General features: G+C 71.4%; 107 protein-coding genes and 2 tRNA genes (1 of these 109 cut by a window edge). 70 read left to right on the top strand and 39 right to left on the bottom strand.

Annotation, left to right across the window (positions count from 1 at the left end):
- Positions 1-164 precede the first annotated feature (164 nt).
- From DEI81_RS09875 to DEI81_RS09855, 5 genes are all read right to left on the bottom strand, one after another.
- Positions 165-1,286: a phosphate ABC transporter substrate-binding protein PstS gene (locus DEI81_RS09875; protein ID WP_111010531.1), complete on the bottom strand. Its 1,122-nt coding sequence runs from the start codon at positions 1,284-1,286 to the stop codon at positions 165-167.
- 206 nt (positions 1,287-1,492) lie between these two features.
- Positions 1,493-2,443, bottom strand: a complete 951-nt coding sequence (locus DEI81_RS09870; protein ID WP_111010530.1) for an NUDIX domain-containing protein — start codon at positions 2,441-2,443, stop codon at positions 1,493-1,495.
- The gene (locus DEI81_RS09865; RefSeq protein ID WP_111010529.1) at positions 2,440-4,605 is read right to left on the bottom strand and encodes an RNA degradosome polyphosphate kinase; all 2,166 of its coding nucleotides are present in this window, start codon (positions 4,603-4,605) and stop codon (positions 2,440-2,442) included. The genes DEI81_RS09870 and DEI81_RS09865 overlap by 4 nt, the downstream gene beginning before the upstream one ends.
- A 91-nt stretch (positions 4,606-4,696) precedes the next feature.
- Positions 4,697-5,572 (bottom strand): mycothiol synthase, encoded by an 876-nt coding sequence (gene mshD, locus DEI81_RS09860; RefSeq protein WP_111010528.1) that lies wholly within the window; start codon positions 5,570-5,572, stop codon positions 4,697-4,699.
- On the bottom strand, positions 5,565-6,254 hold the full coding sequence (locus DEI81_RS09855; protein WP_181434755.1) for a winged helix-turn-helix domain-containing protein: 690 nt from the start codon (positions 6,252-6,254) through the stop codon (positions 5,565-5,567). The genes mshD and DEI81_RS09855 overlap by 8 nt, the downstream gene beginning before the upstream one ends.
- Positions 6,255-6,393: 139 nt before the next feature.
- On the opposite strand from DEI81_RS09855, the gene DEI81_RS09850 reads away from it, so the two are divergent.
- The 3 genes from DEI81_RS09850 to DEI81_RS09840 all read left to right on the top strand — a co-directional run bounded on the left by DEI81_RS09850 (position 6,394) and on the right by DEI81_RS09840 (position 8,640).
- Complete coding sequence (locus tag DEI81_RS09850; RefSeq protein WP_111010526.1) at positions 6,394-6,669, top strand: hypothetical protein; 276 nt, start codon at positions 6,394-6,396, stop codon at positions 6,667-6,669.
- A 247-nt stretch (positions 6,670-6,916) separates the two neighbouring features.
- Positions 6,917-7,513, top strand: coding sequence for an FABP family protein (locus tag DEI81_RS09845; RefSeq protein ID WP_111010525.1), 597 nt, complete (start codon positions 6,917-6,919; stop codon positions 7,511-7,513).
- Positions 7,514-7,515: 2 nt separating this feature from the next.
- Positions 7,516-8,640, top strand: a complete 1,125-nt coding sequence (locus tag DEI81_RS09840; protein WP_111010524.1) for a folate-binding protein YgfZ — start codon at positions 7,516-7,518, stop codon at positions 8,638-8,640.
- Positions 8,641-8,691: 51 nt separating this feature from the next.
- Here the strand turns inward: DEI81_RS09840 and DEI81_RS09835 are convergent, their stop codons facing one another.
- Positions 8,692-9,465 carry a class I SAM-dependent methyltransferase gene (locus DEI81_RS09835; RefSeq protein WP_111010523.1) on the bottom strand — a complete coding sequence of 258 codons (774 nt, stop codon included), beginning with the start codon at positions 9,463-9,465 and terminating at the stop codon, positions 8,692-8,694.
- A gap of 67 nt (positions 9,466-9,532) precedes the next feature.
- Here DEI81_RS09835 and DEI81_RS09830 point away from each other — a divergent pair, with 67 nt between their 5' ends.
- The gene (locus tag DEI81_RS09830; RefSeq protein ID WP_111010522.1) at positions 9,533-10,276 is read left to right on the top strand and encodes a phosphoglyceromutase; all 744 of its coding nucleotides are present in this window, start codon (positions 9,533-9,535) and stop codon (positions 10,274-10,276) included.
- Positions 10,277-10,372: 96 nt separating this feature from the next.
- On the opposite strand, the gene DEI81_RS09825 is transcribed toward DEI81_RS09830, so the two are convergent.
- Positions 10,373-10,915 (bottom strand): ATP-binding protein, encoded by a 543-nt coding sequence (locus tag DEI81_RS09825; protein ID WP_220035663.1) that lies wholly within the window; start codon positions 10,913-10,915, stop codon positions 10,373-10,375.
- Positions 10,916-10,963: 48 nt separating this feature from the next.
- Entirely contained in the window at positions 10,964-11,620 is a 657-nt protein-coding gene (gene phoU, locus DEI81_RS09820) for a phosphate signaling complex protein PhoU (RefSeq protein ID WP_111010556.1), read from the bottom strand.
- 173 nt (positions 11,621-11,793) lie between these two features.
- On the opposite strand from phoU, the gene DEI81_RS09815 reads away from it, so the two are divergent.
- Both DEI81_RS09815 and DEI81_RS09810 read left to right on the top strand, forming a co-directional pair.
- Positions 11,794-12,957, top strand: coding sequence for a cell wall metabolism sensor histidine kinase WalK (locus tag DEI81_RS09815; protein ID WP_111010521.1), 1,164 nt, complete (start codon positions 11,794-11,796; stop codon positions 12,955-12,957).
- The gene (locus tag DEI81_RS09810; protein WP_111010520.1) at positions 12,954-13,634 is read left to right on the top strand and encodes a response regulator transcription factor; all 681 of its coding nucleotides are present in this window, start codon (positions 12,954-12,956) and stop codon (positions 13,632-13,634) included. Before DEI81_RS09815 ends, DEI81_RS09810 begins: the two co-directional genes overlap by 4 nt.
- 245 nt (positions 13,635-13,879) lie before the next feature.
- Here the strand turns inward: DEI81_RS09810 and DEI81_RS09805 are convergent, their stop codons facing one another.
- Positions 13,880-14,398, bottom strand: coding sequence for a hypothetical protein (locus tag DEI81_RS09805; protein WP_111010519.1), 519 nt, complete (start codon positions 14,396-14,398; stop codon positions 13,880-13,882).
- 259 nt (positions 14,399-14,657) lie between these two features.
- Here DEI81_RS09805 and DEI81_RS09800 point away from each other — a divergent pair, with 259 nt between their 5' ends.
- From DEI81_RS09800 to rlmB, 4 genes are all read left to right on the top strand, one after another.
- Entirely contained in the window at positions 14,658-15,140 is a 483-nt protein-coding gene (locus DEI81_RS09800) for a CarD family transcriptional regulator (protein ID WP_111010518.1), read from the top strand.
- A 64-nt stretch (positions 15,141-15,204) separates the two neighbouring features.
- Positions 15,205-16,461 (top strand): 2-C-methyl-D-erythritol 4-phosphate cytidylyltransferase, encoded by a 1,257-nt coding sequence (ispD, locus tag DEI81_RS09795; protein ID WP_258368616.1) that lies wholly within the window; start codon positions 15,205-15,207, stop codon positions 16,459-16,461.
- Positions 16,462-16,496: 35 nt separating this feature from the next.
- Positions 16,497-17,912 carry a cysteine--tRNA ligase gene (gene cysS, locus DEI81_RS09790; RefSeq protein WP_111010517.1) on the top strand — a complete coding sequence of 472 codons (1,416 nt, stop codon included), beginning with the start codon at positions 16,497-16,499 and terminating at the stop codon, positions 17,910-17,912.
- Positions 17,909-18,922 (top strand): 23S rRNA (guanosine(2251)-2'-O)-methyltransferase RlmB, encoded by a 1,014-nt coding sequence (rlmB, locus tag DEI81_RS09785; RefSeq protein WP_111010516.1) that lies wholly within the window; start codon positions 17,909-17,911, stop codon positions 18,920-18,922. The genes cysS and rlmB overlap by 4 nt, the downstream gene beginning before the upstream one ends.
- A 15-nt stretch (positions 18,923-18,937) precedes the next feature.
- Here the strand turns inward: rlmB and DEI81_RS09780 are convergent, their stop codons facing one another.
- From DEI81_RS09780 to DEI81_RS09770, 3 genes are all read right to left on the bottom strand, one after another.
- Positions 18,938-19,816, bottom strand: a complete 879-nt coding sequence (locus DEI81_RS09780) for a potassium channel family protein (protein WP_258368612.1) — start codon at positions 19,814-19,816, stop codon at positions 18,938-18,940.
- A 64-nt stretch (positions 19,817-19,880) separates the two neighbouring features.
- Positions 19,881-21,164 (bottom strand): DUF4032 domain-containing protein, encoded by a 1,284-nt coding sequence (locus DEI81_RS09775; RefSeq protein ID WP_111010515.1) that lies wholly within the window; start codon positions 21,162-21,164, stop codon positions 19,881-19,883.
- A gap of 116 nt (positions 21,165-21,280) precedes the next feature.
- Positions 21,281-22,381, bottom strand: coding sequence for an ABC transporter ATP-binding protein (locus tag DEI81_RS09770; protein ID WP_111010514.1), 1,101 nt, complete (start codon positions 22,379-22,381; stop codon positions 21,281-21,283).
- Between the two features lie 269 nt (positions 22,382-22,650).
- Here DEI81_RS09770 and DEI81_RS09765 point away from each other — a divergent pair, with 269 nt between their 5' ends.
- Both DEI81_RS09765 and DEI81_RS09760 read left to right on the top strand, forming a co-directional pair.
- A complete protein-coding gene (locus DEI81_RS09765; RefSeq protein WP_181435374.1) occupies positions 22,651-23,667 on the top strand; it encodes a thioredoxin domain-containing protein in 1,017 nt (338 codons plus the stop codon).
- Positions 23,668-23,850: 183 nt separating this feature from the next.
- A complete protein-coding gene (locus DEI81_RS09760; RefSeq protein WP_111010512.1) occupies positions 23,851-24,789 on the top strand; it encodes a 2-deoxy-5-keto-D-gluconate 6-phosphate aldolase domain-containing protein in 939 nt (312 codons plus the stop codon).
- 31 nt (positions 24,790-24,820) lie between these two features.
- Here DEI81_RS09760 and DEI81_RS09755 read toward each other — a convergent pair whose 3' ends face one another.
- Positions 24,821-25,516, bottom strand: coding sequence for an NAD(P)H-hydrate epimerase (locus DEI81_RS09755; protein WP_111010511.1), 696 nt, complete (start codon positions 25,514-25,516; stop codon positions 24,821-24,823).
- Positions 25,517-25,556: 40 nt separating this feature from the next.
- Between DEI81_RS09755 and DEI81_RS09750 the strand changes: the two genes are divergently transcribed.
- From DEI81_RS09750 to DEI81_RS09740, 3 genes are all read left to right on the top strand, one after another.
- Positions 25,557-26,366: an alpha/beta fold hydrolase gene (locus DEI81_RS09750; RefSeq protein WP_111010510.1), complete on the top strand. Its 810-nt coding sequence runs from the start codon at positions 25,557-25,559 to the stop codon at positions 26,364-26,366.
- 10 nt (positions 26,367-26,376) lie between these two features.
- Positions 26,377-27,408, top strand: a complete 1,032-nt coding sequence (locus DEI81_RS09745; RefSeq protein ID WP_111010509.1) for an aldo/keto reductase — start codon at positions 26,377-26,379, stop codon at positions 27,406-27,408.
- A 230-nt stretch (positions 27,409-27,638) separates the two neighbouring features.
- Positions 27,639-29,513 carry a hypothetical protein gene (locus DEI81_RS09740; protein WP_111010508.1) on the top strand — a complete coding sequence of 625 codons (1,875 nt, stop codon included), beginning with the start codon at positions 27,639-27,641 and terminating at the stop codon, positions 29,511-29,513.
- A gap of 38 nt (positions 29,514-29,551) precedes the next feature.
- Here the strand turns inward: DEI81_RS09740 and DEI81_RS09735 are convergent.
- Both DEI81_RS09735 and msrB read right to left on the bottom strand, forming a co-directional pair.
- Positions 29,552-29,624, bottom strand: a tRNA-Thr gene (locus DEI81_RS09735).
- Between the two features lie 45 nt (positions 29,625-29,669).
- Entirely contained in the window at positions 29,670-30,074 is a 405-nt protein-coding gene (gene msrB / locus DEI81_RS09730) for a peptide-methionine (R)-S-oxide reductase MsrB (RefSeq protein ID WP_111010507.1), read from the bottom strand.
- 58 nt (positions 30,075-30,132) lie between these two features.
- Between msrB and DEI81_RS09725 the strand changes: the two genes are divergently transcribed.
- From DEI81_RS09725 to DEI81_RS09695, 7 genes are all read left to right on the top strand, one after another.
- Positions 30,133-30,630 (top strand): GNAT family N-acetyltransferase, encoded by a 498-nt coding sequence (locus tag DEI81_RS09725; RefSeq protein ID WP_111010506.1) that lies wholly within the window; start codon positions 30,133-30,135, stop codon positions 30,628-30,630.
- Positions 30,617-31,804 (top strand): DUF2332 family protein, encoded by a 1,188-nt coding sequence (locus DEI81_RS09720; RefSeq protein ID WP_111010505.1) that lies wholly within the window; start codon positions 30,617-30,619, stop codon positions 31,802-31,804. Before DEI81_RS09725 ends, DEI81_RS09720 begins: the two co-directional genes overlap by 14 nt.
- A 108-nt stretch (positions 31,805-31,912) precedes the next feature.
- On the top strand, positions 31,913-32,215 hold the full coding sequence (locus DEI81_RS09715; protein WP_111010504.1) for a DUF3263 domain-containing protein: 303 nt from the start codon (positions 31,913-31,915) through the stop codon (positions 32,213-32,215).
- Positions 32,212-32,772 (top strand): LytR C-terminal domain-containing protein, encoded by a 561-nt coding sequence (locus DEI81_RS09710; RefSeq protein WP_111026291.1) that lies wholly within the window; start codon positions 32,212-32,214, stop codon positions 32,770-32,772. Before DEI81_RS09715 ends, DEI81_RS09710 begins: the two co-directional genes overlap by 4 nt.
- Positions 32,773-33,055: 283 nt before the next feature.
- On the top strand, positions 33,056-33,259 hold the full coding sequence (locus DEI81_RS09705; protein WP_111010502.1) for a cold-shock protein: 204 nt from the start codon (positions 33,056-33,058) through the stop codon (positions 33,257-33,259).
- Positions 33,260-33,588: 329 nt separating this feature from the next.
- The gene (gene groL / locus DEI81_RS09700) at positions 33,589-35,208 is read left to right on the top strand and encodes a chaperonin GroEL (RefSeq protein WP_111010501.1); all 1,620 of its coding nucleotides are present in this window, start codon (positions 33,589-33,591) and stop codon (positions 35,206-35,208) included.
- Positions 35,209-35,461: 253 nt separating this feature from the next.
- Positions 35,462-36,376, top strand: a complete 915-nt coding sequence (locus DEI81_RS09695) for an endonuclease domain-containing protein (RefSeq protein ID WP_111010500.1) — start codon at positions 35,462-35,464, stop codon at positions 36,374-36,376.
- A 64-nt stretch (positions 36,377-36,440) separates the two neighbouring features.
- On the opposite strand, the gene DEI81_RS09690 is transcribed toward DEI81_RS09695, so the two are convergent.
- The 5 genes from DEI81_RS09690 to DEI81_RS09670 form a co-directional block, all read right to left on the bottom strand.
- Positions 36,441-38,126 carry a HAMP domain-containing sensor histidine kinase gene (locus DEI81_RS09690; protein WP_111010499.1) on the bottom strand — a complete coding sequence of 562 codons (1,686 nt, stop codon included), beginning with the start codon at positions 38,124-38,126 and terminating at the stop codon, positions 36,441-36,443.
- A gap of 63 nt (positions 38,127-38,189) precedes the next feature.
- Positions 38,190-38,885 carry a response regulator transcription factor gene (locus tag DEI81_RS09685; RefSeq protein WP_111010498.1) on the bottom strand — a complete coding sequence of 232 codons (696 nt, stop codon included), beginning with the start codon at positions 38,883-38,885 and terminating at the stop codon, positions 38,190-38,192.
- A 118-nt stretch (positions 38,886-39,003) separates the two neighbouring features.
- On the bottom strand, positions 39,004-40,695 hold the full coding sequence (locus tag DEI81_RS09680) for a DNA repair helicase XPB (RefSeq protein WP_111010497.1): 1,692 nt from the start codon (positions 40,693-40,695) through the stop codon (positions 39,004-39,006).
- Positions 40,696-40,743: 48 nt separating this feature from the next.
- The gene (locus DEI81_RS09675; RefSeq protein ID WP_111010496.1) at positions 40,744-42,507 is read right to left on the bottom strand and encodes a helicase-associated domain-containing protein; all 1,764 of its coding nucleotides are present in this window, start codon (positions 42,505-42,507) and stop codon (positions 40,744-40,746) included.
- A gap of 28 nt (positions 42,508-42,535) precedes the next feature.
- Positions 42,536-42,754, bottom strand: coding sequence for a hypothetical protein (locus DEI81_RS09670; protein WP_111010495.1), 219 nt, complete (start codon positions 42,752-42,754; stop codon positions 42,536-42,538).
- Between the two features lie 217 nt (positions 42,755-42,971).
- Here DEI81_RS09670 and DEI81_RS09665 point away from each other — a divergent pair, with 217 nt between their 5' ends.
- Both DEI81_RS09665 and DEI81_RS09660 read left to right on the top strand, forming a co-directional pair.
- Complete coding sequence (locus DEI81_RS09665; RefSeq protein WP_111010494.1) at positions 42,972-43,349, top strand: cold-shock protein; 378 nt, start codon at positions 42,972-42,974, stop codon at positions 43,347-43,349.
- A gap of 2 nt (positions 43,350-43,351) precedes the next feature.
- Positions 43,352-44,101, top strand: a complete 750-nt coding sequence (locus DEI81_RS09660) for a DUF3027 domain-containing protein (protein WP_111010493.1) — start codon at positions 43,352-43,354, stop codon at positions 44,099-44,101.
- A 108-nt stretch (positions 44,102-44,209) separates the two neighbouring features.
- Here DEI81_RS09660 and serC read toward each other — a convergent pair whose 3' ends face one another.
- On the bottom strand, positions 44,210-45,328 hold the full coding sequence (serC, locus tag DEI81_RS09655; RefSeq protein WP_111010492.1) for a phosphoserine transaminase: 1,119 nt from the start codon (positions 45,326-45,328) through the stop codon (positions 44,210-44,212).
- Positions 45,329-45,457: 129 nt separating this feature from the next.
- Here serC and DEI81_RS09650 point away from each other — a divergent pair, with 129 nt between their 5' ends.
- The 15 genes from DEI81_RS09650 to DEI81_RS09585 all read left to right on the top strand — a co-directional run bounded on the left by DEI81_RS09650 (position 45,458) and on the right by DEI81_RS09585 (position 59,003).
- The gene (locus tag DEI81_RS09650) at positions 45,458-46,150 is read left to right on the top strand and encodes a metal-dependent transcriptional regulator (RefSeq protein WP_111010491.1); all 693 of its coding nucleotides are present in this window, start codon (positions 45,458-45,460) and stop codon (positions 46,148-46,150) included.
- A gap of 355 nt (positions 46,151-46,505) precedes the next feature.
- Positions 46,506-47,669, top strand: coding sequence for a C40 family peptidase (locus tag DEI81_RS16700; RefSeq protein ID WP_181435373.1), 1,164 nt, complete (start codon positions 46,506-46,508; stop codon positions 47,667-47,669).
- Between the two features lie 339 nt (positions 47,670-48,008).
- Entirely contained in the window at positions 48,009-48,503 is a 495-nt protein-coding gene (locus tag DEI81_RS09640) for an HNH endonuclease (RefSeq protein WP_111010489.1), read from the top strand.
- Positions 48,504-48,682: 179 nt separating this feature from the next.
- Positions 48,683-50,155 carry an MDR family MFS transporter gene (locus tag DEI81_RS09635; RefSeq protein ID WP_111010554.1) on the top strand — a complete coding sequence of 491 codons (1,473 nt, stop codon included), beginning with the start codon at positions 48,683-48,685 and terminating at the stop codon, positions 50,153-50,155.
- A 108-nt stretch (positions 50,156-50,263) separates the two neighbouring features.
- Positions 50,264-50,338 (top strand) — tRNA-Arg (locus DEI81_RS09630).
- A 254-nt stretch (positions 50,339-50,592) separates the two neighbouring features.
- Positions 50,593-51,024 (top strand): hypothetical protein, encoded by a 432-nt coding sequence (locus DEI81_RS09625; RefSeq protein ID WP_111010488.1) that lies wholly within the window; start codon positions 50,593-50,595, stop codon positions 51,022-51,024.
- A complete protein-coding gene (locus DEI81_RS09620) occupies positions 51,021-51,233 on the top strand; it encodes a hypothetical protein (protein ID WP_111010487.1) in 213 nt (70 codons plus the stop codon). Before DEI81_RS09625 ends, DEI81_RS09620 begins: the two co-directional genes overlap by 4 nt.
- A 112-nt stretch (positions 51,234-51,345) precedes the next feature.
- Positions 51,346-51,594 carry a hypothetical protein gene (locus DEI81_RS16215; protein WP_181435372.1) on the top strand — a complete coding sequence of 83 codons (249 nt, stop codon included), beginning with the start codon at positions 51,346-51,348 and terminating at the stop codon, positions 51,592-51,594.
- 112 nt (positions 51,595-51,706) lie between these two features.
- Complete coding sequence (locus DEI81_RS09615) at positions 51,707-52,276, top strand: VanZ family protein (RefSeq protein WP_375334769.1); 570 nt, start codon at positions 51,707-51,709, stop codon at positions 52,274-52,276.
- A gap of 328 nt (positions 52,277-52,604) precedes the next feature.
- The gene (locus DEI81_RS09610) at positions 52,605-53,558 is read left to right on the top strand and encodes a nucleoside hydrolase (protein WP_111010485.1); all 954 of its coding nucleotides are present in this window, start codon (positions 52,605-52,607) and stop codon (positions 53,556-53,558) included.
- A 116-nt stretch (positions 53,559-53,674) separates the two neighbouring features.
- Positions 53,675-55,018 carry a sugar ABC transporter substrate-binding protein gene (locus tag DEI81_RS09605; protein WP_111010484.1) on the top strand — a complete coding sequence of 448 codons (1,344 nt, stop codon included), beginning with the start codon at positions 53,675-53,677 and terminating at the stop codon, positions 55,016-55,018.
- Positions 55,019-55,025: 7 nt separating this feature from the next.
- Positions 55,026-56,027: a carbohydrate ABC transporter permease gene (locus tag DEI81_RS09600; RefSeq protein ID WP_258368610.1), complete on the top strand. Its 1,002-nt coding sequence runs from the start codon at positions 55,026-55,028 to the stop codon at positions 56,025-56,027.
- Positions 56,024-56,947: a carbohydrate ABC transporter permease gene (locus tag DEI81_RS09595; protein ID WP_258368609.1), complete on the top strand. Its 924-nt coding sequence runs from the start codon at positions 56,024-56,026 to the stop codon at positions 56,945-56,947. Before DEI81_RS09600 ends, DEI81_RS09595 begins: the two co-directional genes overlap by 4 nt.
- On the top strand, positions 56,944-57,903 hold the full coding sequence (locus DEI81_RS09590; RefSeq protein WP_111010483.1) for a ribokinase: 960 nt from the start codon (positions 56,944-56,946) through the stop codon (positions 57,901-57,903). The genes DEI81_RS09595 and DEI81_RS09590 overlap by 4 nt, the downstream gene beginning before the upstream one ends.
- A 17-nt stretch (positions 57,904-57,920) precedes the next feature.
- Positions 57,921-59,003, top strand: coding sequence for a LacI family DNA-binding transcriptional regulator (locus DEI81_RS09585; RefSeq protein WP_111010482.1), 1,083 nt, complete (start codon positions 57,921-57,923; stop codon positions 59,001-59,003).
- Between the two features lie 117 nt (positions 59,004-59,120).
- Here the strand turns inward: DEI81_RS09585 and DEI81_RS09580 are convergent, their stop codons facing one another.
- From DEI81_RS09580 to DEI81_RS09560, 5 genes are all read right to left on the bottom strand, one after another.
- Positions 59,121-60,056 carry a PfkB family carbohydrate kinase gene (locus DEI81_RS09580; RefSeq protein ID WP_111010481.1) on the bottom strand — a complete coding sequence of 312 codons (936 nt, stop codon included), beginning with the start codon at positions 60,054-60,056 and terminating at the stop codon, positions 59,121-59,123.
- Between the two features lie 39 nt (positions 60,057-60,095).
- On the bottom strand, positions 60,096-61,130 hold the full coding sequence (locus tag DEI81_RS09575) for a LacI family DNA-binding transcriptional regulator (protein ID WP_181435370.1): 1,035 nt from the start codon (positions 61,128-61,130) through the stop codon (positions 60,096-60,098).
- A gap of 223 nt (positions 61,131-61,353) precedes the next feature.
- Entirely contained in the window at positions 61,354-62,193 is an 840-nt protein-coding gene (locus DEI81_RS09570; protein WP_111010480.1) for a carbohydrate ABC transporter permease, read from the bottom strand.
- The gene (locus DEI81_RS09565) at positions 62,190-63,074 is read right to left on the bottom strand and encodes a carbohydrate ABC transporter permease (protein ID WP_111010479.1); all 885 of its coding nucleotides are present in this window, start codon (positions 63,072-63,074) and stop codon (positions 62,190-62,192) included. Before DEI81_RS09565 ends, DEI81_RS09570 begins: the two co-directional genes overlap by 4 nt.
- A 50-nt stretch (positions 63,075-63,124) precedes the next feature.
- Positions 63,125-64,426, bottom strand: a complete 1,302-nt coding sequence (locus DEI81_RS09560; RefSeq protein WP_258368608.1) for a sugar ABC transporter substrate-binding protein — start codon at positions 64,424-64,426, stop codon at positions 63,125-63,127.
- Positions 64,427-64,578: 152 nt separating this feature from the next.
- On the opposite strand from DEI81_RS09560, the gene DEI81_RS09555 reads away from it, so the two are divergent.
- The 8 genes from DEI81_RS09555 (at position 64,579) to DEI81_RS09520 (ending at position 74,045) form a co-directional block, all read left to right on the top strand.
- Entirely contained in the window at positions 64,579-65,811 is a 1,233-nt protein-coding gene (locus tag DEI81_RS09555) for a glycoside hydrolase family 32 protein (RefSeq protein WP_111010478.1), read from the top strand.
- A 67-nt stretch (positions 65,812-65,878) separates the two neighbouring features.
- Complete coding sequence (locus tag DEI81_RS09550; RefSeq protein ID WP_111010477.1) at positions 65,879-67,219, top strand: right-handed parallel beta-helix repeat-containing protein; 1,341 nt, start codon at positions 65,879-65,881, stop codon at positions 67,217-67,219.
- Between the two features lie 123 nt (positions 67,220-67,342).
- Positions 67,343-68,389, top strand: a complete 1,047-nt coding sequence (locus DEI81_RS09545; protein ID WP_258368607.1) for a LacI family DNA-binding transcriptional regulator — start codon at positions 67,343-67,345, stop codon at positions 68,387-68,389.
- A 117-nt stretch (positions 68,390-68,506) separates the two neighbouring features.
- Positions 68,507-69,808 (top strand): ABC transporter substrate-binding protein, encoded by a 1,302-nt coding sequence (locus tag DEI81_RS09540; RefSeq protein ID WP_111010475.1) that lies wholly within the window; start codon positions 68,507-68,509, stop codon positions 69,806-69,808.
- Positions 69,809-69,976: 168 nt separating this feature from the next.
- A complete protein-coding gene (locus tag DEI81_RS09535; protein WP_111010549.1) occupies positions 69,977-70,828 on the top strand; it encodes a carbohydrate ABC transporter permease in 852 nt (283 codons plus the stop codon).
- Positions 70,828-71,718 (top strand): carbohydrate ABC transporter permease, encoded by an 891-nt coding sequence (locus tag DEI81_RS09530; protein ID WP_111010474.1) that lies wholly within the window; start codon positions 70,828-70,830, stop codon positions 71,716-71,718. The genes DEI81_RS09535 and DEI81_RS09530 overlap by 1 nt, the downstream gene beginning before the upstream one ends.
- 13 nt (positions 71,719-71,731) lie before the next feature.
- Entirely contained in the window at positions 71,732-72,832 is a 1,101-nt protein-coding gene (locus DEI81_RS09525; RefSeq protein ID WP_111010473.1) for a glycoside hydrolase family 172 protein, read from the top strand.
- A 16-nt stretch (positions 72,833-72,848) separates the two neighbouring features.
- A complete protein-coding gene (locus DEI81_RS09520) occupies positions 72,849-74,045 on the top strand; it encodes a glycoside hydrolase family 32 protein (RefSeq protein ID WP_181435369.1) in 1,197 nt (398 codons plus the stop codon).
- 162 nt (positions 74,046-74,207) lie between these two features.
- Here DEI81_RS09520 and DEI81_RS09515 read toward each other — a convergent pair whose 3' ends face one another.
- The gene (locus DEI81_RS09515; protein WP_146244068.1) at positions 74,208-74,522 is read right to left on the bottom strand and encodes a hypothetical protein; all 315 of its coding nucleotides are present in this window, start codon (positions 74,520-74,522) and stop codon (positions 74,208-74,210) included.
- A gap of 171 nt (positions 74,523-74,693) precedes the next feature.
- Between DEI81_RS09515 and nadE the strand changes: the two genes are divergently transcribed.
- Positions 74,694-75,530 (top strand): ammonia-dependent NAD(+) synthetase, encoded by an 837-nt coding sequence (gene nadE / locus DEI81_RS09510; RefSeq protein WP_111010470.1) that lies wholly within the window; start codon positions 74,694-74,696, stop codon positions 75,528-75,530.
- Positions 75,531-75,877: 347 nt separating this feature from the next.
- Here the strand turns inward: nadE and DEI81_RS09505 are convergent, their stop codons facing one another.
- The 3 genes from DEI81_RS09505 to DEI81_RS09495 form a co-directional block, all read right to left on the bottom strand.
- Positions 75,878-76,096: a hypothetical protein gene (locus DEI81_RS09505; RefSeq protein WP_220035662.1), complete on the bottom strand. Its 219-nt coding sequence runs from the start codon at positions 76,094-76,096 to the stop codon at positions 75,878-75,880.
- Between the two features lie 71 nt (positions 76,097-76,167).
- Complete coding sequence (locus DEI81_RS09500; protein WP_111010469.1) at positions 76,168-76,425, bottom strand: hypothetical protein; 258 nt, start codon at positions 76,423-76,425, stop codon at positions 76,168-76,170.
- Positions 76,426-76,475: 50 nt separating this feature from the next.
- Positions 76,476-77,741 carry a kynureninase gene (locus DEI81_RS09495; RefSeq protein WP_111010468.1) on the bottom strand — a complete coding sequence of 422 codons (1,266 nt, stop codon included), beginning with the start codon at positions 77,739-77,741 and terminating at the stop codon, positions 76,476-76,478.
- Between the two features lie 193 nt (positions 77,742-77,934).
- Between DEI81_RS09495 and DEI81_RS09490 the strand changes: the two genes are divergently transcribed.
- Together DEI81_RS09490 and DEI81_RS16570 are read left to right on the top strand one after the other, a co-directional pair.
- Positions 77,935-78,375 carry a hypothetical protein gene (locus DEI81_RS09490; RefSeq protein ID WP_111010467.1) on the top strand — a complete coding sequence of 147 codons (441 nt, stop codon included), beginning with the start codon at positions 77,935-77,937 and terminating at the stop codon, positions 78,373-78,375.
- Complete coding sequence (locus DEI81_RS16570) at positions 78,335-78,457, top strand: hypothetical protein (RefSeq protein ID WP_258368604.1); 123 nt, start codon at positions 78,335-78,337, stop codon at positions 78,455-78,457. Before DEI81_RS09490 ends, DEI81_RS16570 begins: the two co-directional genes overlap by 41 nt.
- A 59-nt stretch (positions 78,458-78,516) precedes the next feature.
- Here DEI81_RS16570 and DEI81_RS09485 read toward each other — a convergent pair whose 3' ends face one another.
- Both DEI81_RS09485 and DEI81_RS09480 read right to left on the bottom strand, forming a co-directional pair.
- Positions 78,517-78,705 (bottom strand): hypothetical protein, encoded by a 189-nt coding sequence (locus DEI81_RS09485; RefSeq protein WP_111010466.1) that lies wholly within the window; start codon positions 78,703-78,705, stop codon positions 78,517-78,519.
- 45 nt (positions 78,706-78,750) lie between these two features.
- Positions 78,751-79,353 (bottom strand): hypothetical protein, encoded by a 603-nt coding sequence (locus tag DEI81_RS09480; protein ID WP_146244067.1) that lies wholly within the window; start codon positions 79,351-79,353, stop codon positions 78,751-78,753.
- 179 nt (positions 79,354-79,532) lie between these two features.
- Here DEI81_RS09480 and DEI81_RS09475 point away from each other — a divergent pair, with 179 nt between their 5' ends.
- Together DEI81_RS09475 and DEI81_RS09470 are read left to right on the top strand one after the other, a co-directional pair.
- Complete coding sequence (locus tag DEI81_RS09475) at positions 79,533-79,829, top strand: DUF4190 domain-containing protein (protein ID WP_111010464.1); 297 nt, start codon at positions 79,533-79,535, stop codon at positions 79,827-79,829.
- Between the two features lie 141 nt (positions 79,830-79,970).
- Positions 79,971-83,132, top strand: coding sequence for a GH92 family glycosyl hydrolase (locus tag DEI81_RS09470; RefSeq protein ID WP_258368603.1), 3,162 nt, complete (start codon positions 79,971-79,973; stop codon positions 83,130-83,132).
- Here the strand turns inward: DEI81_RS09470 and DEI81_RS09465 are convergent.
- A complete protein-coding gene (locus DEI81_RS09465) occupies positions 83,083-84,156 on the bottom strand; it encodes a LacI family DNA-binding transcriptional regulator (protein WP_258368602.1) in 1,074 nt (357 codons plus the stop codon). The two genes, DEI81_RS09470 and DEI81_RS09465, sit on opposite strands and share 50 nt — an antisense overlap.
- A 215-nt stretch (positions 84,157-84,371) precedes the next feature.
- Here DEI81_RS09465 and DEI81_RS09460 point away from each other — a divergent pair, with 215 nt between their 5' ends.
- The 5 genes from DEI81_RS09460 (at position 84,372) to DEI81_RS09440 (ending at position 92,000) form a co-directional block, all read left to right on the top strand.
- Complete coding sequence (locus DEI81_RS09460; RefSeq protein WP_111010463.1) at positions 84,372-85,685, top strand: sugar ABC transporter substrate-binding protein; 1,314 nt, start codon at positions 84,372-84,374, stop codon at positions 85,683-85,685.
- A 28-nt stretch (positions 85,686-85,713) separates the two neighbouring features.
- Positions 85,714-86,592 carry a carbohydrate ABC transporter permease gene (locus tag DEI81_RS09455; RefSeq protein ID WP_111010462.1) on the top strand — a complete coding sequence of 293 codons (879 nt, stop codon included), beginning with the start codon at positions 85,714-85,716 and terminating at the stop codon, positions 86,590-86,592.
- 158 nt (positions 86,593-86,750) lie between these two features.
- On the top strand, positions 86,751-87,572 hold the full coding sequence (locus DEI81_RS09450) for a carbohydrate ABC transporter permease (RefSeq protein WP_111010545.1): 822 nt from the start codon (positions 86,751-86,753) through the stop codon (positions 87,570-87,572).
- Positions 87,572-88,948: a glycosyl hydrolase gene (locus tag DEI81_RS09445; RefSeq protein WP_111010461.1), complete on the top strand. Its 1,377-nt coding sequence runs from the start codon at positions 87,572-87,574 to the stop codon at positions 88,946-88,948. Before DEI81_RS09450 ends, DEI81_RS09445 begins: the two co-directional genes overlap by 1 nt.
- A 22-nt stretch (positions 88,949-88,970) precedes the next feature.
- Entirely contained in the window at positions 88,971-92,000 is a 3,030-nt protein-coding gene (locus DEI81_RS09440) for a glycoside hydrolase family 38 C-terminal domain-containing protein (protein ID WP_111010460.1), read from the top strand.
- 72 nt (positions 92,001-92,072) lie between these two features.
- Here the strand turns inward: DEI81_RS09440 and solA are convergent, their stop codons facing one another.
- A complete protein-coding gene (gene solA / locus DEI81_RS09435) occupies positions 92,073-93,257 on the bottom strand; it encodes an N-methyl-L-tryptophan oxidase (protein WP_111010459.1) in 1,185 nt (394 codons plus the stop codon).
- Positions 93,258-93,391: 134 nt separating this feature from the next.
- Here solA and DEI81_RS09430 point away from each other — a divergent pair, with 134 nt between their 5' ends.
- The gene (locus DEI81_RS09430) at positions 93,392-93,775 is read left to right on the top strand and encodes a DUF2267 domain-containing protein (protein ID WP_111010458.1); all 384 of its coding nucleotides are present in this window, start codon (positions 93,392-93,394) and stop codon (positions 93,773-93,775) included.
- 25 nt (positions 93,776-93,800) lie between these two features.
- Entirely contained in the window at positions 93,801-95,762 is a 1,962-nt protein-coding gene (locus DEI81_RS09425; RefSeq protein WP_111010457.1) for a prolyl oligopeptidase family serine peptidase, read from the top strand.
- Between the two features lie 79 nt (positions 95,763-95,841).
- On the opposite strand, the gene DEI81_RS09420 is transcribed toward DEI81_RS09425, so the two are convergent.
- Positions 95,842-97,206 (bottom strand): MFS transporter, encoded by a 1,365-nt coding sequence (locus DEI81_RS09420; protein WP_111010456.1) that lies wholly within the window; start codon positions 97,204-97,206, stop codon positions 95,842-95,844.
- Positions 97,207-97,352: 146 nt separating this feature from the next.
- On the opposite strand from DEI81_RS09420, the gene DEI81_RS09415 reads away from it, so the two are divergent.
- On the top strand, positions 97,353-97,841 hold the full coding sequence (locus DEI81_RS09415; protein WP_111010455.1) for a hypothetical protein: 489 nt from the start codon (positions 97,353-97,355) through the stop codon (positions 97,839-97,841).
- 31 nt (positions 97,842-97,872) lie between these two features.
- On the opposite strand, the gene DEI81_RS09410 is transcribed toward DEI81_RS09415, so the two are convergent.
- Positions 97,873-98,823, bottom strand: a complete 951-nt coding sequence (locus tag DEI81_RS09410; protein WP_181435368.1) for a family 16 glycosylhydrolase — start codon at positions 98,821-98,823, stop codon at positions 97,873-97,875.
- Between the two features lie 257 nt (positions 98,824-99,080).
- Here DEI81_RS09410 and DEI81_RS09405 point away from each other — a divergent pair, with 257 nt between their 5' ends.
- From DEI81_RS09405 to DEI81_RS09365, 9 genes are all read left to right on the top strand, one after another.
- On the top strand, positions 99,081-100,613 hold the full coding sequence (locus tag DEI81_RS09405) for a carboxylesterase/lipase family protein (RefSeq protein WP_111010453.1): 1,533 nt from the start codon (positions 99,081-99,083) through the stop codon (positions 100,611-100,613).
- A gap of 34 nt (positions 100,614-100,647) precedes the next feature.
- Entirely contained in the window at positions 100,648-101,721 is a 1,074-nt protein-coding gene (locus tag DEI81_RS09400) for a PrsW family intramembrane metalloprotease (RefSeq protein ID WP_111010544.1), read from the top strand.
- A gap of 40 nt (positions 101,722-101,761) precedes the next feature.
- The gene (locus tag DEI81_RS09395; RefSeq protein WP_111010543.1) at positions 101,762-103,465 is read left to right on the top strand and encodes an adenosylhomocysteinase; all 1,704 of its coding nucleotides are present in this window, start codon (positions 101,762-101,764) and stop codon (positions 103,463-103,465) included.
- Positions 103,462-104,820 carry an amidohydrolase family protein gene (locus tag DEI81_RS09390; protein WP_309146667.1) on the top strand — a complete coding sequence of 453 codons (1,359 nt, stop codon included), beginning with the start codon at positions 103,462-103,464 and terminating at the stop codon, positions 104,818-104,820. The genes DEI81_RS09395 and DEI81_RS09390 overlap by 4 nt, the downstream gene beginning before the upstream one ends.
- Positions 104,817-105,314 carry a cupin domain-containing protein gene (locus DEI81_RS09385; RefSeq protein ID WP_258368599.1) on the top strand — a complete coding sequence of 166 codons (498 nt, stop codon included), beginning with the start codon at positions 104,817-104,819 and terminating at the stop codon, positions 105,312-105,314. Before DEI81_RS09390 ends, DEI81_RS09385 begins: the two co-directional genes overlap by 4 nt.
- Positions 105,315-105,474: 160 nt before the next feature.
- A complete protein-coding gene (locus tag DEI81_RS09380) occupies positions 105,475-106,116 on the top strand; it encodes a hypothetical protein (protein WP_111010452.1) in 642 nt (213 codons plus the stop codon).
- A 100-nt stretch (positions 106,117-106,216) separates the two neighbouring features.
- Complete coding sequence (locus DEI81_RS09375) at positions 106,217-107,050, top strand: ABC transporter substrate-binding protein (RefSeq protein ID WP_111010451.1); 834 nt, start codon at positions 106,217-106,219, stop codon at positions 107,048-107,050.
- 14 nt (positions 107,051-107,064) lie between these two features.
- Positions 107,065-107,931: an amino acid ABC transporter permease gene (locus tag DEI81_RS09370; RefSeq protein WP_111010540.1), complete on the top strand. Its 867-nt coding sequence runs from the start codon at positions 107,065-107,067 to the stop codon at positions 107,929-107,931.
- Between the two features lie 155 nt (positions 107,932-108,086).
- Complete coding sequence (locus DEI81_RS09365; protein ID WP_258368615.1) at positions 108,087-108,764, top strand: amino acid ABC transporter ATP-binding protein; 678 nt, start codon at positions 108,087-108,089, stop codon at positions 108,762-108,764.
- A gap of 118 nt (positions 108,765-108,882) precedes the next feature.
- Here DEI81_RS09365 and DEI81_RS09360 read toward each other — a convergent pair whose 3' ends face one another.
- Positions 108,883-110,352, bottom strand: coding sequence for an MFS transporter (locus DEI81_RS09360; RefSeq protein ID WP_111010449.1), 1,470 nt, complete (start codon positions 110,350-110,352; stop codon positions 108,883-108,885).
- Between the two features lie 96 nt (positions 110,353-110,448).
- Between DEI81_RS09360 and DEI81_RS09355 the strand changes: the two genes are divergently transcribed.
- The gene (locus tag DEI81_RS09355; protein WP_181435367.1) at positions 110,449-111,105 is read left to right on the top strand and encodes a TetR/AcrR family transcriptional regulator; all 657 of its coding nucleotides are present in this window, start codon (positions 110,449-110,451) and stop codon (positions 111,103-111,105) included.
- A gap of 132 nt (positions 111,106-111,237) precedes the next feature.
- Here DEI81_RS09355 and DEI81_RS09350 read toward each other — a convergent pair whose 3' ends face one another.
- Both DEI81_RS09350 and DEI81_RS09345 read right to left on the bottom strand, forming a co-directional pair.
- The gene (locus tag DEI81_RS09350; RefSeq protein WP_111010447.1) at positions 111,238-112,218 is read right to left on the bottom strand and encodes an NAD(P)H-quinone oxidoreductase; all 981 of its coding nucleotides are present in this window, start codon (positions 112,216-112,218) and stop codon (positions 111,238-111,240) included.
- Positions 112,219-112,242: 24 nt separating this feature from the next.
- On the bottom strand, positions 112,243-112,335 hold the 3' end of the coding sequence (locus DEI81_RS09345; protein WP_111010446.1) for a DUF6766 family protein. It continues 606 nt past the right edge of the window; only the last 93 of its 699 coding nucleotides appear in the window; the start codon falls outside the window, past its right edge; it ends in the stop codon at positions 112,243-112,245.

Raw genomic sequence — 112,335 nt, 5'->3', positions numbered from 1 at the left:
GGTGGGGTGTGCTCGGTGGCTGCGGTGGCTGGGGGCCGGGAGGAACGGTGCGGGTCGGGTGGACCGCGCGCCGGTCGGAGCCGCTCGCGGTCAGGCCCGTGAACGGGTCCGGCCCAGACGTCCGGTCGGATGGGTGGTGACCGGGCGTCTGGGCTGACACGGTGTCACTTGATGGTGGCGACGGCCTTCTGGACCTTGCTCGCGAGGTCCGAGGACAGCGGGGCAGAGCCGGCCTGCTGCGCGGCGGCCTGCTGGGCGTCCGACGAGGCGACGTAGTTCAGGTACGCCTTGACGAGGTCGGCCTTGCTGCTGTCGCTGTACTGCTGGCACGCGATGGCGTACGAGACGAGCACGAGCGGCCAGGCGCCCTTCGCGGTGTCCTTGCGGTTGATGTCGATCGCCAGGTCGTTCTTCGCGCGGCCCGACACGACGTCGGAGTCCGCGACGACCTTGGCGGCGCCGTCGGCGCTGATCTTGGTGGCGGTGCCGCCGACCATGAGCTTGGCCTTCGAGAGGCTGCCGGCGCCGGAGTCGTCGATGTAGGTGATCGAGTTCGACGCACCACCCATGGCGCTCGCGACACCCGAGGTGCCCTGCGCGCCGTCACCGACCTTGTACGGGTAGGTCTGGCTCGGGGCGGCGTTCCAGACGTCCGACGCGTTCGCCGAGAGGTACTCGGTGAAGTTCTGCGTCGTGCCCGAGTCGTCCGAGCGGTGGATCACGTTGATCGAGGCGGACGGCAGCGACGCGCTCTTGTTGAGCTTGGCGATCGCCGGGTCGTTCCACTTGGTGATCGTGCCCTTGAAGATGCCGGCGACGGTCTCGGCGTCGAGCGTGAGGTTCTTGACGCCGTCGACCTTGTAGGCGATGGCGATCGGCGAGATGTAGATCGGCAGGTCGATGCCCTTGGTGCCGGTCTTGCACTCCTTGAAGTCGCCCGACAGCTCGGTGTCGGCGAGTGCTGCGTCGGAGCCGGCGAAGTCGGCGGCACCCGAGATGAAGCTCGAGCGGCCCGCGCCGGAGCCCTGCGGGTTGTAGTTGACCGTCACGCCGGACGCCTTCGACTGGAAGCCCGAGATCCAGGTCGTCTCGGCGGTCCCCTGCGCGCTCGAGCCGATGCCGTTCAGGGTGCCGGAGAGGCTGGAGAGGTCCGCGCCCGTCGAGGCGGAGGACGAGGCGCTGGCGGAGCTGCCGCTGCCGCTGCCCTCGTTCGCCGCGCAGGAGGAGAGCACGATCGCGCCGGCGATCGCGATGGCCGCGACCGAACCGATTCGCTTGATGTTCACAGGGGTCCCTTCGGGGATGTCAGGTGCAGGGGCGGCCGGTGGGTGGCCGACCTGCGAGTGACAGTAAGGAAGGGAAGTGACGGGGACGACGCCGCTCGGTGAACGACGGGTGAACGAGCGGGGAACGGGATCGCGGGATCGTGCGGCGCAGTGCCGAGCGCGCTATACGTGGATCCGTGTGTGCCCGCTCCGGCACCGCAGGCGCGTCAGTCGTGGACGCCGGACGAGTGGGTCTCGACGGCGATGAGCTCGTCGTCGGCGATGTGCAGCACCGCGAAGTCCCCGGTCGAGAGCATCGCGGCCCGGTGCAGGTCGAAGCGCGAGTCCTCGCCCGAGGTCGCAGCGGCGATGTGCGCGATGATGTCGGGGAGCACCGGGCCGTGCGAGCAGAGCACGGTGGTGCGTCCCTTCCGGAGCCGCTTGCGCACGACCCCCGGCACGTCGCTCTTGCCGTGCTCGTGGGCGTCCTGGCTGATGTCGGCGGTGCTCGTGACGCCGATCTTCGTCTGCGCCGAGAGCGGCTCGACCGTCGCCAGGCATCGCGCGGCCGTGCTGCTCACGATCTTCCGCGGGCCGAAGGCGGCGATCGCCGGCGCGACCTGCTTGGCCTGCGTCCGCCCGACCGGCAGGAGTGGCCGGGTGGCGTCGGGTCCGCTCCACTGGTGCCGCGGCGTGGTCTTGCCGTGCCGGAGGGCGATCATCGCGAACGTCCGGTGCTGGCCCACGGCGGCCCGTTCGGCGAAGCGGTCGAGGATGGCGATGTCGCGCTCGTACGTGAGCATCGACCGTGCGGCGTCGATGTCCACCCACTCGAGCGCAGCGACCTCGTCGTTCGGGTGGAAGGCCCCGGCCCGCTCGATCTCGGTGTCCTTGACCTGAGCCACCCAGTAGTGGACGACCTTGTCGCGGCCGTTCGGGAGCACGTACTCGGCCGTGCCGATCGGGGCGCCGAGGTGCACGCGGTAGCCCGTCTCCTCACGGATCTCGCGGACCGCTGCATGCGGCACCGACTCGCCCGGGTCCACCTTGCCCTTGGGGAACGAGACGTCCTTGTGGTGCTCGCGGTGGATCAGGAGCACCTGGGGGCCGCTCTCGTGCCGTCGCCAGCACACGGCACCGGCGGCGACCACGAGGCCGTCGGGTGTCGTCTGGCTCATCGGGAGGAACGCTTCCGCGCTGAGATCTGGCGCATCAGGCTGTCCTGCAGGTCGAGTAGGGGTTCGCCGTCGTCGTCCACCGCGTGCCGGGTCCACTCGCCGTCGGACTCGAGGTGCCACGAGCTCGTGGTGTCGGCCATCGCGAGGTCGAACAGCCGCTCCATCTCGTCGATGTGCCGCGGCGCGGTGAGTCGGACGAGGGCCTCGACGCGGCGGTCGAGGTTGCGGTGCATCATGTCGGCACTGCCGATGTAGACCGCCGGGTCGCCGTCGTTGTGGAACGAGAAGACCCGCGAGTGCTCGAGGTACCGGCCGACGATGGAGCGCACGCGGATGGTCTCGCTGTAGCCCTCCATCGCGGGCTTGAGCGAGCAGATGCCACGGACCCAGATGTCGATCGGGACACCCGCCTGGCTGGCGAGGTACAGGGCGTCGATGATCTCCTCGTCGACCATCGAGTTCACCTTGATCCGGATGCCCGAGGGCTTGCCCGCGAGCGCGTTCACCGTCTCGGTGTGGATCCGCTTGAGCAGGCCCTTGCGGAGGTGGAGCGGGGCGACGAGCAGCCGCTTGAACTTCTTCTCGATCGCGTAGCCGGACAGCTCGTTGAACAGGCGGGTGACGTCCTTGCCGACCTGATCGTCGGTGGTGAACAGCCCCATGTCCTCGTAGATACGGCTCGTCTTCGGGTTGTAGTTGCCCGTGCCGATGTGCGTGTAGTGCCGCAGTCCGTTCTTCTCCTGGCGGATCACCAGGGCGATCTTGCAGTGCGTCTTGAGCCCGACGAGTCCGTAGACGACGTGCACCCCGGCACGCTCGAGCTTGCGCGCCCAGCCGATGTTGTTCTGCTCGTCGAACCGGGCCTTGATCTCGACGAGTGCGAGCACCTGCTTGCCGGCCTCCGCGGCGTCGATCAGGGCCTCGACGATGGGGCTGTCACCCGACGTCCGGTAAAGCGTCTGCTTGATGGCCAGGACGTTCGGATCGGCGGCGGCCTGCTGCAGGAACGCCTGCACGCTCGTGGAGAAGGACTCGTACGGGTGGTGGACGAGGACGTCTTCGCGTCCGATCGCACGGAACAGGTCGGGCTTCATGTTCGGCTCGTCGGGCTGCAGCTGCACCGCCGTGGTGGGCACGTGCCGCGGGTAGTGCAACTCCGGGCGGTTGATCTTGGCGATCTCGAACAGTCCGCCGAGGTCCAGCGGCGACGGCAGACGGAAGACCTCTTGCTCGGTGACGTCGAGCTCGCGGATGAGCAGGTCGAGGGTCACCGGGTCCATGTCCTCGGTGATCTCGAGGCGGATCGGCGGCCCGAACCGGCGTCGGAGCAGCTCGCGCTCGAGCGCCTGCAGGAGGTTCTCGGCCTCGTCCTCCTCGATCTCGACGTCCTCGTTGCGGGTGACGCGGAACACGTGGTGCTCGACCACCTGCATGCCGGGGAACAGGTCGTCCAGGTGGTTCGCGATGAGGTCCTCGAGCGGGATGAAGCGCAGCCGCCCCGACCCGTCGTCCGGGAGCTGCACGAAGCGCGGGAAGTTCTGCGGCACCTTGAGCCGGGCGAACTCCTGTCGCTCCGTCTTGGGGTTCCGGACCCGCACCGCGAGGTTGAGGGAGAGCCCCGAGATGTAGGGGAACGGGTGGGCCGGGTCGACCGCCAGGGGCATGAGCACCGGGAAGATCTGGTCGGTGAAGTACTCGTCCATCCGGACGCGGTCGGCCTCGGCCAGGTCCGACCAGTTCTCGACGTGGATCCCCGCGGCGTCGAGGTCGGGCTTGAGCGAGTCGCGGAAGGCGTGCGCGTGGCGGTCCTGGAGCTCGTGGGCGTCGCGGGCGATGTCGGCGAGCACGTCGAGCGGGGCGCGGCCCACGTTCGTCGGCACGGCGATGCCGGTGTCGATGCGGCGCTTGAGCCCCGCGATGCGCACCATGAAGAACTCGTCGAGGTTCGAGGCGAAGATCGCGAGGAAGTTCGCACGCTCGAGCAGGGGAACCGCGCGGTCCTCGCCGAGTTCGAGCACGCGCTGGTTGAACCGGAGCCAGCTGAGCTCGCGGTCGAAGTACCGATCCGTCGGCAACGACTCGTGCTCGACGCGGACGATCTCGTCGAAGTCGTCGAGATCCGGGGTGACGGATTCGCCGTCCAGCTGCGGCTCGGTTTCCATGGACTCATCCTGCCATCCGGGTCCCCCACGCGGTGGTGGTAGGACGACCTCGTGGAGAACCCAGGGTGAACGGACGACGTGGAGGCGTCGGTCAGGGCGCCGCGTACTGCACGTCCACCGCGTGCTCGGTGAACCCGGCGCGACGGTAGAGCGCGAGCGCCGGGACGTTGTCGCCCTCGACGTAGAGCGCCGCCGCGGTGAGTCCCCGCCCGCGCAGACGCGCCATCCCCGCGCGCATGAGCACGCCGCCGATCCCCTGCCCCTGCAGGTCCGGGCGCACGGCCACGGCGTAGAACTCACCGATGCCGTCCTCGACCTTGAGCCAGCAGGAGCCGGCGAGCCGGGGGTCGTCTCCGCGTCGGAGGAGGAGCAGGTCGGCACCGTCGAACCACGGCTCGCGCTCGCGGTCGCGGAGGTCGTCGAGCGTCATCCGGCCCTGCTCCGGGTGGTGCGCGAACGCGGCGGCGTTGAGGTCGAGCCAGGCGTCCTCGTCGATGCCCGGACGGAACGCGTCGACGTGCTGGTCGGCCGGGAGGCCCGGGTCGGCCGCGACGCGGACCTCGCCTCCGCCCGCCGGTGCGGTCCCGGCCCCTGCGCTTCCCTCCGTGAGTGGGGCGCGCAGCTGGAGCAGCCGGCGGACGGGGTGCCACCCGGCCCGGGCCGCGAGGGCCTGCGCCGCCGGTGCGTCGCCGTGGGCCCATGCGAGCGACGGAGCCGGTCGGACCGCGAGCGCACGGTCGACGAGCGCGGTCCCGATGCCGCGGCCCCGGGCCTCCCGGCCGACCGCGAGTTCGAGTTCGCCGTCGCGCAGCACCGCGACCCCGCGGCCGTCGTCGTCGCTGAGGACGCGGGCGCGTCCGGCGCGGACGTCGACGAGGGTCTGGTCGGAGAACGGCGGTGCCTCGCCGTGGGCGGCGGCCTCGGCCGCGAGCGCCCGGACGAGGTCACCCGCTGCGGTGTCAGACACCGTCGCCGGCCAACCGGTCGGCGTCGTCGTCGTACACGTTGAAGCGGTAGCCGACGTTGCGGACCGTGCCGATGAGCGACTCGAGGTCCCCGAGCTTCGCGCGCAGGCGCCGGACGTGGACGTCGACCGTGCGCGTGCCGCCGAAGTAGTCGTAGCCCCAGACCTCGCTGAGCAGCTGCTCGCGCGTGAACACCCGTGAGGGGTGGGTCGCGAAGAAGCGGAGGAGCTCGAACTCCTTGAAGGTGAGGTCGAGCGGCCGGCCGCGCACCTTGGCCGAGTAGCTCGCCTCGTCGATGACGACGCCCGACGCCTGGATCTTCGACCCGGACTGCGCCTGGGAGGCCCGACCCACGACGAGGCGGATGCGGGCGTCGACCTCGGCCGGGCCGGCGGTCTCGAGCACGACGTCGTCGATGCTCCACTCGCTGTTCACCGCGGTGAGTCCACCCTCGGTCACGACGAGCACGACCGGCGTGGTCGATCCGGTGGTCGAGAGGATCTTGCAGAGGGACTTCGCGCTCACGAGGTCCGTCCGGGCGTCGACGAACATGAGGTCGCTCGACGGCGCGTTGACCAGCTGCGAGGCCTCGGCCGGGACATGTCGGATGCGGTGGCTCAGGAGACCGAGCGCGGGCAGCACCTCACCGGGCGCGGTCGAGGTGAGCACCAGCAGCTGGGCCACGGAACCTCCAGGACGGGTCGGGGCGGTCCCCCACATCCTAGTGACGCCCCCGGACGGACCCTGCGCCCGGTCCCGCTCCCGGTCCCGGTCCCGGTCCCGGCACCGGCCGCACGCCCCGCACCGGTGCGATGATGTGACGATGAGCGACACGACACGGACGAGCCGCATGACCACCCTGTCGGTCGTCCCGGTGTGGGTGCTCGCCGTGGTCGGGGCCGTCCTCGTCCTGCTGCTCGCGCACGAGGACCCCTTCGCCTGGATGCTCCTCGTGCTCGTGGGCAGCGTGCTCGTCGGCTTCGTGCTCCAGCTCGCGACCCAGACCAAGGACGGACTCGTGCTCCGCATCAGTGCGGCGTCGTCCGGGGCGTTCGTCGTGGTGCTCGTCGGGACCGTCCTGCTGCTCGTCCGAGCGTGACGGGCGCGACGGGCAGCACGGGCGCCACCGGCCGGACGGGGCCGACGGCCTGACGGATCGCCCGGCCTGCGGCTCGCCGTCCGCGCCGGACGCGGGAGCGTCAGGGCCGCCGCGTAGACTCCGGGCATGGATTCGCTGCTCCCGCTCGAGCTCTTCTACGTGGGTCTCCTCGGGCTCGCGTCGCTCGCCATCGCGTTCACATCGGTCGTCGTGCTCGTCAAGCTCTTCAAGGGTCAGCGCTGACCCGATGATCGACATCCCATCGAACCTCCCGGCCGAGCTCGTCCCACTGTCCTGGCTCATCGGTGTGTGGGAAGGCACGGGCGTCGTGCACTACCCCGTGGGCGACGACGTCCGTGAGCACGAGTTCGGCCAGCGGGTCAGCTTCAGCCACGACGGCCTGCCCTACCTCAACTACTCGTCGTCCGCCTGGCTCCTCGACGAACGGCAGACGCCACTCACCGCCGAGATGGGGTACTGGCGGCTCGACCGTCCGTCCGAGCCGGGGGACCGCGGTCCCGCCATGCTCCTCGGCGAAGGCGCAATGCCGTTCACCACGGCCCGGAGCGTCGAGGCGCTCCGCAACAACGACGACGGCTTCGACATCGAGGCCTCGATCATCCACCCGACCGGCGTCAACGAGCTCTACGTCGGGCGCATCCACGGGCCCCGGATCGATCTGTCGACCGATGCCGTGATGCGCTCCTCGAACGCCAAGGAGTACTCCGCGGCGACGCGCATGTACGGCCTCGTCGAGGGCAAGCTGTTCTGGGCGTGGGACATCGCGGCGCTCGGGCAGGAACTCACCTCGCACGCCTCCGGGCAGCTCGCCCGGGTCGAGTGACCATGTCGAACGCCGACGGCACCACCTCGCCGGACCGGGAGGGCACCCCCTTCGCGACGCGGGACGGGTACGTCGCCGACGGCGCGGGTGTCGCGGCGCACTACGGCAACCCGCTCGGCGAACAGCGTCTGCTCGAGCGGGGCCGCGCCGTGGTCGACCTCGGCACGTACGGCGTCGTCACGGTGACCGGCCCGGACCGGCTGTCGTGGCTCAACTCGATGACGACGCAGCTGTTGCTCGGCCTCGCTCCGGGCGTCCCGACCGAGACCCTCGTGCTCGATGCCTCCGGACGACTCGAGCACGCGGCGCGCGTCGTCGACGACGGCACGACCACCTGGCTCGTGACCGACCCCGGCGACGCCGCACCACTCGCGGCGTGGCTGACGTCGATGCGGTTCATGCTCCGCGTCGACGTGGCCGACCGGTCGGCCGAGCACCGGGTCGTCGGCGCCTTCGCGGACGCGCCCCTGGCCGCGTTCGCCCCCGTCGTCACCTGGACGGACCCCTGGGCCGCGATCGCCGTCGGTGGCTGGAGCTACGCCGACCCGTCCGACCACCCGGGCCGGGACTGGTCGCTCCGTCTCGCCGTGCTCACGCCCGCGGACGCCGCCGCGCTCGCCGCGTCCGACGTGCCCGTCGCGGGCACGCTCGCCCTGGAGGCCCTGCGCATCGCAGCGTGGCGCCCGCGTCTCGCGGACGCCGACGAGCGCACGATCCCGCACGAGCTCGACTGGATGCGTTCCGCCGTCCACCTCGACAAGGGGTGCTACCGCGGGCAGGAGACCGTCGCGAAGGTGCACAACCTCGGGCATCCGCCGCGCCGCCTCGTGCTCCTGCACCTCGACGGCTCCCAGGGGGTCCTGCCCACGCCGGGCGCCGTGGTCCGGGCGCAGTCCGACGACGCCGAGGTCGGCAGGGTCACCGCGGTGGCGACGCACCACGAGCTCGGTCCGATCGCGCTCGCGGTGGTCAAGCGCACGGTCGACCCGACCGCGGTCCTCGTCACGGACGCCGAGGACACCGTGGTCACGGCCGCGCAGCAGGTGATCGTCCCGCCGAGCGCGGGGGCGACGGCGGACGTGCCCCGGATGCCGCGCCTCGGCGCGGTCCGTCGCCCGACCTCCTGACCCCTGTGCCGCCGACGTCGGTCCGGCGGCGGCGCGCTGATCCGGCCGCGCTCACGCCGGCGCGACCGCTGACCACGGCACGGTCACCTCGCCGAGGCGCCATCGGGTGACGCCGTGGAGGACCGGCCAGCCCCGGTCGCGCATCGCCCGGACGGTGGCGATCCACCGCTGGCGGGGCCCGTAGGTCCCGAGCGGCGCGGCGACCGCCCACGCGTGGTCGAGGTCCCGCAGGTAGTCGTGCACGCGCTCCCCGGGCACGTTCCGGTGGATGAGTGCCTTCGGCAGCCGTTCGGCCACGATCGAGGGGGCCTCGAGTCCGGCCAGGCGGAGCGACACCGTGAGGGTCTGCGGGCCGCCCCGCGTGACGTCGATCCAGCTCGCGACGCGGCCGACCTCGTTGCACGTGCCCTCGACCAGGACCCCGTCAGGCTGGAGTCGGTCGGTCATGAGCGCCCAGGCGGCCGGGACCTCGTCCTCGGCGTACTGGCGGAGCACGTTGAACGCGCGGATGACGGCGGGGCGACGACCCTGGGGCGTGGGTGTCTCGAACCCGCCGAGCCGGAACGTCACTCCGTCACGTTCGGCGAGCCGGGCGACCCGGACCCGCTCGGGCTCGATCTCGATCCCGGTGACCTCGACGTCGGGCCGGACCCGCGCCAGGCGGTCCCGGAGTTCGAGCGTCGTCGTCGGGCTCGCCCCGTAGCCGAGGTCGGCCACGAGCGGATCGTCCGTGCGGCGCAGCACCGGGAGTGCGGCGATCCACCGGTCCACGCGCCGCAACCGGTTCGTGCCGGTGGTGCCGCGCGTGACGTTCCCGATCGGCATCCACCCAGGGTAGGGCCAGGGTGGGCTCGTCCGATCGAGCCTCCGGGCCGCTCGGTAGACTCCGGGCATGACCTCGACACTCGTCCTCCTGCGGCACGGCAACAGCGACTGGAACCAGAAGAACCTCTTCACCGGTTGGGTCGACGTGCGGCTCAGTGAGCTCGGCGAGCAGGAGGCGAAGCGTGCGGGGCAGCTCATCGCCGAGTCGGGGATCGTGCCCGACGTCCTCTACACCTCGGTGCTCACGCGGGCGATCCAGACGGCGGACATCGCCCTGCTCGAAGCCGACCTCGCGTGGCTGCCGGTCAAGCGGAACTGGCGTCTCAACGAGCGGCACTACGGCGACCTGCAGGGCAAGGACAAGGCGCAGACGCTCGAGCAGTACGGCGAGGAGCAGTTCATGGAGTGGCGTCGGTCGTTCGACGTCCCGCCGCCCCCCATCGCCGACGACGCCGAGTGGTCCCAGGCCCACGACCGGCGGTACGCGGACCTCGGCGACGACCTGCCGCGGACGGAGTCGCTCGCGCTCGTGATCGACCGCCTGCTGCCGTACTGGCAGTCGGACATCGTGCCCGACCTCGCGGCGGGTCGCACGGTGCTCGTCACCGCACACGGCAACTCGCTCCGGGCGCTCGTCAAGCACCTCGACGGCATCTCGGACACCGACATCGCCGGCCTCAACATCCCGACGGGCATCCCCCTGGTGTACGAGCTCGACGACGAGCAGCGTCCGACCGGTCCCGGCCGGTACCTCGACCCGGACGCCGCCGCCGCGGGTGCCGCCGCGGTCGCCGCTCAGGGCAAGAAGTAGGGGCAGCTCCCGGCCTTCCCCCTCCCCGCCGAGATCGCACAACACGCCACTCACCTCCAGAGGTGAGCGGCGCGTTGTGCGATCTCGGCGCCCTCTTCAGGCGCCGAAGTGCCGGCTGATCTCCAGCACCAGTTGCGCGACGTCGAGGGCCGCGCCGGTGTCGACCCGCACGACGGGCCCGAGCCCGACCGGCCCCGCGGCGGCCGCGTGCTCGTCCCAGAAGGCGAGCAGGTCCTCCAGATCGCCGTGCGTGGGGTGCCGCAGGGGCGAGCCGGGGTCGTACCGGTCGCGCAGGCGTTCCTCGGCGACCGTCCGGTCGACGTCGCACCAGACCTCGACGAACCGCGGGGACCCGGCGCGCGCCAGCCCCGTCACGAGGTGCTCCCGATCACGCGTCGGGAGCCACACCGCGTCGAGCACGACGCCGGCTTCGACCGCCGCGGCCATGCCCCAAACCGTGTCCATCGCGACGCCGCCCAGTGCACGCGACGTGATCATCGGGCCCGCGATGTCTGCGAGCGGTTCCTTGACGGCGTCCTTCGACAGGAGCGGGCATCCGAGCACCTCGGCCAGGCCGGCCGCGAGCGTGGTCTTACCCGATCCCGGGAGTCCGTTGACGAGGATCGCGACGGCAGCCATACGACCATCCTCGCAGAGCCGGGTCGGCCTTCGGCCCGGCGGGTCCGGCTACTCGGCCGCCGCGCCCACCCAGTCGCCGGTCGCCAGGTACTGCACCTTCTTGGCGATGGACACGGCGTGGTCGGCGAAGCGCTCGTGGTATCGGCTGGCGAGGGTCGCGTCGACGGTGTCGATCGTCGCGCCCTTCCAGGTCTCCCCGAGCACGGCGTCGAACACGCTGGCGTGCAGCTCGTCGACCCGGTCGTCCTCGTCACGGATCTCCTCGGCGAGGGTGACGTCCTCGGTCAGGAGCAGCCGCGCGAGCTTGTCGGCCATCGCGACGTCGAGGGCGCCCATGTCGCGGAACGTGGAGCGGAGGCTCTTCGGGACGACCTTCTCCGGGAAGCGGTAGCGGGCGAGCTGCGCGATGTGCTCGGCCATGTCGCCCATGCGCTCGAGCGATGCGCTGATGCGGAGCGCACTGACGACGGTCCGGAGGTCGCGGGCGACGGGGGCCTGGCGGGCCAGGATGTCGATCGCGAGCTCGTCGAGCGACTGGGCGGCGTGGTCGATCTTCGCGTCGTCGGCGATCACCTGCTCGGCGAGCGCGACGTCCGAGTCGTTGAACGCCGTGGTCGCGCGGTCGATCGCGGTCGCCACGAGCGCGGCGATCTCGGCGAGCCGCTCCTGGACGTCCTGGAGCTCCTGCTGGAACACTTCGCGCATCATGAGCCCTTCCGTCGGCACATCTCACCTGGTGCATCGTCGGCGGATGCCCGAACAGTGTCGGCCGTCCAGGTGAACGGACGGTGACGGCCGACTGAACGGTCGTCGCGGCACCCCCGGTCCTCCGTGGACCGGGGCTGGAGGGGTGCGCGTCCGTCCTTACACTGGCGTCCATGGACAACGCGTGGCTCGTGCCACTGTCGATGCTCCTCGGCGGTGTGTTCGGTGCGGGCGTCGTGGTGTTGGTGATCGCGGCGGAGCGGACCGCCCGGGCGGCCGACGTCGCCGAACGGCACCTGCCGGACGGCGTCGCGGCGGTGATCGCGACGATGCACAACCCCGCGGTGGTCGTCGACCCGTCGAACACGGTGGTCGCGGCCTCGCCGCAGGCGCTCGTCGTGGGCCTCGTCGTGCGGCGGCGGCTCGTGCACGACGAGCTCGTCGACCTCGTGGACCGGGTGCGCCGCAGTGGCGAGAACGCGACGGAGGACCTCGAGCTGACCCGGGGGAGCCGCGACGCGATCGGGTACCTCGGGTTCCGGGCGGCGTTGCTCGGGAACCGGTACGTGCTGCTCACCGCCGACGACCTCACCGAGAGTCGACGGATCGACGAGGTCCGTCGTGACTTCGTCGCGAACATCTCCCACGAGCTCAAGACCCCGATCGGTGCGATCGGCCTGCTCGCCGAGACCCTCGTCGCGGCGGCGGACGACCCGGAGCACGTCCGTCGGTTCGCCGCCCAGCTCGTGACCGAGTCCGAGCGGCTCGGCGCACTGACGAAGGACATCATCGAGCTGTCCCGGCTGCAGTCGCTCGACGTCGTCCAGACGAGCGAGGAGGTCGCCGTGGACGGCATCGTGCAGGCGGCGATCGACGCGAACTCGGTCGTCGCCGCGAGCCGCGACATCCAGATCGTCCGCGCCAAGAAGTCGAAGCTCCGGGTCATGGGTGACGCGGCGCTGCTCCAGGTCGCGATCTCGAACCTCGTCGCGAACGCGGTCAAGTACTCACCGGACCACACCCGCGTCGGACTCGGCGTGCGGCGGGCGGACGGCTTCGTCGAGATCACCGTCACCGACCAGGGGGTCGGGATCCCGGAGGTCGACCTGGACCGCGTGTTCGAGCGGTTCTACCGGGTCGATCCTGCGCGGTCCCGGGCGACCGGCGGCACCGGCCTCGGACTCGCGATCGTCAAGCACATCGTCGCGAACCACGGCGGCGACGTCCGCGTCTGGTCCCAGCCCGGCCGCGGATCGACGTTCACCATCCGGATCCCGGAAGCCGACCCCGAACTCACATCAGCCCTCGAAGAGCACCTGGAAGAGCAGCAATCGTGACCCACATCCTCATCGTCGACGACGAACCCGCCCTGAGCGACCCCCTGAGCTTCCTGCTGCAGCGCGAGGGCTACGAGACCACCGTGGCCGCCGACGGCGTCGCCGCACTCGCGCAGTTCGACGCCGTGACGCCGGACCTCGTGCTCCTCGACCTCATGCTCCCGGGGCTGCCCGGCACCGAGGTCTGCCGACAGATCCGGACGCGGTCGAACGTGCCGATCATCATGCTCACGGCGAAGGACTCCGAGGTGGACGTCGTCGTGGGCCTCGAGCTCGGTGCGGACGACTACGTCACGAAGCCGTACTCGACCCGCGAGCTCCTGGCCCGGATCCGCGCGGTGCTCCGGCGCCGCGTCGACGACGACCAGGCGGACAGCGGCGTGCTGCAGGTGGGCGCCATCCGGATGGACGTCGAGCGGCACACGGTCACCGTGGACGGCGCCGAGACGCCGATGCCGCTCAAGGAGTTCGAGCTCCTCGAGCTGCTCCTCCGGAACGCCGGGCGCGTCCTGACCCGCGGTCAGCTCATCGACCGCGTGTGGGGGTCCGACTACTTCGGGGACACGAAGACCCTCGACGTGCACATCAAGCGGATCCGCTCGAAGATCGAGCGGACGCCGTCCGTGCCCGAGGTGCTCGTCACCGTGCGCGGGCTCGGCTACCGCATCGAGGCCTGATCCGCCGGTCGCCGGCCGGGAGGGACGGTGCGGGCCCGACCCGCGCCTCCCGGCCGCGCGCGGCGCTGCCTGCCCGGCGCTGCCTGCGCGGCGCTGCCTGCGCAGCGCTGCGTGCGCGGCGCTGCCTGCGCGGCGCTGCGTCCGCGGCGGCCGGTCCGATCCGATCCCCGTTCGGCGGGGCGGACGACGCGGCGCCCCCGACCCGGAGGTCGGAGGCGCCGTCGGTGCTGCGGGACGTCGGACCGTCAGCCGACCGGCGTGGCCGTCGAGGTCGGCGTCGGCGTGAGGGTGGGGGTCTGCGACTGCTGCGGGGTGGGCAGGAGCGTGCGGTACTCCTCCATCGCGCCGTTCAGCACGGGGACCGAGATCGACTTGCCCGAGGCGCCGGAGTAGGTGAAGTAGACGCGGGCCAGCGAGCCGGCCTTCGAGTCGAGCTTCGGGAACACGACCTCCTGCGCGGTGGGGCTCGTGCTGCCGAGGTCCACCGAGGAGTTGCCCGGGATGACGACGGTCACGGACTGCCCCGCGTGGTCCTTCGGCTCGATCGTCACGGTGCGCTTGCTGTCCGCGTTGTTCACGAGCGACGCGACGAGCCGTGCCCGCTTGCCGTTCTTGGTGAGGAGGAGGGCGTTGCGCACGTCGACGGCACCGACGGAGGTGCTCACGCCGTCACTCGCGTTGTACCCCTTGGTGGTGCCGGCCTCGGTGAGGAACTCGCAGCCGGCGGTCCCGACGGCGATGGACGCCGCCACGGCGATGGACACGAGAACCCGAGCTCTCACACTTTCCTCCAGGAGTCACGATGCTTGACCGGTGGGACAGCCGTCATGGACGCATCCGAGCTTGGCGCGGTGCGGCTGGGGCCGCTGTCAGCGACCCGCGCGACACCGGATCGCAGCGGGCCCACGGCGACCCGCCCCATCCTAGCGATGGGCGGGGGCACTGCCCGTGCAGCCCCACCGGCCGCCCATTACTCGACAAATGCTTGTGGTAAACTGAAGGTCTCGGAACGGAGCTCAACACATGCAATTCGAGGTCGGCGAAACCGTCGTCTACCCCCACCACGGGGCGGCAACCATCTCTGAAGTCAAGACGCGGATCATCAAGGGCGAGGAGAAGGTCTACCTCAAGCTGCGTGTCACCCAGGGTGACCTGACGATCGAGGTGCCGGCGGACAACGTCGACCTCGTCGGTGTCCGTGACGTCATCGGCAAAGAGGGCCTGGACCGCGTGTTCGAGGTCCTGCGCGCCCCGTTCACCGAGGAGCCGACGAACTGGTCGCGCCGGTACAAGGCGAACCTCGAGAAGCTCGCCTCGGGTGACGTCATCAAGGTCTCCGAGGTCGTCCGCGACCTCTGGCGCCGCGACCAGGACCGCGGTCTCTCCGCCGGCGAGAAGCGCATGCTCGCCAAGGCCCGTCAGATCCTGATCTCCGAGCTCGCCCTCGCCGAGAAGACCGACGAGGACCAGGCCTCGACCGTCCTCGACGAGGTCCTCGCCTCCTGACGCATCCGTGACCCACCGGTCACCCACGACGGCGCCGACGTCCCATGACGTCGGCGCCGTCGCCGTGCGCGCGGTCGTCGTGGTCGCGGCGGGTTCGGGGACCCGGCTCGGGTTCGGCGTCCCGAAGGCGTTCGTGCCGGTCGCCGGCCGTCGGATGCTCGAGCGGGCGCTCGAACCGCTGTTCACGCTCGCCGAGCCCACGTTCGTCGTGGTCGTCGCTCCCGTCGAGCGGCTCGACGAGTGCCGTGCCCTCGTCGCCGACGTCGCCGGACCGGCGGTCGGCCACACGGCGGTCGTGCCGGGAGGCCCGGATCGCCACGCGTCCGTCGAGGCCGGCCTGGCAGCCCTGCCGGACTCCGTCGCCTCGGTGCTCGTCCACGACGCCGCCCGGTGCCTCACCCCGGCCGACCAGGTCGAGCGGGTGTTCCAGGCCGTGCGGACCACGGGCGCGGGGGTCGTCCCGGCGCTCCCGGTGACGGACACCGTGAAGCGCGTCGACGTCCTCGGTCCCGATGACAGCGCCGTCGTCGTCGAGACCGTGGACCGAGCCGCACTGGTCGGTGTGCAGACGCCCCAGGGGTTCCCGCTCGACGCACTCCGGGCCGCGTACGCGTCCGCCTCCCGCTCCGAGACCGACGACGCCGGGGTGTTCCAGGCCGCGGGCGGCGTGGTGCACGTGGTGGCGGGTGACGCGGACGCCTTCAAGATCACGACCGCCTGGGACCTCCGTCGCGCGGAGGCCGTGGTGGCCGACCGCGGGGCGGACCGGTGGCCGTCGGGTTCGCCTGGTCCGGGCCTCCCGGCCGGGGTGCCGGTCGCCACACGCGTCGGGCTCGGTGTCGACGTCCACGCGTTCGACGCCGCGGTGCCGTGCCGGGTCGGGCTGCTCGCGTTCCCGGATGAGCCCGGACTCGCGGGCCACAGCGATGGGGACGCCGTCGCGCACGCGGTGTGCGACGCCCTGTTGTCCGCCGCCGGGCTCGGGGACATCGGCGGCCGGTTCGGGACCGATGATCCCCGCTACGCCGGCGCGTCGGGGACCGTGTTCCTGCAGGGGGCGGTGGCGCTCCTGGCCGAGGCCGGTTGGGTGCCGACGAGCGTCAGCGTGCAGGTCATCGGGAACCGGCCGCGGATCGGTGCCCGGCGCGAGGAGATGCAGGACGCACTCGCGGCGGTCGTCGGTGTGCCGGTCGCGGTGTCCGGGACGACCACCGACGGCCTCGGGTTCACGGGCCGGGGCGAGGGGCTCGCCGCCATCGCCACGGCGCTCGTGCACAGGGCGACGGGTGCCGACACCGTCCACACGGCGGCCGTCGACTGAGTCACGCGGACGGACGACCCCATAGTCTTGAGGCCGTGACCGTTCGCCTGTACGACTCCCGCGCGGGGGAGGTCGTCCCCTTCACGCCGCTGACCGACGGCCACGTGGGCATGTACGTCTGCGGTCCGACGGTGCAGTCGTCCCCGCACATCGGGCACCTCCGTTCGGCGCTGGTCTACGACCTCTGGCGGCGGTGGCTCGTGCACCGTGGGTACGAGGTCACGCTCGTCCGGAACGTCACGGACATCGACGACAAGATCCTCGACCTCGCGGCCGGGTCCGGCGAGGAGTGGTGGGCCCGCGCCTACCGGTTCGAGCTCGAGTTCGCGGCCGGCTACCGGGCGCTCGGGATCCTCCCCCCGACCTACGAACCGCGGGCCACCGCGAGCGTGTCCGAGATGCAGGCGATCATCGCCCGCCTGGTCGAGCGCGGGCACGCCTACCCCGCGGCGGACGACTCGGGCGACGTCTACTTCGACACGGCGAGCTGGCCGGACTACGGAGCGCTGACGCACCAGCGTCGCGACGACATGGTGGACGCCACCGATGCCGATCCCCGGGGCAAGCGCGACCCGCGTGACTTCGCCCTCTGGAAGGGCACGAAGGCGGGGGAGCCCGCATCCGCGTCCTGGCCGTCCCCGTGGGGTGCGGGGCGACCGGGCTGGCACATCGAGTGCTCCGCGATGTCCCGGCGGTACCTGGGTGCGGCGTTCGACATCCACGGGGGCGGCCTCGACCTGCGCTTCCCGCACCACGAGAACGAGCTGGCGCAGTCGACGGCGGCCGGTGACGCCTTCGCCACCCACTGGCTGCACAACGGCCTCGTCACGGTCGACGGCCAGAAGATGTCGAAGTCGCTCGGCAACTCGATCTTCGCGGCGGACTTCCTCGCGGCCGCGCGCCCCGTCGTGGTGCGGTACTTCCTGGCGTCGGCGCACTACCGCTCGACGATCGACCACCACGAGGGCTCCCTCGCCGAGGCCGAGGCGGCGTTCGAGCGCATCGCCGGGTTCCTGTCGCGTGCCCGCCGGCGCCTCCTGGACGAGCCCGTGCGCGTGGCCGCCGTCGTCCCCGACGCGTTCGCCGCCGCGATGGACGACGACCTCGCCGTTCCGCAGGCCCTCGCGGTGCTCCACGAGACGGTCCGGGCCGGCAACGCCGCGCTCGACGCCGACGACATCGCCGCGCTCGGCGCCGCCCACCAGCAGGTCACGGCCATGGTCGAGGTGCTCGGGATCGACCCGCTCGCCGACACCTGGTCCGCCGGCTCCGAGGCCTCGGACCGCGCCGCCGGTCCGCTCGCCCAACTCGTCGAGCGGCTCGTCGCCGAGCGCACCACTGCCCGTGCCGCCCGCGACTTCGCCACGGCGGACCGCGTGCGCGACGACCTCGCCGCCGCCGGCATCACGATCGAGGACACCCCCTCCGGAACCCATTGGAGCATCGCGTGAAGAACACCTCCGGCAAGCGCAAGGGCCGTCCGGGCGCCGTCCGCTCCGGCCGCACCGGCAACAAGCAGGTCGGTTCGGGCGGGCAGGGGCGCCAGGCGCTCGAGGGGCGTGGCCCCACCCCGAAGGCCGAGGACCGGCCGTACCACCCCGCGGGCAAGCGCAAGGCCGCGCAGGAACGGCTCGAGACCGCCCGTCAGCGGCACGGTGCGTCGAGCGCGCCGCAGCCCCGCGCCTCCCGGCCGGCACCGCGGCGGTCGGGTGACGAGTCGGAGCTCGTGACCGGGCGCAACTCCGTGCTCGAGGCGCTCCGCGCGCGGATCCCGGCGAGCACGCTCTACGTCGCCGCCCGGATCGAGGTCGACGACCGCGTCAAGGAGATCCTGGCGCTCGCGACGCACCGCGGTGTGCCGGTGCTCGAGGTCATGCGGCCCGAGCTCGACCGCATCTCGGGCCACGACGCGGTGCACCAGGGTGTCGCGCTCAAGGTGCCGCCGTACGAGTACGCCCACGCGGACGACCTCGTCGACGCGGCCGAGCGTCGCGACCAGGTGCCGTTGCTCGTGGCACTCGACGGCGTGACGGACCCCCGGAACCTCGGGGCGATCATCCGGTCCACGGCTGCGTTCGGCGGCCACGGTGTCATCGTGCCGCAGCGCCGTTCGGTCGGCGTCACGGCCTCGGCGTGGAAGACCTCGGCCGGTGCCGCGGCGCGCATCCCCGTGGCGATGGCGCCGAACCTCACGCAGACGCTCAAGGCCCTGCAGCAGCGCGGGCTGTTCGTGCTCGGACTCGACGGTGACGGCGACGTGCAGCTCGACGAACTCGAACTCGCCGACCGGCCGATCGTCATCGTCGTCGGGAGCGAGGGCAAGGGCCTGTCGCGGCTCGTCACGGACACGTGCGACGCCGTCGTGTCGATCCCTATCTCGAGCGCCACGGAGTCGCTCAACGCCGGGATCGCCGCGAGCGTCACCCTGTGGGAGATCGCCCGCCGCCGTCGAGAGGCCTGACGCTCGGATCCGCCGTCACCGGCACTGCGCCGACGGAGGCGTCGTCCGCGGGGTCGGTGCGGGTGCGGCTGCGGCGGGTGCCGTTGCTGCTGGTGCGGGTGCGGCTGCGGCGGGTGCCGTTGCTGCTGCTGTGGCTGCGGAGGCCACTCCCGCGGTCGGTGCGGTCCGAGCGTCCGCGAGTTCGGCGCGCAGCGCGCGGATCTCGGCGGCGAGCTCGCGGACCTGCCGCTGGGTCACCGCCTGGCTCTCCTCGTCGCGGCGTCCGACCTGGTCGATGATCCAGCTCGCCAGGGTCGCCGTGACGACACCGATGAGCGCGATGCCGCCGATCATCACGGCAGCCGCGATCAACCGGCCCTCGGGCGTCACCGGCACGACGTCGCCGTAGCCCACCGTGGTGATCGTGACGAGCGCCCACCAGATCGCGGCGCCGAAGTCCGTGATCGTCGCGTGCGGGGCGTGGCGCTCGACGTCGAGCATCGCCAGTGCCGCGACGAACACGAGCAGCGCGGTCGTCACCGTCACGTAGATGATGACGCGGCCCCGGACCGCCGTGCCGGTGGTGCGTTGCAGGACCCGGAACAGCTGCACGAGGCGGAGGAGCCGCAGCGGGCGGAGCGTCGGGAGGGCGATCGCCGCGAGGTCGAGCAGGTGGCGGCGGAACCACCGGGCGCGGTGCTCCGCGAGGACGAGCATGACGACGTAGTCGACCGCGAACATCACCCAGGTGGCGTTGATGACGAGGTCCGACGGCAGGGCGGCTGCGCCGTGCAGGTCCGCGAGCACCTGGACGGCGAACGCCACGAGGAACGCCACGGCGGCGACCGTGAGCGGCCACTGGCTCAGGCGCTGCCAGCGGGCCTGGTCCCACACGCGCTGTTCCTCGGACGTCACGGTCCGACCGTATCGTCGGTGTCGTCGCCCGCGAGCCGGTGTCGTCACCGGTGCACCGCAGCCGTCAGACGTTCGCCCGCCAGTCCTCGTCCTCGTCCTCGTCCTCGAGGGGCAGCGCGATCGAGTTCGTCGGCGGGTCGATGAGCATGCGCTCGTCGCGGCGGTGCCGCAGCACGTCGTTCATGTAGGCCGTGGTGGCCTCGGGCAGCGACACCGACCGCTGCTCCTGCTGCGCCATGTACCAGCGGTGCTCGAGGAGCTCGTGGAACACCTCGGCGGGTTCGAGCCGCCCGCGGAGCTCCCGGGGGATCGCCCGCACCACGGGTTCGAAGACGCGGGACACCCACTCGTGCGCGACCATCTCCTCGTCGAGTTCGTCGCGGCCGTTGCGGGCACGGTAGGCGTCGAGGTCGTTGAGGAGCCGCCGTGCCTGGTTCTCGCCGGCGTCGATGCCGGTGAGCCGGAGCAGCCGCCGCTGGTGGTGGCCAGCGTCCACGACCTTCGGCTGGATACGGACCTGCTGGCCGCCCTCGGTCGTGCGGATCGCGAGTTCCTCGATGTCGAACCCGAGGTCGTTGAGGCGCTCGACCCGGCTGTTGATGCGCCAGCGCTCCGAGGCGTCGAACTCCTCGGACCCGGTCAGTTCCTTCCACAGCGTCCGGTACTGGGCCACGATGCCGTCGGACACCGTGACCGGGTCCGCGTTCTCGTCGAGGCGACCGCCGGCCTCCAGGTCGAGGAGCTCGCCGGCGATGTTGACGCGCGCGATCTCGAGGTCGTTCTCACGCTGCCCGTTCGACAGGCCGCCGGGGTAGAGCTTGCCCGTCTCGGCGTCGACGAGGTACGCGGCGAACGCACCGGCGTCGCGGCGGAAGAGGGTGTTCGAGAGCGACACGTCGCCCCAGAAGAAACCGATGATGTGCAGCCGCACCAGGAGGACCGCCAGGGCGTCGACGAGGCGCGTCGCGGTGTCCGGCCGCAGCGTCTGCGAGTAGAGCGCGCGGTACGGGAGCGAGAACCGGAGGTGCCGGGTCACGAGGACCGGCTGCAGGGCCTCCCCGTCACGTCCCACGCGGTTCGTGATGACGGCGACCGGGTCCACGCACGGGACGTCCATGCGCTGGAGGGTCCGGAGCATGTCGTACTCACTGCGGGCGAGCTCCTCGCTCGTCTCCTTGACCGCCACGACGTAGCCGCTGAGGTGCACGAACCGCACGAGGTGTCGCGAGATGCCCTTCGGCAGCGCGGCGATCGTGTCGTCGGGCCAGGCGTCGAGCGGGAGGTCCCACGGCAGGTCGAGCAGGCCGGGGTCGACGGTGGCGGCGGTGATGGACATCGAGTCGGGCACGAGGGGGTCGCTTTCGGTGGTGCAGGGTGCGGACGGTACGGTCTGGCCGAACGCCGGGAGCCTGCCGGCCCGCCTTCGTGGGGCGGTCCGGCAGGCTCCCGGTGGTGTCGGTCCGATCAGGCGCTGACGACGGCCTTGTCGCCGAGGCGCTCGCCCGACTCGGTGTCGAACACGTGCACGCGGCCCGGCTGGGCCGTGATGTACACGGTGTCGCCCGCGAAGGGGTGGTGACGGCCGTCGACGCGTGCGACGACGTCGACGCGGCTCCCGGCGGCCTCGCTGTGGCCGTACAGGTATCCGTCGGCGCCGAGCTCCTCGACGACGTCGACCTGGACCGGCAGGCCCTCGCCCGACTGCGAGACGATGACGTCCTCGGGGCGGACCCCGATGGTGACGTTGGACGACTTGGCGTTGCTGAGGACGTCGCGGTCGACCGCGGCGATCGACGTGCCGAAGCGCACGCCACCGTCGGCGATGTCCGCCGGCAGGAGGTTCATGGCCGGCGAGCCGATGAACCCGGCGACGAACACGTTGTTCGGCTTCTCGTACAGGTCGCGCGGGGTGCCGACCTGCTGGAGGATGCCGTCCTTGAGCACCGCGATGCGGTCGCCCATCGTCAGGGCCTCGGTCTGGTCGTGCGTGACGTAGACGGTCGTGACCCCGAGCCGACGCTGGAGCGACGCGATCTGCGTGCGGGTCTGGACGCGGAGCTTGGCGTCGAGGTTCGACAGCGGCTCGTCCATGAGGAACACCTGGGGCTGACGGACGATCGCGCGGCCCATCGCGACGCGCTGACGCTGACCACCCGAGAGCGCCTTCGGCTTGCGCGAGAGGTACTGCTCGAGGTCGAGGAGCTTGGCCGCCTCGAGGACGCGGGTCGCGCGCTCCTCCTTGCCGATGCCGGCGATCTTGAGCGCGAAGCCCATGTTCTCGGCGACGGTCATGTGCGGGTACAGCGCGTAGTTCTGGAAGACCATCGCGATGTCGCGGTCCTTCGGCGGGATGTCGGTGACGTCGCGGTCACCGATGAGGATCCGGCCGTCGTTCACTTCTTCCAGGCCCGCGAGCATGCGGAGGGAGGTCGACTTGCCACAGCCCGACGGGCCGACGAGGACGAGGAACTCGCCGTCCGCGATGTCGAGGTCGAGGCCGTCGACGGCGGGGCGGTTGCCTCCGGGGTAGAGACGGGTTGCCTTGTCGTAGGTGACGGACGCCATGATGCGTTCTTGCTCCTTCACCGGCAGGTACGTGCCGGACGATCCGTAGTGAGGAACGGTGACCCTGAGGCCCCCGGATGGGCGACATCGACCATCAGGGACATACAACACGGTTTCGCACGTCGGCGCCAGTGGCGCGGCCGTCGATGGGCCTCCCGACCACGGTCTCCCAGCCCGCGCAAGTACACTTCCCGTCCGTCCGGGCGGTGCGGGAGGTACCGCGGACGACAGGAGGGCCGGAGGGGCCGGCCCGATCACGGAGGACCGGTATGACGAATCGTCCCGAGGGCGACGAGCGCGCCACGCGGAACGAGCGCCGCGCGGCTGCGAGGATCCGAGCACAACAGGCCAGGGCCCGCCAGAAGCGACGCCAGCGCGGCGTGCGCATCGGGCTGCAGTCGGGCCTCGTCGTCGTCCTCATCGCGATCGTCGCGGTCGTGTCGATCGTGCTCGTCCGTTCGGTGCAGCCGGCCGGACCGGGGCCCGCGCACATGGCGGGCGGCGGCATCACCATCGGGCAGGGGCTGCGCGCGGTCGGAGCGGGGCGCGGTGACGCCGGCGGCGCGGGGCGTGCCACGTCGAGTGCGTCGGCGTCCGCCGGTTCGAGCGGCACCGCATCGGCGACGCCGAGTGCTTCGGCGACCGGGGACGCCTCGGGTGCGGTCGACGTCGCGGGCACCGTCCACATCACGATGTACATCGACTACCTCTGCCCGATCTGCGGCCAGTTCGAGCACGAGAACAACGCGTACATCCGGGGCCTCGTGACGTCCGGTGCCGCGACCGTCGAGATCCACCCCATCGCGATCCTGACGAACCGATCGCAGGGCACGAAGTACTCGCTCCGTGCGGCGAACGCGGCGGCCTGTGTGGCGAACTCGTCGCCCGACCAGTTCTTCGCCGTGAACCAGGCGTTGTACGCCGAGCAGCCCGAGGAGAACACGAAGGGCCTCGACGACGCACAGCTCCGACACCTCGTGGCGGGCGTGCACGGGATCCGGCACCTCGACGCCATCGAGCGGTGCATCGACACCCAGCGCTACGCCGCGTGGGTGGACGCGCGGACGAACGACGTCCTCACCCACGGGGTGCCCGGCACCGGGCTCCGGCAGCTCACCGGCACGCCGACGATCTTCGTGAACGGCAAGCGGTACGACTACAGCCTGCCGTTCACGAACGCCGAGTTCCGGACCTTCGTCGTGACCGCCGCGGGCAGCACGTACGCGTCCGGCGACGAGACGCCGGCGCTGACCCCGACTCCGACCGCGACGTCCTCGGCCGGCTGACCCGATCCGCGGGCGGGCGAGCCGATCCGCGGGCGGGCGAGCCGACCCGCGGCCGGCCGCGCCGACCCGCGGCCGGCCGCGCCGACCCGCGGCCGGTCGCGCCGACCCTCGGGCGGCTGCCAGGGCGACGGCGTTCGATCGGTGGAGGCGGGCCTCCCGGGCCGCGCCCGGAGGGAGCGCCACATGTCCACGTTCGACGACCGACCGCAGCTCGACGCGGAGCATCCCGTGTTCATCCTGGCGATGGACCACCGGGACTCGCTCGCCAAGCACACCTACCGGATCGCGTCCGGACAGCCCGACGACGAGGACGACATCCAGCGGATCCGGGACGGCAAGATGCTCGTCTACCGGGGGCTGCTCGACGCCCTCACCCGCGGAGCCGACCGCGAGCGCACCGGCGTGCTCGTCGACGAACGCTACGGCGCCGAGGTCGCACGGGCGGCCAAGGCCGCGGGACTCCAGCTCGCGATGCCGATCGAGGCGTCGGGCCACGACTTCTTCACGTTCGAGTACGGCGACGGGGACGACGGGCTGTGGATGCAGCACGTCGAGGAGTTCGACCCCGACCACGTCAAGGTCCTCGTCCGCGACAACCCGGACCTCGACGCCGACGAACGACGCGGACAGGCCGAACGGCTCGCCGGCGTGACGCGCACCCTGCGCGACGCGGGCCGGTCGTTCCTGGTCGAACTGCTTGTCCCCGGCACGGACGAGCAGAAGGCGTCGGTCGAGGACTACGACCGGGACCTGCGCCCGTCGCTCACCGTCGACGTCATCGGGTTCCTGCAGGAGCACGGCGTGGAGCCGGACATCTGGAAGATCGAGGGTCTCGACCGCCGCGAGGACGCCGAGCGGGTCGTCGCCGCCACGAAGCAGGGCGGCCGGGACAGCGTGCAGTGCGTCATCCTCGGTCGGGACGCCTCGGAGGACGCGCTCGACCACTGGCTCTCGGTGGCCGCACCACTCGACGGGTTCGTCGGCTTCGCGATCGGCCGGAGCATCTGGGAGCAGCCGCTCGGCGACGTCCTGGACCGCGGCCTCGCCGAGGAGGACGCCCAGGACCTCATCGCCGTCACGTACCTGCGGTTCGTCGAGGCGTACCGGGAGGCGCGGGGCTGAGTCCCCCGGGGCGGGTGCGCTCCCGGTCGGGTCAGGTCCGGACGAGCGGCTCCACCGCGGCGAGGTCCGCGCCGATGCCGACGTCGACGAGCACGACGCGTCCCGCGAGGGCCCGCCCCGGACCGCGCAGCAGTCCCGCCTTGACGCCGCCGAACGTGACGGTCACGTCGGCCTCGAGCACGTGGTCGTCAGCGACCGCGCCCGTGTCGGGGTCGATGCCGCTCGGGACGTCCACGGCGACGACGGACGGAGCGCGCTGGTCCCGCGCGAGGTCCCGGATGACGCCCACGGCCTCCCGTGCGGGCGAGCGGAGTGCCGTCGAGCTCGTCCGTCCGATGCCGAGCACGGCGTCGAGCACGAGGTCGGCCCGCAGCGCCGCCGCCCGCACCGTCTCGTCGTCGTCCGGGTGCTCGAGGAGGACCGCGCCGGCCTGCTGCGCGGCCGCCGCCCCCGCCTCGTGCACGCGCGACCCGAGGCACAGCACCTCGACGCGGTGACCGCGTGCGGCGAGCGCCGCACCGGCGAACAACGCGTCGCCGCCGTTGTCGCCGCTGCCGACGAGCAGGAGCACGGTGCGCTCGCCGTCGCCGGGGACGACCGCGGGGTCGCCGAGCAGCTCGTCGACCACGTCGGCGAGTCCGGCGGCGGCCCGCTGCATGAGCGGCTCGCCCGCGGCGAGGTGCGGCGCCTCGGCCGCCCGGATCTGGTCTGCGCCGTAGCCGTCCATGCCGCCACGATGCCACGTCGTCGGTAGCCTGGTCCGCGCCATGTCGCTCGTCCCCGAAGCCCCCCGTCCACGCGTCGTCGTCTCGCCGGACGGTCTCGACATCGCCACGTACGACCACGGCGACCCGGACGCCCCCGCGGTGGTCGCCGTGCACGGGTTCGCGTCCTCCGGGCTCCTCAACTGGCACGCGTCGGGGTGGACCCGTGACCTCACGCGCGCCGGCCACCGCGTCGTCGTCGTCGACCTGCGCGGGCACGGCCGCAGCAGCAAGCCGCACCGGCCGCAGGAGTACTCGATGGACCTCCTCGTCGCCGACGTCACCGCGGTCGTCGACGCCTACCTGCTCGACGACGTCGCGTACCTCGGGTACTCGCTCGGGGCACGCGTCGGATGGCACACCGCGGACCGGATCCCCGACCGGATCAGCCGAGCGGTCCTCGGGGGCATCCCGGACGCGGACCCGATGCGACGGGTCCGGGTCGACCAGGCGCGGGCGTTCATCGAGCATGGCGAGCCCGTCGAGGACCGCGTGACGAACGCCTACCTGACCATGGCCTCCGGGGTCCCGGGCAACGACCTCCGTGCGCTCGTCGCGATGGTCGAGGGGATGCGGGACAGCGTCGAGCCCAGACCGGACAACGCGCCGACGCAGCCGTTGCTCCTGGCGGCGGGGAGCGAGGACGGCATCCTCGCGGCGTCGCAGCGCCTCGCGGCCGCGGCGCCGCGTGCCGAGTTCGTCGAGATCCCGGGCCGGAACCACTTCAACGCGCCGACCTCGCGGGCGTTCCGGGAGGCCGCGATCGCGTTCCTGCAGCGCACCCGCGCGGACGCGGAGGCCACCCAGGGCTAGCGTCCACGACATGGACTACAGACTCCTCGGTAACAGCGGTGCCGCCGTGTCGTCGTTGACGCTCGGCACCATGACGTTCGGCAGTGAAGCCGACGAACCCACCTCACGCACGATCCTCGACGCCTTCGTCGAGGCCGGCGGTACCTTCATCGACACGGCGGACGTCTACTCGGGCAACGAGTCCGAGCGGATCATCGGTCGCTGGCTCGCAGACCACCCGACCGAGGCGCAGCAGGTCGTCATCGCCACGAAGGGCCGGTTCCCCCAGGGCGACGGCCCGAACGACGTCGGCCTCTCGCGCCGCCACCTGACGCGGGCGCTCGACGCGTCCCTCGAGCGGCTCGGTGTCGACTACATCGACCTGTACCAGATGCACGCGTGGGACGCCCTGACGCCGATCGAGGAGACCCTCCGGTTCCTCGACGACGCCGTGTCCGCCGGCAAGATCGGCGCGTACGGGTTCTCGAACTACCTCGGCTACCAGATCACGAAGGCGGTCTACGAGGCGAAGGCGAACCACTGGGCTCCGCCCGTGACCCTGCAGCCGCAGTACAACCTGCTCGTGCGCGACATCGAGCACGAGATCGTGCCCGCGTGCCTCGACGCGAACATCGGTCTCCTGCCGTGGTCGCCGCTCGCCGGCGGGTGGCTGTCGGGCAAGTACCAGCGGGACCAGGCCCCGACGGGTGCGACCCGGCTGGGTGAGAACCCGAAGCGCGGCATGGAGGCGTGGGAGGCGCGGAACGCCGACGAGCGCACGTGGGCCGTCCTCGGGGCGGTCGGCGCGGCCGCGGAGGCCCACGGCACGTCGTACTCGCAGGTCGCGTTGGCCTGGCTGCTCGCGCAGCCGGCCGTCACCTCGGTCATCCTCGGTGCCCGCACGGTGGAGCAGCTGCAGGACAACCTGGCGTCGGCGGACCTCGTGCTGACCCCGGAGGAGCTGAGGGCGCTCTCCGAGGCGAGCACGCCCCGTATCGACGACTACCCGTACGGCACCGCCGGTGTGGCGCAGCGCGACCGGAAGCTGACCGGGGGCCGCTGAGCGTCCCCCTCGATACCAAGAATCCTCACAGGAAGCGGCGCGGCGTGGCTCGGAGACGTTGTCCGACGTCGATCCGCCTGTCATGCTCTCGGCATCGGTGGGCTGGTTACCCGCTGTCGCGCCGGTCGCTCTCCTGATCCGTGACCGGACGCACCACGAGGCCACGCGCGCTCCCCGGGGGCAGTGCGTGGCCTCGTGCCGTGCAGCGTCCACGTCGACCGAGGGGGACCATGCGGAGCGGACGCAGGCGTCCGGCCCGGCTCACCGCGTTGCTCGTGGCGGTCATTGGCGTGCTCGCGCTCGCCGTCGCGGCGGGTGTGGCCGTCGGGTCCGCACGGTCGTCCCACCTCGCGGCGGACGGGTCGTCCGGTGACCGGTTCACGCCGCTGACCCGCGCCCTCGTGTTCCGCGGCGACGTCGGCACACGACCCGTGGCGGTGCCGGTCGCTGGTCGCGCGGGCGTCGCCTCCGCGGCCGATGCCGTCGTCGTCGACGTCCGCGTCACGGCTCCGACGGACGACGGCTGGGTCCGGGTCACGCCGGCGGGGCAGGACGCACCGGTGGCCACACAGCGCGTCACGGCGGGCACGACCGTCACCGGGCTCGCGACGGTCCGTCTCGTCCACGGTCGCCTCCAGGTCGCGCTGTCGGACGGCTCCGCCTCGGTGTCGGTGATCGTGTCGGGGGCCTACACGAGCGCCGCGCAGGGATCGACGTACCAGCCGGTCGACACCACCAGGGCGTTCCGTGGCACGGTCGGCACGCATCCGGTCCGCGTCCCCGTGGCGGACGGCGTCACGGTGCCCAGGGGCGCCACCGCCGTCGTCCTCGAGGCCACCGTGGTGCACCCGACCGCGCCGGGGTCGTTGCGGGTCGGCCCGGCAGGACGCACGAACCGGATCGGCGTCCAGCAGTTCACGCGCGGGGCCGTCGCGGCGAACGCGGTCGTGGCCCAGCTCGACGACGGCGCCCTGTCCGTCGCGGTGTCGGCCGGCTCGGCCACGGTGACCCTCGACGTGCTCGGCGCGTACGCGCGCTCGGACTCCGGGGCCGTGTTCACCCCGATGACGGCCGTTCGGGCGTACACCGGCACGACGACGGGCGCCGCGACGCAGATCCAACTCGCCGGGGGCGCGGGCGTCCCGGGCGACGCGACCGCCGTGCTCGTCACCGCATCGCTCGAACGATCCGGCCCCGCCGGTGCGCTCCGGGTCGCCCCCTACGGCCGGGACGACGGCGGGGTCGCGCTCGCGTTCACCGCGGGCCGAGCCGTGGCGGGACTCGTGCCGGTCGCGCTCCGACAGGCGTCGGTGCAGGCCGTCGCGTCGGGAGGCGTGGCGACCCTCCACCTGGACGTCGCCGGCTACTTCACGGACGGCTCGGCGCCCTCCGGCCTCGGGAACGACGTCTCGTGGCCGCAGTGCCACGGGGCCCTGCCGGCGGGACAGGCGTTCGCGGTGATCGGTGTGAACGACGGGTCCGGCACCACGACGAACCCGTGCCTCGCCGCGCAGCTCGCCTGGGCGCGGGACTCCGCGGGCGGTGCCGGGCAGCCCCGTGCTGCGCTGTACGTCAACACGGCGAACCCGGGCCGCCATGTGCCGGGCGGTGGCTGGCCGACGTCGAACGTCGATCCCGAGGGGGCCAGGGTCACGAGCGTGTACGGCGTGTGCACGCCCGGTTCCGACGGCGTCGCCTGTTCGTACATGGACGGCTGGGACATCGCGGTCCGCGACGTCGTCGACCGGGGCGTGTCCCATCCGACGGCGTACCGCTGGTGGCTCGACGTCGAGACCGGTGCCACGTGGCGGGACCCCGCCACGAACGTCGCGGTGCTCGACGGCATGACCGATGCGTTCGCCGCCCGGGGGATCGCCGTCGGGCTCTACTCGACCGGGTACCAGTGGGGGATCATCAGTGGCGGGACCACACCGAACAGCGCCCTGGCCTCGGCGCCGAGCTGGATCGCCACGGGTGAGACCCCGCTCGCCCGGGCGAAGGAGGCGTGCGCCGAGCCGGGCCTCGTCGACGGCGGGGTGAGCATGGTGCAGTACGTCGTCGGGGGTGTGGCGAGCGGACTCGACTTCGACTGGTCGTGCCGCTGACACCGCGGCTGACGGACACTGCGGACGCGGCTGATCGGGGCCGGCAGCGGGACTCGAACCCGCAACCCCCGTATTACAAGTACGGTGCGCTACCAATTGCGCCATGCCGGCTGGCCCGCCAAGTGTACCGACGAGCCAGGGGTGTCGCGGTGGAGGTCAGTCCGCCGCGGGGGAGAACCCGAGCGAGATCGAGTTCATGCAGTACCGGTCGCCGGTCGGGGTGCCGAAACCGTCCGGGAACACGTGCCCGAGGTGCGAACCGCAGCTCGCGCAGCGGACCTCGGTGCGCACCATGCCGAGCGTGCGGTCCTCGATGAGCTGCACGGCCTCGGGGCGCACCGACTCGTAGAACGACGGCCACCCGCAGCCCGAGTCGAACTTGGTGCCGCTCTTGAACAGCTCCGCACCGCACGCCGCACAGGTGTAGACACCGGCGCGCTCCTCGTCGAGCAGCTCACCCGTCCACGGGCGCTCGGTCGCGGCCTGCCGCAGCACGGCGTACTGCTGCGGGTCGAGTTCCTCACGCCACTCGGCGTCGGTCTTCTCCACGTTGTATGCCATGGGTTCCTCCTGGTCGTGACCGCACTCGTGACGCGGTCATGTCATTAAACTCGCACCGATGACCGAGCATTCCGTCCACCGTGGCCGGTGGGACGCCCTGACGACGGACGACCTCTACGCCGTCGTCCGCCTGCGCAACCGGGTGTTCGCGCTCGAGCAGCGCGTGACGGCCGAGGACTTCGACGGCCGGGACCGCGAACCGGAGACGGAACACTGGTGGATCCCCGGCGAGGACGGCGTCGCCCGCGCCTACCTGCGCTGCATCCGGCCCGCCGCGGACGAGGTCCAGCCGGCCGTCGACCTGCCCGCGACCCGGGTCATCGGCCGCGTGGCCACGGCCGTCGAGCACCGCGGACAGGGGCTCGCGCGTCGGCTCGTCGAGGCCGTGCTCGCCGCCCACCCGGACGAGGCTTTCCTCCTCCACGCGCAGGAGTACGTCGCCGGCCTGTACGCCGCCGCCGGGTTCGTGCCGTTCGGCGAACCCTACGTCGAGGCGGGCATCCGCCACGTGGGGATGTACCGCGCGGCGGCGGTCGGGGACGATGCTGCCCGCTGACGCACCGGGCCGCGCGGAGCCCCCGCACCAGCCGGAGCCGGACGGCCCCGAGGCCACCCGCCGCCGCTACCGCCACCACGCCGAGCGCATGGTGACCGCTTCGCCGACCTCCGCCCGCTGGGCGGCGTCGATCGCCGAGGACGACGCCGCCGTCGACCTGCTGATCCGTGTCGCCCCGACCAAGCGGCAGCCCGAGCTGCTCTTCGCCGTCGCGCGCCGCCTGGGCGCCGACCCGACCGACCGGGAGGCCCTCCTCCGGCTCGTCCGCGACGCCCCCGACCGGCTGCTCGCCGAGCTGGCCGTGTCCACGACCCAGACGAACGACCCCCGACGCATGGCGCCGGTCGTCCCCGTGCTCGCGGGCATCCCGGGGCCGCTCGCGCTCCTCGAGGTGGGGGTGAGCGCCGGCCTCTGCATCGTCCCGGACCACGCCACCGTCGACGTCGACCGCCTCGACGACACCGTCCGCGTCGCCGAGGCCGCGCGCGAGCCGGAGATCCCGCTCCGGTTCCAGATGCGTCCGGGACCCGCCGCTCCGTCCGCCGGGAGGCGCGGTGCGGGCCGGTCCCGTGCCTCCCGGCCGTCGACGGGTGACGCCGGGAGCCGGGCCGACGGGACGGGGTCGCGCCGGCCTTCCCGGCTCGACGTGGTGGCGCGGGTCGGGCTCGATCCGGCGCCGATCGACCTGCGGTCCCCCGGGGCGTTCGACCGGCTCGTCGAGTCCGTCCCCGTCGAGGCGACCGACCGTGTCGCGCTCATGCGGCGGGCCGCCGACGCCGTGCGGGCCGACCCGTACACCGCCGTCCGCGGGACCGCCCCGGACGACCTCGACCGCGCGATCGACCTGCTGCCGCGCGGGGCGACGCCCGTCGTGCTCACGCTCGGCACGCTCGTCTACCTGCCGGGCTCGGACCGGCAGCGCGTCGTCGAGCGGCTCCGGGACCGCGGGGTCCGCTGGGTGGCGATGGAGCGGACGGGGTCGCTCCACGACGTCGCCGCGACCCTGCCGCCCGTGGGGGAACTCGCCGAGCGGGGCATCGACCTCGCCGCTCCGTCGGCCTTCGCCACGGTCTCGCTCGACGGGGTCGCCCTGGCGCTCGCCGACGCCCACGGCACGACCGTCACGCCCCTCGCCGCGGACCCGTCCTGGACGCTCGGCGCACCGACGGCCTGATCGGTGTCTTTCCGACCTGCCAGGGCCATGCCAGGGTCCGGCGTGGATGCCGCCCTAGCATGACCGGAGGCCAGCCGACCGGCGAGCCATCCGACCAGGAGGACCGACGTGACCGGATCCCGGACCGACTCCGATCTCTCGGAGCTCGCACGGAGCATCCTCACGTTCGAGCACGATCGGGCGCGGCACGACCGGACGAAGGAAGCCGACATCCGCGTCCGCTTCGACATGTCGCCGGCCCGCTACTATCAGGTGCTCAACCGCGTGATCGACTCCCCGGCCGCGCTCGCCTACGATCCGCAGCTCGTGACGCGACTGCAGCGACTGCGCCGGGCACGGACCAGTGCCCGCGCCGCGCGGTCCTTCGCACCGCCTCGCGCCGACCGTGAAGGGCCCGCAGGACAGCCATGACGAGATACCCCCGAGACCGATTCGACGACGTCGCCGACGGCCCGAGGGTCGGGGCACACCGCGGTCTCCCGAGGCGCGGCCGTGGCTGGATCCTGGTGGCCTGGTCCGCGCTCGCCTGCGCGGTGCTCGTCGTGATCGGCATCGTCGTGCTCGAGGTCGCCAACAACAGCACGCAGTTCACCGACCCCGGGACGACCGGGTCGTCCGCGTCCGCGTCGGCCACGAGCGGAGCGTCGTCTTCGTCGACGACGGCCGCGACCGCCGCGCCGAGCGACCAGCCGAAGACCATGACGCTCACGGTGCTCAACGGGACCTCCACCGCCGGACTCGCCGCCACCGGCACCGCGACGCTCGAGAACGCGGGTTGGGTGGTCGCGAGCGACGGCAACGCCGGATCCCAGGACGCCTCGCAGACGATCGTCTACTACCAGACGGATGCCGAGGCGGCGATCGCTCGCGGGATCGTCAAGACGCTCGGCGTCGGAACGGTTGCGAAGTCGTCGGCGTTCCCGAACGCGGCCGTCACCGTGGTGCTCGGCGCCGATTACGCCGGCTGACCCGGGACGGGCGTTTCGCCCCACTCGTCGTGCCGTTTGTTGCACGTTTGTTTCGGGCATGTTGAGTTCCGTCGGCCGGGATGAAGAAGTTGGCCCGCACCTCTTGTCGGCGGCGCGTCCGCCGATACGATCTGGAATTGGTCACCCCAGTGATCCGAGGGCGACACCGTGCCGGTGCCTCCACCGCGAAGACCCGGGTGAGGCAGGTATGCGCTCGGACCCGGCGGTCGCGGACCGGTCGCGCCGTCGTCAGTGGCAATGCAACACCGCAGGGAGCAAGAGAATGGCCAACGGCACCGTCAAGTGGTTCAACGCCGAGAAGGGCTACGGGTTCATCACCGTCGACGGCGGGGGGCAGGACGTCTTCGTCCACTACTCCGCGATCGACATGAACGGCTACAAGGTCCTCGAAGAAGGGCAGGCGGTCACCTTCGACGTCGGCACCGGCTCGAAGGGTCCGCAGGCCGAGTCCGTCCGACCGGCCTGACCTCGGTCGCCGGTCCGCCGGCGACGGTCGTCGACCACCACGCGTCCGAGCGCGTCGTCCCCGACGGGGCGGCGCGCTCGTCGTCGTGTGGAGGGGGCCCCGTGGTGGGGCCCCGACCGGGACTCCGGTGGTGGGGCCCCGACCGGGACTCCGGGCGGCGGGGTCCGATGTCGGGCGATGGCGGGCCTCCCGGTCCGCGTCCCGGAACGCGGCATGCCGCGTGAGGTCGCTGTGTTGCACTCGACAGGTGCGAGTGCCAGAATCAGTTGGCACTCAGTTGTACCGAGTGCCAAGACCATTGCGACGTCCGGGAGGGACGAGGAACACACATGGCTAAGATCATTGCTTTCGACGAGGAGGCCCGTCGCGGCCTCGAGCGCGGCCTCAACACGCTGGCCGACGCCGTGAAGGTGACGCTCGGCCCGCGCGGCCGCAACGTCGTCCTCGAGAAGAAGTGGGGCGCCCCCACGATCACCAACGACGGTGTCTCCATCGCCAAGGAGATCGAGCTCGACGACCCCTACGAGAAGATCGGCGCCGAGCTGGTCAAGGAGGTCGCCAAGAAGACCGACGACGTCGCGGGTGACGGCACCACCACCGCCACGGTCCTCGCGCAGGCGCTGGTCCGTGAGGGCCTCCGCAACGTCGCCGCCGGCGCCGACCCGATCAGCCTCAAGAAGGGCATCGAGAAGGCCGTCGCGGCCGTCTCCGCCGCGCTCCTCGAGAACGCCAAGGAGATCGAGACCAAGGACCAGATCGCCGCCACGGCGTCGATCTCGGCCGCCGACAGCACGATCGGTGAGCTCATCGCCGAGGCGATCGACAAGGTCGGCAAGGAGGGCGTCGTCACCGTCGAGGAGTCGAACACCTTCGGCACCGAGCTCGAGCTGACCGAGGGCATGCGCTTCGACAAGGGCTACCTGTCGCAGTACTTCGTCACGGACCCGGAGCGCCAGGAGGCCGTCTTCGAGGACCCGTACATCCTCATCGTCAACTCGAAGATCTCGAACATCAAGGACCTGCTCCCGGTGGTCGACAAGGTCATCCAGTCGGGCAAGCAGCTCCTCATCATCGCCGAGGACGTCGACGGCGAGGCCCTGGCCACGCTCGTCGTGAACAAGATCCGCGGCATCTTCAAGTCCGTCGCCGTCAAGGCTCCGGGCTTCGGTGACCGCCGCAAGGCCATGCTGCAGGACATCGCGATCCTCACCGGTGGCCAGGTCATCTCCGAAGAGGTCGGCCTCAGCCTCGAGAACGCGACGCTCGACCTCCTCGGCCGTGCCCGCAAGGTCGTCATCACCAAGGACGAGACCACGATCGTCGAGGGCGCTGGGGACTCCGAGCAGATCGCCGGCCGCGTCCGCCAGATCCGCGGCGAGATCGAGTCGACCGACTCGGACTACGACCGCGAGAAGCTCCAGGAGCGCCTCGCCAAGCTCGCCGGTGGCGTCGCCGTCATCAAGGCCGGTGCCGCGACCGAGGTCGAGCTCAAGGAGCGCAAGCACCGCATCGAGGACGCCGTCCGCAACGCGAAGGCCGCCGTCGAGGAGGGCATCGTCGCCGGTGGTGGTGTCGCCCTCATCCAGGCCGGCAAGACCGCGCTCGAGGGCCTCGAGCTCACGGGTGACGAGGCGACCGGCGCGAACATCGTCCGCGTCGCGATCGACGCGCCGCTCAAGCAGATCGCGCTGAACGCCGGTCTCGAGCCGGGCGTCGTCGCCGCCAAGGTGCGCGAGCTCGAGTCGGGCTGGGGCCTCAACGCCGCGACGGGTGAGTACGTCGACCTCGTCGCTGCGGGCATCATCGACCCGGCGAAGGTCACGCGCTCGGCGCTGCAGAACGCAGCCTCGATCGCCGGCCTCTTCCTCACCACCGAGGCCGTCGTCGCCGACAAGCCCGAGAAGTCGGCGCCGGTTCCGGCCGACCCGACGGGTGGCATGGACTTCTGATCCACGCCTGACGGTTCCGAACGGGCCGCTCTCCTCCAGGAGGGCGGCCCGTTCGCCGTTCCTCCCTCCTCTCCCTCCGCCGAGATCGCACTTGTTGCCGGTTTGACCTACCGCACACCGGCAACGACTGCGATCTCGGCGGAGGGGAGTCGGGCCAGGTGTCCGGTCCTCCACCGGGGGAGCCGGGCAGCGGCCGTCCACAGGTCGGGCGCGCACGCGCTCCGCGGTGCGGTACGGCCGGGAGGCTCGGCGCATGACGCGCACGCCGGCCCGCCTCCCGGATCCTTTCCTCGGTCAGGCCTTCCACACGGCTGATGCGGTCCGGAACGGGGTCACTCCGGGTCGGCTCCGTCGGGAGGACCTCGCCGCGCCGACCCGAGGCGTGCGGGTCCCTGCCGAGCTGGACCTGGCGGACCTCTCGGCACGGGTCGCCGCGTTCGGCCTCGTCCTCGGTGAACGGCATCACTTCAGCCACACCACCGCCCTCGCCCTCTGGGAGCTCCCACTGCCGCCCTGGGTGGTTTCCGACGCGACCGTGCACGTGAGCACGGTGGGGGACGGACCGGTCATGCGCCGCACCGGGGTGGTAGGCCATCGCGTCTCGCCACCGTTCGCCGATGTGGTGACGTGTGCGGGCCTCCCGGCCAGCAGCCCGGTGGCGGCGTGGTGCGAGAGTGCGGGCCTGTTGGCCGAGCGTGAGCTGGTGGTGATCGGGGACCACCTGGTCGCGCGGGCGCTCGCCGATCCGGAGCAACTCGAGCGCCGGAGTCGTGAGCGGCGGTCCCGGTGGGCACGGCGGCTCCGGGCCGCGGCCCATCGCGTGCGGCTCGGGTCGGAGTCCCCGATGGAGACGCTCATCCGAATCGTCATCGTCGACGCGGGATTCCCGGAGCCCCAGCTCAACATCGACGTGCACAGCCCCGCCGGTCGATTCCTCGGACGGGTCGACCTCGCCTACCCGGACCTCCGGATCGGAGTCGAGTACGACGGCGAGCACCACCGGACGGATCGTGCCACGTGGCAGCACGATGCGACCCGGTCGAACGGCTTCGTGTCCGCCGGATGGCTGATCCTGCACGTCGCCGCACGTGACGTTGCCGACCCGACGGCGTTCCTCCTGCGACTGTCGGACGTGTTCCGCACCCGGGCGTCATCACCGCTGCCGTGAGATCGCAGTCGTTGCCGCTCTGATGGACCTCAGAACGGCAACGACTGCGATCTCGCCAGAGGGGTCAGGGGGTGGGGGCGACGTAGTCGCGCGGGAGGAGGGGGAGCCACACGCGGAAGGTCGCACCACCGCCCGGGGTGTCGAACACCTCGACCTCGCCGTGGTGCGCCGCCACGATGCCGGACACGATCGCGAGCCCGAGGCCCGAGCCGCCGGTGTCCCGAGCGCGCGAGGTGTCGGCGCGCCAGAACCGCTGGAAGATCTTCTCGCGGATCTGCGGCGGGATGCCCTCACCGTGGTCGATCACGTCGAGGTGCGCCATGCCCCGGGCCTCGTCCACGCCGATCCCGATCTCGATGGGGTCGTCCTGCGGCGTGAACCGCATCGCGTTGCCCATGAGGTTCGTCACGACCTGGCGGATCTTGTTCTCCTCGGCGAGGACGACCGGCGGCCGCACGGGCAGGACGACGGTCGGCAGCGGGGCCGTGGTCGGCGCGGCCGGGCCGGACTCGATGCCGACGGGACGACCACGACGCGCGCGCAGCCGGGCGAGCGTCTGCCCTGCGAAGGCGATCGGCCCGGTGACGTTCGACGGCGGCGAGGTCGGGGACTGTCCGTTCCGCGCTCCGGGTGCCGCAGGACCGACCCACTGCGGCACGACCTGCGGGACGTTCTCGCCGGTGACGGAGTCAGCGAGCAGGACCTGGATCTCGCGGTCGGGGTTCGACGCCATCGTGTCGAGCGCCGAGTCCCGCGCGATGGCGACGAGGTCGACCGGTCCGAGCTCGAGCGGCTTCGACTCGTCGATGCGGGCGAGCTGCAGGAGGTCCTGCACGAGGAGCCCCATGCGCTGGGCCTCCTTCTCGATGCGCTCCATCGCCTGGGCGACGTCCTCTTCTTTCCGGAGGGCCCCCATCCGGTACAGCTCGGCGTACCCCCGCAGGGACACGAGCGGGGTCCGCAGCTCGTGCGATGCGTCACCGACGAAGCGGCGCATCTGCTCGATCGTGCGTTGGCGGTCCTCGAACGCCGAGTCGATGCGCTCGAGCATGACGTTGAGGGAGTGGTTGAGGCGACCGACCTCGGTGTTCGGGGTGTCCGCACCGAGGCGTTGCGAGAAGTCCCCCGCGGCGAAGCGTGCGGCCGTGGCCTCGACGTCCCGCAGGGGGTCGAACGTGGCGGTGACGAGCAGCTGGGTGAGCATGCCGCCGAGCAGGACGACCGAGATGCCGAACCCGAGGAAGATCACCGTGAACCGCGCGATGGTCGAGTCGGTGCCCTGGCTCGAGACGGCCGCGACGATCGTGTAGTGGTTGCCGGCGGCGTCGGTGGTCGGCGACGTCATCGCGAGGGCACGCCACTCGTGCTGGCCCTTGTCGTCGACCACACTGAACGGGTGGTCGTCGTCGACGTGCGAGCTGCCCACGACCCCGCCGAGGTCCGGCGTGTAGTCGCTCTTCGTGTGACAGGCGATGCCGCCGTCGGGCTTGAGCACGGCGATGTAGGCCGCGCTCTGCAGGGTGACGTTGATCTGGCAGTAGCCTTCGACGCTCGTCAGCTTCTGGCCGTTCAGCGAGGTCTTCGTCGCTTGGACGTCGTTGTCGAGCTGCTTCATCAGGTAGGTGCTGAGCACCGTCATGGTGCCGAGCCCCGCGACGAGCAGCCCGAGGGTCACCAGGAGGACGGTGATCCCGGTGATCTTGGTCCGGAGCGAGATCTCGTTCCACCAGCGGGCGAGGCGTGTGTGCATGCTGCGATCACAGTAATCGGCGCGACCCAGCTGCTGCTGGGATCGCGCCGATGACCTGCTGGATCAGGACGCCTTGGCGGCCTTGAGCATGTACCCGAAGCCGCGCTTGGTCTGGATGACCGGCTCGGCCGAGTACTGGTCGAGCTTGCGGCGCAGGTACGAGATGTAGGACTCGACGATGCCGGCGTCGCCGTTGAAGTCGTACTCCCACACGTGGTCGAGGATCTGGGCCTTCGACAGCACCCGGTTCGGGTTGAGCATGAGGTAGCGGAGCAGCTTGAACTCGGTGGGTGAGAGCTCGATCTGCGCCTCGCCGATGCTGACCTCGTGCGTGTCCTGGTCCATCGTCAGCTCACCGGCGCGGATGATCGCGTCTTCCTCGTCGTTCATGGTGCGCCGGAGGATCGCCTTGATGCGGGCGACGATCTCGTCGAGCGAGAACGGCTTGGTCACGTAGTCGTCGCCGCCGACGGTGAGTCCCGTGATCTTGTCCTCGGTGTCGTCCTTGGCGGTGAGGAACAGGATCGGCGACGTGTAGCCCGACGACCGGAGGCGCTTGGTCACGCCGAACCCGTTCATGTCGGGAAGCATGACGTCGAGGATGATGAGGTCCGGCTCTTCCTCGAGCACGGCGGAGATCGCCTGCGCACCGTTGCCCACCGCGCGGACGGCGAAGCCCGCGAACCGGAGCGAGGTGGTGAGGAGGTCGCGGATGTTCGGCTCGTCGTCGACGATGAGGATCTTCGGTCCGTCGGTCATGTGACCCAGTATCTGGTCGTGGCCTCTGGGTTGCCTGGGAACGGATGGGACGCTGTCTGACAGGACGGCGGGATTTCCTGGTGCAGACGTCGAGGGGGCGATGACTGTCCGGAACTGCTCACGCGGCCGCTAGGGAATCGGCGTCGAGGATCGTGTACGCGTACCCCTGCTCGGCCAGGAACCGCTGCCGGTTCTGCGCGAAGTCCTGGTCGACGGTGTCCCGCGTGACGAGTGTGTAGAAGGACGCCGGGAGGCCGTCCTTGTTCGGGCGGAGCAGCCGGCCGAGCCGCTGGGCCTCCTCCTGCCGTGAGCCGAAGGAGCCCGACACCTGGATCGCCACCGTCGCGTCCGGCAGATCGACCGAGAAGTTCGCGACCTTGGACACCACGAGCACGTCGATCGTGCCCTCGCGGAACGCCTGGTACAGCCGTTCGCGCTCGTCGATCGGGGTCGCCCCGGTGATCTCGGCCGCGTCGAGCTGCGCCGCGAGTTCGTCGAGCTGGTCGATGTACTGCCCGATCACCAGGATCTGCTCGCCGCGGTGCTTCTCGATGAGGTCGCGCACGACCGGGGTCTTGGCCGGCGAGGTCGCGGCGAGCCGGTACCGGTCGTCGTCCGTGGAGGCCGCGTACTCGAGGCGGTCCTCGTGGGGCAGGTCGATCCGCACCTCGTAGCACTCGGCGGGGGAGATGTACCCCTGCGCCTCGATCTCCTTCCACGGCGCGTCGTACCGCTTCGGCCCGATGAGCGAGAACACGTCGCCTTCGCGGCCGTCCTCGCGCACGAGCGTCGCCGTGAGTCCCAGGCGCCGTCGCGCCTGGAGGTCCGCGGTCAGCTTGAACACCGGCGCGGGCAGCAGGTGGACCTCGTCGTAGACGATGAGGCCCCAGTCGAGGGCGTCGAGCAGGGACAGGTGCGTGTACACGCCCTTCCGCCGCGCGGTGAGGATCTGGTACGTCGCGATCGTGACCGGCCGGACCTCCTTGACGCTCCCGGAGTACTCGCCGATCTCGTCCGGGGTGAGCGACGTGCGGCGGAGGAGTTCGTCGCGCCACTGCCGCGCCGAGACCGTGTTCGTGACGAGGATGAGCGTCGTCGCCTTGGCGGTGGCCATCGCGCCCGCGCCGACCAGGGTCTTGCCCGCACCACAGGGCAGCACGACGACACCGGACCCCTGGGCGAAGAAGCTCTTGACCGCGTCCTCCTGGTACGCGCGGAGGTGCCACTCGGTCTCGTCGAGGTCGATCCGGTGCGGTTGTCCGGGCGTGTACCCGGCGAGGTCGTCGGCAGGCCAGCCGATCTTGACGAGCTCCTGTTTGACCTGGCCGCGCGCCCACTGCTCGAGCTCGACGGCGGTGTCCGACCGGCGGGCGCCGAGCAGCGGGGCGATCCGCTTCGAGCGGGTGACCTCGGCGAGGATCGACGGGTCCGATGCGGTGAGGACCAGCCTCGGCTGCTGCTCCAGCTCCTCCGTCGCGTCGTTCGCGATCGCCGGCGCGTCCGCCGGGTCCTCGCGGCGGATGACGAGACGGCCGTAGCGGCTGACGGTGTCACGGATGTCGACGACGACGGTCTGCGGCACCGGGAACTTGGCGAACCGCTCGAGCGTGTCGATCATCGCGTCGGCGTCGTGACCCGCGGCGCGCGCGTTCCACAGCCCGAGGCGGGTGATGCGGTAGGTGTGGACGTGTTCGGGGGCGCGCTCGAGTTCGGCGAACACCGCGAGTTCGTGTCGCGCGTCCTCGGCCTGGGGATGCGCCACCTCGAGCAGCACGGTCCGGTCGCTCTGGACGATGAGTGGCCCGTTCATGACCGTCGAGCCTAGCCGCGCCGCCGACGAGACGTCCGGGTCGGTCGGTCAGACGACGTGCTCGACCGCGACCACGAGGGACAGGGGCAGGGTCCGCTCGACGTCGGCGTGCGTGTCGCGGCCCCGGATCCGGCCACCGCTCACCGACGTCGGCACGATCGTGAACGGGGCTTCGGTGCCGTCGGGCATCCGCACGACGACGCGCACGGCCACCTTGCCGCGCACGGCCAGGTCGATCTGCCGTCCCATCCACTCCTGCGCGGGCTCCTGGTCGCCTCGTCGGGTCGCGGCGCGCAGGCGCTCCACGAGCTCGCGCGCCTGCTCCTCGGGTGTGCGCGCGGTCCGGCGACGAACGGGAGGCCCGGCCGGGTCCGCCACGCGGGCGGCGGGAGCGAGCACGGCCGGGTACCGCTGGTCCTCGAGCGCGGAGACCACGGACGAGGGCGGGTACGGGCTGACGAGCACCATCGGGGACCGCCGGGCCCAGGCGAGTGAGCGCAGTTCGGCGTCGACGGACACCAGGTCGAGCTGCTCGGCGGGACCCCGCACCACGCTGCCCCGCTCAGCAGCGTGGTCGACGACGATGCTGCCGGCACGGGCGCTGACCTGCTCCACCAGGTAGCGGACCGGCTGGGGCACGTCGGCCGCCGAGAGTCGGCCGAGCGTGTCCAGGACCGCGGCTCCGTCGTACCCCTCGAGCAGTGCGCGGCGGACGCTGTCCTCGGAGATCCGGTAGCGGCTCGCGAGTCCCGGTGCCTCGACGTCGGCCACGGTGCGGAGTGCGGCGTCGTCGGCCGGTTCGAGCGGGCCGGGGGCGATGACGGTGAGGTCGTTCTGCAGGTACACCCCCGGCACGGTGGACGGCAGGTCGGCGGCGGCGTGGTCGATCGCCGCGGCGTCGTCGGTGGTCCGCGCCGCGAACAGGACGCGCCCCGTCGCGGTGACCACGCCGTCGACCGTGATGCCGAGGGCCTCTGCGGTCCCGGCGCTCCGCACGAGCTCCGCGGGGAGCCACTCCGCGCCGCCGGGATAGGCCCAGCGTCCGAGGGCATCGAGCCCGCGCCAGTCGTCCGCGGCGAGGGCGAGGACCTCGACCACCGGATCACTCAGCGTCGCCCGCCACCGGACCACGAGCTCGACCCACCGGAGGGGCCAGGGCGCCACGAGCCAGCCGCGACCGTCGTCGGTGACGGTCCACGTCGGGCTCGTGGGATCGACGAGCTCGGTCTCGGCGAGCAGGGCCAGCAGGTCCGGGACCCGCACCGGGTCGGCCGCGGCGCGCTCACCGAGGTGCCGCGCGAGCGGCGCCCCGATCCCGCCCTTCGCGAGCTCGTGCACCTCGTCCGCGGCGACCGCGCGGACCAGTTCGGCGAGTGACGTCAGCGTCGCGAACGCCGTCTCGGCGGCCACCGCGCGCACCCGGTCGACGTCCTGCGGGACGGGGGTCGGGCCTCCCGGCCGGGGAGCGTCGTCCGGTCGCAACTCCGGATGCTCGGCGAGTCGCGCGGCGACCGCGTCGTCGAGGTCCGCTCCGTCGGTGAGGCCGAGTGCCACGGCGGGCGCGAGTGCCGCGGGGTCCGCGTCGACGGGGTGCTGGAGGGCGGCGAGCGTCGCGCGCGGGAGTCGTGCCAGCGCACGGTCGATGACGTCGGGCGTCCGGAGGGCGTCCGCGAGGTCGAAGAAGTCGGCCACGGCCGACGGGCCGTGTGCGGCGAGGGCCGCGCCCGGCAGGCGCCGCGCGGCGACGAGCGCGACGAGGTCGTCGTCGGGCATGGCCCGCAGTCGGGCGGCGAGGGCGGCTGCCGTCGTCATCGTCGTGTCCGTCCGCCCCGGAGCGGGGTCAGCGCGCGTCGTCCCGGTTCTCGCGTGCCCGCTTGGTCCAGTTGACCGCGAGCAGCGCGATGATGAGCAGCAGCCCGATCGGGAAGCCGATGAGCGGGAAGGCCTCGACCGTCGGCCAGATGCCCGTGCCGGGGATGGACCCGACCGTGAGCCACGCCACGATGAGCACGAGGAAGCACACCAGTGCGACCGCGATGATCCCCGCGATCATGTACATCAGAATGCGTTCGATACGATTGGCCACCGGGGGCTCGGGCGTCTGCGGGCGCTCCGGGGTCCTGGTCGACTGCGCAGGGCCGGTGGCCTGCGTCCGAACGGGACGCTGTCGCGCGGTTGATCGGGTCTTGGCCACCGGCTCAGGATAGTCGACACAGGATGATCGACAAGGAACGCCGTCCGCGGACACCGCGGACGTCAGATCGAGGAGTGCAGTCATGCCGACCGGCAAGGTCAAGTTCTACGACGAGCAGAAGGGGTTCGGCTTCATCACGGGCGATGACGGCGACCAGGTCTTCCTGCACGCGTCGGCGCTCCCGTCCGGGGTCACCACCATCAAGGCCGGAGCGCGTCTGGAGTACGGCGTCGTCGCGGGCAAGCGTGGCTCGCAGGCGCTGTCGGTCCGCGTGCTCGAGGAGGGTCCGAGCCTCGCGAAGATCAACCGGCGCTCGGCCGACGACATGGCCGTCATCGTGGAGGACCTGGTGAAGGAGCTCGACCGCATCAGCGGCGACCTGCGCCACGGCCACTACCCGAAGAACGGGTCGCGGACGGCGGCCATCCTCCGCCACGTCGCCGACCAGCTGGACGCCTGACCGTGATCGAGGACCCGACTGGGCTCGCGCGTACCGCGCTGCTCGAGGTCACGCCCGAGGACACCGTCGGAGCGGTCGTCGGCACCGTGGACGAGGGCAACGGCGTCGTGTCCGTGCTGTTCGCCAACACGATGCCCGGCTACCCCGGATGGCGCTGGACCGTCAGCCTGGCGCAGGTCGACGGCGAGGACCCCACCGTGCTCGAGGTCGAGCTGATGCCCGGCGACGGTTCGCTGCTCGCGCCCGACTGGGTGCCGTGGTCGGAGCGGCTCGCCGAGTACCGGGCGACGCAAGAGGGCGATGCGGACGCCGATGCCGGCGACGCGGAGGACCTGGGCTCGGACGAGGACGACTCCGACGACGACCCTGACGAGGACGACGACGAGGACGAGTCGGACGAGGACGACGACGACGACGCGGACGAGGACGACGAGGACCTGCTCGACGACGACGACGAGGACGACGACGAGGACGACGACGAGGACGACGACCTGGGCGACGACGCGTTCGACGGCGTGGACGTCGAGGAGGCCATCGCCGTCGTCGAAGGTGACGAGGACGACGAGGACTCGGACGACGAGGACTCGGACGAGGACGACTCGGACGAGGACGACTCGGACGGGGACGACGAGCCTGACGACGACGCGGACGGCGACGACGCGGACGACGACGACTCTGACGCGGACGACTCCGACGACGACGCAGGTCCCACCAGCGCTGGGCATGCCGAGTCGGCGGACGAGGCGGAGTGACGCCGGGCCTCCCGGCCGGATCGGACGCTGCGGCGACCTGTGGCCGGGAGGCGCACGACGGCCCCCGGGATCGGATCCCGGGGGCCGTCGTCGTCCGTCGTGCGGCCGTCAGCCGCGCAGCGCGGCCACCGTGTAGTCGATGGCCTTGATGAGCTGACGGACGTCGTCGGGGTCGATCGCGGTGAACGTCGCGATGCGGAGCTGGTTGCGGCCGAGCTTGCGGTACGGCTCCGTGTCGACGATGCCGTTCTGCCGGAGCGCGGCGCTGACGGCCTTGGCGTCGATCGCGTCATCGAGGTCGATGGTGGCGACGACCTGCGACCGGTCTGCCGAGTCGGCGACGAACGGCGTGGCGTAGTCGACGGACTCGGCCCACTCGTAGAGCGCGTTCGACGACTCCTTGGTGCGGATGTCCGCCCAAGCCAGGCCGCCGGACCCGTTGATCCACCGGATCTGGTCGTCGAGCAGCAGGAGGGTCGTGATCGCGGGGGTGTTCAGCGTCTGGTCGAGGCGCGAGTTGTCCACGGCGTTCTTCAGGCTGAGGAACTCGGGGATGTAGCGGTCGCTCGCGGCGATGCGCTCGACGCGCTCGATCGCGGCCGGCGAGAACAGGGCGAGCCACAGCCCGCCGTCGGATGCGAAGTTCTTCTGCGGTGCGAAGTAGTAGACGTCGGCGGCACCGGTGTCGAACTGCACGCCACCGGCGGCGCTCGTGGCGTCGACGACGGTCAGCGCGCCGGGATCGCCGGCCGCGCGGACGACGGGGGCCATCACGCCCGTGGAGGTCTCGTTGTGCGGGTAGGCGTAGACGTCGACGCCCTCGACGATCTCGAGCTCCGACCGGGATCCACCGGGCGCGGTGACGACGTGCGGGGCTTCGAGCCAGGGAGCGGCGACCGCCTTGGCGAACTTCGAGCCGAACTCGCCGAACGAGAGGTTCTCGGCACGGCGCTCGACGAGGCCGAACGCGGCGGCGTCCCAGAACGCCGTCGAGCCACCGTTGCCGAGCACGACCTCGTACCCGTCGGGGATGTCGAACAGCGTCGCGAGGCCTTCGCGAACGCTGCCGACGAGGTTCTTGACGGGCGCCTGACGGTGGCTCGTGCCGAGGATCGTCGCCCCTGCCGTCACCAGGGACTCGAGCTGCGCACCGCGGATCTTGGACGGGCCGCAGCCGAAGCGTCCGTCGGTGGGGAGGAGGTCAGCGGGGATGACGATGTCTGCCATGGGTCGATCCTAGTGAGGTGGTATCCCACGCCCGGACGAGCGCGCGACCCCCTGTGGAGCACTGTCCGGGCCGCGGCATGTGAACAAGTAGGCTGGAGGAGTTGTGCACGTGACAGGGGAGGCGTTCCGGTGACCGATCTCGTCGACACCACGGAGATGTACCTGCGCACGATCCTCGACCTCGAGGAGGAGGCGATCGTCCCCCTGCGCGCACGGATCTCCGAGCGACTCGGACACTCGGGCCCCACGGTCTCGCAGACCATCGCCCGCATGGAGCGCGACGGCCTGGTCGTCGTCTCCGGGGACCGCCACCTCGAGCTCACGTCTGAGGGTCGCCAGCGGGCCACCCACGTCATGCGCAAGCACCGGCTGGCCGAGCGCCTGTTGTCCGACGTCATCGGCCTCGACTGGGCCTTCGTCCACGACGAGGCCTGCCGCTGGGAGCACGTCATGAGCGAGCAGGTCGAGCGTCGGATCATCGAGATGCTCGGCCACCCGACCGAGTCCCCCTACGGCAACCCGATCCCCGGCCTCGACGAGCTCGGCGACGCCCCGGCCGGACGGTTCCTCGACGGCGTCCGGAGCATCGTCGCCGCGACCGACGGCTCGTCGACGGTGAGCACGGGGACCATCCGCCGCCTGGGCGAACCCGTGCAGTTCGAGCCCGAACTCCTCGCGCAACTCCGTGCCGCCGGGGTCATGCCGGGACGGACCGCGAGCGTGCAGCGCGCCGGAGCGTACGTCGCCGTGCGGGTCGAGGGCGAGGACCAGGGCCTCGAGCTGCCGGTCGAGGTCGCACAGCACGTGTACATCGGCAGCTGACGGCCGGGGATGCCGTCCCCCTCGGCGTACCCCGAGCGGTGGGCTGCGGGGTACCCGGATTGGGGCGCCTACACGACTTCCGGCGGTCCCGCCCGCGCGGCGTCGGAACATGTCAAAACGGCCTCTGACCAGGCTTTCTTGATCGAATCGTTACCAACTTGCTCGCAGGCCTCGACACCGTCGGAGGCGTTGCGTACACTCGACGAGTCCCGCAGAGCCTGGAAGCGAGCTGGCGGGAACCGTGGCAGGACGTCTCGAACCCGTCTCCTGCCTGATCGGAAACGATGACGAACGGATGGGGTTGCACCCGACGGCCTCGGTCGCGTGTGCAGTCGAGGCGCCGGAGACAACACTCTTGACGCAGACCGGTTCCACCACGGACGCCCAGCGAGCCGACACCACCACGGGTGCCGCCGCCCGTTCGACCGACATCCAGTTCGCGAGTCGCCGCGAGCGCCGCGCCGCCGAGGCCGCCGCCGCCCGCACGGGGTCGGCCGCGCCCGTCGCACCGGTCACGGTCGCCGCCACGACTGCCGCGGCGTCCGAGCAGGCCATCGCCGAGGCCGCACCCGCCGCCGAGGCCACCCTCGTGGCGGCGACCGAGCCGGCCCCCAAGCCCGCCGTCGCGGCCGGCGCCGCCGTGGTCCGCTCCGTCGACCCGGAGCTCGAGACCCCCATCGCGCCGGTCACATCGTCGTTCGCCAAGTCCCCGGTCGCCACCGCCGCCCGCCGTGCCGCCGCCAGCCGCGCGGCGGTCGCGAGCAGCGCCTCCCGGCCGGCCGCGCGCGGGAAGCGCAAGGTCCTGCCGGTCGCCGTCATGACGATCACGGCCGGACTCTTCGGCACGATGGCGCTCCCCGCCATCGCCGCGACCGCCCCGCAGCCGACCGCCGGCTCGCAGCAGGCCGTCGCCCAGGGCAACCTCCGCTCGGCGGACAGCCAGTCGCTCACCGTCGCGAACACCGCGGCGCTCGCCGACACCGTCCGCGACGGCTACACCGCGACGGCCCCGAAGGTCGTCGCCCCGAAGGTCACCGCGTCCACCGCGACGACGACGACCACGACGAGCGACACCGCCCTCGCCACGGCCCGCGCGCAGACCGCCGCCTCGTACGCCTCGTACACCGGTCCGAGCGCCGCGGACTACGTCGCGAGCCCGAAGTACCCGAGCTTCAGCCTGTCGCAGGTCGTCTCGGTCGCAGAGCAGTACATCGGCACGCCGTACGTCTACGGCGGTGCGACCCCGGCCGGTTTCGACTGCTCCGGGTACGTCATGTACGTCTACGCCCAGTTCGGCATCTCGCTCGCGCACTCCGTGCCGCTGCAGGACGCCGCCGGCACGACGATCCCGACCTCCGAGGCCCAGCCCGGCGACGTCGTGATCTTCAACACCGAGGCGCACGAGGGCTTCTACATGGGCAACGGCATGATCATGGACGCCCCGAAGCCCGGCGGCTCGGTCAGCATCCGCCCGATCTGGACGACCGACTACCACATCGTCCGCTTCGGCATCAAGTGAACGGACGGGCCCAGGCCCGCTGAACGCACCGGAAACCGGTCCACACGCTCTCGTGTCGGGCCGGTTTCTGGGTTAACCTGGCGACACGGTCCACTCGACCTCGAACGGGAAATCACATGCCAGCCTGCCGCACGACCCGCACCATGGGTCGGCGCGCGCACGTCGACATATGGTCGACCACGACCTGCCGCGTGCCCCAGCACGCGCCCGCGAACTGAGCACCGCCCACCAGGGCGGTGCTCTTCTGCTTCCGGGGTCGGGTCACCCGCTCGAGGACCGAGGGGACCGTGAGCAGCGTCGTCCGCCTGGAAGCCGTCCAGGCACGTCGGAAGGGACCCCATGCGCACTCTCGTCCTCAACGCCGGTTACGAACCCCTCGCGGTGATCTCGTTCCGACGGGCCCTCGTCCTGGTCATGAACCAGAAGGCCACCGTCATCACCGCCGACGCCGACCACCCGGTCTTCGGCTCCACCACGAGCTACGACCGGCCGTCGGTCATCGTCCTCACCCGGTACGTGCGCATCCCGCAGAGCCGGCTCGTCCCCGTGTCCCGCCGCGGGGTGCTGCGCCGCGACGGCAACCGCTGCGCCTACTGCAACCGGCACGCCACGACGATCGACCACGTGCACCCGAAGTCCCGCGGCGGTGCGGACTCGTGGGAGAACCTCGTCGCGTGCTGCCTGGCCTGCAACAACGTCAAGGGTGACCGCACCCCGCACGAGATGGGCTGGACGCTGCGCTTCCGCCCACGTGCTCCGCACGGCACAGCGTGGATCGTGCGCGGCATCGAGCGGCCGCAGCCGGACTGGGACGAGTACCTCGCCGCCGCCTGACCGGACGCGCGTCGGACGGGAGGGACGGGGCCAGCGGGTGCAGGGCCTCCCGTCCGGCGTGTCTGCGGAATGCTGAACCAGCGCTCGGAGTTGCCCCCGAGGTGTCTGCACCCTCTGCACCTCCTGCTCGCTCCGGCGTGGGCCTGCGCTCCGAGCGCGGCCCGATCCTCCTGGCCCTGATGCTCGCGACCGCACTGGTCGCCCTCGACTCCACGATCATCGCGACGGCGTCGTCGTCCATCGCCAAGGACCTCGGGCACTTCCAGCAGCTGCCCTGGCTGTTCTCGGTGTACCTGCTCGCGCAGGCGGTCTCGGTGCCGATCTACGGGCGCCTCGCCGACGTGCTCGGCCGCAAGCGTCTGCTGCTCGTCGGGATCGGCCTGTTCCTGCTCGGCTCGGTGCTGTGTGGCGCCGCGTGGTCGATGCCCGTCCTCATCCTGGCGCGGGTCGTGCAGGGCCTCGGCGCGGGCGCCGTGCTGCCGATCTCGATGACGATCACGAGCGACATCTACACGCTCGAGGAGCGCGCGAAGACGCAGGGCTACCTCGCTTCGGTCTGGGGCATCGCCTCGGTCGTCGGGCCGACCCTCGGTGGCCTGTTCAGCCAGATCGGCGCGTGGCGGTGGATCTTCTGGATCAACATCCCGCTCGCCATCGTCGCCGGCGTCATGCTCATCCGCGCCTACCACGAGCAGCGTGACGCGTCGCAGGACCGGCAGCGCATCGACTACCTCGGCGCGGCCCTGCTCGGCGGCGGGACGACCGCGCTCCTGCTCGGTCTGCTCGAGGGCGGGACGTCGTGGGCCTGGGACGCCCCCGCTTCGTTCGCGATCTTCATCGCCGCCGCGGTCCTCCTGGTCGCGTTCGTCGTGGTCGAGCTCCGCGTCGCGCAGCCGATCTTCTCGCTCGGCCTGTTGAAGCGTCGCGTGGTCGCCGCGTCCACGATCGCGTCGCTCATCATCGGCGTCATCGTGATGGGCCTGTCCACGTACGTGCCGATCTACGCGCAGGACGTCCTCGGGGCGTCGGCCCTCATCGCCGGGTTCGCGCTCGCGGCGCTCACCCTCGGATGGCCGATCTCGGCGTCGCAGGCCGGGCGCTTCTACCTGCGGTTCGGGTTCCGCGTCACCTCGGTCATCGGGTCGACGCTCGTGCTCATCGGTGCGGTGCTCACCATCACGCTCGCCGTGCACTCGTCGATCTGGCTCGTCGCCCTGTTCTGCTTCGTCATCGGCGCGGGCATGGGCCTGACCGCCGTGCCGACCCTGATCGCCGCCCAGTCGTCCGCCACCTGGAGCGAGCGCGGTGCCGTGACCGGCACGAACATGTTCGCCCGCTCGATGGGTTCGGCCATCGGCGTCGCGGTGTTCGGCGCGGTCGTCAACGCGCACGTGCAGCTCGACGCCGCCGGCGTCCCCGAGGGTGCCGGGCTCATGACCGCGATGCACCTGGTGTTCGTCGCAATCGCCGCGATCGCCGTCGTGCTCCTGGTCGCCGTGCTGTTCCTGCCGGGGCACCGGCGGGCGGCGCAGGGCGGGGTGGCGTCTGCCGCCGGGGCCGCTGAGGACGCGGAGCCGGCGCTCGGCGCTGCGCCCGCGACCGCAGCTGCGCGGGCCGAGGCCGGGGCCGAGCAGCCGGTGGCGTCCGCGTAGGAGCCGCCCCACCCCCCCCCCCCACCACGGACGGACGGGAGGCGCGGCACCGGCTGGTGTCGCGCCTCCCGTCCGTCCGTGGTGGGGCCGGTAGAGTGGCTGGCGCCTGCCTCTGTAGCTCAATGGAAGAGCAGTTCCGTCCTAAGGAAAGGGTTGGGGGTTCGAGTCCCTCCAGGGGCACCACCGTCGTCGTCGCCGTGCCGGGGTCGAAGGTCCAGCCAGCTCGGTAGCCGCGCCCTTGGTGGGTCCCTCCTCCTGCCCCCAGCGACCCCAGCACACCTCGTCCGCCGGTTTCTCCGACTGATCCGCGCGCTGCCCATGGGTCGCAGGCGCGCTTCCAGGCGGCAAGAGGAGGCTCGAGGAGCGGCCACCACAGATCCGCTCGGGATCCTCTCGAGCGCGAGCGTGCGGGAGCCGTCGACGGAAGCGGCGACATCATGACCGACACCCATCTCCAATCCCTGGCTCTCGCCGGCGTCGTGGCCTCTGGCCTTCCCAACCCGCTCCCCGCCTCGTCGGCGCGGTACACCGTCCCGGCGGTGTTCAACCGTCGTCCCGAGCCCATGGAGGCCCAGGCGATCGTCACGAGCAGTGTCCGGAACGCCATGGCGACGGCGGGGTACCCCGAGGTCACGCTCGAGATCGCCGATCGTCGCCTCCTGATCGGTCACACCTCGTTGGAAGAGCTCGAGCAGGGTCTCGCGGAGGAGATCGCAACGGTGATCGATGAGATCAGCCGGAACGTGGCCGTGGAGAAGCAGCGACGGATCGATGTGGCACAGGGCGAGGCCGAGGACCGTGATGCGCGGGCGAAGGAAGTGACCCGCGCCGCGGAGAGGATCTCCTTCACGCCCCGGGGTCGAGCGTGAACGACGTGTACGCGGTCGTGGGCGGCCGCGAGTACCGCCTCGACGTCGTGGCCGATGGCCGGCAGCTCGACTCGTTGGTCAACGACCCCGGTGTGAAGCACGTCGACCTCGACGGGGGCGGCACGCTCGTCTACCAGGGTGGGCCCGGTTGCCCGGTCGTCATCGTGCAGCGGCCCCAATCGCGCTCCACGGCCGACGTCCACCGGTAGGCGATCGGACCGAGACCCCGCGATCCGCGCGTGGGTCTTCTCGAGCCGAGCAGCACCGCGGCAGCCTCATCTCGAACCGCTGGCCCCCCCCCGAGGATCGCGAGGACGGACCATGAGCGATCTGCCAGCCGGGACCGACGCGTTCCACGATCTGGCGTGGGTGGAAGCCGATGATGGTCTCGGCGCGTTCCTCGGAGGACACCTCGTCGGCACGGTGACCCACGAGCAGGGCTTCGCGGCGCGTTCGATCGACGGGACCGTCGAGGGAAGTCACCACAGTGTGGAAGCAGCACGAGCCGAGCTCGAAGGCTGGCTCCGATGGGTTCGCGCCCTGTCTGCGCAGCGCCGCAGGAACCATTGACGGCAGCTGCCACGACCTCCGCCCGCGCAGGCACAGCGCGAGCGTCGCCGATAGCCTGCCGTCCGTGGTTCCCGCGTTGCCCGTCCTCATCCCTGCCGCGATCGTCGTCTGGGTGCTCCTGTTGTGGCGGCTGCGGCAGCGCGACCGCCTGACCCTCTCGCGCACGATCACCGCTGGCGCCGCCTGCCTGTTCGGGATCGTGCTGCTCCGGTCGGTGCTGTTCCCCGCCCCGATCGTCCTCGGCGCGGAACGAGCCACGCTCCCGCCATGGCCGGTGTTCGTGCAACTCATCCCGGTGGCGACCGTGCCGCGCGACCCGTCGGGCATGGTCCTCAACATCGTCCTGTTCGTTCCGATCGGGGTGCTCCTGCCGTTCCTCGTCCGGGGATCCGTCATCCGACTCGGGACCATCGCGTTCCTGCTGAGCGTCACGATCGAAGTGGTCCAGCTCGTCGGTGACATGACCGTGAGCACGGGGCGTGTCGCCGACATCGACGACGTGATCGGCAACACCGTCGGGGCGCTCGTGGGGATCGCGGTCGTCCGCCTCCTGTCGCGCGTACCACAGCTCTCGCGCGTCGCGACGCCGTTCGTGTGGTGTCCGAGTGCGGACCCGAGGTCACCGAGGCCCGGGAAGCGCGGAGCCTCAGCCCGCTCCCGGTGGGGATCAGGTCTGCACTGACGGATCGCGGTCGGGCGATCCGACCGGCGTGGCCTGATGAGCGACCCGAGCGATCAACGGGTCCGCTCTCCAGGGGGCCGCGGCAGGGTGGCTCCTCCTCGGAGTTCGTGCCGAGGGAGCTCGGTGGGGGCTGATGTGGAAGCCGTCCCCGGAGGAGACGGGATGGCCGAGCCCGCGCCACTGCGGTGATCGACCGGAGTGCCGACGCTGACGCCCACCGAGGTCTCTCGCCCGACCATTTCCGGATCCCCCCTTGTCCGCGCCGCGCAACTCGTGTTAACTCGCAGTCAGGAAGCGACGCAACACGAGTTGAACAAGGGAGTTCGCGATGACTCGTCTCATCCTCGACACCGACCTCGCCATGGGTGCCCCGGGCAGCGACATCGATGACGGGTTCGCGCTCGCCCTCGCGGTCGCGGAACCCGAGATCGACCTCGAACTGGTCACCACCGTCAACGGGAACACCGACGTCGAGAGCGCCACGCTCCTGACGCTCGAACTCCGCCGTCGGCTGGGCATCGACGTCCCGGTCGTCAAGGGCGCCCCGACACCGCTCGTCCACCCAGAGCGCCGGCGTGAGCCGTCCCCCGAGGTCGTCAGCACGTACGGGGTCGGCCTGGAGCCCGACCCGGGCCACGCGGCGCACCGGATCATCGAACACGTGATGGCGAACCCGGGCGAGATCACGATCTGCGCGATCGGGCCGCTGACGAACATCGCGCTCGCCCTCACGATGGAGCCACGACTGGCGTCGTCGGTCAAGGAGATCGTGATGATGGGCGGCGTGTTCCTCGGGACCATGGCCCACCGGAGCATGCCGGGCGAGTTCAACGTGTGGGTGGACCCGGAGGCCGCCGCGACCGTGCTGCGGTCCGGTGCGCCCCAGCGGTGGGTCGGTCTCGACGTCACGTTGCAGGTCCGACTCACCCGCGACGACGCTCGTCGTCTCACCGACTCGGGCCGCGACTTCGCCGCCCTCGCGGGCGAATCGACGAACGCGTGGATCGACCACATCGCCGAGCGCGACCCGGGCGACCCGCGCAACCGCGATTCGTGCGCGATGCACGACCCGCTCGCCGTCGCGGCGCTGACGCACCCCGAGTTCCTCACCTGGGTCGACGCCGCGGTCGACGTCGTCACCGGCGACGGACTCGCGCGCGGCGTGCTCGTCACCGACCTCGGGCACGGGCCGGACGCACCCGCGCCGAACTGCAGGATCGCGACCGAGGTCGACGTCGCCGCGTTCACCGACCACTTCCTGGGGCGCATCGCCGACCTCTGAGCCGTCGGAGCGCCCGACCGGCACCCGCTCCGCCCGCCGCCCGCCACAACCGTCGCCCGCCCCGGGCGCCGGGCCGTTCACCGTACCCACGATCCGCACACCCAATGGAGGGACCAATGCGATCACACGTCCACCACGGCCGTCGTCGGCTGCTCGTCACCGCCGCCGGCGTCATCGCCGGCGCGCTCGCCCTGACCGGATGCTCGAGCGGCGGGGGTGCCGCATCCTCCTCGGGGAGCTGGTCCATCCCGTCGAAGGACCCGAAGACCACCGTCAAGGTGCTCAGCATCCTCAGCCTCAAGTCCCCGGACAACATGCAGCCGGTCGTCGACGCGTTCGAGAAGGCACACCCGAACATCACGATCAAGTGGCAGACCGTGCCGTTCGACTCCCTCAACTCGACCGTCGACTCGCACGTGTCGAACAAGGGCGGCGACCCGGACCTCTACTGGGCGGACCAGCCGCGCATCGCCGCGCTGGCCAGCCGCGGTGAGGCCGAGGACCTGACGTCCCAGTTCGGCGGGTACTCGTCGTCGTTCGACAAGGTGTCGTACGAGACGGGCGTCCAGAAGGGCAAGCTGTACGCCCTCCCGATCGCGAACTCGACGCAGCTCCTGTACTACAACAAGGACCTGCTGGCGAAGGCCGGGCTCCCCACACCCTCCGCGTCCACGAGCAGCCGGATGACCTGGCAGGACCTGGCGTCCGACGCGCTGAAGGCCAAGCAGGCCGGCGCGCAGTACGGCATGACGTTCGGCCAGTTCGACCGCTACTACCAGCTCGAGCCGCTCTCGGTCCAGCTCGGAGGCTCGGTCGGGGCGGACGGCAAGGACAACCTGACGCCGGACTTCACCAACAGTGCGTGGGTGAAGGCGATGACGTGGTACCGCTCGATCTTCGCCTCGGGCGCGGCTCCGAAGGGCATGACCGCTGACCAGACCGACCCCGCGTTCCTCGCCGGCCAGGTGGCGTACTCGGTCGAGGGGCCCTGGCTCCTGCCCGAGCTCCAGGCGTCGAAGGTGCACTGGGGCGTGGCACCGATGCCCGCCTTCGCGGACAGCAAGCAGGTCGCGACGCCGACCGGTTCGTGGTCCGTCGCGATGAACCCCTTCAGCAAGCAGAAGGACGCCACCGCGGTGTTCATGAAGTGGCTCGCGGTCGACAACGGCTCGGGCTACATCCGCTACCGGAGCAACCCGGAGCTCGCCGCGAACGTCAAGGGCAAGCAGCTCTACTTCGACAAGCCCGTGTTCCAGTCGGCTGCAGGGGCCGACGCGGCGAAGATCATCAACCACGAGACGTCGCAGACCGCGGTGTCGCGCGTCAAGACGATCGGCTACATCGAGTTCGAGTCCATCATCAACCAGGCCTACTCGGACATCCGGAACGGGGCCGACCCGAAGCAGGCGCTCGACGCCGCGAAGGCGAAGCTGACGACCGCCTGGGCGAAGTACAAGTAGGCCGCCCGTGATCTCGACCACCGACACCACGACCGGGGCGGCCCGCACGCGCCGCCCCGGTCCCCGGACCGCACCCCGGGAGGTCCGCAACCGCTTCGGCACGCCCGTCCCGGTTCGGCGCCGCACCGGCCGCGCGGGCGCACGACGCGAGTTCGTCTGGGGCATCGTGTTCCTCGCCCCCGCGGTCATCGCCCTCGCCGTCCTGCGGGTCGCCCCGACGATCGACGCCGTCGGGTCCAGCCTGCTCAAGGCGTTCCCGGGCGGCCTCATCCCCCCGACCTTCACCGGACTCGGCAACTACGAGTCGCTGTTCGGCGATCCGGCCTTCCTGGCGACGGTCGGCCGCACGCTCCTGTTCAACGTCGTCATCAACCCGCTGCAGATCGTGGTCGCGCTCCTCGTCGCCGTGCTCCTCACCCAGCGGATCCCGCTCGTCGGGCTCTGGCGGACACTCCTCGTCGTGCCGGTGACGATCCCGATCGTCGGCTCCTGCATCGCCTGGGGCGCGGCGTTCAACCCGCAGGGGCCGATCAACGCCGCGATCACCGCGATCGGCGGCGGCACGCAGCCGTTCCTCACCTCGCCGCGGCAGGCGCTGGCCTGCATCATCATCGTCGCGTCCTGGATCGGCATCGGCTACTGGATGATGTTCCTGGTGTCCGGCATCCAGGCGATCCCGGGCGAGCTCTACGAAGCGGCCAAGCTCGACCGCGCCGGTCCCGTCCGGACGTTCCTGCGGATCACCCTGCCGATGCTCCGTCGACAGCTGCTGTTCGTGCTCGTCGCCGACACGGTCGCGAACTTCGTGCTGTTCGTCCCCGTGCAGCTGCTGACGAACGGTGGACCGCAGGACAGCACCACGCTGCTCATGTTCGACGCGTACCGGACCACCTACGGGTACGGCAGCCAGAACCTCGGCTCGGCCGAGGTGATCGTGCTGACCGTGATCATGCTGGTGTTCGTCGTCCTGCAGTTCCGGCTGCTCCGCGAGGACGGAGAGGACGCATGACGGCCGACAGCGGCATGGTGGGCCTCCCGGCCGCGGTCGCGTCGACCGTGAGCGACGACGTCGCGTCACCCGGAGCACCCCGTCGGCGGCGGTGGTCGACGACCCGCTTCGTGCTGACGGTCGTCGCGATCGTCGTCAGCGCCGTCTTCATGCTCCCGGCGCTGTGGATCCTCATCGGGTCCTTCCGGCCGAACATGGACGTGCTCACGACCATGTCGCCGTTGACCTGGCGCCTGTTCGTCCCCTCGCGGGTGACGGTGCAGAACTACGTCGGGCTGCTCGTCCACGACGGCTTCGGCACGGCGCTCCTCAACTCGGCGATCGTGTGCATCGCGTCCGTCGTCGTCGGGATCCTCGTGTCCGCGGCCGCCGCGTACCCGCTCGCCGTGTACCGGTTCCGCGGACGGAACGTCGTCTTCGCCGTCATCGTGATCAGCTTCATGGTCCCCTTCGAGGCGATCGCCATCCCGCTGGCGCAGCAGTTCACGGACTGGGGGCTCGGCAACAGCCTCATCGGTCTGATCCTGCCCGGGATCGGGAACGGCCTGGCCATCTTCAACCTCCGGCAGGCGTTCCTCGGCATCCCGGTTTCCTACCGAGAAGCCGCCATGCTCGACGGCGCGAGCGAGCCGAAGATCCTCTTCTCGTTGTACCTCCGGATGTCCGGTCCGGCGCTGACGAACTCCGCCCTGCTCATCTTCCTCGCGCAGTGGACCTCGTACCTGTGGCCGCTGCTGGTCGTCACCGACGACTCGAAGCAGCTCGCGCCGGTGGCGCTCGCGTCGACGTTCGGGGAGCACAGCGCGAACTACGGCGAGAACTTCGCGGGTGCCGTCCTGCTGTCGCTCGTGCCGGCGATCAGTCTCTTCATCCTGCAGCGGTTCTTCGGCCGGCTGTCGATCGGAAGTGGTGAGAAGTGAGCACGGAAGCGCCGGGATCCGCGCACATCATCGTCGTCGGCTCGGCCAACCAGGACTACATCGTGCGGGTGACCGCTCCGCCTGCGCCGGGGGAGACGGTCCTCGCCCAGGACCTCCTGCGACAGCCCGGTGGCAAGGGAGCGAACCAGGCCGTCGCCGCGGCACGGCTCAACGGCGACGTGAGCTTCGTCGCCAGCGTCGGTGACGACCCGGACGGCACCGACCTCCTCCGCGGCCTGCGGAGCGAGGGCGTCGACACCTCGGAGGTCGAGATCATCGACCGCGGTCGGACGGGACTCGCGCTCGTGTCGGTGTACGACTCCGGCGAGAACGCGATCACGGTGGTGCCCGGCACGAACTTCGCGCTCACCGCGAGCCGCGTCGACCGGACGGTGCGACGCCTCGCGGCGGAGGCCGAGCGGGCGATCGTCGTCGTGCAGGCGGAGCTCCGACCGCAGATCATCGCGACGGCGCTCCGGGCGGGGGTGGAGGCGGGAGCGCGGTGCGTGCTCAACCTCGCTCCGTACCAGCGCCTCCCGGACGACCTGCTCGCGGTCTGCGACCCACTGGTGCTCAACGAGTCCGAGGCGACCGCGCTCGTCGGGCGGCCCATCGCGGATCCGGAGCAGGCCGCTGCGGCGGTCCGCACCCTGCTCGGTACCGCCCGTTCGGTGGTCATCACCCTCGGCGCGCAGGGCGCCTGCTGGGCCGACTCGGGAGGCGAGGGGCACCTCCCCGCCACGCCCCCGGACCGGGTCGTCGACACGACCGGCGCCGGCGACGCGTTCGTCGGTGCACTCGCGGCGACGCTCGCGCGCGGCGGCGGGCTCGGCGAGGCGACCGCGATCGGTGTGGCCGCCGGGACGTTCGCGGTCCGCACGCCGGGGGCGCAGTCCTCGTACCCGACGCTCGCCGACCTCACGACGGAGAGGGCCGTCACCGGACCGATCAGCTGACGCGGGAAGATCGACCCATGCCAGTGACACGGTCGGACGTCGCTCGGGCTGCGGGGGTCTCGCCCGCCGTCGTGAGCTACGTCATCAACAACGGGCCGCGCCCCGTCTCCGCCACCACCCGCGAGCGGGTCGAGGCGGCGATCGCCGACCTCGGGTACCGACCGAACGCCATCGCGTCGTCGCTCCGCAACGGCAGCACCCGGTCGATCGGGTACCTCACGCCGAACCCCCGCGATCCGTTCATGGCGGAACTCGGGGAGTCGGTGGAGCGGCAGTTCAGCGCTCGGGGCTACCTCGTGCTCACCGGCAACACGTACTTCGACCGGGCACGTGAGGAGCGGTACCTGCAGTCCTTCATCGACCGCAACGTCGACGGCCTCGTGTTCGCCCCCGGGGTCTCGCTCGCCAGCACCCCGACGTGGCAGGCCGATCGTCCCGTGGTGAGTCTCGACGGAGCGGGGACCCATCCGGGCTGGTCGACCGTGAGCGCTCAGGACGCGTTGGACGCCGCGACCGCCGTCGGGCACCTGGTCCTGCAGCACGGGCACATGCTGGTCGCCTGCATCGCCGGGACGCCGCGGCTCACCAGCGAGGCGGAGCGCATCGCCGGGTGGCGCACCGCGACCGGGAGCGAGGGACTGCCCTCCGGACCGGAACTGCTCGCATACGGGGAGATCTCGGAGGAGGGTGGGTACTCGGCCGCCATGCAGCTCCTGAGCAGTCACGGTCGTCCCTGGGTCGTCCACGGCCGCGGCCCCACCGCCGTCTTCGCCACGAACGACGCCCAGGCGGTCGGCGTCATCTCCGCCTGTGCGGAGCTCGGGCTCCGCGTCCCCGAGGACGTCGCCGTCGTCGCAGTGGGAGGCACGCGGATCGCCCCGTACACCGTGCCGCCGCTGTCGACGGTGCGGCAGGACGTCGAGCTGATCGCGGAACTCGCCGCCCGGCAGCTCATCGCAGGCATCGCGGACCCGACGGCTCCGGCAGCGCGCAGTCGGCTCCGTGGGAACCTCGTCGTCGGCCGGAGCTGCGGATGCGAGCTCCTCGCCCCGTCGGCCGTGGACCACGGGACGACGACCGGGAGACCGACGAGCAGGTGACGCGGTTCGACTCGGGGCGCGACGACGCTCCGAGTGGGGCAGGCGGACGGTCCGCACGGAGCTGCCCCGACGAGCCGGGACGCACAAGCGCCCGGCCGGTGTTCGTCATCCCGGACGTCAGGCGATGTGCGGATCCGATGCCGGTTCCTCGGTGGCGGCGAGGAGCTCACCAGGTGTCGGAGGGTTCGCCCCCGGCCGGCTCACGGCCACCGCCGCCGACGCGGCAGCGACCGCGCCCACTCGGGCCAGCGTGGTCGCATCCACTGTTGCGTCCCGTACCCGGCGGAGACCGTCGCCCCGCAGCAGCGCGAAGAGCAGGCCCGACATGTACGCGTCTCCCGCTCCGATGGTGTCGGCCACATCCACGGTTGGTGCCCGCACCTCCACCCGGCCGGCGGCACCGGCGATGACCGACCCGGCCGCGCCCCTCGTGATTGCAGCGAGCCGGACTCCGGCGTCGAGGAGGCGATCGAGGACGCCGTCCGGGTCGACGCCGGGATGGATCCACTCGGCGTCTTCGTCACTGAGCTTGACGACGTGCGCGCGACCGACGAGGAGGTGGAACTGCTCGAGCGCTGCCTCCCGATCGAGCAGGGCTGGCCGTATGTTCGGGTCGAAGCTGCGGATCGTCGACGGGGGAAGCTGGCGGAACAGATCGGCCGCTGCCCGGTTTCCGGGCTGCAGGAACGCGCCGATGGACCCCGTGTGCGCGACCGCGGGCACGGTGGCAGTCACCGGCGCAACCCGATCCCACTCGATGTCGAAGTCGTATCGCGCGGAACCGTCCGCGTTGAGCTCGGCACGGGCCACCGATGTCCGACCGTCTGCACGGTCGACGGTGACGTGGTCCTTCGCGAGGTGCGCAGCGATCAGGCGGCCGTACTCGTCATCACCGAACTGCGTGGCGAGCGTGACGGGAACACCGAGTCGGGCGAGCCCCACGGCCACGTTCATCGGGCTTCCGCCTGGGGTCAGCCGGCTCCCGGCCGCGTCGACGACCGCGTCGATGAGGGCCTCACCGAGGACCAGGGCAGGTGGGGAGGAGGGGTTCATCACAATCCTTCGCTGCGCGGTGGGATCACCGTCGCATCGTCATCTCGGGGGAGTGGCTATCGATTCACGGCGGACGATCGGGCAGGGCAGGAACACCGGCTCGGTGTCCGCCGTGTGGTCGTCCGCTGGGCTCCCGCCCTGCAGCTGGACGAGTCGCTCGAGGGCCCACTCGCCCATCTCGTAGTGCGGGAGGGCCACCGTCGTCAGTGCCGGGAAGAGCCCTTCCGCGATGATCTCCTGGTTGTCGAACCCGACGATCGAGACGTCCTGGGGGATGCGCAGGCCCATCTCGGCGGCGGCACGGTAGGCGCCCATCGCCATCCGGTCGTTGTAGCAGAACAGGGCGGTCGGGCGGTCCGGGAGTCCGAGGAGCGCGCGCGCGGCCTCGTACCCTCCGGGGCTCTCGGACGGTGCCGCGTGGACGAGCGTCTCATCGACCGTGATGCCCGCCTGCTGCAGGCTCTCCCGGTATCCCGCAAGGCGTTCCCGTGTGGCTGGCACGTCATCGACGTTGTTCATGAAACCGATCCGGCGATGGCCGTGCGTCAAGAGCTCCTGCATGGCGGCCCGTGCACCGCCGCGCTCATCGGGGGCGACGGCGGGATGTGTGCCCGTCCGATCCGTGGAGTCGATGACGACGGTGGGGATCCCGTCGAGTTCGGTCGGCGGCGTGATCTCGCGGTGGAACATCGTGGCGTAGAGGACACCGTCGACCTGCTGCCGGATGAGCGCGGTCGCGTTCGCAGCGACGTCGTCGCGCTCGGTGTTGATGATCACGAGTGTCAGACCATGCCGGCGCGCGGCGTTCTGTGCACCGAGGATGATGCGTCCGGCGTGCGGCGTGGTCGCGATCTCCTCGCTGAGGAGCCCGATCATCTCGGACCGCTGCATGCGCAAGCCCCGCGCCATGCGATTCGGGCCGTAGCCGAGCCGCTTCGCGGCGTCCTTGACCCGTTCGCGGGTCTCATCGCTCGCGCGCAGGAAGTCGACGTCGTTGAGGATGTGCGAGACGGTGGTCACCGACACGCCGGCCTCAGCGGCGACGTCCTTGATGCCGACACGTCTGCGATTCACCGTGGCTCCTTCTCGCTGACCACCGGCCGATTGCTCGGCCGCCTCCCGACGCTCATCGTCAGCATCTGACGGCGTCCTCTGTTCCCCGTCACCGCGCTGTCCCACTCGCACGACGGCGGTGCGTCCAGCGGTCGGCGCTCGACCAGACGATGGCTCCGTCATGCGCTCGGCTGCCTGGTTCACCTTAGATCCAACCGGTTCGACCACCCGCCCGAGACTGTCGTCAGCCCTTCACCGCCCCGAGCGTGAGTCCTGCGACGATGTGCCGTTGCAGCACGAATGTCAGGAGGATGACGGGGACCGAGTAGACGATGCCGAGGGCGGTCATCGTTCCCCAGTCGAGCCCGAACTGGGTCTGGAAGTCGGCGATCATCAGCGGTGTCGTCTGCGCCCGCACCGAGGTCAGCAAGAGCGCGAAGATGTAGTCGTTCCAGGACGCGAGGAACGCGAAGATCGCGGTCACGGCGAGGCCTCCGGCGGTGACCGGGAGGATGACTCGGACCAGCGCACCGATCCGTGACGCGCCGTCGACGCGTGCTGCTTCTTCGAGTTCTTCGGGCACTGCCTGGAAGAAGCTCGACAGCAGCCAGATCGACAGCGGCAGGGAGATCGTGGTGTGCGCGATCGCGAGTCCGAACGAGGTGTCCTGGATGCCGATCGTGCGGAACATCGTGATCAGCGGAGCGCCGACCACGATCGCGGGGACCATCCGTGTCACGAGTGCGACGAGGATGAACACCTGTCCGAAGCGGGTCCGGTAGCGGGTCACCGCGTAGGCAGCCGGAACCGCGAGGACGAGCGACATCGCGGTGCTGATCACGGCGGTGACGATGCTGTTGACGAAGGACGCCGGCACGCCGCTGGTGCCGAGCGCCGAGGCGTAGTTCTGCAGCGTCCAGTTGTGCGGCAGGATCCGCGGCGGCACGGCGATGGTCTCCACCGGCACCTTGAGCGAGGTGAGCAGCATGTAGAGGAATGGGAACGCGTACAGCACCACCAGGAGGATCAGGGCGATCCAGAGGATCGTCCTCGTGCCGGTGCGTTGTGATTCGAGGCCGTTCACTGCTCACTCCCGGGTCGCCAGATCTTGAAGATCGCGAAGATGGCCACGGCCAGCATCGCGATGAGGTAGATGGTGCCCATCGCGCTCGCGAGCCCGGGGTCGCCGTACCTGATCTGCGTCTGGTACACCAGCAGTGACATCGTCTCGGTGGCGTTCTGGGGTCCGCCGTTCGTCTGCAGGACGATCACGTCGAACGCGCGCGCGGCGTCGACGCCGCGGACGATCAGCGCGACCGCGATGACCGGACGGAGCAGCGGGATCACGATGCGGAACAGCAGCGTCGGGTATCGTGCGCCGTCGAGTCTCGCCGCCTCGAGCACGTCTCCCGGGATGTTCTGCAACCCGGCGAAGAGCACGAGGGTGATGAACGACGTCGTGAGCCACACGTCGGGGATCGACACCGACACCAGCGCGATCTCGGGGTCGCTCAGCCATTGGATCGCATTGGGCTGCGGCAGCAGATGCGCGTCGTACAGCAGCTGACCGACGATCCCGAAGTTGTCGCTGAGCAGGAACTTCCAGAGCAGGCCGGCCACGATCGGGGCGATCATCAGCGGGTACAGGAAGATCGTGCGGAAGACGCGCGAGCGGTCCCCGATCGTCGCGAACAGGAGTGCGACGAGCAGACCGATCGCGAACTCGAAGAAGACGACGATGGCCGTGTAGACCGCCGTGCGCCACGCCGAGTTGCCGAAGTCGGGGTCGGTGAACGCGGTGACGTAGTTGCCGAAGCCGACGAACCGACGGGTGCCGGCGAGCTGGTTGATGTCGAAGAAGCTGTTGCTGACGAACTGGATCAGCGGCCAGCCGATGAAGACGAGGAGGAACAGCGCTGCCGGCAGGATCATGAGCGCGGCGAAGCGTCGGTCGGTTGTACGCACGAGCGACTTTCGGTCGGGAGGGATCGGTGGCCCCGAAGGGCCACCACCCGTCACTTGAGGATGCCCTGGATCTTGGTCTTGGCCTGATCCAGGAGCTGCTGGTTGTCGGCGCCCGGCCGAACGGCCTTCTGCAGCATCGGAACGAGCGCGTTGTCGACGATCTGCTGCCACTTCGGGTTCGACGGACGCGGGATCGTGCCCTTCGCCTGCAGCGTCTTCACCATGGGGGCGAATGCTTCGTATCCGGGCTTGCCCTCGTACTTCTGGAAAGCGGACACCCGTGCGGCCAGGCCGAGGTCGGTGGTCGCGCTCAGGTCGTTGTGCTCGTAGGCGAACTCGATGAACTTCTTCGCCGCGGCCTGGTTCGGCGACGCCTTCGGGACGCTGAGGTAGTACGGGCCGGGGACACCGGCGACGCCAGCGGGGCCGGCGATCATCGGTGCGACGCCGACCTTGCCGTAGACCTTCGAGTCCTTCGGGATCTGGCGGTACGCGTGTCCCCAGAACAGCATGAGCGCGGTCTTGCCCTGGTAGAAGAGGTTCTGCGACGCCGCCCAGTCGGTCTGCGCTGCGCCGGGTGCCGACGACTTCAGCATGCTGGTGTAGAAGTCGAGCGCCTTCAAGCTCGCGGCGTCTCCGAGGGTGACGTTGCCCTTGGCATCGATGACCATGTTCTTCTCGCCAGCCTGCGAGAGCGCGGCGAGGTACTCGGTCTCCACCGCGCCCTTGGTCGCGGTGCCGTACGTGCCGTCCTCGGTGAAGAACGCGGCTTCGTCCTGGTACTGCTTCCAGGTGGTCGGCGGAGTGAGGTCGTAGCCGTACTTCTGCTTGAAGGCCGTCTTGTTCGCCGGGTCGTCCAGGAGGTCCTTGCGGTAGTAGAGGATCTCCGAGTTCGTCCAGGCGGGCATGCCGACGTAGTCGCTGCCGATCTTGCCTTCCTGCAGCTCGGCCGGGAACAGGTCCTTCTTCACGTCGCCGGTGAACATCGAGTTCAGCGGCGTCAGGCCGTCCTTGAAGGTGGGGAGCCAGATCGCGTCGAGTGCAGCGACGTCGAAGGACACCGAACCGGAGTTGAGTTCGCTGTTCACGCGGTTGTAGAGCCCGTCGTACGGCAGCTCCACGAACTGGACCTTGGTCCCGGTCTGCTTCTTGTACAGGTCGGCGATCGGCTGCAGCTCGCCGTGACCACCGGCCTCCACGAGCACCGTCAGACTGCTCGTGGCCTTGGCGCTGCCACCACCACCGGCACCGCAGGCACTGAGGACCAGTGCCGAGACCACCGCGACGGCGGCACCGGCGGCGATGCGGGCCTTCTTGCCGGCTCGAACGCCGGGCTTCCTACGAAGCATCATCACTTCGTCTCCTTGGTCTGCAGCAACGATGCTGCGGTCGGGTACGTTGGGTTTGACAAAGCGTTTTGCCAAAACGACTTGGCTCAAGATATACAAGCACGGGAAGGTCGTCAAGCGGACGACACCGCCCGTCCCGAGGGGAACTCCTGCGCATGATCGACGACGATCGCCCGACCATCCACCTGACCGCCCGCGCCGGCTGGATCAACGACCCGCTGTCCCTGACCTGGCATGACGGCACCTACCACGTGTTCTTCCAGCACGTCCCGGGTCAGACCAGCTGGGCTCCCTCCTGCCACTGGGGACATGCCACCTCCGCCGACCTGCGGACATGGACCGAACAACCCGTCGCCCTCGCGCCGGGAGAGGGCGACGACGGCATCTGGTCCGGGTCGCTGGCCGTCGACGGAGACAGGACGACGATCTTCTACACGTCGATCGACGCAGCGGACTTCAGCATCGGCCGGATCCGAACCGCGACGCCCATCGACGAGGAGTGGATCCGATGGTGCAAGGGCGACATCGTCGCTGTCCCGCCAGCGGACCTCGACGTGCAGGTGTACCGCGACCCGTTCGTCTTCCGGGACGGAGACCAGTGGCGGATGCTCGTCGGCGCGAACCTCCACGGCACCACGGCGGCCACCCTGTCGTACTCGTCTCCGGACCTGCGGGACTGGAGGTACGACGGGATCGCGGCGCAACGAGACACAGCTGCCTCCGACCCGATCTGGACCGGGAAGCTCTGGGAGTGCCCGCAGGTCTTCACGATCGACGGAGTCGACGTCCTGATCACCTCCGTCTGGAGTGATGACGAGCTCCACTACGTCGCGTACGGGCTGGGGGCCTGGAACGACGGTGCGTTCACCGTCGAACACTGGGGCCGGCTCACCTGGGGAGACAGCTACTACGCACCCTCGTTCTACCGAGACGCCGACGGGCGCCCCGGGCTCGTCTTCTGGTTGCGGGAGATCCGCGACCGCGATGGCGACGTCTGGACCGGCGCGATGAGCGTTCCCCACGTGCTCTCCCTCGACGGCGACGTCCTCGTCGCCCGCCCGCACCCTGACGTCATCCGGGACGGCGGCGTCACCGCGCACACGGCGTTCGACCACGTCGAGCTCGTCAGTGACGGACGAGCCGACATCATCAACTGGGACCCGGAGTTCGGCGAGCTCGAGGTCATCCGGGACGGCGCGCCGGTCCTCACGCTCGAGCGGACGGCCGGGAAGGTGGTCGTGTCCGCTCCGGTCAGCGGATGGAGCGCCACGGTGGTGGCCGACGACAGCACGGTGCAGATCCTGATCGACGGCCCGATCCTCGAAATGAGCACGGGAGCCGGACTCTTCGCCGCTCCGCTGCGCTCCACGGCAGCCACCTCGCAGTAGTCGATCAGGTCTGGCCCAGCGGACAGCGCGGGCCTGGCCACGACCACGAACGGAAGGATTCCCACCCATGCAGAACAGCAATCACTACGACGTGACCGCATGGCCGGTCGGCGACCCGACCACGGACATCGGCGGCGTGATCAACAGCATCATCGCCGACATCAAGAGTCGGCAGACCGCAACGGACGACGGCGACGGTGGGAGGCCCGGTGCGGTGATCTCCATCCCACCGGGCGACTATCACCTCCGCACACAGGTGGTCATCGACATCAGCTTCCTCAAGATCCAGGGATCCGGGCACGGCTTCACGTCGTCGAGCATCCGGTTCAACGTCCCCGAGGACGAATGGCCCAGCCTGCACGAGCTCTGGCCCGGCGGCAGCCGCATCCTCGTCGACCTTCCACGCACCGGTGGCGAGAGCGCTCGCGACGGCGCCGCGTTCATCGTCGAGCGCCAGGGCAGCCCTCGCCTCAGCTCGGTCGAGTTCGAGAACTTCTGCATCGACGGCATGCACTTCGTCGCGGACGGGGCGGATCTGCACCCCGAGAACACGTACGTCAACGGCAAGACCGGCATCCACGTCGCCACTCCGAACGACTCGTTCCGTGTCAACGGCATGGGATTCGTGTACCTCGAGCACGCGCTCACCATCCACCACACCGACGCCCTGTCGATCCACGACAACTTCATCGCAGAATGCGGCAGTTGCATCGAGCTCCGCGGATGGGGTCAGGCGTCGAAGGTCACTGACAACCTCATCGGCGCCGGTCCCCGAGGCCATTCCATCTACGCCGAGAACCACGGCGGCCTCCTGATCACCGCCAACAACGTGTTCCCGCGGGGTGCGAGCAGCATCCACCTCGCCGGCGTCACCCGGTCGAGCGTCACGAACAACCGACTGCACTCGTTCTACCCGGGGATGGTGATCCTGACCGAGGGCAGTTCGGAGAACCTGGTCGCGTCCAACCACTTCCTGCGTGACCATGAGCCGTGGACGCCGTTCCTCGCGATCGACAACGGCCGACCCGACTCGTACGGACTCCTCCGGGTCGACGGAAGTGACAACACCATCGTCAGCAATCACTTCTCGGAGGTGGTCGACTCCCAGCGGGTGCGGCCGGCGGACCAGAAGCCCGTCATCATCCGGCTGGTGTCCGGGACCGGGAACTCCGTCTCCACCAACCACGTGGTCGCGAAGGACGTGCACATCCAGTCGAACGACTCGGCCTTCTCCGCGCAGGTCGACGCGCTCCTCACGACGGACGCCGCGGGTCGACTGAACGTGACGACGGTCATGGTCGACGCCGGCTCCGCTGGGAACACGGTCCTCGACTCGGGGACCGAGGACGAGTCCGTCCTCGACCGGACGGCCAATGCCTTCCGGGCCACGCCCGCCATCGGTTCGTAGCAGCGCGTCGAATCGGACACGCACCGTCGCCGGGCGTGCGGTCCGAGGATCTCGGTGCTGGGCTTTGCGTCAACTCTGTTGACTGTCTAGCTTCGCATCAACCGATTGACGAGGAGGTTGATCATGCTGACGATGAAGGACGTGGCGACACGTGCGGGCGTGTCCACGTCGACCGTCTCCCTGGTCCTGAGCGGACGACACAAGGGGCGCGTCCGCGATGCCGTCGTCGAGCACGTCCGCGACGTCGCGGACATGTTGGGCTACGTCCCCGACCTCATGGCTCGTGGGCTCCGGACCCGTCAGACGCACACGATCGGGCTGATCTCCGACCGTGTCGCGAGCATCCCCTTCGCGGGCCAGATGATCGGTGGCGCCCAGCGCGTCGCGATCGACGAGCAGTACCTCATCCTGCTCGTGGACACGGACGGTGATCAGCGGGTGGTGCGCAACGCGCTCACCATGCTGCTGCAACGCAACGTCGACGCCCTCATCTACGCGTGCGAGTACCACCAGGTCATCGTGCCCCCCGCGGTCCCCGACCGGGTCCCGCTGGTGATCCTGGACGGGCGACCGGAGGACCCCTCCTCGCCGGTCGACTGGATCGTCCCCGACGAGCGCGGGGGAGCGTTCGCCGCGGTGGCCGAACTCACGGCGGTCGGTCACCGGCGGATCGGTTTCTGCACGGTGTCGCGCGACATCCCGGCTCGCAGCCTGCGGCTCCAGGGCTATCGGGATGCGCTCGAGGCCGCAGGGATCGTCTTCGACCCTGACCTCGTCGTCGAGGCCGTCGAGGCAGGCACCGTGCACACGCTCGAGCCCGCGCGTGCGCTCCTCAGCCGTGACGACCGCCCGACAGCGGTGTTCTGCTTCGGTGACCGGATGGCCAACGCGGTCTACCACGTGGCGAACGAGTTGGGTCTCGCCATCCCTGGTGATCTCTCGGTCGTCGGGTTCGACAACCAACTCGACATCGCCGACGGACTCGTACCCGGCCTCACCACGGTGCAGTTGCCCCACCGGGCGATGGGAGAACTCGCCGCGCAGGTCACCATCCAGCGCGCGCTCGAGGACCTCCACGCACCGCGTGTCCCCAGCGAACACATCGTCCCCTGTCCGATCGTGCGCCGCTGTTCAGTGGCCGCCCCTCGGACCGTCGCCACCATGACCTGATCGCAGAACGCCCGCCATCACCCTCGGCAGGCTGACGTCCCACCACCACTGCAGCGCTCGTCCACCGACGGTTCCTTCAGTGCGCCCGAAAATCCCCATCACAACGAGGTGTCTCACATGAAACGCACCACCCGCAGGCTCTGGCGTCTCGTCGCCGGCCTGATCGCAATCGGCCTCACCACCAGTGTCCTGACTGGATGCTCCAACGCCGGCAGCAGTTCCAAGACGTTCACGATCTGGCAGTACGAGGCCAGCAGCAGCGCCCAGTACAAGGGATGGAAGGAGGCCGTCTCGATCTTCGAGAAGAAGCACCCGGACGTGAACGTCAAGTTCGTCACGACGAGCTTCGGCAACATCCAGAAGAACGGGAAGCTCCTCCTCTCCGGGAACAAGGTCCCCGACGTCCTCGAGGTCAACAAGGGCGGCGCCGACGCTGGTCAGCTCGCTTCCCAGGGGCTGCTGGAGAACCTCAACGACCAGGTCGAGAAGCGCGGCTGGGACGAGAAGATCAAGGGCTCGGTCGCGAGCCTGGCGAAGTACGACTCCGACGGCAACGCCGGAAGCGGCAACTGGTACGGCATCCCGAACATCGGCGAGTTCATCGTCTGGTTCTACAACAAGGACATGTTCGCCAAGGCCGGGATCACCAACCCGCCGACCACGCGTGCCGAGCTGGAGAGCGACATGCAGAAGTTCGTCGACCAGGGCACCACACCGCTCGCCAGCAGCGCGAACGGGTTCGGTGCGCTCTGGACCTGGTACTCGCTCGTGTCGGCCGGCGCGACGCGCGACCAGATCGACGACTTCATGTTCCTCAAGGGGTCGCCGAACGTCGACGGCGCCCCGTGGTCGACCGGCACCAAGCAATTCCAGGACTGGATCGACAAGGGGTACCTCGGCACGCGACTGGCCTCGGTGACCGGCGACCAGATGGACCAGGCCTGGCTCAGCCAGAAGAACCCGCTGCTGCTGGAGGACTCGAACGCGTTCTCGAACGTCAAGGCCTCGGCGAAGTTCAACTGGGGCACCTTCGCGCTGCCGGACGCCAAGCTCAACGTCGGGTCCTCCGGACACCTCTGGGCAGTCCCCACGAAGTCCGGCAACAAGGAGCTCGCGTACGACTGGATCAGCACCACGCTGAGCCCCCAGGTGCAGAACGTGATGGCCAAGAACGCCGGCCTGCCGTTGGCCGGGGATCCGAGCGTGATCACCGACCCGCAGATCAAGGCGCTGAACCAGCAGTTCCAGACGCTGGTCGACGGCGACAAGCTGTCGTACTTCCCCGACTACCCGCTGCCGGGCCTGCTCGACTTCCAGCAGAGCGGCATGCAGTCGCTGACCAACAAGTCGACCACGGCCGCTGCGTTCAGCAAGTCGTTCCAGCAGTTCTACACCAAGGGCAAGGCGCAGTTGCAGTAGCCCCGCTCCTTCCCGTGGGCCGCTGTACCGTCCAGCGGCCCACGGGACCACCCCTCCACGGAAAGGGCACTCGTGGCCACTCTCATCACCGACCTGGCGCAGCCCGCGACCAGGCGGGCAACACCGCGGCGGCCACGGTCGGCCTCCTACTACTGGTACCTGCTCCCGATCGGCGTCGGCTTCGCGGCCATCGTCCTGGTGCCCTTCGCCTGCAACCTGTTCTTCAGCCTGTTCGAGTGGAAGGGCGGTCTGGCGCCGTTCCACTTCGTCGGGCTCGGCAACTACGAGGCCCTGCTCCACGACGAGCTCTTCTGGTCGTCGTTCAAGAACTCGATCTACATGATCGTCGCGATCGTCGTCATCCCGACGGCGATCGGCCTCGTGCTCGCCGCGCTGCTGTTCGACTACCTCGGCAGGAAGTTCGGGCCACGGGTGGCGAGTTTCCTCCGTGCTACGTACTACCTGCCGCAGATCGTTCCCGTGGCCGTGGCCGGAGTCATCTGGAGCTGGGTCCTCGGGGCGCAGAGCGGTGCGATCAACACGCTCCTCAGCACCGTCGGCATCAACGGTCCCGACTGGCTGGGCAACCCGCACCTCGCCCTGTACTCGATCATGATCGTGCTGATCTGGGGGCAGATCGGGTACCCGGTCGTGATCTTCATGTCCGGGCTGCAGCGGGTCGACCCGGAGCTGCTCGAAGCCGCGGAGGTCGACGGCGCAGGCTGGTGGCGCCGGTTCCGAGCGATCACGATCCCGCAGATCCGACCCGAGGTCTTCATCGTGATCCTCACGGCGACGGTCGGTGCCCTGAAGGTGTTCGCCCCGGTCCTCATCCTCACCGGGGGCGGTCCCGAGAGTTCGACCTACGTGCCGTCGTACTACTCGTACCTCAACTTCTTCCAGCTCTCCCGCGTCGGATACGGCTCCTCGATCGCGACCGTCCTGACCATCCTGATCCTCATCATCGCCTCGCTCATCCTCTGGTGGCAGCGCGTCAGCATCGAAAGGGCGGAACGCTGATGACCGCAACGATCGGTACCTCCACGACCCCAGCGACAGCACCGGCACCACCCTCCGCGCGGCGAACACGGAGGAGTCCCGTGCGATGGCTCCTCCTCGCGGTCGCGGTGCTCGTCGGGGTGGTCCTCGCCGCGCCCTTCCTGGTCCTCATCCTCAACGCCTTCAAGACGCGCGCCGACTACTCCGCCAACGGCCCGTTCGCCTGGCCAGAGCAGTTCACCACCGCAGCCTTCGCGAAGTACCTCGCCGACGTCGACTTCCCGGTCGCGCTGGTCAACTCGATCCTCATCTCGGGGATCGTCGCGATCCTCGGCGTGGTCATCGCCCTGCTGGCCGCGTACGCGATCGGTATCGGCCGGATCCGTGGTGGCACCGTCATCACCGCCGTCCTGCTGTTCTCGACGATGCTCCCGCAGGAGTCGATCATCTACCCGCTGTTCTACGGTGCGCAGGCGGTCGGCCTCCAGGGGTCGATCTGGTCGGTCATCATCATCTTCTCGGTCCTGCAGGCCGCCTTCGGCACCTACTTGCTCGGGTCGATCATGGGCACGTTCGAGCCGTCGCTGCTCGAGGCCGCAGCCCTCGACGGGGCCAACCGGTGGCAGATCCTGTGGCGCGTCGTGTTCCCGGTCATGCGACCGACGCTCTCGGTCCTGGTGATCTTCTTCTTCATCTGGACGTGGAACGAGTTCTACATCCCCGTGATCATGCTCACCGACCCGTCGGCGCAGACCATCCCGATCGCGTTGTCGACACTGCAGGGTCAGCTCTCGACCGACATCACCGAGCAGAACGCCGGCTCGCTGCTGTCGCTCCTGCCGACGCTGATCTTCTTCATCATCTTCCAGCGCTCCCTCACCCGCGGCATCACCGCAGGCGCCGTCAAGTAAGGAACCCACACACATGTCGTTCTCCTGGGACACCGTCCTCTCCGCCCCCAAGCGGATCGAGAGCCGGTCCATCAACGCCGAGAACCCGACCGGCGAACGAGGAGCAGGCGCACGGACCCCGTCCGCCCTCGGGACCGGCCGGAAGGGCACCGCATTCGTTCCGATCGCCGCCGGCGAGACCATCACGCTGGCCGACGTCGCCGGGCCAGGAACGATCCGGCACATCTGGATCACGGTGCCGGACCGTACCGACGGCGGTGCCTTCGTGCTCCGGAACCTCGTACTCCGCGCGTACTGGGACGGCGAGAGCGCCCCCTCCGTCGAGGTCCCCCTCGGTGACTTCTTCTGCAACGGGTTCGGTGCCAGGGCTCTGGTCACCTCGATCCCGATCGTCGTCGCGCCCACCGGCGGCATGAACTCCTACTTCCCGATGCCGTTCCGCGAGTCCGCGCGCATCACCCTCGAGAGCGAACACCCCGACGAGATCGGCGCGGTGTTCTTCCAGATCGACTACACGGTCGGCGACGAGCACCCCGACGACCTCGCCCGCTTCCACGCGCAGTGGCGCCGGAGCAACGCGACCACCGCCCTCGGGGAAGACCACGTGATCCTGGACGGCGTCGCCGGACGCGGCCACTACGTCGGCACCTACGTCGCCCTGTCGCAACTCGAGCGCTACTGGTGGGGCGAGGGCGAGGTCAAGTTCTACCTCGACGGCGACGACGAGTTCCCCACGCTCTGCAGTACTGGACTCGAGGACTACGCAGGCGGTGCCTGGGCGTTCCAGGACGAGCTCCGCGAGCATCCGGACCCGAACCCGCTGCCGTTCAGCGCACCGTACTTCGGCTACCCGCACGTGTCTCGGGTGGACGAGTCGAAGGGGTCGCCCTTCTGGCAGGCGATGCCGCCGTCGCACGCCCTGTACCGGTGGCATCTGCCGGACCCGATCGCGTTCCGAGAGCGGCTCCGGGTCACGCTGCAGCAGATCGGCGCCGCCGAGCACGGACTGTTCGAGCGCGCGGATGACATCAGCACGACCGCGTACTGGTACCAAGTCGAACCGCACGCGGCCTACCCGACGTTCCCCGACGCCTCCGCGCGTCGGCCGCGTTGACGAGGAGCTGCACGCCATGCGACCGCAGCTGCACTTCACCGCGGACGGGTGGATCAACGACCCCCACGGGTTCGTCCACGCCAACGGCGAGTACCACGCGTTCTACCAGTACGTCCCGGGCAGCACCGAGTGGGAGACCGGTATCCACTGGGGGCACGCGGCGGGCCCTGATCTCATGTCGCTGCGACCCAGGGCGATCGCGATCGCGCCGGGCGACGGAGACGACGGGATCTGGACCGGCAGCATCGTCGACGGGGGCAGTGACACGCACCTGGCGTTCTACACGTCGGTGGCCGGGACCGACACCGCGATGGGGACCGTCCGGGTCGCGACGACGCAGGACCGCTCCCTCGACAGATGGAGCAAGGGGCCGGTCGTCGTCGAGCCTCCCGAGGGGCTGGGACTGACCGCGTTCCGTGATCCGTTCGTCTTCGAGGACGACGGGTGCTGGCGGATGCTGGTCGGTGGCGCCATGGCCGACGGGGTCGCCGGCCTGCTCTCGTTCTCGTCGGTGGACCTCACGGACTGGCAGTTCGACGGTGTCGCTGCCTCCCGATCGACCCTCGCTCAGACTCCGATCTGGACGGGGGAACTGTGGGAGTGTCCACAACTGATCACCGTCGACGGGCATGACGTGCTGATGTTCAGCGTCTGGGCTGCGGACACCGGGTACGGCACCGTGTACGGGATCGGCCGCTGGCACGGCGGCAAGTTCGACGTCGAGCGATGGGGAACGCTCGCCTACGGATCGAGCTACTACGCCCCGACCGTCTACCACGATGCGGACGGCCTGCCCTGCATCACCTTCTGGATGCGGCACGTGGCGGACCCCGACGGGGCCTGGGTCGGGGCGCACAGTCTCCCCTGGGGGCTCTCGGTGATCGACGGCGATCTCCGGCTGGACATGCACGGCAGCGTCGAACGTCTCCTGGGCCGCGGGTTGGCTGGATCGACCGACGGACGCACCCTGATCCATTGGGATCCGGCCGTCGACGGTGATCTGGAACGTGCGACGGACGACGGGTCCTGGTCGCTCCGAGCGACACCGACCGAGCTCGAGTTCCTCGTCGACGGTCAGCGTTCGGCCATGCCGCGCCGGCAGGGTGGCGCACTGGTCGTGGTCGACGGCCCGATCCTCGAGCTGGCTCACGCTGGTTCGATCCTCGGCGGTGCGATCCCGACCGACAGGTCCACGACCGCCCAAGGCGGATGAGTGCCGCCGGTCCTCGCCGAACCCGTGCATCATGGCGGTGCTCGGCGGAACAGCTCCCGGCTGTCGTGCAGCGGCCCGGACCGCGGTCCACCGCCGACGTGCGCCGGCGAGCCGTCACTCCATCGAGCTCACGGACCCGGCGCCGCCACTCGCCTGGCAGCGTCAGCGACGCCGCGTTCCCCGGTCGTTCCGGCCGGCGTGGGCGGTCTCCCAGAAGTCGAGCTCGATCGAGTCGTCCGGGCCGAGTTCCCGAGCGATGGCCGCGGCCAGGTGCTCGCCCTCGGCGCGTTGTGCCTGACAGGTCCGCGCGTCCGGCCACCCGGTCTTGTACGAGTACAGCTCGTTGAACGTCGCCGCCCAGTCCCGGACCTGGGCTGCCAGCCGCTCTGACAGCTCGGGCTCGCCCTCCGGCGCTCCGCCGTCGTCGCGCCAGAGCGGCCAGTCCACCGTGTACTCGTTCATGAGTCGGTATTCCACGCCCCGCCCTTCGCCAGCCCGCCCTGTCCTCGGGGCTCCGAACTGAGCGTGCCCGAAGGGGCCGGGGGGCGCAAGCGTCATGCGCGAGCACGGTCGACGGGCCGTCGTCACGACGCCCCCGGTGGAGGAGGACCCTGGGTGCCGCGGCGCCGACGGCGGGATACTGGTTCCGTGCGTGAACTCCAAGCGGCCATCGCCGCCGACCTCGACGTCCAGCCGGTCATCGACCCGGAGCAGGAGGTGACGCGCCGTGTCGCCTTCCTCCGGGACTACCTGCTCGCCACCGGCGCCAAGGGCTTCGTGCTCGCGATCAGCGGCGGTCAGGACTCCTCGCTCGCCGGGCGTCTGTGCCAGCTCGCCGTCGAGTCGCTCCGGGCCGAGGGGCATCCGGCCGAGTTCACCACGGTGCGCATGCCGTACCGCGTGCAGGCCGACGAGGACGACGCGCAGCTCGCGCTCCGCTTCATCGCCGCCGACCCGGGCATCACCGTGAACATCGAGCACGGGGTCGACGGCGTCGTCCAGGACGTCGCCGAGTCGGGCACCGCCCTGAGCGACTTCGTCAAGGGCAACGTCAAGGCCCGTATGCGGATGGTCGCGCAGTACGCGGTCGCCGGGCAGCGCGGTCTGCTCGTCGTCGGCACCGACCACGCCGCGGAGGCCGTGACCGGCTTCTTCACGAAGTACGGGGACGGCGGCGTCGACATCACCCCGCTGACCGGCCTGACGAAGAGCCAGGGCCGTCAGCTCCTCGAGCACCTCGGCGCGCCGGCGCGGCTCTACGAGAAGGCGCCCACGGCCGACCTGCTCGACGACCTGCCCGGTCAGACCGACGAGGCGAACCTCGGCCTCAGCTACGCCGAGATCGACGCGTACCTGCAGGGGCACGACGTGCCCGAGGAGGTCGCCGAGGCGATCGAGACCCGCTACCGGGCCACCGAGCACAAGCGCCGGGTGCCCGCGACGCCGTTCGACACCTGGTGGGGCGGCGCCAGCCCGCGTCCGTAGGGCGCGTCAGAGCTGGTCAGGCCGCGCACGACGAACCGTGTCGGGAACAGGAGGGGACATGCCGGTGGTCGATCGAGTGAGAGCAGTGAGCCTCGCGGCTGCGCCGGTGAGTCCTCAGCACGGCGCGGGCGTTCCTCCATGGCTGTTCGTCGCGGGGATCATCGTGGTGTTGGCCATCGCCGCCGTGCTCTTCGTCCGCTCGCGCGGGCGATAGCGCTGCGCCGCCGATGCGACTCCGGCCCTCCGCGAGGGACCGGGGCCTTCGAGCAAGGGACGGGCAGTTCAGATCCCCGCTCCGGCCCGGCTGCGTCGCGATGTCCGTCCGTCGTCCTTCGATGAAGGGTGCCCTACCGTCGCCGCGGCTCCCGGTGGTAGTAGACCGTCATGGTGAGGTCATCCTCGCCGTCGGTCACCTTGCTGCTGAAGGTGACGTCCTGCACGTCGACGTCACCGAGGCCGTCGATGGCGTCGGCGAGCCGACGAAGCAACGCCGGGACGCTGCCCTGCCCCTTCCCCTCGGGATTGCTCAGGGAGAAGTGGTTGATCGTCCAGCCCGCAGGGATCACGTCGGCAGCGTACTGGGACGCCGCAGAACTCGACGGCGTGGAGCGGGACGCGGTCGTCCGAGCGGCACCGGTCAGGAGGCCGGAACGGCCCGGCGCGCGAGAGCGAACGAGCGATGGAGCCGATGATGCTCGACGAGCAGACACACGAGGAGCACGGTGCCCGCGGCACCGAGGAACCAGAGGACCGATCGAGGGATCGCCCGGCGGTGGTCGACGGGCGGTCCGCAGCAACGGCCCTCGTGGATCGCGAGCGACGAGTCGATGTGTGCTGACGACCCGATGCGCGCGGCCGGGGTCGACCGGTCGTCGTCCGCGGTCTGTCCCGCCATGACACGCCCCCGGGGCTGACCGTACCGGGAACGACGCGGCGTGCGCGCGCCTACCGCCCGGCGAGCTCGGCGCGGATCGCCTCGACGGCCAGTCGGACCTCCGCGAACGTGGTCGACAGGGGTGAGAGCCCGAGCCGGATGCCGTTCGGGTTCCGGTGGTCGGGGATGACGTCCTGCGCCCAGAGCGCCGCGGTCACCTCGCGGAACGCCGGGTGCGTGATCGTCACGTGGCTGCCGCGGACGTCGGCGTCGCGGGGGCTGGAGACGACGACGCCGAACGGGGCGAGCAGGTCGTCGACGAGCGCGATCGCGTGTTCGGTGAGCGCGACGGACTTCGCGCGGACCGCGTCGATGCCGACCCGCTCGAGGAGGTCGAGCATGTCCTGCATCGCGAGCATGCCGACGACGGGCGGCGTCCCGCTGACGAGCCGGCGCATCCCCGGCGAGGGCGTGTAGCCGTCGGCCATGCTGAACACGTCGGCGGCGCCCATCCACCCCTGGATCGGCTGCCGCAGGTCGGCCTGCAGCCGCTCGGCGGCGTAGGCGAACGCGGGGGAGCCCGGGCCGCCGTTGAGGAACTTGTACGTGCAGCCGACGGCGAGGTCGACGTCCCACGCGTCGAGCGACGTCGGCACGACGCCGGCCGAGTGGCACAGGTCCCAGAGGACGAGCGCGCCCACCGCGTGTGCCGCCGCGGTGATGCCGGGCACGTCGGCGATGACGCCCGAGCGGTAGGCGACGTGGCTCAGCACGACCACCGCGGTCGACGTGGACACGGCCTCCTCGACCTGCTCGACCGTCACACCGGTGACGGGGTCGGCCACGATCCACCGCACGGAGAGCCCGCACTCGGCGGCGATGCCCTCGACGACGAAGCGGTCGGTCGGGAAGTCGTCGTCATCGATGACGATCTCGGTGCGGTCCGGCCGCGCGGCCACGGCGGCGCGGATCGTCTTGTACAGGAGCACCGTCGTGGAGTCCGCGACGACGGTCTGCTCCGCCGCGGCGCCGAGGCAGACGGCACCGATCCGGTCGCCGAGCTCGAGCGGGAGCGTCATCCACTGCTCGTCCCACGAGCGGATGAGGCGGCTGCCCCAGTCGTGCGTCGCGAACCGCTGCAGCCGCTCGGCGGTGGCGAGGAGCGGCCGCCCGAGCGAGTTGCCGTCGAGGTACGCACGGACCTCGGTGCTCGGGACGAATGCGGCGACGTGTTCCGCGAGCGGGTCGGTGCGGTCGAGTTCGAGCGAATCGGGTGTGGTCGCCCGTGGAGCGTCGCTGCCGACCCGGTCGTCGGCGACGGACGTCTGGTCGGTCATGTCAGGGACTCCTCGGCACGGTTGGCGGTCAGGACCCGAGCGCCGGACAGCCAGCGTACGGCGTCGTGCGGGGCCGCGCTCCGTCCCTGGGCCGTCCGGCCGACGCCGAAGTGCGGTCGCAGCGGCCCGAGCGTCAGATCTGCCGGTAGATCGTCAGCGTCTGCTCGGGCTGGTCGGGCACCAGGAACGACGCGTGCGCCAGGTGCTGGACACGCCCCGACCGTGTGCGGACCCGTTTGACGCCGGCCTGGCTGGACGCAACGCCTCCAGCCTCGAGCGGCTCGCCGCACTCGACCCGCGCGTGCGGACCGTCCGGTCCGTCGGCGACCGCGCTGCGGACGTGTCGGCGATCGCCGCGACGGTCGAGGGTGACGCCGACGTCGTGATCGACGCGCTCGGGCCGACACCGACCGCGGACCTCACGATGGCGGGCTTCGACGTGGTCCGCGTCGACGGCACGATGGTGCTGCTCGGTGGGGTGCGACAGACGCTCCCCGTGCCCTACGACGAACTCATGCGTCGGCGGATCACGCTGCGCGGGAATGCGCATCGCCCGGTCCGGTTGTACCTCGTCAGGAACGACAGGAGCACCGATGCAGCGACCCGTGGTGGACCCACAGCAGCAGACCGATGAGCGTGAGGTCGTGAGCGGACGCCGGTTCGGCGCGTGGCTCGGCCTCATCAACCACGGCGAGGAGCCGATCGCGCGACGCTGATCCGCGCGAGCACGGGCCCGGGCGGCCGGCGAGGAGCCGACCGCCCGGGCCCGTGTCCGTCAGGGGTGGCCGGCGCCGTCCCCGATCTCGATCGCCCCACTCGCTGCAGGTCCGGTGCCGTGCGCGGTGATCGCCGAGACCGACAGCACGGAGGTCGCGCCGGCACCGAGGGACCCCGTTGTGTACCACGGAGCGGCGGCGCCGAGGGCCGTCACCGCCTTCGAAGTCGAGGCCGTCGCGTCCTGCACGGGCTCGGAGTCCCTCGGAAGAGGCACGAGGACCGCCGGGGCAGATCAGGTCGGTGGGACGGGCCGGCGCGCGAACGCGAACGAGCGGCGCAGGCCGACGAGACCGATCGCCCCGGTGACGAGCGCGGCGATCGCGAGCAGGACGAGGACCGGGGCGGGGACGAGCGGCCCGTGCTGCGTGTGGAGGTTGGACGACTGGACGACGAGCGCGAGCGCGTACCAGCCGACCTGGCCCGACTGCACCGCTGCGCGCGCCGAGATGTAGGGCGCGCGCCGGAGGGCCTCGCTGTACTCCTCCTCGCTCAGCTCCCGCGGATCGTCGCGCCGGATCGCGCGCCGGACGCGCCGGTCGCGGACGCGCTGCTCGGGTGTGACGGTCGGGACGTACCCGCCCGGCTTCCCGCGTGCCGCGAAGGCGCAGGCGAGCACGCCGGCGACGGAACCGGCCATGCCAGCGGCGGCGAACGTCCTGGGGTCGAACGGTCGCTCCACGGCCAGGCCCACGACGAGCACGGCCGCCGCGGCCGCGAGGAACCAGAGGACGGACCGAACGAGCGCGCGGTGATGGTCCACGGGCGGTCCGCCGTGGCGGCCCTCGCGGATCGCGAGCACGGACTCGTCCTGGTCAGTCGGTGTCTGTTCGGGCACGCGCACCACCCCCGCACGTGACGGTAACGCCGTGGTGCTCGCGCCGGTCGGAACGTCCCCCGTTGCCTGGCCAAGTCCCCCTCGCTGTACCCCGTTCGCTGAGAACCAGGAACGCTGCGCTCCAACCGGTGCTTTCCTCAGGTCATCTGACCGACCACGACACCGAGGAGCCCGATCCCATGGTCACCAACACCCAGCCCGAGCGGTACGGCACCGCAGACGCCGGACGGCGCAACGGCGTCGCCATCTCCGCACTCGTCATCGGCATCGTCGGCCTCGTCATCAGCTTCTGGGGCGTCCTCAGCCTCGTCGCCCTGGTCCTCGGCGTCGTCGGCCTGCGTCGCTCGCCGGCCAAGGGGGAGCGCGGTCACGGCCAGGCGATCGCGGGCATCGTCCTCGGCGTCATCGGCGTCGTGTGGGGCATCCTCGCGCTCGTCTTCGGCCTGCAGCACTACTTCTTCTTCGTCGACCACTGACCCCGCGTCGGAGCCTCACTCCCATGACACGGCGCCGGTCACCGCTCCGCGAGTAGACGTTCCGCATCGTCACGTCGCTCGCGGGGATGGTGGTCGGCGGTGGCCGCGGACGGGCGGTGCCCGGGCTCGTAGGCTGGCCCGATGCGAGCACTGGTGCGGAGCAGCGGTCCGACGACGGCGGTGGCGGCGCGGAACGGGGTCGGGTTTTCCTCCGCCGAGGCGTACCTGGTGGAGCGACACGGCCGCGACCAGGCGGTCGCCGAGGTCCCGTTCGCGGTCGAGCGGCCGGTGGCCGCGGGCGCCCGGCTCACGTGGGTGTGGTTCCCGGAGCGGGTGCTGCCGGCCGGTCGCGCCGAGCCGACCGAGGCCGACCTCGACGGGTTCTGGGACGCGACCGCGTTCGCGCTCGACGTCGTGTTCACGGACGGCAGCCGTGCCTCCGCGTCGGCGCGCGACCAGTACGCGGTCCCGATGACGCCGGAGGCGCAGGACGACGCGCGCATGCTCTGGGTGGACCAGTGGAACCGCCGCACCGTCGACCTGACGCCGTTCGCCGGGCGCACGGTGGACCGTCTGGAGGCACGGCTCGGCCGCGCCGACCGGGTCGCCGCCGACGGCGCGGCGGCACCACTACGGGGCTGGCTCGACGACGTGCGGATCGAGACGGCGCCGCCCCGGACCTCCCGGCCGCTCGACCACGTCGTGACGACCCGCGGGACGCACGCGTCGTCGCGGTTCTCGCGCGGGAACACGGCGCCGCTCGTGGCGGTCCCGCACGGCGGCGTGTTCGGGCTGCCCATGACCGACGCGTCCGATCCTCGCTGGCCGTACGCGTACCACGAGCACGTCGACGGCAACGGCCGGCCGGCGCTCCAGGCGTTCGCCACGTCCCACATCCCCTCGCCGTGGATGGGCGACCGCGGGGTGTTCCAGATCATGCCGAGCCCGCTCGTCGAGCCGGACACCGACCGCGCGGCCCGCGCGCTGCCGTTCGACCGCGCGGACGAGCTCGCGGGCCCGCACCGCTACCGGGTGGCGTTCGACGGCGGGGTGACCGCGGAGATGACGGCGGGGGAGTTCGCGCTCGGGTTCCGGTTCACCTTCCCGGGGGAGCGTGCATCGGTCGTGCTCGACCACCACGGCGTCGTCCGCTCGGCGTCCGTGCGGGTCGAGGACGGCGTCGGGGTGGTCGACGCGCTCCTCGACGACCGGCCACAGACACCGCCGCACCACGTGCACCTGCGGGTCCACGGCGTGGTGACGGACCGGACGACGGTCGAGGACGGCCGGCTCGGCGGCTGGTTCGTCGTCGACGGCACGGCACCGGTCGACGTGCACCTCGGGATCTCGACGGTGTCGGCGGAGGACGCGGCCGCGAACCTGCGCGCTGCGGGCGACGTCGACGCCATGTGCGCCGAGGCCGAGCGGCGGTGGTCGGCGGCGCTCGCCACGATGTCGTTCGAGGGCGCCTCCGAGGACCAGCTCGTGTCGCTGTACTCGGGCCTGTACCGGCTGTTCCTGTACCCGAACACCGCCGGGGAGACCGCGCTGACCGGCGAGCCCCGCTACCGCTCGCCCTACGGCGCGGTCCTCGACACCCCCGTCCGCGACGAGCCCGGGCCCGAGGTCGGGTCGGGGCCGTTCACGACGACGAACGGGTTCTGGGACACCTACCGCACGGCGTGGCCGCTGCTCGCGCTCCTCGCACCCGAGCGGACCGGGGCACTCGCCGAGGGCTTCGTGCAGCACCACCGCGATGGCGGCTGGACGCCCCGCTGGAGCGCCCCCGGTGCCGAGGACGTCATGACCGGCACGACGAGTGACACCGTGTTCGCGGACCTCGCGGCCAAGGGCGTCCCGGGGTTCGACCTCGCGACGGCGTACCGGAGCGCGGTGCGCAACGCGACCGTGCCGTCACCGGACCCGCGCGTGGGACGCAAGGGGATCCTCCCGGGCGCGTTCCGCGGGTACGTCGACACCGACACGCACGAGGGGATGTCGTGGACCCTCGACGCGGCGATCAACGACTGGGGGCTCGCGGTCATGGCGCGGCTGCTCGCCGACCGCGCCGTGCCCGGTTCGTCGGAGGCGGAACGACTCGACGCCGAGGCCGAGTGGTTCGCCCGGCGGTCCCTGCAGTACCGGAACGTGTTCCGCCCGGGGCTCGGGTTCTTCGTGGGCCGTCGTCCCGACGGGGACTGGCGGGTCGAGGGCGAGGCGTTCGACCCGGCCGAGTGGGGGACGGACTACACCGAGACGAACGCGTGGGGAACGATGGTCACCGCCCCGCACGACGGGGCCGGTGTCATGGCCCTGCACGGCGGGCCGGAGGGGCTCCTCGCCGCGATGGCCCGGTTCCGCGCCGCCGGCGAGACCGGTGCGACGGACCGTTCCGGCTCGTACGGGTTCGCGATCCACGAGATGACCGAGGCGCGGGACGTCCGCATGGGGATGCTCGGTCTGTCGAACCAGCCGGCGCACCACATCCCGTTCGCACCGATGTGGGCCGGCCGACACGACGACGCGCACGCGACGCTCCGCGAGTGCGTCACGCGCCTGTTCGTCGGTTCGGACCTCGGCCAGGGGTACCCGGGCGACGAGGACAACGGCGAGATGAGCGCCTGGTACGTGTTCGTCACGATCGGGCTGTACCCGCTCGCGCCCGCGACCGGGACCTACGTGCTCGTCCCGCCGACCGTCCGACGGACCGAGCTGCACCTGGGCGACGCGACCACGGTCGTCGAGGTCGCGGGGCCGTGCCGCGGCCCGTACGTGGCGTCCGTCACCGTCGACGGTGAACCGTGGGAGTCGGTGTCGATCCCGCACGCGGTGATCGCCCGCGGCGCGCACGTGGTGTTCACGCTGTCGGACGAGCCGCTCGGGTGGGCCGCCGGGTCGCGCCCGGTGTCGGCGTCCGAGCTCCACGGCTTCGCGGACACGCCCGCGGACGTCCTGCCGGTCGGCGCGTCGCCGGTCACCGACGACACCGGGCGGAGCGTCGTGCGGCTCGCCGCGGGGGAACACGTCGAGGTGCCGGTGTCCGTCGCGGCCGCGTCGCTCTACACCGTCACGGTGGCCGAGCCGGGGACGTACGGGTGGACGGTGGCGTGGGTCGACGGGGACGGCCGGGTCGCCACGGCGGACGAGCGGGTCGGCGAGGAGTTCGCCTGGGCCGCGCAGACCCGGGTGTTCCGGATCGCGGGCGGGGTCGAGCGCGGTGCGATCCGGTTCACGGCGTCGCGGCCGGTCGGGCTCACCCAGCTCGAGGTCGTCGCGGCCTCGCGGTCGACTCCCGGACGCTGAGCGTCAGGGCGGGGCCGGGGCGCGACGTCAGCGGGCTCCTGGCCTCGACCTGCTCGAGCAGCAGTCGGGCCGCACGCTCGCCGAGCTCGACGGTGTCGCGGGTCAGCGTCGTGAGCGCGGGCCGGACGAGCCGCGCCATGGCGGAGTCGTCGAACGACGCGATCGACAGGTCGTCGGGCACGGGGACCCCCATCTCGGCGGCGACACCGAGCCCGGCGACGGCGAGCACGTCGTTGTCGTAGACGATCGCCGTGGGGCGGCGCGGGCCGACGAGCAGGGTCCGGGTGATCGCGGCGCCGGCGTCCGACGAGTAGTCGGTGGTGAACGACTCGGCGGACTCGAGCCGGGCCTCCCGGGCGAATCGCTGCAGCGCCGCGGCGCGCATGGCCGTGTGCTCGAACTGCGGTGGCCCGGCGACGTGCGCGATGCGGGTGTGGCCGAGCGCGTGCAGGTACCCGAACACGGTGTCCGCGGCGTCCGAGTCGTCGATCCACATGGTGGGCCAGGTGCCCGGCGGCGATGGATGCGAGCCGACGACGACGGCGGGCAGGCCGAGTTCGGCGAGCAACGCGAGGCGGGGGTCGTCGGCTCGCGGGTCGATGAGCACGACGCCGTCCACGCGGTGCCCGCTCCACCACTCGCGGTACGTCTCGAGCTCCTCGTTGACGTCACGCGCGACGAGGAGGTTCATCCCGACGTGGGTCCCGGCGAGGCCGAGCTGGATCCCGGAGATGAGGTCGCCGAAGAACGACTCCGTCCCGAGCGTGCGCGCGGGCCGGTTGAGCACGAACCCGATGGTGCCGGCGCGGGCGCCGCCGAGGGCCCGCGCGGCCGAGTGGGGACGCCAGTTGAGCTCACGGGCGACCTCGAGGATGCGCGACCGGGTGGCCGCCGAGACACCCGGCCGGTCGTTCAGTGCGAACGAGACCGCTCCCGTGGAAACGCCGGCCCGTGCTGCGATCTCGGCGATCGTCACCCGTTTCGGTTGCGGCATCGTCGCTGCACCGGCCCCCTCGTCGTCCACGCGCTCATCATGGCGGCACCCGCGCCCGTTGGCGAATGGCACCGCGCCCGGCGAGTGACCACCGGGTGTCGCCGCGGCGAACGACCGGGGACACGCCGCGGCTTGACTATAGCGCTTTAGTCCTTCATGCTCACCTGCAACAGCGGTAGCGATGCCGCGACTGATGGCGGATCTGAACCGCTTCAGTTGCTGCGGCGAACAAGGGAGTCCACGCAATGTCACGTCGTACCACCACAGCACCCACCTCCGGCCGGAGGCGAGCGACGTTCGCCGCAGGCCTGGCGACCGCCGCGGCGGCCGCGCTCGTCCTGACCGGCTGCTCCGCGGGCAGCAACAGCGGCGGCAGCAGCGCCGGCGGCGACGTCACCGGCACGATCACGCTCCAGACCTGGGCGCTGACGCCCAAGTTCACGGGGTACCTCAAGGGCGTGATCGCGGCGTTCGAGAAGAAGCACCCCGGCACGACCGTCAAGCTCGTCGACCAGCCCGGCGACGGCTACTCCGACAAGGTCCTGAGCCAGGCGTCGTCGAACACCCTGCCGGACGTCGTCAACCTGCCCCCGGACATCGCGCTGCCCCTGGCGAAGCGCGGGATCCTCGAGGACGTCAGCAAGGCCGACAGCTCGCTGCGGAGCACCTACACGGCGGGCTCGGTCGACGCCTACGACTACAAGGAGACGAAGGGTGGCGTGTACGGGTACCCCTGGTACCTCAACACGGACGTCGACTTCTGGAACAAGTCGATGCTCGACCAGTGCGGTCTCGACTCGTCGAAGCCGCCGGCGACCACGCAGCAGCTCTTCGCGCAGGCCAAGACCATGCACGAGCACTGCCCGAACGACTACCTGATGAGCCGCAAGCCCACGCTGAGCGACTTCACCCTCGCCGGCGTCAAGGTGCTCAACAGCGACGGCACGAAGTTCACGTTCGCCACGAAGAAGGCGGCGTCGCTCATCGACCAGTACGCCACCGCGTACCAGAACGGCTACATGCCGTCGTCGGTCCTCAACTCCGACTACCTCGGCAACTCGACCCTGTTCACGCAGGGCAAGGTGGCCTGGACCACGGGTGGCGCGTCCTCGCTCAGCGACTTCGAGACGAACAACCCGTCGCTCAAGAACGACGTCGTCGTCTCGCCGGCGCTCGACACCCCGCCGCTGTACGTGCAGGGCCTCAGCGTCTCGCAGAAGTCGAAGCACCTCGCCACCGCGAACGCGTTCGCGCAGTTCATGACGAACGCCGCGAACCAGAAGGCCTTCGCCAAGCTCGTCAACATCTTCCCGTCGACGAAGTCCTCGCAGTCGGACCCGTTCTTCTCGAAGGACGACGGCACCGAGAACGGCAAGGCCCGCGTCCTCGCGAACACGGCGCTGAAGACGGCGAAGAACCTGACGCCGGTCGAGGCGAACGACTCCATGACGACGTTCCTCGACCAGCAGATCGCGCTCGCCATGAAGGGCCAGACCACGGGCATGAAGGCGCTGCAGACCGCGCAGACCAAGATGAACACCCTGCTCGCGAACGGCTGACGCCACCACCAGGAGAGGGAGGATCGCCATGCGAGCGAACCGTTGGTACACGCCGTGGATCCTGATCGCGCCGGCCCTGGTGTGGCTGCTCGTGTTCAGCTTCTGGCCGTCGATCAACACCGTGCGGCTGTCGTTCACGAACGCCAGTCCGCTCGGCGGGGTGAGCGCGTGGGTGGGGCTGAAGAACTTCAGCACCCTGCTCGCCGACCCCCAGGTGTGGCAGGCGCTGCTCAACAGCGTCGTCTACATGGCGATCTGCCTGCCGCTGCTGACGATCCTCCCGCTCCTCATCGCGCTCCTGGTCGAGAAGAACCTGCCCGGGATCGCGTTCTTCCGGACCGCGTATTACACGCCCGTCATCGCGTCGGCGGTGGTCGTCGGGCTCATCTGGACCTGGATCCTCGACGACCGCGGCGTGGTGAACGAGGTCGCCCAGAGCCTGCACGTCATCCAGGGGCCGCTCCCGTTCCTCACCGACCGGTGGCTCGTGCTCTTCAGCGCGATCAGCCTGACGGTGTGGAAGGGCCTCGGCTACTACATGATCATCTTCCTGGCGGCGCTCGGGAACGTCGGCAAGGACCTGCACGAGGCCGCGGCACTCGACGGGGCCGGCGCCGTCCGCCGGTTCTGGAGCGTGACCATGCCGGGCGTCCGCGGCACCATGACGCTCGTCGGGATCCTCGTGTGCGTCTCGGCGCTGCGGGTGTTCTCGGAGCTCTACGTCCTCACCAACGGCAAGGGCGGCCCCGGCGGCCAGGACGAGTCGCTCGTCAGCCTCATCCAGGAGTACGCCCGCGGCTTCACCGGCAACCTCGGCTACGCGTCGGCCCTGAGCATCCTGCTCTTCGTCGTCACGCTCGTGCCGATGCTGGTCCTCGCACGCATCAACAACAAGGCGGAGCAGTGACGAACACGACGACGACGTCCGAACCGGTCGTCTCCGGAGACCGCGGGACCGCAGCGAACGCTGCGGGCGGCAGCCGCGCCTCCCGACCGGGAGGGACGGGACGGACCCGGCGCGTCGGTCCGGACGGGCGCCGCCGCCGGAGCCGCACCTTCGGCACCATGAGCACGAAGGAGAAGGTGTTCCGCTACGTGCTGCTCGTGGTGGTGCTGTTCATCACCATCGGGCCGTTCCTGTGGCAGCTGTCGACCTCGCTCAAGGGCGCGGGTGAGGACATCTACACGCAGACGCCGGAGTTCGTACCGAGCCAGCCGACGTTCCTCAACTACGTCAAGGTCGCCGACGCGATCCCCGTGTTCACCTACATCGGGAACTCGCTCGTCGTCGCCGCGCTCGACGTCGTCGGCAACGTCGTGTTCGCCACGCTCGCCGGGTTCGCTGTGGCCCGCCTGCAGTTCCGGGGCAAGAAGGTGGTGCTCGGGCTGTTCCTCGCGACGCTCGTGCTCCCCGGCGAGGTCACGATCGTCTCGCAGTTCGTCACGATCAAGGACCTCGGGCTCGCGGACTCGCTCGTCGGCGTCGCCCTGCCGGGGATGATCGCCGCGCTCAACGTGTTGCTCATGTACAACGCGTTCCGGCAGATCCCGGAGGAGATCGACCAGGCGGCCGTGATGGACGGCGCGAACTCGTGGCAGCGCCTCCGGTTCGTCGCGCTGCCCGCCGTGCAGGGCACGATCGCCGTCATCGCGATCTTCTCGTTCATCGGCGCGTGGGACGACTTCCTCTGGCCGCTCATCGTGCTGCAGACGCCGGACAAGCTGACCCTGACCGTCGGACTCCAGTACCTGCAGGGCACGTTCTCGAACGACCAGCGCCTCATCGCGGCGGGCACGATGATCGCGTTCATCCCGATCGCGGTGATCTTCTCGGTGCTCCAGCGCTTCTTCTTTAAGGGCGTCGAAGAGGGCGGGGTCAAGGGCTGATGCGCTTCGGCGTCAACTACACGCCCGCCGAGGGTTGGTTCCACTCGTGGCTCGACTTCTCGCCGTCCGCGGTGGCGCGTGACCTCGAGCAGATCGCCGGCCTGGGCGTCGACCACGTCCGCGTGTTCCCGCTCTGGCCACTCGTGCAGCCGAACCGGACGCTCATCCGGGCGTCGGCGCTCGACGACGTCGCGACGGTCGTCGACATCGCCGCGTCGTTCGGGCTCGACGTCAACGTCGACGCGCTGCAGGGGCACCTGTCGAGCTTCGACTTCGTGCCGTCGTGGCTCGAGAGCTGGCATCGTCGGAACGTGTTCACCGACCCGGACGTCGTCGCGTCGACCGCCGACTACGTGCAGGCGCTGTCCGCGGCGCTCGCCGGCCGGCCGAACCTGCTCGGCGTCACGCTCGGCAACGAGCTGAACCAGTTCGCGCACGCCCCGCACCCCACGCCGCACGCGGTGACCGACCGGGAGGCCGGGGACTGGCTCACGACGATGGTCGCGGCGGCGCGGCGCGGGCTCGGTGCACCGGTGCCGGACGCGGTCCCGGCTCCGGGCCTCCCGTCCGGCGTCGGCCGGGAGGCCCGGCGCACGGCCGCCCCGTCCGTCACGGTCGCGCAGTACGACGCCGCCTGGTACGACGACGCGCAGCCGTTCGGTCCGGAGCACGCGGCCGACCACGGCGACATGACCGTCACGCACTCGTGGGTGTTCAACGGGGCCGCCCGCGTGCACGGTCCGCTCGGCGCCGGATCCGTCCGGCACGGCGAGTACCTGCTCCAGCTCGCCGCGGCGTGGAACCGGACCGCGGAGCGACCGAACTGGCTCCAGGAGGTCGGCGCCCCGACGAACGTGGTCCCGGTCGACGACGCCCCGGCGTTCCTCGAGGGCACGATCCGGCACGCCGTCGAGGTGCAGCAGCTGTTCGGCATCACCTGGTGGTGCTCGCACGACGTCGCGCGGTCGCTCGCCGACTTCCCCGAGCTCGAGTACGACCTCGGACTCTTCACGAACGACGGACGCCGCAAGCCGACCGGCGAGCGATTCGCCGAGCTCGCCCGTGCGTTCGGCGACGGTGCCGGCGCGGCACTCGAGCGGCTCGCGCCGCCGACGGACGCGCTCGTCCTCGACGACGTCCTGCCCGACGGCCGTCGCGCCCCGGACGTCCGCGCGACGGCCGCCCCCGGGGGCCGGTTCTCGCTCGCCTGGGTCGCGCTGGCCGAGTCGCTCGGCCGCGGACCGCAGGTCGTCCTGCGCTCGCGCGCGGGAGACTCCGGACTCCTGGCCGAGCGCGGCATCCGCACGCTGCACGACGTCCCGGCGGACACCCGCGCCGTCCACACCGCGGTGGCGCACCCCGCCACGATGCCCTGACCACCCAATCCGGAAGGCACTGATGCACGACGACATCCCCCTCACCATCGGCCGAGCGCGCCGGGTCCTCGACGAACGGATCCTGCCGGCCGTGCACGCGACGGCGGTCCCGCTGACGGTCGAGTGGAACGAGCTCCCCGGCGAGCCGATCACCCCCGCCGAGGGCCTCGCGCTCGCCTACCGGCCGTACGAGGTCGGGACGCCGTGGGGTGCCGCGTGGGGGACCACCTGGTTCCACGTCACCGGGACCGTGCCCGAGCAGTGGGCCGGACGTCGGGTCGAGGCGCTCATCGACCTCGGGTTCGACGTGAACATGCCGGGGTTCCAGTGCGAGGGCCTCGTCTACCGACCGGACGGCAGCCCGGTGAAGTCGATCAACCCGCGCAACCAGTGGGTCCTCGTCACCGAGCAGGCCGAGGGCGGCGAGCTCGTCGACCTGTACCTCGAGGGCGCGTCGAACCCCGTGCTGCTCGACTACCACCCCTTCCTCCCGACGCAGGAAGGGGACATCCAGACGTCGTCGTCACGGCGGTTGTACACGTCGCGCCGCATGGACCTGACCGTGTTCGAGGCCGAGGTGCACGAGCTCGCCCTCGACATCGAGGTGCTGCTCGAGCTCCAGGCCGAACTGCCCCAGGGGCCGCGACGGATGCGGATCCTGCAGGCACTCGACGACGCCCTCGACGCCCTCGACCTGCAGCACATCCCCGAGACCGCGCCCGACGCCCGAGCGGCGCTCGCCGACGTGCTCGCGTCCCCGGCCGAGGCCTCGGCCCACCGGATCTCCGCCGTCGGGCACGCCCACATCGACTCCGCATGGCTCTGGCCCGTGCGCGAGACGATCCGCAAGGTGGCGCGGACCACCTCGTCGATGACGGAGCTCATCGACCAGACCGACGACTTCGTCTACGGCATGTCGAGCGCCCAGCAGTACGCCTGGATCAAGGAGCACCGCCCCGAGGTGTACGCGCGCGTCAAGGAGGCGGTGGCAGCGGGTCGGTTCCTGCCCCTCGGTGGCATGTGGGTCGAGTCGGACACCGTGATGCCGACCGGCGAGTCGATCGTCCGGCAGTTCTCGCAGGGTCAGCGGTTCTTCGAGCGCGAGTTCGGGATCCGGCCGAAGGGTGTCTGGTTGCCGGACAGCTTCGGGTACTCGCCGGCCCTACCGCAGCTCATGCGTCGCGCCGGGTTCGAGTGGTTCTTCACGCAGAAGATCTCGTGGAACCAGGTGAACAAGTTCCCGCACCACACGTTCCTGTGGGAGGGCATCGACGGGTCCCGCGTGTTCTCGCACTTCCCGTCCATGGACACCTACAACTCGCAGCTGTCCGGCTCCGAGGTCGCGAAGGCGTCGCGGCAGTTCCGCGAGAACCGCCTGGCGTCCGGGTCGATCGCGCCCGTCGGGTGGGGCGACGGCGGTGGCGGGACCACGCGCGAGATGACCGGCAAGGCCGCGCGCCTGGCGGACCTCGAGGGCAGCGCGCAGGTCGCGTGGGAGCACCCGGACGCGTTCTTCGAGCGTGCCCGCGGCGAGCTCGCGAACCCGCCCGTGTGGGTCGGTGAGCTCTACCTCGAGCTGCACCGCGCGACCCTGACGTCGCAGCACGGGACCAAGCAGGGGAACCGCCGCGCGGAGCACCTGCTCATCGAGGCCGAGCTGTGGTGCGCCACCGCCGCGGCCCGCACCGGGTTCGCCTACCCGTACGACGAGCTCGACGCCCTGTGGCAGCAGGTGCTCCTGCAGCAGTTCCACGACATCCTGCCCGGCACGTCGATCGCCTGGGTGCACCGCGAGGCCGTCGAGCAGTACGCGCGCGTCGCCGACGCCCTCGTGGCGATCATCGCGCAGGCCGTCCGCGCGCTCGTCGGCGAGGGGGACACCTCCGTCCTGGTGAACCCCGCGCCGTTCGCCCGGGGCGGGGCGCCCGCGCTCGGGGCGGTCGTCGCGGCCTCCGTGCCGCAGGTCGCTCCCGTCACCATCACGGAGGACGGCGACGCCCACGTGCTCGAGAACGACCTCGTCCGCATCACGGTCTCCGCCGAGGGGCTCGTGACCTCCGCGGTCGACCTCGGGTCCGGGCGGGACGCGATCGCGCCCGGCCAGGCGGGGAACCTGCTGCAGCTCCACCAGGACTTCCCGAACATGTGGGACGCGTGGGACGTCGACCGCTACTACCGCAACCGGGTCGAGGACATCCGCGGGGTCGACGAGCTGACCGTGTCGACCGGTGCCGATGGTGTCGCCCGGATCGTCGTCCGCCGGTCGTTCTCGGAGTCGTCGATCGAGCAGACGCTGTCCCTGGCGCCGGGGTCCCGCACGCTCGAGGTCGCCCAGGTCGTCGACTGGCACGAGACGGAGAAGTTCCTCAAGGTCGCGTTCCCGCTCGACGTCCGCGCGGAGCACACGATCGCCGAGACCCAGTTCGGCGCGAACAAGCGCGTCACCCACAGCAACACCTCGTGGGAGGCCGCGAAGTTCGAGACGTCCATGCACCGGTACGTGCTCGCGGAGGAGCCGGGCTTCGGCGTCGCGCTCGTCAACGACTCGATCCACGGGTACGACATGACCCGGGACGCCGTCGACGGGGACGTCACGACGACGCTCCGGCTGTCGCTGCTCCGTGCACCGCGGTTCCCCGACCCGGAGACGGACCAGGGCGTGCAGACGCACCGCTTCGGGCTCGTCGTCGGGACGTCGGTGGCCGGTGCGACCGAGGAGGGCGTGCTCCTCAACGTCGACGCCCGGACCGTGACGGGCGACCACGGGTTCGACCCGCTCGTGACGGTGTCCGACGACCTCGTGCTGTCGAGCGTCAAGCTCGCGGACGACCGCTCGGGCGACCTCGTCGTCCGGGTGTACGAGCCCGCGGGTCGTCGTGCCCGCGGGACCGTGACCGTCGCCGCCGCCGTCTCGGCCGTCACCGAGGTCACCCTGCTCGAGGAGCCGATCGTCGACGCGTCGAGCATCGCCGCCGCGCCGGCCGACTCCGCGACCGTCGACCTCGCGCTCGGCGGCTTCGAGGTCCGCACGCTGCGGTTCGCGCTGGGCTGAGGCCGGTGTCGGGCGGCGCGGTCCGGGGCTGACGACCGCGCCGCCCGCGGGCGGCCACGTCGGGCGGCGCGGTCAACGGTCGATGGCCGCGCTCGCCCGGGCCGCAGCGCGATCGGGCGAGAGGAACCCGATGTCGTACCGCGGCCGGACCCCGAGCGCGAGGTCCGCGAGCACCTCGCCGAGCACCGGCACGAACTTGAACGCGTGCCCGGAGCAGCCGGTCGCGACGAAGCACGCCGGCGCCCCGGGGAGCGCGCCGAGGATGAAGTCCTCGTCGCTGCTCATCGTGTACATGCACGAGTACGCGTCGAGGCCCGCGCCCGCGGCCCCGGGCAGGAACCGCTCGAGGACACCGCGGAGTTCGGCGACCTCGTCGGGGCGGACCACGCGGTCGATCGTGTCCGGGGTCGTGTCCTCGCCACCGTCGTGCCGGCCGATCTTGACGCCCTGCCCGTCGTGGTCCGGGAACCCGTAGTACAGGTGCCCGTCGTGCTGGATGGAGAAGCCCGGCATGGCGTCGGCTCCGAGACCCCGGGGGTCCGTCGGCGCGAAGTGCGCGACCACCTTGCGACGGGCCACGATCCGGAGGCCCGTCGCGGCGAGCAGCTCGGGCGCCCATGGTCCGGCCGCCACCACGACCCGGTCCGCGCGGTAGGCGGCGACGTCGGTGCGGACGAGCGGGTGCGCTCCGAACGCGATGTCGACGACGCGTTCCGCGCGGAACTCCGCGCCGTGCTCCTGGGCGAGTCGGTGGTGGGCGCGGACCGTCGCCTCGGGGTCGACGAATCCCGCTTCCCGCTCGAGGACACCCTCCCAGCCGTCGGCGACCCGGAACGCCGGGAACCGATCACGGATCGCGGTCGCCGTGAGGTGCTCGACGGGGAGTCCGTGCGCGCGGGCCGCGGCGAGGGTGTCCGCCACGAGGGCACCCCCGATCGGAGCGACGGCGAGCACGCCGCTCTCGGTGAGCAGACGGGTGCCGGACGCCTGCTCGAGTTCGTGCCACAGCCTCCAGGCGGCGGTCGTGAGCGCGACGTACTCGGGGCCCTCGGCGTACGCCTGCCGCACCAGGCGCGACCGGCCGTGCGACGAACCGTCGCGGTGACCCGGGAGGCGCGGGTCGAGTCCGAGCACCGTCGCACCCCGTGCGGCGAGGTGGTACGCGGCGGCCGAGCCGATGCCTCCGAGCCCGACGACGACCGTGCCCGGGACGCGGACCTCGATCCCCGTGGCGGTGGAGGGGTGACCGACGTCCATGCCGCGATCATCGCAGACGGCCGGGACCTGGGCCGCCCCGCAGGCGTCCCGACGACACTGCAGGGCACAACGACACCGCGGACCGGACGTCGCCGTCCCAGGCGGCGTCGTCGGAGCGAGAACGGCAGGGACCGATGGACGCCGGAGAGTTCGTGGACCTCGTGGCACAGCGAGCCGACATCACCCACACCCGCACCCGGGCTCGGCCCATCACCGACGCGACGCTCCTGACGTTGGCCGAGCGTCTCAGCGGTGGTGAGGCCGCCGACCTCGCCGCGGAGCTGCCCGAGGAGCTCCGCACGCCGCTCCTCCGCGACGGTGAGGCGTCCGAGCGGTTCGGGGCCGACGAGTTCTGCCGACGCGTGGCCGAACGGGCGGGCGTCGACGCCGACACCGCGCTCGAGGGTGCGACCGTCGTGTTCGCCGTCGTGCACGAGGCCGTGTCGAAGGGCGTGTGGGACCACGTGACGACCCAGTTGCCGAAGGAGTACGTCGCGCTCTTCCACCTGAAGGTCTGACGTCCCCGTCTGCCACGATGGGCGCATGCCCGCAACGACGCCGTACGGCTCCTGGACCTCCCCGATCTCCGCAGCGGACCTCACCACGAACGGCCACCCCGTGTCCGGCCCGCGCTGGGTGGGCGACGAGGTCTGGTGGCTCGAGCTCCGCCCGCAGGAGGACGGCCGCTCGGCGGTCCGACGCCGCGATGCGTCGGGCGCGGTGGTCGACGTCCTGCCGGCTCCGTGGAACGCAGCGAGCCGCGTGCACGAGTACGGCGGTGGTGCATGGGCGGCCGACGACCGGGGTGTCCTGGTGTTCGTCGAGTTCACCGACCAGCGGCTGTACGTGCTGGAGCCGGGCGCCCCGGAGCCCCGACCGCTCACGCCACTCGGGATCGACGGCACGCACCACCGGTACGGGGACGTGAGCCTGCGCGGGGACGAGGTCGTGGCGGTGCGCGAGACCCACACGCCCAGTGCCACCAAGACCGGCGAGAACACGACCGACATCGTCCGTGACGTCGTCGCCGTGCCGCTCGACGGCTCGGCGGCCACGGACCCCGCGGCGGTCCGCAGCGTCGTCGGCGGATCCGACTTCCTCGCCGCCCCGCGGTGGTCACCGAACGGCCGGCACCTGGCCTGGATCGCCTGGGACCACCCCCGGATGCCCTGGGACGGCACCGAGCTCCGCGTCGCACCCGTCGACGACGACGGCGTCGCCGGCACGTGGCGGACGCTGGCCGGGTCGCCCACGGAGTCGGTCCTCCAGCCCGAGTGGCTCGACGACGACACGCTCGTCGCGATCGCGGACCCGACCGGCTGGTGGAACCTCGAGCGCATCACGCTCGACGGCGTCCGGACACCGCTGCACCCGGACGCCGCCGAGTACGGGGGACCGCTCTGGAGGCTCGGCACCCGCTGGTACACGCTGCTGCCGGACAGCCGCCTGCTTGCCACCCGCACCTTCGGGTCCACCTCACTCGTCGTGCTCGACCCGACCGGTGAGCGGGACCCCGAGCCGATCGAGACGCCGTGGACGAGCATCGCCGTGGGCGGGGCCCGGGACGACCGCGTCCTCGTGACCTCCGGTGCGTCGACGGTCGGTGCCGGGGCCCGGGTCCTCGACCTCGCGACCGGAGCCGCCGAGGACGTCCGGCTCGACGCGGACGACCTGCCCGACGCCCGGTACCTGCCGGTGGCCGAGCGCCGGGAGTTCCCGGGCGAGCGGACCGTGCACGCGATCGTGTACCCGCCGCGGAACCCCGACCACGTCGCCCCGCAGGGCGAACTGCCCCCGTACGTCGCGGTCGTGCACGGCGGTCCGACCTCGCAGGCGGTGGCCGCGCTCGACATGCGCATCGCCTACTGGACGAGCCGCGGGATCGGGGTGGTCGACATCGACTACGGCGGGTCGACCGGGTACGGCCGCGCCTACCGCGAGACCCTGCGGGGCCAGTGGGGCGTCGTCGACGTCGAGGACACGATCGCCGCGGTGCGGGGTCTCGGGGAGGCCGGGCTCGCCGATCCGGCACGCCTCGCGATCCGCGGCGGCTCGGCCGGCGGCTGGACGGTCCTGTCCGCACTCACCCGGTCCGACGTGTTCGCCGCCGGGGTCTCGTACTTCGGGGTCGCCGAGCTCGAGCGGTTCGCGCAGGACACCCACGACTTCGAGTCGCGCTACCTCGACGGGCTCATCGGGCCCCTACCCGAGGCCGCGGCGCTGTACCGCGAACGCGCCCCCCTGCACGCCGTCGACCAGCTCCGCACGCCCGTGCTCCTGCTCCAGGGCCTCGACGACCGGGTCGTGCCGCCGTCGCAGGCCGAGCTGTTCCGCGACGCCATGCGGGAGCGGGGCATCCCGCACGCCTACGTCACCTACGCGGGCGAGGGGCATGGGTTCCGGAAGGCCGCGACCATCATCGACGCGACGGAGAAGGAGCTCGCTTTCTACGGGCAGATCCTGGGGTTCGCGACGCCGGGCGTCCCCGCGCTGCCGCTCGACTGAACCGGACACGATCGTCCTGTCGGGCGCGCGCCGCCGTCGGGGAGGAGCGGCGGCGCGGCCGCCCCGTCCCTCCAGGCCGTCAGCCCACGCGCTCCGGGAGCCGCCCCTGCAGCGCGCGGGCGTTGAACTCGCCCGTGCTCGTGTCGTGCAGGCCACGCCCCGTCGTCTCCGGTGCCATGACCTGCGAGACGATCGCGCCGACCACGCAGATCGCCGCGGCGATGAGCATGCACGGTCCGATGCCGAGCGTCGTGATGCCCACCGGGAGCAGGAAGGTCCCCGCGGCGGCGCCGACGCGGCTGCACGCGGCGGTGAAGCCCACACCGGTCGAGCGGACCTCGGTCGGGAACACCTCGATGGGGTAGACGGCGGTGAGGTTGCCCTGCAGCGCGTTCATGAACGAGAACACGGCGAAGCACACGACGACGACCGCACCCGGCGCGCTGCCCCAGAAGCCGACCACGGCCAGGGCGACCGCCATGATCCAGAACGGCGGGATGAGCTGCGGGCGACGGCCGATCCGCTCGATGGTGAGCATCCCGACGAGCGCCCCGACGGCGGCCATGCCGTTGACGGTGATGGTGCCGGCCGTCTCGTTGTGCAGCGCGAGCGACTTGAGCACGGTCGGTGCGAACGTGAAGATCGCGAAGTAGGGGGCGACGTTGCAGGCCCAGAACACGGCGATGAAGGTCACGCGCTTCCGGTTCCCCGGCGCGAACAGGGCGCGGTAGCCGCCGGCCTTCTGCTCCTCGGAGCCGTAGTCCTCTTGCTCGTAGTACGCGCCGCCGCCGAGGCGCTGGTCGATCACCGCGCGCGCCTCCTGCTCCCGACCACGGTGCAACAGCCACCGCGGGGACTCCGGGAAACCGATGCGAACGATGACGGTGACGATCGCCGGGAGGATGCTCGTCGCGAGCACCCACCGCCAGTTGAGGTGCCCGAGGTCGACGAGCGCGTACCCGACCACGACCGCGGCGAGGTACCCGGCGTACCAACACACGAGCAGCCCGGACAGGCGCCGTCCCCGGCTCTTCGCGGGGGCGAACTCGGCCAGCATCGCTGCGCCGATCGAGTACTCGGCGCCGATCGCGATCCCGAGCGCGATGCGGACGGCGAGGAGCTGCCAGGCGTCGGTCACGAAGGCCTGCAGCAGGCCGAGGACGACGAACGCGATGATGTCGACCGTGAACACGGTCTTCCGTCCGAACCGGTCGGTCAGGAGGCCCGTCAGTGGCGCCCCGACGAAGATGCCGATGAGGGACGACGCACCGATGAGGCCCGCCTCCAGGGCGTTCACGTGGAGGGCCGTCGAGATGAGCGGCAGGACGACGCTGATGAGGCCGAGGTCGAAACCGTCCAGGCCCTCGCCCCAGGCGCAGGCGAACGTCATGCGCGCGAGGAATCCCTTCCGGCGCTGCTCGGGGGTCCGTGTGGTCGTGCTCATGATCGCTCCTCGTCCGCCGGTCGGAGCACTCCCGCCCGGTACCCAGCGCATGGTACGGATTGGTGGACGAACGGTCTCTCAGGTTCCGCCATGGGCGTCCGAGGTGTGGGATGGGGGCACCTGGACGTCCGACCGAGGAGGAGCCGATGCCCCGACGCCGCGGACCGCGAGCCGAGTTGGCCGCCGCACGCGACGACCTCTCGCCGGTGCTGCTCGACGGGGACGCGGGAGAGGTCGTCGCAGCGCTCGAGGCGTTCGCGCACCGGATCGAGCTCCCGATCATCCGCCCGGACCGCCGTGACGAGCTGCCGGACGACGTGCGCTGCCCGGTTGCCGTCCTCGCCGTGCGGAACAGCGGGCGGCGTTCGTCGCTCCGCCGCGCCATCGACGTCCTCCGCGCGGTCGAGGCGCACCTGACGCCCGACGCCGTCGTCGTCGCGGTGTCGACGAGCAGCGCGGCGCGTTCGGCGCCCGCGCGGCTGCAGCGGCAGCTGTCGGCCGAGATCCTCTACCAGGTGCGTGCGGCCGTGTCGCCCGCGGCGCCGCGGTCGGGGCGGTCGTTCCGCCTCCGGCTCGGACTGTCGGCGCTCGGCGCCGTGGGCGTCCAGGTGTTCCGCATCGCGCTGTCGGGCTGACCCCGCCGCGGCTCGTCCGCCGGCTCGGTCGTCACCGCGCCGGCGCGTACCGGACCCAGTCGACGACCATCTGAGCCGTCCGCGGCGTGCTCGCTGTCGGGTGCGGCACCGACCCGCCGATCGCGAGGCTGAGGATGAGGTCGAACTGTCCGTCGAACACCCACTTCAGGGCGCTGGGCGCGGTCGCCTCGGTGATGTCCGTGCCGACGACACCGTCCACGCTGATGACGACGTGCCCCGGCGACCGGGTGACCGAGTACGTGTGGAACCCCTTGCTCATCGCCCGGGTGTGCATGAGGATCCCACCGGCCTGCACGTTGTGGTCCGGGTCGTCCTCGCCCGGGCCGTGCAGGAAGTGCGAGGTGCGGTGCGTGTCGATCGGGGCCTCGACGACGTCGATCTCGCCGCACTCCGGCCAGCCGACCGTGTCGACGTCGGAGCCGAGCATCCAGAACGCTGGCACGAGCGACCCGCCCTGCGGGACCTGGATCCGCGCGGAGACCGTGCCGTACCCGAAGGACGACTTGCCGTGGGTCGTCAGGCGGGCGGAGGTGTACGGGGGACCGCCGTCGGGGCCGATGTCCGCCGTGATGACGAGGTGGCCGTGGCCGTCGAGCACCCCGTTCGACGCCGTGTAGGTCTGCAGCTCGTGGTTGCCCCACCCGCCCGCGCCGGTCTGGGCGCTCCAGTGGGCCGGGTCCGGGGCGGCACCCGCCGGTCCGTCGAACTCGTCGAACGACCCGGGCGTGGGGACGGCCTCGTCGTGGGACGGCGCGGGCTCCCCGGTCGCCGTCGCGGTGGCCGTGCTGGCGGCGGTGGACGAGCGGGCGTCGAACGTCGGCAGGGACTGCGCGCCACTCCGCGCGGGCGCGCACGCCGCGAGCACGAGCGCGAGGGACAGTGCGACGCCGACGGCGAGCGCCGGCCGGCGGGTGCGTCGGTGGTACGCGTGCGTTCGGGTCCGGTCGGCGCGCTCGGGCACGCCGTGGTCCCAGGGCGTTCGGGGCGCCCTGTCGTTCGAGTCCACGGAGACTCCAGGTCAGATGGCGGGTCGGGATCTGCGCGGCGGGTACAGCGCGACGGCCCAGCCGTTCGGGTCCTGTGAGGCTACCGCCGCCCCCGGTCGGCCCGACACCCCGCGGACGGGGGGTACCGGCAGTGCCCGGAGCGAGGTCGTCGTCGAGGCGCCCTGACCGTGGCGCGTCGCGCACCGGGACCGCGGCGTAGCGTCGACGGACGATGACCACGCCGACGTCCACGGAGTCCCTGACCGTCCGGACCACGGGCGGCGCCGTCCGCGGCGTCGAGCGGGACGGGATCCGCCGTTGGCTCGGCGTGCCGTACGCCGAGCCGCCGGTCGGGGAGCTCCGGTGGCGGGCGCCGCGCCGCGTCAGGCCGTGGGAGGGTGTCCGACCCGCCGTCGCGCCCGGCCCGGCCGGTCCGCAGCGCCCGCACCCCTACACGGGCGGCATCGCTCGGCGGTTCCCGCAGTCCGAGGACTGCCTGTACGTCACCGTCACCAGTCCGACCGACGCGGACGGCCTGCCCGTGCTCGTGTTCGTGCACGGCGGCGCCTACCGGTCCGGCTCGGGCGGGACACCCGACTACGACGGCGGCGCCCTCGCCCGGCTCGGCGTCGTCCTCGTGACCGTCTCGTACCGGCTCGGCGTGTTCGGCAGCATGGACCTCCGCGTGCTCGGCGGCGACGGTGTGACCTTCGACGCGAACTGCACCCTGCGCGACCAGATCGCCGCCCTCGAGTGGGTCGCCGAGAACGTCGCCGGCTTCGGTGGGGACCCGGCCCGGATCACCGTGTTCGGCGAGTCCTCCGGCGGGAACTCGGTGACGACCCTGTTGGCCGCGCCGTCCGCCCGGCCGGTGCTCGCCGGGGCGATCGCGCAGAGCGCACACCCGATGACCGCACACTCGCCCGAGAACAAGGCGGAGCACGCGCGCCTGCTCGCGCGACGACTCGGACTCGACCCGGCCCACGCCGGGCGGGCGATGCGAGCGATGCCGGTGTCGCGCCTCCAGACCGTGGCCGAGGAAGTCGACGACGCGGTGACCCGGGAGTCCCCGCTCGTCGCCGTCATGTCGCCGACGATCGACGGCGACGTCCTGCCGGAACACCCGCTCGCCGCCGCCCGGGCCGGGCGGACGGCGCCGGTGCCACTCGTGATCGGCACGAACCACGACGAGGCGTCGCTGTTCAAGCACGCGCGGACCCCGATCCTGCCGAACACGCGGGAGCGCGTCGAACGACTCGTGGCCGGCACGGACCCGGAGGCCTGGCAGCGCATCCGACGGCTGTACGCCGACGACGCGGACCGCCCTCGCCGCGACTGGGTGTCCGCCGGCGGGGACGGCGTGTTCCACGTGCCGTCGATCGACATCGCCGAGGCGCACGCCGCCGCAGGCAACCCCACCTGGATGTACCGGTTCGACCACGCGTCGCCGCTCATGCGGCTCGTCGGGCTCGGCGCCGCGCACGGGACCGAACTGCCCTACCTGTTCGGGACCTTCCGCACACCGCTCGGGAGGATCGTGGCCGGCACCGACACGCCCGCGACCCGACGGCGGATCCACGAGGTCCTCGCCGGCTCCTGGACCGCGTTCGCGCGCGACGGGGTGCCGTCCCACCGGGGCTGGTCCTGGCCGCGGTACACCGCCGAGGACAGGGCGACGCTCTGCATCGACCGGGTCAGCCACGTCGAGCGAGACCCCGACCGTGCCGTGCGTGCGGCCTGGAGCGGCGTGCACTACGAGTTCTGAGCGTCCTCCGACCCCACGGAGCACGATGGTGCACATGGCCACCACCGACCCGGCGCGCACTGCGTTCGACGCACCGATCGACCCGGACTACGACGACGTCCCCCGACCGCACGCGCACCACCGCCACGGCTGGTGGTGGAAGACCCTGCTCGTCGGGCTGGCGCTCTGGCTCGTCACGATCGTCGTGACCGTGTTCACGCGGAACACGAACCTCGTGCCGACGATCATCCTGCTCGGCAGCTTCCTCGTGCCGTTCACCGTCGTGCTGTTCGTCATCGAGCGGGTCACGGGGACGGTCAGCACGATGCAGCTCATCGTCGCGTTCTTCGTCGGCGGCATCCTCGGCGTGCTCGGGGCATCCGTGCTCGAGGCGAACCTGCACCAGAACGTGTTCCTGTACATCGCCGTCGGGTTCGTCGAGGAGTTCGTCAAGGGCGTGCTCCTGCTCTTCGTCGGATGGCGGGTCCGGCCGAAGACCGCGCGCCAGGGGGCACTGCTCGGCGCCACCGTCGGTGCCGGGTTCGCCGCGTTCGAGTCCGCTGGGTACGCGTTCAACGCGGCGATCACCCAGCAGGGCATCGACCTGTTCTCGCTGCTCCAGACCGAGGTCATCCGCGCCGTGCTCTCGCCGGTCGGCCACGTGCTCTGGACCGCGATCCTCGGGGCGGTCATCTTCGGCCTCGCCCACGGCAGCCAGCGCATCCGCTGGTCGTGGCTCGTGCTCGTGGCGTACGTCGGCGTGGCCCTGCTGCACGGGTTGTGGGACTCGACGAGCGAGATCGCGGCGCTCATCGCGCTGCTCGTCACCGGCAACGCGCGCATGGAACTCATGTACGGCACGCTCCCGCCCGGGTCCGCCGGTGCGGTGTCGGCGCTGACGAACGTGCTCTACCTGATCGGGATCGCGATCGTGTCGGTCGTCGGCGTCATCGTGCTCGTGACGGTGCTGGTGCACTACCGCCGCCGGTACCCGCGGCCGAACCGACCGGCTGCCGGGCCCGGTCCCGAGGCCGCCTTCGGTGCCGGCCACCAGCACGGCGGTGCCGTCGACCAGCGCGGCGATGACGACGGGTGGGGGAGCACGCCGCCGCCGCACGTCCTCCGCTGACGCGCCCGACCAGCGGCGGCACTGGTCCTACACTGACCGCATGCCGCCCGCGCACGACGCCGACCCGGACGTGCTCGCCTGGGCCGGCGCTGCCGTCCGCCGGTACGCGGCGGCCACGAACCTGCTCGTCGCCGGACGCCGGTTCCGCGTCGTGGGCCCCGGCCCCGACGCGTCGACACTCCGCGCCGTGCTCACCGCGATGGGCGCCCGACACACGCCGGAGGGGCCGGTCGACCAGCTCTGGTGCACCGGCGACCCCGCCGAGAGCACCGCGGCCGTCGACGCGCACGGCGCCCCACCCCGAGGCCGCGGGCTCGTCGTGATCGACGCGGGTCGTCACGTCCCCGCGGTCGACGAGGACGCCTTCGGCCCGGTCGTCGTCGCGCGCCCCGGCGTGCTCGCGGTCCCGCACCACGCCGACGGAGTGTTCCTGGTGAGCACCGGACGGGAGCCGGAGCGTGACGCGTTCGCCGCCGAGCGCATCCGGTGGGCCGGCCGGCACATGCCGGTGAGCAGGGCGCTCGCCGCCCAGCTCCGCGCCGACCGCGCGCTCGCCGGGGTCCGCGTCGGCGTCGCGATGGTGCTCGAGCCGAAGACGGCGGTCCTGTCGTTGCTCCTGCAGGACGCGGGGGCCGACGTCGTCGTCTACGCGCACGCGGACGAGACCGACGACGCCGTGGCGGCCGCGCTCCGCGACGCCGGCCTCGTCGTGTTCGCGTCGAGCACGGTCGACCTCGCGGGGCAGCGGCGGCTCGCCCTCGAGATGCTCGACCGCGAGCCGCAGATCCTGCTCGACGACGGCGCCCACGTCATCCGGCTCCTCCACGAGGCCCGGCCCGAACTCCTGCCCGGCATGGTCGGCGCGGCCGAGGAGACCACGAGCGGCCTGCGCCCCCTCCGGACCATGGTGGAACGGGGTGCGCTGCGGCTGCCGGTCGTCGCGGTGAACGACGCGCGCGCCAAGACGCTGTTCGACAACCGGTACGGGACCGGGCAGTCCACGGTCTTCGCGGTGTTCGACCTGCTCGACGCCGTCATCGCGCGCGATGCCGTGGCGCGGCTGCCGACCGCGGGAGGCACGGCAGCCGTGATCGGGTACGGTCCGGTCGGCGAGGGGGTCGCCCAGGTCCTGACGGCGCTCGGGCTGCGCGTCGTCGTCGCCGAGACCGATCCCGTGCGGGCACTGCAGGCCGTGTTCGCGGGGTACGACGTCGCGCCCGTCAGGACCGCCGTCGCCGGTGCCGACCTCGTGATGTCGGCCACGGGCGTGCGGGACACGGTGTCGCTCGACGTGCTGCGGGCGTGCGCACCCGACGCGGTCGTCGCGGTGGCGGGCGGGATCGACCAGGAGGTCGCGACCGACGATGCTCGCGCCGCCGGTAGCGTCCGCACGACCATCGCTCCTCGCCTCGAACGGATGACCGTGCCGGGCACCGAGCGCGCGGTGGTCCTCGTCGACGGGGGCGGGTGCGTGAACGTCACGGCGGCCGAGGGCAACCCGATCGAGATCATGGACCTGTCCTTCGCGGTGCAACTCGCCGCGGTGCGGATGCTGCTCGAGCACGGGGCGGAGCTGCCCGTCGGCGTGCACTCGATCGACCCCGCCGCGGACGCCCGCATCGCTTCGGCGGCACTGGCCGAGCTCGGACTCGCCGTCGACTCGCCTCGCGGACCCGACCCCGACGGGGGCGCGCAGGGGCGGCCCTCCGACGTCCGCACCACGCGGTTCGGAGCCCCACCGTGAGCGCGTCGGTCACCGTGCACTCGGCGCACGTCGTCGTGCCGATGACCGCGCCACCGATCCTGGACGGTGCCGTCGCGGTCCGGGGCGACCGCATCCTCCACGTCGGCGAACGCGCCTGGGTCGTCGACCAGCTCGCCGCCCGTGGCCTGCCGTACACGGAGCGCCGCTGGCGCGGCGCACTCCTGCCCGGTCTCGTCAACGCGCACTCGCACCTCCAGTACACCGGCATGGCCGCGGTCGGCGCTGGCCGGTACCGGGGGTTCGAGGACTGGGCGGCGGCGTTCACCGCCGACTACGGCGGGCGCGAGCACGACTGGGGTGCCGACGCGGCCGAGGGGGCCGCGCAGTCCATCCGGGCCGGCGTCACGAGCATCGCGGACATCATCACCGACCTCGAGGCGGTGTCCGTCCTCGCCGACGCGGGGCTCGGGGGCATCGCGTACTGGGAGGTCATGGACTGGGAGAACGCCGCCTGGCAGGAGCGGGGGCGTGACCAGGTCCTCGGCGAACTCGAGCACATCCCGGAGCACCCGGGTGCCGGTCTGTCGCCGCACGCGCCGTACTCGCTCGACGTGGGTCCGTTGCTCGACCTGCCCGACATCGTGCGTCAGCGGGGACTCCGGTTGCACCTGCACCTGGGCGAGTCGGCGTTCGAGGCGGAACGCCGCGCCCTCGAACCCGTGCCGGGCCTCGCCGGCGTCGTCGGACTGGGCCGGGGCGCCGACTGGCACCAGGCGAACGTGCCGTCGTTCCGGGCGCTCCGCGCACTCGGCTTCGGCGCGAGCGCCACGACGTTCGTCGACCGGCTCGGGGTGCTCGGGCCGGACTGTCACATCGCCCACGGCGTGTACATGACCGCCGCCGACCGGGCGCTGCTCCGCGCGCGCGGGACCGCCGTCGCCCTGTGCCCGCGGTCGAACGCCGTCATCGGACTCGACCCGCCGCCCGTCGCCGACTACCTGCGCGAGGGCAGCGCGATCGCGGTCGGCACGGACTCGCTGTCGTCGTCGCCCTCCCTCGACCTCATGGCGGACGTCGCGGCCCTGCACCGCATCGCGCGGAACCAGGGGTACGGCGCCCGCGACCTGCACGAGCGGTTGCTCGCGGCGGCGACCCTCGGCGGCGCGCACGCGATGGGCCTCGACGTCGGGCCGGACCGGATCGGCCACCTCGCCGTCGGCGCACGGGCCGACCTCGCGGTGTTCGACGTCGACGCCCGGACCGTCGCGGACGCCCTCGCGGAACTCGCGGAGGACGGCGCCGGCCGGGCGAGGGCCACCGTCATCCGCGGTGTGGTCCGCGCCGTCGACGGGACCGTGCTCACCGCCACCCACGTCCCCGAGAGGACCCCGTGAACGACACCCCGCCCCGCCCCGGCATGGTCGCCCGCCGCACCGTCGCCGGTGACCTCGTCGAGTGGCTCGACGTCCCGCCCCGTGCCCGCGCCCTCGGCATGGAACCGCACCCCGAGGGCGGCTGGTACGTCCGCACCTGGACGTCGCCCGCCGTGGTGACGACGCCCGCGGGGGAGCGACCGGCCGCGACGCTCATCCACTTCCTCCTGCCACCGGGGGAGGCGTCGGCGTGGCACCGGGTGACCTCGGACGAGATCTGGATGTGGCACGGGCCGGACGCCGTCGTCCTCGAACTCGGCGGCAGCGGTGACGCCCCGGAGCCCGGCGCGCGGATCACCCTCGGACCGGACGCCGGGCGCGACCGTGTGAACGACGCGCAGGCGTTCGTCCGCGGGGGCGTGTGGCAGCGGACCCTGCCCGGCGAGGGCGAGGTGCTCGTCAGCTGCCTGGTGTCGCCCGGATTCGCGTTCGAGGACTTCACCCTGGCAACCTGACCGCGGCCGGCCGTCGGCCTGCCGGCCGTCGGCCTGCAGGCCGCCTTTCATCCGCCGAGATCGCACTCGTTGCCGCTTCGAGACCCTCCTGAGCGGCAACGAGTGCGATCTCGGCGGCGGGGAGGGTGCAGCCGGCCCCGCGACGTGGTGGAGTGGTGGGATGAGCACGACCTCGTGGCTGGAGATCGACCAGCAGGATGCCCGCCCCGACGCCGCCACCCTGGAACGGTCCCGCGCCGGGCTCACCTTCCGGCTGCGGGAACCGACCGACCCCGCGATCGAGGCCGTCCTCGCCGCGTTCCGATCGGTGATCGTGCGCGGTTCCGTGTTCGGGGCCGCGTTCGACGTGAGGGGTGACGACGAGACGACCGCCTGGTACCTCTGCCGCAACCGGGTGGACGAGTACGGCCTCGTGGAGGCGCTCCTCACGTCGCCCGCGATGGCGGCCGCGCTCCCCGGCATCGACCATGACGTCCGGTTCGACGCCGACACGTTCGAGGAGCGTGCGGCCGTGGAACTCGACGGCATGATCGCGAGCGCCCTCATCTGGGGCGGGTCGTCGGCCTCGTTCAAGGGTCGCGCCGCCGAGGCGAAGCGCATCGGCCGGGCCTTCAGCGACGCCCTCGTGGGGGATCGGTACGAGGACTTCCGCATCGACGATTCGTTCCAGGCCTGGAGTGGGTGGTTCGACGACGTCGCCTGGGACTTCACGTGGGTCATCACGGACCGACGGCAGAAGGTCATGACGGTGGTGTTCGTCACGGACGACGACGCCGAGTCCGATCCGCCGAGCGCCGGCTGACGACCGCGGGACGGAACGGCGCGTCATCAACTCGCGCCGGGCCTCCCGGCCCCGTACGATCCGCAGCACACCCCGCTCGCGACCGCCCCGGAGGCAGCCCGTGTCCCCTCGACGCCGACCCCGCACCCCTCGCACACTCGTGGCGGTCGCCGCCGCGGTCGTCGCGCTCACCCTCGCGGCCTGCAGCGCCGGCGGCTCCGGCTCCGGCAGCCGGACCGTCACGGCCGGCAAGCTGACGATCGCCACCGGCCAGCCCGCGTACTCGCCCTGGGTCGAGGGGAACAAGCCGCAGTCCGGCAAGGGGTTCGAGGCGGCCGTCGCGTACGCCGTCGCGCAGGAGATGGGCTACGCGAAGGACGACGTGGTCTGGAAGCGGAGCACCTTCGACAGCGCCATCGCCCCCGGTGCCAAGGACTGGGACATGAACATCCAGCAGTTCAGCATCACGGCGAAGCGGAAGCAGGCGGTCGACTTCTCGGCGCCGTACTACACGACCACGCAGGCGGTCGTGACGACGTCGGGGTCGAAGGCGGCCGACGCCACGAGCATCAGCGCGCTCAAGGGCCTCGAGGTCGGCGTCGCCACCGGCACCACGAGCTACGACGTCGCGAAGGACGCCCTCGGGCAGCCGCAGGTGTTCAACTCGAACGACGACGCCGTCCTCGCGCTCGAGAGCGGACAGATCGACGCCGTCGTCACCGACCTGCCCACCGCGTTCTACGTCGCGTCCGCGGAACTGAAGAAGGGCAAGGTCGTCGGTCAGTTCCCCGCCTCGTCGGGCACGGGTGACCAGTTCGGCATCGTCCTGCCGAAGGGCTCGGCGCTGACGCCGAAGGTGAGCGGGGCGATCCGCGCGCTCAAGGCCGACGGCACGCTGCAGCACATCACGACCAAGTGGCTGTCGACCGCGGTCGACGTGCCCGTCCTGCACTGATCGGGACGCGGTCCGTGACCACCACCCCGACCACCGTCGTCGCGGCGCCGAGCGAGATCGAGGTCGAGCGGCGACCGTACCGGCGCCAGCGGGGCCGCCGCTCGGTGGCGGTGAGCATCGTCTCGTCGCTCGTGGTGGTCGCGCTCGTCTGGGTCGGCGTCGTCAACACCCCCGGATGGGCGGCGGTGCAGCAGTCGTTCTTCGACCCGGAGACGGCGGTCTCGGCCTTCCCCGACATCCTGCTCGGGCTGTGGCTCAACGTCCGGATCCTGTTCTTCGCGTCGATCGGCGTCGCCGTGTTCGCGACGCTCCTGGCCGTCGTCCGAGGGCTCCGGAGCCCCGTGGCCTTCCCGCTCCGGCTGCTCGCCACCGGGTACACGGACCTCTTCCGGGGCCTGCCGCTCATCATCGTGCTGTACCTGGTCGGCTACGGCGTGCCGGGGCTCGGTGTCTTCCCGCGGTTCCCCGCCGAGGTCTGGGGCACCATCGCGATCATCCTGACCTACTCGTCGTACGTCGCCGAGGTGCTCCGCGCCGGCATGGAGGCCGTGCACCCGTCCCAGCGCCTGGCCGCGCGGTCGCTCGGCCTGTCGCATGCGCAGACGCTCCGGCTCGTCGTCCTGCCGCAGGGGCTGCGGAAGGTCACGCCGGCGCTCATGAACGACTTCGTGTCGATGCAGAAGGACGTCGGGCTCGTGTCGATCCTCGGCGCGGTGGACGCCGTGCGGGCCGCGAACATCGCGCAGGCCGAGTCGTACGACTTCACGCCGTACTTCGTCGCGGGGCTCCTGTTCGTGCTCATCAGCCTGCCCCTCATCCGGCTCACCGACGCGCTCGCGCTGCGCCAGCAGCGGCGGGAGCAGAGCGGTGGTGCGGTGTGACCGCGGACGCGACGAGCGCGCCGGACACCAGCCGCTCCTCCCGGCCCGGTCGGTCCGGTTCGCCGGCCGGTGGGGAGGCCGGGCACCCGTCCGCCGCGGACGCGCCGGTCCTCGAGCTCCGCGGCCTCCGCAAGACCTTCGGGGACACGGCGGTCCTGCGGGGCATCGACCTCGCCGTCGACCGGCACGACGTCGTCGTGGTCATCGGCGCCTCGGGATCCGGGAAGTCGACCCTGCTGCGGACGGTGAACCTGCTCGAGCCGATCGACGACGGCCAGATCCTGCTGCAGGGGCAGGACATCTCCGATCCCCGTGTCGACGTCGACGCCACCCGCGGACGCATCGGTGTCGTGTTCCAGCAGTTCAACCTGTTCCCGCACATGACCGTGCTCGACAACGTCACGATCGCAGCCCGCCGTGTCCACCGGATCCCGCGCGCCGAGGCCGAGACGACCGCGCGCCGGCTGCTCGACCGCATCGGCCTCGGGGCGTTCGCGGGGGCGTACCCGGACCGGCTCTCGGGCGGACAGCAGCAGCGGGTCGCCATCGTGCGCGCGATCGCCACCGACCCCGAGCTGCTCCTGCTCGACGAGGTCACGAGCGCCCTCGACCCGCAGCTCGTCGGCGAGGTGCTCGACCTCGTGCGCGACCTGAAGCAGGGCGGCTCGACGATCCTCATGACGACGCACGAGATGTCGTTCGCCCGCCGGGTCGCCGACCGCGTGGTGTTCCTGCACGAGGGGGCCGTCGCCGAGCAGGGGTCGCCCGACGCCGTGCTCGGGGATCCGCAGCACCCCGCGCTCCGGGCGTTCCTGGCGCGCGTGCAGCGCTGACCCGGTGCGCGAGCCGCCGGATCCCCTCACACACCCCTCCGCGAGATCGCAGTCGTTGCCGTTCTGGAAGGGTTCGAAACGGCAACGACTGCGATTTCGCCGAAGTGGGGGGCGGCGGTCAGGCGGCCGGGGCCGGGGCCGCGTCCGGGAGGACCGCCTGCGTCGGGAGCGCCGACTCCGCCCCGGGTGTGAGCGCCCCGCGTCGGAGCACCCCGCTCGGCAGGAAGAGGGCCAGCACCGCCGCCAGGAGCACCACGCCGGCGCCCACGACCACGGCGGGCTGGGCGGCCGACACGTACCCCGTCGGAGTGAGCTGGCCGCCCGCGCCCGTGAACACCGCGGTGAGGACGGCGATCCCGAGCGCGATCCCGATCTCGCGGAGCGTCGAGTTCGTGCCGGACGCCTTGGCGTGGTCCTCCGGGGGCATGCTCGCCAGGACCGCGGTGGACAGCGGCGCGAACACCAGGCCCATGCCGACGCCCGCCAGCAGGAAGCCCGGCAACAGCACGCCGTAGCCGACGTCCGCCGACATCGTCAGTGCGATCTCGAACAGGCCTGCCGACAGGAGCACGAGCCCGCCGACGATGAGCGCACGGGTCCCGACGCGCGGTGCGATGAACCCCGTGAGCGGTGCGATGACCATGGGCGCGAGGGTCCAGGGCATCGTGGCGACCCCGGCCTGCAGCGGGGTGTTCCCCTGCACGATCTGCAGGAACTGGATGAGGATGAACACCGCGCCGAAGGTGCCGAAGCTGAACGCGGTCGCGACGGCGTTCGCGAGCGTGAACCCCCGGTCCCGGAACAGTCGCAAGGGGAGGAGCGGTGCGCTCGTGCGGGCCTCCCGGACGATGAAGGCGGCGAGGAGCGCGGCGCCGGCGACCAGGGCGCCGACGACCTGCCCACTGCCCCAGCCTGCGTCGTTGCCACGGACGACCCCGAACACGATGCCGAGCACGCCGAGCCCGGCGAGGAGCACACCGATGACGTCGGCGCGGAGTCTCGCGCCGAGTGCGTTCGGGAGCGCGGCGAGCGCGAGCGGGACGGCGATGACGCCGACCGGCACGTTGAGCCAGAAGATCGCCTGCCAGTTCCAGCCCTCGACGACGGCGCCGCCGATGAGCGGGCCGAGCGCGACGCCCAGGCCGGACACGCCGCCCCACACGCCGATCGCGAGGGAGCGTGCGCGGTCGGGCACACTGCCGACGAGCAGGGTGAGCGAGAGCGGCATGATCGCGGCAGCACCGGCGCCCTCGAGCGCTCGGGCGGCGATGAGCGAAATGGGGTCCCCGCTCACGGCGCACAGCGCGGAGGCGACCGTGAAGATCGCGATGCCGACCACGAACACGTGTCGACGCCCGAAGCGGTCCCCGATGCCGACGGCGAGCAGCATGAGGGCGGCGAACGCCAGGGTGTAGGCGTTCGTGATCCACTGCAGGTCCTCGACCGGGGCGCCGAGGTCCTCGTGGATGACGGGGAGCGCGCTCGTGACCACGAGGTTGTCGAGCGTGGCCATGAACATCGGGAGCGAGGCGGCGAGGATCGCCAGCCAGACCGGGATGCGACGGGTGGGTGGAGCTGAAGCGGTCATCGTTGCCTCCGCGGATCGGGTGCCGGCAGGGAGGCCCGACACCAGTTGTAATCGGATGATCACAAACCATAGTAATCGGTTGATACCATGTCAAGCGTGAGTCCTGCATCGTCCCCGACCGCTGCTGCGTCCGCTGGATCCGCCGCATCCCCCGCGACCCGGATGCCCGCGGCGGAGCGTCGCGTCCTCATCCTCGACATCGCGCGCACCGTGTTCGGGCGACGCGGGTACCACGGCACGACGACCGACCAGATCGCCAGCGCCGCGGGCATCAGCCAGCCCTACGTCGTGCGGATGTTCGGTACGAAGGAGAGGCTGTTCCTCGAGGTCCTCGCCGACACGCTCGACACCCTCATGGCGGCGTTCCGGACCGCCCTCGACGGCGCGGTCGCCCGCGGCGAGGACGAGCACGGCACGGCACGGGCGGTGGGCAACGCGTACCTCGACCTCGCTGCCACGCGCGGGTTCCACACGCTGCTGCTCCAGGCGTTCGTGTCGGGCGCCGATCCCGCGATCGGCGCCGCGGCACGAGCCGGGTTCCTCGAGATCTACCGGTTCCTCGTGCACGACGCGGGGTTCACGCCCGAGCGCGTGCACGAGTTCCTCGGCAGCGGCATGCTGTTCAGCGTCCTGCTCGGGATCGAGATGCCCGGCCTGTACGACACGGACGACGACGCCGCGGCGCTCATGCAGGCGAGCTTCGGTGACAAGTGCGCCGCCATCGTGGACGCCGCGCGCAGCCAGACGGACTGACCCGGCCCCGGCCCGGCCGGCCCGGCCCGGCCCTCCTCCGCGAGATCGCAGTCGTTGCCGTTCTGACCAGACTCAGAGCGGCAACGACTGCGATCTCACCGGATGGCGGGGGCGGCCGGAGGGGTCAGAGGGTCAGGGGGTCAGGAGGACCTTGCCGATCGTGGCGCCCTCCGCGACCAGGCGGTGCGCGTCGGCGGCCTGCGCCATCGGCAGCACGGTGTCGACGACCGGCGCGACCCGACCGCGCTCGACGAACGGCCAGACCTCGCGACGGACCGCGGCGACGATCTCGGCCTTCTCCTCGGCCGGACGAGCACGGAGCGTCGTCGCGGTGACGCTGGCGCGCTTCCGCATGAGGAGCCCGAGGTCGAGTGGGGCGTCCGGGGCCGAGCCCGTGCTGCCGATGACGACGAGATGGCCGTTCACCGCGAGCGCTTCGAGGTTCCGCTGCAGGTAGGTCGGCCCGACGATGTCGAGCACGACGTCGACCCCGGCGCCGTCGGTCTGCTCCCGCACGACGGTGACGAAGTCCTCGTCGCGGTGGTTGATGACGACGTCGGCGCCGAACCGCCGGGCTGCCTCGAGCTTCGGCGTGCTGCCCGCGGTCGCGAACACGCGGGCGCCGAGGGCGTGCGCCCACTGGATGGCGTGTGACCCCATGCCGCTGCCGCCGCCGTGCACGAGGAGCGACTGCCCCGGGCGCAGTCCCGCGATCATCCCGACGTTCGAGTACACCGTGCACGCGGCTTCGGGCAGACCCGCGGCCGCGACGAGGTCGAGGTCGTCGGGGACCGGGAGCACTTGCGCGGCGGGGACGGCCACGAGCTCGGCGTACCCACCGCCGCTCAGCAGCGCGCAGACCCGGTCGCCCACGTGCCAGTCGCTGACGCCCTCGCCGACCGCGGCGATCGTGCCGGAGCACTCGAGCCCCAGGATCGGCGAGGCACCCTGCGGCACCGGGTAGTGCCCCCGCCGCTGGAGCAGATCCGCGTTGTTGATGCCGGCGGCGGCGACGGCGATCAGGACCTCACCCGGACCGGCGACGGCGTCGGGGACGTCGGACCAGACGAGGACGGCCTCGTCGCCGGGAGCGTCGAACGTGATGGCGTGCATGCGGTCGACGCTACGCCGGGCTCCTCAGCCCTCCGTGCCGGTGTCGTCCCGGGGCGCGGCCACCCGTTTCGACTGGGTCGAGCCGCGCTGCCGGAGCCACACGGTGGCCACGATCAT

This window comes from Curtobacterium sp. MCBD17_013 (genome assembly GCF_003234565.1).
In the GTDB taxonomy this organism is placed as follows: Bacteria; Actinomycetota; Actinomycetes; order Actinomycetales; family Microbacteriaceae; genus Curtobacterium.
The sequence above is the reverse complement of the archived record's forward strand: the minus strand, read 5'-3'. Positions and strand labels throughout refer to the sequence as shown.

Excerpts from the sequence above, each read along its gene's own strand:
- DEI81_RS09870 (WP_111010530.1), bottom strand. The coding sequence starts at position 2,443 with ATGAGCCAGACGACACCCGACGGCCTCGTGGTCGCCGCCGGTGCCGTG.
- DEI81_RS09865 (WP_111010529.1), bottom strand. The coding sequence starts at position 4,605 with ATGGAAACCGAGCCGCAGCTGGACGGCGAATCCGTCACCCCGGATCTC.
- DEI81_RS09850 (WP_111010526.1), top strand. The coding sequence starts at position 6,394 with ATGAGCGACACGACACGGACGAGCCGCATGACCACCCTGTCGGTCGTC.
- DEI81_RS09845 (WP_111010525.1), top strand. The coding sequence starts at position 6,917 with ATGATCGACATCCCATCGAACCTCCCGGCCGAGCTCGTCCCACTGTCC.
- DEI81_RS09840 (WP_111010524.1), top strand. The coding sequence starts at position 7,516 with ATGTCGAACGCCGACGGCACCACCTCGCCGGACCGGGAGGGCACCCCC.
- DEI81_RS09835 (WP_111010523.1), bottom strand. The coding sequence starts at position 9,465 with ATGCCGATCGGGAACGTCACGCGCGGCACCACCGGCACGAACCGGTTG.
- DEI81_RS09830 (WP_111010522.1), top strand. The coding sequence starts at position 9,533 with ATGACCTCGACACTCGTCCTCCTGCGGCACGGCAACAGCGACTGGAAC.
- DEI81_RS09825 (WP_220035663.1), bottom strand. The coding sequence starts at position 10,915 with ATGGCTGCCGTCGCGATCCTCGTCAACGGACTCCCGGGATCGGGTAAG.
- phoU (WP_111010556.1), bottom strand. The coding sequence starts at position 11,620 with ATGCGCGAAGTGTTCCAGCAGGAGCTCCAGGACGTCCAGGAGCGGCTC.
- DEI81_RS09815 (WP_111010521.1), top strand. The coding sequence starts at position 11,794 with ATGGACAACGCGTGGCTCGTGCCACTGTCGATGCTCCTCGGCGGTGTG.
- DEI81_RS09800 (WP_111010518.1), top strand. The coding sequence starts at position 14,658 with ATGCAATTCGAGGTCGGCGAAACCGTCGTCTACCCCCACCACGGGGCG.
- DEI81_RS09770 (WP_111010514.1), bottom strand. The coding sequence starts at position 22,381 with ATGGCGTCCGTCACCTACGACAAGGCAACCCGTCTCTACCCCGGAGGC.
- DEI81_RS09765 (WP_181435374.1), top strand. The coding sequence starts at position 22,651 with ATGACGAATCGTCCCGAGGGCGACGAGCGCGCCACGCGGAACGAGCGC.
- DEI81_RS09760 (WP_111010512.1), top strand. The coding sequence starts at position 23,851 with ATGTCCACGTTCGACGACCGACCGCAGCTCGACGCGGAGCATCCCGTG.
- DEI81_RS09755 (WP_111010511.1), bottom strand. The coding sequence starts at position 25,516 with ATGGACGGCTACGGCGCAGACCAGATCCGGGCGGCCGAGGCGCCGCAC.
- DEI81_RS09750 (WP_111010510.1), top strand. The coding sequence starts at position 25,557 with ATGTCGCTCGTCCCCGAAGCCCCCCGTCCACGCGTCGTCGTCTCGCCG.
- DEI81_RS09745 (WP_111010509.1), top strand. The coding sequence starts at position 26,377 with ATGGACTACAGACTCCTCGGTAACAGCGGTGCCGCCGTGTCGTCGTTG.
- DEI81_RS09740 (WP_111010508.1), top strand. The coding sequence starts at position 27,639 with ATGCGGAGCGGACGCAGGCGTCCGGCCCGGCTCACCGCGTTGCTCGTG.
- msrB (WP_111010507.1), bottom strand. The coding sequence starts at position 30,074 with ATGGCATACAACGTGGAGAAGACCGACGCCGAGTGGCGTGAGGAACTC.
- DEI81_RS09725 (WP_111010506.1), top strand. The coding sequence starts at position 30,133 with ATGACCGAGCATTCCGTCCACCGTGGCCGGTGGGACGCCCTGACGACG.
- DEI81_RS09720 (WP_111010505.1), top strand. The coding sequence starts at position 30,617 with ATGCTGCCCGCTGACGCACCGGGCCGCGCGGAGCCCCCGCACCAGCCG.
- DEI81_RS09710 (WP_111026291.1), top strand. The coding sequence starts at position 32,212 with ATGACGAGATACCCCCGAGACCGATTCGACGACGTCGCCGACGGCCCG.
- DEI81_RS09705 (WP_111010502.1), top strand. The coding sequence starts at position 33,056 with ATGGCCAACGGCACCGTCAAGTGGTTCAACGCCGAGAAGGGCTACGGG.
- groL (WP_111010501.1), top strand. The coding sequence starts at position 33,589 with ATGGCTAAGATCATTGCTTTCGACGAGGAGGCCCGTCGCGGCCTCGAG.
- DEI81_RS09695 (WP_111010500.1), top strand. The coding sequence starts at position 35,462 with ATGACGCGCACGCCGGCCCGCCTCCCGGATCCTTTCCTCGGTCAGGCC.
- DEI81_RS09690 (WP_111010499.1), bottom strand. The coding sequence starts at position 38,126 with ATGCACACACGCCTCGCCCGCTGGTGGAACGAGATCTCGCTCCGGACC.
- DEI81_RS09685 (WP_111010498.1), bottom strand. The coding sequence starts at position 38,885 with ATGACCGACGGACCGAAGATCCTCATCGTCGACGACGAGCCGAACATC.
- DEI81_RS09680 (WP_111010497.1), bottom strand. The coding sequence starts at position 40,695 with ATGAACGGGCCACTCATCGTCCAGAGCGACCGGACCGTGCTGCTCGAG.
- DEI81_RS09675 (WP_111010496.1), bottom strand. The coding sequence starts at position 42,507 with ATGACGACGGCAGCCGCCCTCGCCGCCCGACTGCGGGCCATGCCCGAC.
- DEI81_RS09670 (WP_111010495.1), bottom strand. The coding sequence starts at position 42,754 with ATGTACATGATCGCGGGGATCATCGCGGTCGCACTGGTGTGCTTCCTC.
- DEI81_RS09665 (WP_111010494.1), top strand. The coding sequence starts at position 42,972 with ATGCCGACCGGCAAGGTCAAGTTCTACGACGAGCAGAAGGGGTTCGGC.
- serC (WP_111010492.1), bottom strand. The coding sequence starts at position 45,328 with ATGGCAGACATCGTCATCCCCGCTGACCTCCTCCCCACCGACGGACGC.
- DEI81_RS09640 (WP_111010489.1), top strand. The coding sequence starts at position 48,009 with ATGCGCACTCTCGTCCTCAACGCCGGTTACGAACCCCTCGCGGTGATC.
- DEI81_RS09635 (WP_111010554.1), top strand. The coding sequence starts at position 48,683 with ATGCTCGCGACCGCACTGGTCGCCCTCGACTCCACGATCATCGCGACG.
- DEI81_RS09625 (WP_111010488.1), top strand. The coding sequence starts at position 50,593 with ATGACCGACACCCATCTCCAATCCCTGGCTCTCGCCGGCGTCGTGGCC.
- DEI81_RS16215 (WP_181435372.1), top strand. The coding sequence starts at position 51,346 with ATGAGCGATCTGCCAGCCGGGACCGACGCGTTCCACGATCTGGCGTGG.
- DEI81_RS09610 (WP_111010485.1), top strand. The coding sequence starts at position 52,605 with ATGACTCGTCTCATCCTCGACACCGACCTCGCCATGGGTGCCCCGGGC.
- DEI81_RS09605 (WP_111010484.1), top strand. The coding sequence starts at position 53,675 with ATGCGATCACACGTCCACCACGGCCGTCGTCGGCTGCTCGTCACCGCC.
- DEI81_RS09595 (WP_258368609.1), top strand. The coding sequence starts at position 56,024 with ATGACGGCCGACAGCGGCATGGTGGGCCTCCCGGCCGCGGTCGCGTCG.
- DEI81_RS09585 (WP_111010482.1), top strand. The coding sequence starts at position 57,921 with ATGCCAGTGACACGGTCGGACGTCGCTCGGGCTGCGGGGGTCTCGCCC.
- DEI81_RS09580 (WP_111010481.1), bottom strand. The coding sequence starts at position 60,056 with ATGAACCCCTCCTCCCCACCTGCCCTGGTCCTCGGTGAGGCCCTCATC.
- DEI81_RS09560 (WP_258368608.1), bottom strand. The coding sequence starts at position 64,426 with ATGATGCTTCGTAGGAAGCCCGGCGTTCGAGCCGGCAAGAAGGCCCGC.
- DEI81_RS09555 (WP_111010478.1), top strand. The coding sequence starts at position 64,579 with ATGATCGACGACGATCGCCCGACCATCCACCTGACCGCCCGCGCCGGC.
- DEI81_RS09550 (WP_111010477.1), top strand. The coding sequence starts at position 65,879 with ATGCAGAACAGCAATCACTACGACGTGACCGCATGGCCGGTCGGCGAC.
- DEI81_RS09545 (WP_258368607.1), top strand. The coding sequence starts at position 67,343 with ATGCTGACGATGAAGGACGTGGCGACACGTGCGGGCGTGTCCACGTCG.
- DEI81_RS09540 (WP_111010475.1), top strand. The coding sequence starts at position 68,507 with ATGAAACGCACCACCCGCAGGCTCTGGCGTCTCGTCGCCGGCCTGATC.
- DEI81_RS09530 (WP_111010474.1), top strand. The coding sequence starts at position 70,828 with ATGACCGCAACGATCGGTACCTCCACGACCCCAGCGACAGCACCGGCA.
- DEI81_RS09525 (WP_111010473.1), top strand. The coding sequence starts at position 71,732 with ATGTCGTTCTCCTGGGACACCGTCCTCTCCGCCCCCAAGCGGATCGAG.
- DEI81_RS09520 (WP_181435369.1), top strand. The coding sequence starts at position 72,849 with ATGCGACCGCAGCTGCACTTCACCGCGGACGGGTGGATCAACGACCCC.
- DEI81_RS09500 (WP_111010469.1), bottom strand. The coding sequence starts at position 76,425 with ATGGCGGGACAGACCGCGGACGACGACCGGTCGACCCCGGCCGCGCGC.
- DEI81_RS09495 (WP_111010468.1), bottom strand. The coding sequence starts at position 77,741 with ATGACCGACCAGACGTCCGTCGCCGACGACCGGGTCGGCAGCGACGCT.
- DEI81_RS16570 (WP_258368604.1), top strand. The coding sequence starts at position 78,335 with ATGCAGCGACCCGTGGTGGACCCACAGCAGCAGACCGATGAGCGTGAG.
- DEI81_RS09475 (WP_111010464.1), top strand. The coding sequence starts at position 79,533 with ATGGTCACCAACACCCAGCCCGAGCGGTACGGCACCGCAGACGCCGGA.
- DEI81_RS09470 (WP_258368603.1), top strand. The coding sequence starts at position 79,971 with ATGCGAGCACTGGTGCGGAGCAGCGGTCCGACGACGGCGGTGGCGGCG.
- DEI81_RS09460 (WP_111010463.1), top strand. The coding sequence starts at position 84,372 with ATGTCACGTCGTACCACCACAGCACCCACCTCCGGCCGGAGGCGAGCG.
- DEI81_RS09455 (WP_111010462.1), top strand. The coding sequence starts at position 85,714 with ATGCGAGCGAACCGTTGGTACACGCCGTGGATCCTGATCGCGCCGGCC.
- DEI81_RS09450 (WP_111010545.1), top strand. The coding sequence starts at position 86,751 with ATGAGCACGAAGGAGAAGGTGTTCCGCTACGTGCTGCTCGTGGTGGTG.
- DEI81_RS09445 (WP_111010461.1), top strand. The coding sequence starts at position 87,572 with ATGCGCTTCGGCGTCAACTACACGCCCGCCGAGGGTTGGTTCCACTCG.
- DEI81_RS09440 (WP_111010460.1), top strand. The coding sequence starts at position 88,971 with ATGCACGACGACATCCCCCTCACCATCGGCCGAGCGCGCCGGGTCCTC.
- solA (WP_111010459.1), bottom strand. The coding sequence starts at position 93,257 with ATGGACGTCGGTCACCCCTCCACCGCCACGGGGATCGAGGTCCGCGTC.
- DEI81_RS09430 (WP_111010458.1), top strand. The coding sequence starts at position 93,392 with ATGGACGCCGGAGAGTTCGTGGACCTCGTGGCACAGCGAGCCGACATC.
- DEI81_RS09425 (WP_111010457.1), top strand. The coding sequence starts at position 93,801 with ATGCCCGCAACGACGCCGTACGGCTCCTGGACCTCCCCGATCTCCGCA.
- DEI81_RS09420 (WP_111010456.1), bottom strand. The coding sequence starts at position 97,206 with ATGAGCACGACCACACGGACCCCCGAGCAGCGCCGGAAGGGATTCCTC.
- DEI81_RS09415 (WP_111010455.1), top strand. The coding sequence starts at position 97,353 with ATGCCCCGACGCCGCGGACCGCGAGCCGAGTTGGCCGCCGCACGCGAC.
- DEI81_RS09405 (WP_111010453.1), top strand. The coding sequence starts at position 99,081 with ATGACCACGCCGACGTCCACGGAGTCCCTGACCGTCCGGACCACGGGC.
- DEI81_RS09400 (WP_111010544.1), top strand. The coding sequence starts at position 100,648 with ATGGCCACCACCGACCCGGCGCGCACTGCGTTCGACGCACCGATCGAC.
- DEI81_RS09395 (WP_111010543.1), top strand. The coding sequence starts at position 101,762 with ATGCCGCCCGCGCACGACGCCGACCCGGACGTGCTCGCCTGGGCCGGC.
- DEI81_RS09380 (WP_111010452.1), top strand. The coding sequence starts at position 105,475 with ATGAGCACGACCTCGTGGCTGGAGATCGACCAGCAGGATGCCCGCCCC.
- DEI81_RS09360 (WP_111010449.1), bottom strand. The coding sequence starts at position 110,352 with ATGACCGCTTCAGCTCCACCCACCCGTCGCATCCCGGTCTGGCTGGCG.
- DEI81_RS09350 (WP_111010447.1), bottom strand. The coding sequence starts at position 112,218 with ATGCACGCCATCACGTTCGACGCTCCCGGCGACGAGGCCGTCCTCGTC.